Origin of the sequence: Blautia marasmi, assembly GCF_900258535.1 — a bacterium.
Lineage (GTDB): Bacteria > Bacillota > Clostridia > Lachnospirales > Lachnospiraceae > Blautia > Blautia hominis.
The window spans coordinates 519,042-634,384 of the sequence record NZ_OIWX01000001.1; the positions used below are offsets into that span (position 1 = coordinate 519,042).

Below are 115,343 nucleotides of genomic sequence, written 5' to 3' on the forward strand. Positions count from 1 at the left end.
CTATATTGATCGGCATTGCGATCGATAAGGGATATATCAAGAATGTTGACCAGAAAGTATTGGATTTCTTCCCCGACTACACAATCAAGAAGGGAGAGAAAACGATCCAGACCATCACCATCAAGCACCTGCTGACCATGACAGCTCCTTATAAATTCAGGTGGACGCCATACGCAAAGGTGTTTTCCAGCAAAGACTGGGTAAAAGCTACTCTGGATTTATTGGGCGGAAAGAAGCCTGCCGGGGAGTTCAGGTACATGGAAGAAATAGGACCGGATATACTGACCGGTATCCTTACAAGGGCAACCGGACGCCCGGTGCTTGATTTCGCACAGGAATTCCTATTCTCCCCTCTTGGGATCACTGTCCCATCTAATATTATTTTATACACATCAAAGCTTCATGTTGCATTTGTCAAAAAAAACAATGCTAGCGGCTGGGTGGCCGATGAAAGCGGAACCAACACGGCCGGCTGGGGGCTGACATTGACCGCCATGGACATGGCAAAGATCGGACAATTGTATTTAAAGGAAGGGAAATGGAATGGCAGGCAGATCGTATCTTCTGCGTGGGTCCGTGAGAGTACCACGGAACACAGCCGATGGAAAAAAGAGGATCTACCCTACGGATACTTGTGGTGGACAAAGATTGTAAATGGGTACGCTGCCATGGGGAACAGTGGAAATGTGATTTATGTGAATCCATCGAAAAAAGTCGTGGTATCTGTTGCTGCGCTTTTTCAGCCTGCAGCGAAAGATATAATAGAATTTATTAATAAAGAAATTGAAACAATAGTGTGACACGGAGGTATCTCCGGCAAGGACAGCCGCGGCTGACAACAGCAGGCGAAAAACATTCGTCTTGCCGTTGACTGACGCGGCTGTTTTTACTGTCTTCTTGAAATAACAGAGTCAATCAAACCGTATTTGAGTGCTTCCTCCGCACTCATAAAGTTATCCCTATCGGTATCTCTTTCTATTTCTTCGATCGTGTGTCCTGTATTTTCAGCTAATATTCTGTTTAATCTTTGTTTGTTCTTTTGCATATATTCAGACATGATTCTTATATCGCTGGCCGGTCCTTGAATACCATTCCCATGTATCGCCGGCTGATGTATCATTATTTCAGCATTGGGTAACGCCATACGTTTACCGGGTGTGCCTCCGGCTAACAAAAATGCGCCAAAGCTTGCAGCTAAACCGACACATATGGTGGCAACATCACATTTTATATAGCTCATGGTGTCATAAATTGCAAAGCCGGAAGTTACAGAGCCTCCCGGACTGTTAATATATAACTGAATTTCTTTGTTTGGGTCCTGGGCTTCCAAAAAGAGCATTTGTGCCACGATCAAACCGGCAGAGGTATCACTAACCTCTTCCCCCAGAAAAATAATCCTGTCTGACAGCAAGCGGGAGAAAATATCATAGCTTCGTTCTCCCCGGCTCGTCTGTTCCATTACATAAGGAATTGTACTCATGCTGCCATCTCCTTGATCTCACTGATAAACATGATATATTTTGTATTATAGAAATTCCCGCACAAGGAAATTCTGTTTTGCTTTGGAATAAAAGCCCCCATACTTCTATAGGTTTTAGGCGGATATAGGTATAGCTGCTTAAAAGCAAAGGAAAATGATTGCTGTGAATCATATCCGGCTTCATAAGCGATCTGTGTAATCGGCTCATTGGATTCCACTAATTTTTCTGCAGCGATCGTAAGCCTGCGGCTTTGCAGGTATTTATAGATGGTGATCCCCGTGCATTCGGAAAATATACGGTTAAGATAAAATTTTGAATAGCCAACACTTTTAGCAATTTTATCTACGTTAATTTCTTTCTCCATGTTATCTTCCATATAATTTAGGACTTGTTTTACAATATCTTTTTGCCGTTCCATAGTTTTTTGCCTCCTTCTCGTCATTATAACAAGTTTGGATGTGGGTGTCTTAATAAAAAATGCCATTTTGTAATCAGTTTTGTCTCTGTAACATCCCTTTTCGCCATATCTGCTTTAATATCTTATACAGGAAATGAGTGTGTTAATCATATCCTTACCACTTCTTCCCATCCCTTAGACATTGCATAATCATATCCGTCAATTGACCTGAACAACATAAAAATCCGGCAAAACCTTAACATTTTGCCGGACTCTTATGACAGTCCCCACTTCAATACAAATAATGCCAAAGCAGGGACTTATTTTCTAAAACTCTGTTATTTTTTCTGACGCATATTGAAGTATCCCGTATGCATCACTGCTGTCCGATACGCCGTCCCCGTTTACATCAGCAGCCTTATGCTGTTCTTCTGTAAGCTCCTTATATTCTGCTGCATACTGAAGCACTTCCGCTGTATCTGCCGTATCCACGGTTCCATCCAGGTTCACATCACCTTTGAGGCGGGCTTTCAGGATTTCTTCCACCAACGCTTTTACAGCTGCACCCACTGACGATGCATCTGCTGTCTGATCCTCATAGATCTGTTGGGATTTCTCTGTCGTTTCCGCAAGACCTGCGATGGTGTCTGCCACATAATCTGCCGGATTTTTCAGGATTTCATTGGCTTTGTCCAGTGCATTTTTCAATTCAGATTTATCTGCTTTTCTCACCAAAGCAGTCATGGCTGCTGCCAGATCCTCATATGCCTGTTCTGCCTCCTCCGGGGCAGCCTGAGGATTCGCTGCTGTGTCCTTTGCTGCTGCCAGCGCTGTCTCCAGTGCCTTTGCGCTGCTATCAGTATACATATCTCTATTATTGAGCAGTTCCTCTGCTTTCCGTATCAGGATATCAAGTCTGCTATCTCTATCTTCAATCAGCAGACAATTCGCTGCAGACATCAGCCTTGTTGCCGCCCCATTGACGGTTGTCTGGTCCGCACCTTCAAGAGTATATACGCTCTCCGCGTATGCCAGAGCATCTCTTACTGTCTGTATGCTTTCCGATGTGTATTGTTCCGGTGCCCCGCTGTCTGCCAGTATTGCTTTGACTCCATCAATCACGGCTTTTAAACCTACCCGCTGTACATTACTCTCCAGCAGATTACACACAGTCATCAGTTTCAGGAATGCATCATCCACCTCTTGCTGGGCTGCATCCGGATCTTCCAGCAGTGCCCTGGCCTCGTCAAGGGCTGACTGTACTTCCATCCAGGATGCCTCTGTATAGCACTGGCTCTCTGTCTGTTCCTGCTCCAGTTTCTCCGCCATACCAACTGCCAGTTTTAGAGCATCATCCTGCACTGCAGCCTCCTCTTTAAAATTTATGACCAGTCTTGTTCCATAACCTTCACCGGCTTCTTTACTTCCAAATTGAAGGCAATTTCCTGCTTCCGTCTCATTTAACGCAAAGCTTATGTACTGTTCTTCCGGATAGTTTTCTTTAAATTCTCTGACCAGCTTTGTCACATCAGCCTGTACAGTCTTTGCGCCATCGTTGACTGCAAATTCTTCAGATACAACAGAAGTATTTTCAAGGTCAGAAGCATCATAATGCAGCTTAGGAAAATTCAAACCTGCAAGATCCTCCTCCTGTGTGTCCTCTTCTATACCTGTCCCTTCTCTCCACTCAGGATCAGCCAGGACAATACGCACACGATCCGTTTCTGCGTCTCCCGCCTTTTTCCCCAGATAATTCAAAGAAAGATAAGCACTTTCCACTTCTCTTTCCGTATCCGGCAGATCATATTTTAAGAATCCAATCTTACAGTCATACTCCCAATCCGGCCACCACCAGCCTGAGCTACCGGATTCCCCTATTCCCTCAACACCGGATTGTCTCTGCATCTGAAGGTATGTTCTGCCTCCGTAATTATTATATCTTTCACTTTGCCATGTCTGGGCTGTGGTATCACTTTCCGGAAGAGTACCGGCATATCGGCTGTCAACGAATTCTTTTAATGCTGCTCCGTCAAAAGGAGTGACAATAATCTTACTTCCATTCTGATCATCAGCCCTGTCCTCCACCTTCTCCACATTTATAACCGATAGCAGCATGGCTTTTAATTCACCATTTTCAATATATACATTCGGCCGTTCCAGCTTTGTCCAGTTATTTTCGGTACCATCCTCATAGCTCAAAAAATTTTCATACGGTGTATAGGCTGCCCCTTCATGCAATGTCCAATTCGTAAGGCCGTCAAAAGATGTCATATAATATGCCTGTTTTGCATTCCACTTATTTACCAGGCAGTGATACAGCCCATCTGAGTACCACATCACCGGATCTTCCATATCATCCTCTGTGGTGTCCAATCCCGGAAGATTCCACCACAATCCGTTACTTTCCACATGCCAGGGGCCGTTTACAGAATCTGCGGTGGCAATGTCTCCATTTCTGCTGACTGCCTGATATCTTCCGTCCGGTCTTACGAAGATACTGATATTGGTCATAGTAAAACTTCCGTCACAGTCCATCTGCTCAAAATGGGTCCATTCGCCCCCGTTCTCCAAAGTCTTGGAGAGATGTATGGTGCCCTGTACCTCCCAGGGGTCACCCAAAACAATGCCATATCGGTAGCCCTCCTCATAAAGCGGGTCATTTCCGCTCAATACAAAAGGATATACATTATGTCCTGCCCCTTCATAATAATCGGGCCAAAGCATCCCCTGGTCTTCATAAGGTCCGTATAAATTGTCACTGACAGCATATATGGCCTCCGAACGTTTCCATCCCGGATACCCGTTTTCTCCTTCATGACCGCCACGCTGATCCCACCGGCTGGCAAACATATAATACTTACCTGATTCTTCATCCCTGATTATGCCTCCATCCCAATAGGAATAATCAGACATATCATCGTCCTCCAGGCCATTAAACTGGTCACGAGGCCCTACTTGGGCTGCACCCCAGCAATCGGCTGACAGACCGCTTGGATCCATGACAGGCATGGGCAGGAAACAATCCATAAACTGTGAAATTTCAGACTGCCCCTCCACGGCAAAATCGGTTTCTTCTGCCCGCACATGCATAACCGGAAAGCCGGATGATATAGTCAATGCACCTGTCAGTGCAAATGCAGCAGCCCTTCTAAATAGTTTCCCCATTTTTCCATCTTCTCCTAAACTTTCTAATTTTTTTCTATAATATCACATCTCCTTTCATTACCTTTAGGACTATATTCCGGTGTTTTTTTAATATTTCTACCTATAATAGGACTTTATTTATAATTTTGTATTTTTTCCCGTATATGTAAGAAGGCTGTCTACTTATCGGCCGGAACAGATATGGTCACGGTCGTCCCTTCATGCTCCCGGCTTTCCACACGGATCCCGTATGCACTGCCATATAACAGTTTTAACCGGTCATCCACATTCTTGATCCCGATTCCACTGTAATGCTGTGCCATTCCGTTTTTCTCATGCAGTTCACTGAGCTGTTCATCCGGTATTCCGATTCCATTGTCTATGATTTGAATCTGAAGTCTGCCTCCCAAGGTGCGTACCAGAATCTTTATGCTTCCCTCTGCCCCATAGGGAAATGCATGGAAAAAGGCATTTTCGACAAAGGGCTGGAGGATCATTTTGGGAATTCTGTATTCCTCACATCCAAACGTAACAAAATATTCCACCTGTATTTTATCACCATATCTGGTATTGTTGATGAGCACATAATTTTTCAGATTTTCAATCTCTTTGGCTATGGGGATATATTCATCTGTATTGCTGATCGTATTTCTCAGTAGCGAAATAAACGCATCAATGATCTTCGTTGATCTCTCAACATTTCCCTGGAAGATAAGCCACTTTATGCTTGCCAGTGTATTATAGATATAATGGGGATTGATCTGCATCTGCAGGGCTGAAATCTCTGCTTTCCGCTTCTCCTTCTGGCTGGTCATCAGTTCCTCTATGTATCGGTTCATCTCATCCAGCATTGCATTGTAGGTGCGGGACAGTTCTTCTATCTCCTTTGACCCGGTGAGGTTTATATGTTCGTCATATTTGGTTTCCCCGGCATTTGACATCTTATCCACCATCTCCGACAAAGGCTTTGCTGTCTGGCTTACAAAATAAAATATGATAATCCCCGTCACAGCCATGACCGTAACACAGATTGCCACGATCATGGGTACATTATACAGGTCCTCCAACGCCTTTTTACTGTCAATAATACCGTAAGCAGTACACTTGTAATATGGAAGTTCCTTCTCCAGGGTTATACTTGTATGCGGATTCTTATCCGGGACTTTTTCGCCCAATGATTCCTTGTCCGAGGAAGAGATGACAATACCTGCCTCATCTGCCAAGTAGAATTCGGCGTAATCAGACGTAAAATAATCGTAATACTCCTTAAAATCTTTTTCTTTCAGCGTCACGTAAGCCACCCCATAAGGTGTTACGCTTCCAGGAGACCTCAGGGCTTTGACTGCCATAAGCACAGGGACATCTCTGGTTGTAGATGTATATCCGCTGTCTTTGAGCACATAGTGGGCAGTTTCCGGGTTTTCCATGGCGTATTTTGCCTCCTCTGACTCCATGATCTCATTCACAGGCGTTATGATCCGCTCCTCCCGGTCCAGATAACTGCCCCCGCTCTTACTCACCGCCATAACACTAATATCATCCATGCTGGACGGAATCGCTTTCTTCATATCCTGATCCGCACTGTATGCGATCTTAAATGCCTGCTGGGGATTGGAGTTCTCCTGCTGCAGATACAGCTTCAGATTCCAGCTTGAATTGACCTGATTGAACAGCTTCATCAGGTCCTCGTGATACGAATTCAGCTCATTCTCAATCCTGAAAAACACCTTTTTCTGGGACTCCCCGTAGGTATCCACAAAAACACTTTTGGATATGCTGATTATGATCACAGTGACCATTAAGATGCCGCATAGGAGTCCAAAGGTGACGACTGCCAGGATCTTTGTCACCATACTGTTGAGATATATTTTTTTCTTCATACGCATCACCGGATCCCACGTCTGTACATACTCGGCGTACTCCCTGTAGCTTTCTTGAATACCCGGCAGAAATAGCTTTGGTCCGCATATCCCACAGCCGAACCTATCTGTGCAATAGAAAGATTGGATCGCTCCAGGAATTCACAGGCTTTTTGGACGCGGATATGGTTGAGATATCCGCTGAACCCCTCAGATATGTGCTGGTTAAAATACGCAGACAGATAGGAATAGCTGAAATTAAACTCCTCTGCAAGACTCTGCAGATTAAGCTCTTCCGCATAGTGCTCCTGTATATAGTCCAAAATTTTTCCCAGATAGACATTCTGATCGTCTTCTGTATTCACCATCACTTCCTCCAGCTTGTACAGCATTTCATCAAAAACTGCCAGGAAATCATCGCAATACATGACCTGCTCTATTTTCACAAAGTACTCCCGTCTGATCTCTTCCAGTTCACGGATATGCTCTTCACAGCTCCCAATAAGATTATACAGAAGATTCTTTGTCTGGTTTTTAAGCTTAAACTCCTGCATCTGGTTATTTGCCGCTCCGTAAATATAAGAGCGGTACAATTCTATGGCCTCGTGATATTTGCATACAGCTATAAAAGATGTGAACTTCCTGAAGTCAAATTTCTCCCAAGGCATTTTGCCTGCTGCCCCTGTTTCCTTTTTATAAAGATGCATTCCTCTGTTATAGAAAATCTCCTTCTCCACAACTTCGGACTCCTGATATTCCCTTTTCAGTTCCTCCATCCGCATATGGCGGACTCCCAGAACCCCCAGAACCCGTTCTGAGATCAGGCCAAGCTGTCCCATGAAGACCTCCAGGGCATGGATAAGCTTCTCATCATCCTTTACGCTGTAATTCAGCACCACGCACAGAGTTTCCTGGCCGCGCAGGAATTTTAAATAGCTGCAGTATGTAATTCCTTTCAAAAATGATTCTACTTTCTCATAAAGGACCGGTGACATATCAATACCGTTACCATCCCTATAACAGAGCGGAAGCAGAAACAGCCTGTAACAGCTATGGGGAAATAGTCCCTGAAACGCCTCCGCATGTACGCCATTTTCCTGGGTCAGATAAGTTTCAAGTATGTCATCAGCGCTGGACGCGGCTTTCCGTTTCAATTCCAGATCAGGAACCTTTTTCGCTGCCCTGCTCACGATCTTCAGCAGCTCCTCCGGATTAAGCGTTGGCTTCAGCACATAGTCCACGGCACCGTTTACAAGCGCTTCCCTCACATATTCAAAATTGTCATAACTGCTCAGCACAACAAGTTTGATATCCGGATACTCCCTGTTTACTATTTTAATAAAATCGAGGCCGTTCATTACGGGCATAGCTATATCACACAGGATAATATGGGGCTTTAACGCTGGAATCAGGTCAAGGGCCTCCTTCCCATTGGATGCCTCTCCTGCGATCACATACCCTTCCTCCTCCCACCTCATCATAAAGCGGATTCCCTGGCGCATGATGAACTCATCGTCTATTATCATGATCCTGCACACACTTTCCATAACCGTTCCCCCATCTCTTTCTTTTCTCTACGGCAGTATCCGGCTCTGCTCCATTCCCTGCCCCTGACTCCGTTCAGTATACAAAAATCCGGACATATCTGCTGAACACAACATGCCCGGATTTTCCATCCTTTCCTTTGAGACAAAGCGGTTATTTGCAATCCGCTTCGCTTCAGGTTAAAATGATTTGATTTTTTCTGCGGCAAACTGTAGGATCACAGCCGCATCACTGCTGTCTGCTATCCCGTTTCTGTCTACATCTGCTGCCTGCTGCTGTTCATCCGTAAATTCTGCAAGCTCCGCATTGTATTTCAATACCGCTGCAGTATCTTCTGTATCCACTGCACCATTTAGATCAACATCACCCATAAGGCGGGCTTTTAGGATTTCATCTATCAGTCTTTTTAATGCATTCCCAACACGTTCTTTATCTGCTTCAGCATCATCATAAACCACTTTGGTTTCATCTGTCAATCTCTGAAGTCCTGCTATACTGCTTTCCAGATATTTTTCCGCTTCAGACAGGATTTCTTCTGCTTTATCCAGAGCATTTTTCAGCTCTGCCTTGTCTGCTTTCCTCACAAGTGAAGTCATGGCCTCTGCCAGCAGCTCATAAGCCTGCCAAAGCCCGCCCTCATCTGCCTGACTGCTGCCTGACGCTGCTTTTGCAGCTTCCAGCGCCTCTTTCAGTTTCAGGATACTGGAAGGGGTATACTGCTCCTCTCTCTCCAATAATCCCTCTGCCTTCTGAATCAGAATATCAAGCCTGGTGGCCTCTTCCCTGGCCAGCAGTCTTGTCACTGCATCCATCAGCTCCCTTGCCGCCTGATTAACAGTTTCCTGATCAGCAGCTTCGCTGCCGTATACCTGCTGCGCTTTTTTAAGGGCAGCCCTCACTGCTTCTACGCTGTCACTGGTATACTGTTCCAAAACCACTTCATCACCCAGAATGGTATCTGCGCCCTCCATTGCGGCTTTAAGTCCTGTCTTCTGTACTCCGTCCTCCAGCAGATTACAAGCGGTCAGCAGTTTCAGGAAAACCTCATCTACTGCATCCTGGGACACCTCTGGGTTTTCTTTCACAGTTCTCGCTTCTGCAAGGGCTTCTGCTGCCGCCTTCCAGCTATCAGCTGTGTAGCAGTTATTCTCAGCCTGCTGTGCCTCCATCTTCTCTGCCATAAGGATTGCCAGATTGAGGCTGGTCATATCCGCTTCTGTCTGAACTCCTCCATTTAAATCCTTTATAGCCAGACGGATTTTTTCTGCGGCCAGATCTATGTCATTCTGTGCTGCGTCTGCACGGAAGAGCAGACTCCTGCCTGCTGCCGCGGCTTCATCCAGTACCGCCAGCTTTTCATTCTGATACGGATCTCTGTCAATTTCCTCCGCCTGATTGACTGCATCTTTCAGTGCCTGCAGCTCCAGTATATTCTGAATCCGTATGTAGGAAAGCACCGGATCTGGTCCACCATCAGCAGCTATTGTAATAGTGGCATTCCCCTCCCTATCACATGTGAATTCGTATGTCTCCTCATTCCATGGATTTCCGCTGTTCCAGGTATTTGTCTTTCCAAGTTCTATGGTTTCGCCACCTGTATTCAGAGAAACCTTCATGGGACGGTCTTGATTCCACCATTCTTTAAATCCGAGATTTAACCTGTATGTACCCTTCTCCAGAGGTACTGTATAGCTGATCGCCTGTCCCTGTCCGGCATACCATCCGGTATCGTAATTGTCATTTATATCCCCATCATATGCGTTGTAATCCTCTATAAATCCCCAGCTGCCTTCCGCATACTTTTGGTCCGGCGTCTCATTTAGAAGATCCGCATACCCGTCCACACGATAATATTCCGGAGATTTTGGACTGTTGCAGTCTATAAAATACTGCACATTCTCCGGTACGATCTTCACATTTGCGGCAGCCTTCACCGAGGCTCCTTCCACAGAGCCTTTAAGCGTCGTATTCTCTGTAAAATCTATGCCTTCCAGATCCCAGACCACATCCTTTTCTATTCTGTTTCCCATGTTGGTCAGGGCATATACTTTTGTGGGAAGTGCAGGTGTTATACCACTTACTGTGTATAGATTCCCGCTCTCCTCTATTTTTTCAATTCTCTCATCCAGAGTTCCTCTGACTACTTTGGCATAGTTCAGTTCCAAAAGCCTGTCTCCTTGTCCTTCAGCCTTGGTTATGGTGACCGTATGGCTGCCCTGACTGAGTTCGCCTGTATTATAAAGCAGTGAACCGCCGTCTTTGTTGTCCGCCGCCAAAGAAACCTGCTCTGCATCCCCTCCGTCTACCGATATATTTACCACGGCACCCTCCGGAGCTTTACTTCCGTAGATCAAAGCCTGTGTTCCTTCAAATGTGAGCGTTGCAGATGCGTTTTCCGCTGTACTGTACTTACCACCCCCGAAATCCTCTGAGGACTCCCCCCAGGAATCTTCATAGGAAAACTTATCTATATCAGAAACCCATGATTCCCCAGGCATCTCCACATCTGCCTCCACGATCTCTGCATAATTTTCCGGATTGCATATACTGCTTCCATCTGCCGCTTTTATAACATAGGTAGAAACAGAATTCCATGGAAGTGTAACATCCAGCACGCCATCTGTCACATCCTGTACCTCAGCCAGCTCACAGCTTTCCGAATCAGAAGTTCTGTACAGTTCTGCCTCTTCCGCACCGGGGAAAGCCCCCAGATCTATGGTATCATTTCTGTCATCACCGAAATTCTGGGCCACGATCACAAGCTCATCCCCCTGAGGAGAAATAGCTGCGCACATATTGGAATCGTCAATCTCGATCATGGTATATCCGGCTTTCAAATATTTACTATACTGCATCATAGTGTAAAACTGCTTGGTCACCGCCCAGTATCCTTCGCCAGGTACCCAGTCAAGCCGGCTGCCGTTTCCATCCACCAGATTGGTGTGGTAATCCGGTACCGGCTGTCCGTCTTTTTCAAAGACAGCATGGAGAAGCCCCCAGTTGGAATTGGTCTGCAGGCACTCATACTCACTGTCTGCCACCAGCCATGCGATCCATGCGGAAGACTGCAGTTCCTTTAAGTCCGCCATTATGCCTTCACTCTGGGAACGGGTATTGCCTGCCTCCATGGATTCATGGCACCCGTCATAGTGGCTGCCGCCTCCCTTTGTCACCTCAGACATCCAGAGCCCCTTATCGTACTTCCTGGCAATGCTGCGCAGCTCCCGTCTCTCGCTGTCACTGCCGCTGTATGTATGGGCACTTATGGTTTCCAGATTGGATTTCACATCATCATCCAGCCTGTTAAAAGAATTTATAGCATTCCAAAGGCTGGTCTCATCAGTACCCGTGATCCGCACATCATCCAGACTGCCCTGGAATTCATCTGCAATTAATGCGTACTGCATCTCACGGTAAGCTTTGGACTGCAGTTCCCTTGTATTAAATATACAGCCTTCCTGTTTGGTGCTTCCCTCATACCAATAGCTGGTGTCCGGCTCATTCAGCGGTTCCACATAAGATACTCCGGCACCGTACTTTGACTCCAGATTTTTGTCCACCCACTCCGTGGCTCTTGCCAGGTACATAGCAAAATCATCATAGCAGTCATCCTTCAGATTGTTGGGATCCCAGCCCGTACCACCTGTGGAGGTTCCCGATTTTGTCATATAATAAGGAGGCGAATTGGAAAATACTTTATTGATCACATCATTTTCCTGCCCCGTTTCTTCGGCGTAGGCTTTACGGTACGCATTTGCCTGCTCCAGCATCCAGAGCTGCCCCGCATCCTTCATCTCCTCTGTAGACTTAGCATAAAACTCTTCCGCCTGAAAGGGCGCTGTTCCGTCTGCTGTCCCCGTCATATCCTCTGTCCAGCCGGGGACCAGGCCTTCACATCTTTTGATACTGGAATCCTCTTTATCTCCGCCTCCCACATTATAGCGGACAACGTTCAGATTCAGATATTCAGGAGAAAATGCCAGCTCTGCGATTTCCTCCCGGTCAGGTCTTCCGTCCCCATTCCAGTCCGCATCTCCCCAGGAACCTATGGTATTCCCCCACCAGCAGAGGGAGGTCCCCCACCCTTCCAGTGTCTGGTAATGGATATCCGGATCAACCATTATATTCCCCCGCATATCTGCCTCTCTGTCAGCCATTACGGGCACTGCTGACGGTATTACTGCGGTTGCCCCCATCACGAACGCGGATATACCGGCCACTGTCTTTCTGTATCTCCTTTTTTTCATACTTGTCTCCTGTCTTGGATGTATTATAAAACACAAGGGGCAGAAATCATTAAGCATTCCGCCTATATTTTCTGCCCCTTTTAAACTTAAAATTCTGTTATTTTCTCTGATGCATACTGAAGGATAGACGCTGCATCCATACTGTCTGCTGTGCCGTCGCCATTCACATCAGCCACCTGGCCCTGTTCCTCAGTAAGTTCACTGATCTCCACTACACTTTTCAATACTTCTGCAGAGTCTTCTGTGTCAATAGCCCCGTCTGTATTCACATCACCCATCAGGCGGGCTTTCAGGACTTCGTCAATGAGCTTTTTGAGAATTTCGCTGACTGTGTCCGCATCTGCATCATCACTGTCGAATACTGTCTGGGCCTCATCTGTCACAGCCTGCAGACCTGCAATGCTGGCTTCCAGATATTTTCCGGATTCACCCAGAATTTCATTTGCTTTATCCAGGGCGTTCTTCAGTTCCTCTTTGCTGCCTGTTCTTACCAGGGACGTCATAGCTTCCGCAAGCTTGTTGTACGCTGCGCTTATCTCAGCTTCTGATGCCTCTTTATTGCCATCCACCGTTTTTGCTGCTTCCAGCGCTTCTTCCAGCTTCTGCATACTGGAGGCCGTGTATTTATCTTTTTCCTTCAAAAGCTCTTCTGCTTTCTGAATCAGGATGCCCAGTCTTGTTGTCTCATCTTTTACCAGCATACCGGTCACTGCGTCCATAAGCTTTCTGGCCGCATTATTTACAGTCCCCTGATCCGCGCTGCTCTCTGCAAATACATGCTCTGCCTCTGTGAGCGCGGTTCTTACTGCTTCTATGCTTTCAGCTGTGTAATCTGCCAGTGCCGCTTCATCTGCAAGGACTGCCTTTGCACCTTCGATGGCTGCTTTCAGGCCCACTCTCTGTACACCGTTTTCCAGAAGATTACATGCTGTGATCAGTTCCAGGAATGTGCTGTCAATATCAGCCTGCGCTGCATCCGGATTCTCCATAAGTGTTCTTGCACTGTCAAGGGCTTTCTGGACTGCCTCCCAGCTTTCTGTTGTATAACAGTTGTTCTCCTGCTGTTCCTGCTCCATTTTCACTGCCATGGCAATGGCCAGTTCCAGACTTTTACGGTTAGTATCTACAGACGGTCCTTCACTTTCGCTGCCCATCATTCCAATCCAGCTTAAGACGGGATCGGAGTCGCCTGTTTTACTGATAGTCACTGTCACTTTTCCTGCTTCTGTGATCTCAAAGGACTGAGTGATCTGCAGATCTTTGCTGTCATATGGCAGCGTAAAATCCTGTTCTCCCAGAACCTGCTCTCCCATGGTGATGCTCACTTTCATACCTCTGTCTGCATCCCACCATTCCTGGAAACCTGCTGCCAAAGTGTATGTCCCAGGCTGCAGATCAAATGCGTATGCAATGTTCTTTCCTTCTGCTGCCCACCAGCCTGTTTCCAAATAATTGCCGTCTCCGTGAAGCCCCATATCAAAATTGTCTGGTGATTCCGACTCAGTAACTCCGGTATACCCGGCCTTGTTTTCCTCTGTATATTTCCGGTCAGCGGTGTCGTTTTTCACTTTATTACCCAGTTCTTTTTTTACAGCGTCGAAGTATTCTGAGCTTTCTGCACCGCTGTCAAAGAAATAAAGGGTGTCTTTGTTTACAATATTCATTACATGGTCAAAACTTTTTCCCTTTTCGGTAAGTGTTCCTGTTACCGTTACGGTTCCGATCTTATCTTCGTCATAGCTGTCCATGCTCCAGGTCACCGGAGTTGTCTCCTCCTCTGTGCCGTAAGAGATAGTCACCTCTTCCGGAAGCTGTCCGATCACTTCGGAAACAGAAGACGCCGCTGTGGGGAGATCTGAAGTCACTTCAAAGATCCCTTTTCCGTTCAGGTCTTCCAACGTCCAGTTTTCATATCTTCTCAGTGCGATCTGTTCATTTGGCTGGAATTCAACCGGAATCCATACATATCTCGATTCACTTAAATCTCCTGCATTCCATCTGTCACCCATGTAGATATACTGGCCCTTTTCTGCATCTACAGGGAATACACATGTACTCTGGGTGTCATATGTGGTTCCGCTGCCCCAGTCTGTACAGGGGTCACCGATTTCTGTCCATGGTCCCATCGGATGGTCTGCCACCGCATATTTTGCCTGATTGGGGCTCCATCCGGTACATCCTGACGTAACTACATAATATTTATCTTTGTATTTGAACATCGCCGGGGCTTCCCGGGACCAGCCCTCAAAGTTACGGGTAAAGTGCACGCCTTCTTCCGCTTCTTCCCGCGGTACTTCCAGTCCTGTATACTCATCATTTAATCTTGACACAAACATGGTCCTGTTTCCCTCTGAGGAATAGATTACATATGCAGTCCCATCGTCATCTTTAAAAAGATTCATGTCGCGGACCGAACCACGGCCGTCCCAGCCATCGTACCCATGGTCTGCATTTGGGTCGTTGTGATAATTCAGTTTATAACTTCCCAGAAGTTTGAATGGTCCTGTAGGGCTGTCGCTGATGGCAACACCTGCTTTGGCTTTTCCATAGTCAGCATCGCTTCCCGGATAACGGCCGTCAGCATGGAACCAGATAACGTATTTTCCGGTTTTATCGTTGTAAAGCATCTTTGGACGTTCCATAACGCCATTGTTTTTGTCCAGATCCACAAAAATCTCTTCCTGCTTTTCCACACTTTCATTTCCATATAATTCATTGAAATACGGGTCTGTCTCAAACTGCTCCGGACTCTCCATCGTGCGCAGTACCACACCTTCGTCCGTCCAATTATACAGATCTTCCGAACTGTACATATGGATGCCGCCAACCGGACGATAGTCATTGGTCTTATCCTCACCAATCCAATACCACTTAGTCACACCATCTACTGTCAACTGCTGTATCTGGCCTCCGTGGGCCTGAATTTGGTTTCCGTTGGTATCGTACATGGTATCCCCTGCCACACCTGTGATGGAATCGTATGTGGGAACTTCCTTCTGCTGTTCATCTACAGCCCTTACTTTTACATAGTTTAGAATGGGGTCCTGATTGTTGCCTGTTCTTCTGGGAGATTTTATCTCAAGATTCAATTCCCCGTCCGTAACCTTTGTGGTGAATGTTCTATATACCCACTCTCCATAATTAACAGATATATCCGTGGCAACTGTCTCTCCTTCCAGCATGACATTTACCAGGCGGTCGTCCCAATAATGTTTAAATGCCACAGACACCTCGTAGGTATCTTCCTCTAACCCTTCAACCGGAGTTTCCGGAACCTCAAAGGAATATCCAAGTGCACTTTTATACTGATCAAATGTCACGCTGTCTGACATGTAAATAAAGCTGCTGCCAATATCCGTTGCATCATCACCGCTGTTCACAGCACTGGAGTATTCATTTGCAGGATTACGGCCCCAAGTGGTTCCGGTCCCCTCATCCACCCCATACTCCTGATCCATATTGGACTGCAGTACGCCCATGCGCTCTGAATCCTGATTGGGAACAACCGTGGGGTCCGGAGTACCGCAGTTTACGGTATAGAGTACATTATCATTTTCTTTGATCAGTTCATATGTCAGCCCCTGCCCGTTTTCCTGCTGTACCTGAGGTGTATCCTGCTCCGCCGCCACGACCGGCATTGCCGGTGTTACAACGGATACGCTCATAGCGATCACGGATATTCCGGTGACTGTCTTCTTAAAACATCTTTTGCCCTTCATAAATACCTCCATTTTATATAAATTTTTATTGCTTGTTCTTCTTTGTCCATGTGCACCCTGCCAGAACTGCCACAGCCCCTGCGCCTAAGAACAGATATGCGGCAACCGGTGTCTCATCACCTGTCTTCACACTCCCCTTTTTTGTGCTGCTTTTTCCCCCACTGTTAGAAGAAGGTTTTTTATCGTTGTCTGTCTTGTTCTGGTTCTTTTTATCATTGTCCTGTCCACCGGGTTTTTCTGCCTGTTCTTCCCCCACGGTATAGACAATTTCCGGAGTTTCTGTTTCCAGGTCCCCATTGTCCCCTGACAGCTTCTCTGCTTTTACCTGAAAAGTAATCTCATCGCCTTCTTTTACCCCGTCTTTCAGCTTAAATCCCATATCCAGCAGGCTTCCGTCAGAAGGTATACTCTCTGCCGATGCAAATGCAACCACCATCTCTCCCTCCGGTTTATTGCCTGTGAGACAGTCATTCACTTCCAGCATTGTTCCGGAGAGTGCTTCTCCGGCTTCGCTTGGTGTAAGCGTCAGTTTCTCCGCATCATAGAAGATACGCAGCTTTCCATTAGTTACATTGTCACCGTTTTCCATCTTACAGCTCACATCGAGTGAGCGTTCACCGGCATGGTAGTCTGCCACTTCCATAAAGATTTTCGGTGTTTCCGCCGCATGTACCCATACGGACTGGGACACGAGCATCATGGAAAAAAGGCCGATCCCGGCTTTGATCCTTCTTTTCATTTTACCTTCTCCTCCTTAAGATATTGGTTTCCTGGTTCTCGCAAAATCTCGTTTTCTACTGTGCTGTGGCTGCTTCTGCCTGTGCCTGATAATCATTTAAGGTGCTGTCTGCATCAGCGCCGCCCACAATGGCCTGGACTGCTTTTGTCATTAAATCTTCAATGGCATATGTATTCAATCCATAATTTACCGAAGGTACACGAGCTGTCCACGCAGCGAAATCCTTAAAGATCTCCTGTCCGCCGAAAAACGCGTTCCCTTTTTTGTAATTTTCAGCTTCGGCTGCTGCATTCATGGTGCTTACCAGAGTGATGTCTGCTGCCAAGGTATTCATCAGTTCTACACTACTGGCGAATGTCTTTTTCAGAAAATCTTTTGCTGTTTCTTGATTTCCAACATTTTTCAATACATACCATCCACCTCCGCCGATGGAGGATGCATTGACAGAATCTTGGTTGGCTTCCATTTTCGGAAATTCAGCCACTGCCCACTTTCCGCTCTGGTCCTCCGCTTTCTGGATAGACGGCGCAACCCAGCACCCTGATATAACAGATGCGACTTCACCGTTGTTAAGTGCTCCTACAAACTGATTCCAGTCCGATACCTGTTTTGTACAGTCCGAATCCACTAATGCTTTGTATATCCCAATAGCATCTTTTAGAGCTTTGTTACCAGCTATTGTGACTTCGCCCTTATCTCCTGTATACCAGGCGCCTGCACTCTGCATCATCATCCTGACTTGTCCGATGTCGCTTGGATCCAGTGTGCACATTTGAACGCCGCATTTTTCTTTTACGGCTTTGCCAATCTCCATGTATTTTTCCCAAGTCAGGTTCCGCATGTCTTTCTGTGTAAAACCAGCCTGTTCAATGTAGTCTTTTCGGTAGAAGGTAGCTGCCACACCGCTGTCAAAGGGTACCCCGTATATCTTCCCTCCTGTCTGACATACTGCAGTCTTATATTCCGCAAAATCCTCTGCTTTTACTATGTCGGATAAATCTGCAAATTCATCCTGATATAAAGTCAGGTATCCCTGTGCCTTGTAATCCTCAATGAGTACAATATCAGGAAGTCCTTCATAGGAGGAGGAAGAAAGGCTTGTGTTCAACTTTGCTACGATGTCATCCTGTGCCATGGTCACGATGTTGATCTCCACATCAGGATTTGTTTTCATATATATATCCCTGGCATTCTGTGCAGCTTTGATATTAAATGCTTCATCCCAGGCCCAGATCGTCAGCTCTTCTCCTGCCTGGTCGTCATTGTCATTTACTGTTTCTTTTTTATCCCTGCCTTTTTCTGCGTTTCCTTTATCTGAACTGCCACATGCTGTCACACCTAAAATCAAGGACGCCGTAAGCAGCATGGCAAATACTTTCTTCTCTTTCATTTTATTCTCCTAATATTTAACAGGATATTTCGTTTTGTACTGTCATTCTACCATACCATGCCGATAAAATTTTAGTAAAATGTTTGTGTGAATTATCAATATTTTAAGGCCTTTTCAAGGATTTAGGATTTTTTCATGGTTTTGTTAAAATTTAAATGTTCGTTTGTTTCCCCATCTATTTCTCCGGATGATTTTGTATACAAAACGGTTCGCAGGACTGCCCCTGCGAACCGTTTAGACTGTAGATAAACTACTCTTGAAAATATTTTAGAAATTTCTTCTTTCTTATTTCTTCGGACTCCTCTTCTTCATCAAGTTCCTGAACATTAGCATCCTTTGTTCCCGAAAGGGCTTCGAGCATCTTGACTATCTCATTTTGAGCTATGGGACCCGAACCCAAGGATAAGCACACCATTATGGTAAGAAATAGTTTATATATCCTTTCTTTCATTATCTTCCTCCGATCTTATCTCTGCTTTGCGCTCGTAATAAGTATGCATTTTATAGTCACTGCCTAAATTGCACACAAAAAAGAAGCCATCGTTTGATCCTAAAAATGACTTATAACTACCAGAACACCTGCAATAGAGTCTTCTTATAATGGTACCTAATTAAGTTTTATCCATGATTTGAAAAACAATTGATTCAATTGTCCAGACGTACCTTCTGTTTAATTAATGTCCATCCATCAGGCAGTAATATAAATAAGGTCAAAAAGAAAAAAAGAAAAACTATAGTAAGATAAAAAAGCGGACGGATCCCTTTTGGAAGAGCTGTGACCATGAGTATTGGGCATACATTCTTCGTTATAGTTTCATTATAAGATTTTTTTTGATCCAATAATGAATCCTTAAAACCGGTAGTATGATTACTATCTTCGTTGACAATGATACTTTCTGAAGCTGCCCACGCCTCAATTACAGTTGTCTTATATAATGATCCATAGGGAGCATATGTACTGCAAAAGAGCACATTCATAGTTAAGCACACAGCAAAAAGAAGCATACGGAATGATACTGTAATACGGGACAGATGATCTATCTTATTATTTATTACCATTACGATTCCTTTCTACGCTATGGTCAACTGAAGCATCCTTGATCTTAATTCCATATCCGGAGATATGAGTAATACTCACTTATTTGATTATACCAGTAAAAAAAACAAAAAGAAAGAGGCTGTGAAAAAAACTCCTTTTATAAGACCATCGGCATAGTCAATGGTCTTATAGCTCCCCTTTTAATTTGTCAATGACAAGGAAAGGTATGCTCAATTAAGGAAATCATCTGCGGATGACAAGCAAAAAACTTTTAACAATTGGAAATGAACTTCGCCCGAAATAGAATAAGTTGTAGTTTTATTTTTCATAGCAGATAAATCTTACCACAAAAAGAGGATTTTCAACCACTAATGTGTATTGAAAATCCTCTTTTTTATTCGGACTGTTTTTTCACAGTCCCTTCATAACATCATTTACTTTGTCCACAGTCTTCATCACTCTTTCGTAGAAACATAGTTGGGATTCTCTTTAAATGCCTGTACCAACTCCTGCCCCGGTTCTTCTTTAAAAACTTTTTTCCATGATTTTAACAGGTTATCAGGCGTCACACTGATTGGCTCAATTCCGATAAATGATGGGACTTTTTCATTTAAAACGGATTTAGCAGCCGCCAATGCGATCGCCTGTCCCTGCTCATACGGGCACTGTGCGCTAAGTACCTTGATCATACCGCCTTTTGCCATATTCATAGCATCTGCATAGTCCAGATCGCTGGTAACGATGGCAATATCAGTCCGTCCCATTTCTGTCAGCGCGGCAATGGCCTCCATGGCAGGACCATCCCAGGAGATATAAAGGGCTTCTATTTCCGGATACCGTTTGATCAGATCTTTTGTCTTTTTATATACTTCATCTTCTTTTTCAAACCTAATCTCTTCGCATAAATGCAGCACCGGATATTCCTCACTTATCACCTGCTTTGCCGCGTTGTCCCTCTGCATAGTCGCGTAGAAATCAGCTCCATGGACGATCAATCCATAATTTTTCATATTATGCTGATACATATATTCCCCAAGGCCATGTCCCATATTCTGTCCATGAGAGTGTTCATTAATAGAAACACAGGTAACATAATCCTCCGGCTGCAGTCCATCCGGTACATTTGTTATCAAGATCAATTTTATCTCACTGTCCGCAATTTTTCTAAACGCGTCTGCCGTCAGCTTATTATCGGTGGGGATAGCGATCAGGATATCCGGTTCCAGCATTCTTAAACTGTCCAGCTGCCTGCACTGCAGCTGAGGATCAAAGTGGGCATCCGTGATCGCAATGACAGAAATGCCCAGATTGTCAAAAATATCCCGTATTCCTTTTTGGTGCAGCTCCATCCATGCCTTTCCCGCATAATGGAAAGAAATGGCTGCTGTCAGCTTTTTATATCGAATATTCTGTATCTCGGCTTCCGAGAGTACAAGTTCACTCATGGAAGATGCCTTTTCTCCAAATGGTCCCCTGCCGATTCCGCAAGTGGAGGAGCGCACCACCAGTTTTGTGGGCAGCGTAACGGTCCTATAAACGTTTTTATAAGCGGACACATTGGCATATTCTTTGTTTGCGATCCTTTGCAGCAAGGTCTCAATGGTCAGTTTTACATACTGTTCCGTATCCTGTTCCACAGTTGTAAGCGCCGGGGTGTGCAGAGGTGCCCAGTCAAAAGAACCGAAGCATACCACGGATATGTCTGTTGGACAGGTGATATTATGGGCATCTATATATTTCAGAAAAGGTATCACCACCGCGTAATTGGCAGCTATTAATGCTGTGGGCATTTGTTCACCACTCAAAAGTTCATCCAAAGCCTCAAAAATATCCTGCTCTTTTTGCAGATGCGGATAGATATAGCCGGACACTTCCGGAATATGGTACTCCTGCAGCGCTTTTTTGAACCCTTCCAACCGCTGGGGGGAACGCTCCTTGCTCCTCCCCAGAAATCCGATCCGTTCATGGCCCTTATTGATCAAATGCTTTGTGGCTTTATAGGCCCCATCCAAAGTGTCCGTACAAATTGTGTCTGCCATAAAATCCCTGACTTCTCTGCCAAGAACGATTACGGGGATCTTAACATCCAGAAGAACGCGCTGTATCAAAATGTCCTTTTCATCGGGAAAGACAATGATCCCGGTTACTGTATTCCCCTCCAGCAAAACGTCGAAAAAGTTTTTCATGCTGGAAATATCTGAATTACATTCTATGGTGATCAAAGAATACCCCGTATCTCTTAAACTTTCATCAATCTGCTGTTCTACCCTGCGTTGAAAATTACTTTTCTTATCAGCTATCAGCATAAGGATATATTTTTCTTTTATTTCCGGCATGTGCGGCAATGTTTTCTTTAGAACAAAATTAGGCGGAGTATCCAGTTCCCGTATTGCTTTCTCCACCTTTTCCACTTTCTCAGGACTAACATAACGTGTTTTGTTAACTACATGGGAAACCGTAGACGTTGAAACACCTGCCATTTTTGCAATGTCATTAATTGTGGCCATATTATTTTTCTCCCACCTTATATAGTATATTACTACTATACCGTTACCGAATAGAAAAGTCAATTTGTTGCGCAAATTTGGCAATATTTTCGTAACTCTTCACTCAGTACTGTGCATTCACTGCGCAGTACGTGAGAAAGTGATGCAAGGGTGCAGAAATCCCATCGCAGCAGGCGATTTTTAATGGATTTATGCATGTTACTGGAACGCAGTGAACAGTAACATATTTTCGTAACGAAAGAAACAGGAACCGCAAAGGGTCCCTGCACTCTTTTTTAATCTTCAACTTTCATCCATGCTTTATCCTGGGCGGATCTCATAACTGCGTCGCAGACTCTCTCCACACGGTATCCCACTTCAAAATTGGTACTCGGCTGATATCCCTCTGTGATCGCTTTTATAAACTCATACATTTCGATGGTTTTCAGTTCCCCGTAACCGATGTTCATACCCGGTATATTCCAGGTAACTTCCCCGTGGAAGTGCGCCGGCCCGGTATAAATTGTCTTGAATCCTCTTCTGTCATCCGGATCATCCGCAAAGCATACCTGTAATTCGTTCAGTCTTTCATAATTGAATGCAATGCTGCCTTTTGTTCCGTGCAGTTCGATGGTGATAAAGTTATTTCTGCCCCATGCATTACGGGTGGCTTCAATGCTGCCGACAGCTCCGTTTTTAAACTTTACAAGGAAGGAATCTTCATCATCCACATCCACTTCTTTTCTGGGGGCATCTGCACCCAGTTTTACAGTCCCAAGCAGGTCCACTCCGCCTTCCTGTACAGGCCTTTCTTTAATATATGTTTTTACCATGGAGACCACTTCCTCAATGTCCCCGGCCAGATACTGTGCAATGTCGATCACATGTGAAGCAATATCACCCAGCGTTCCTGCCCCTGCAATATCCTTCTGAAATCTCCATGACAGAGGGGAATCCGGGTCCGCAGACCAGCTCTGCAGATAGGTACAGCGGATATTCAGGATATCTCCCACCGCACCTTCGTCAATAAATTTTTTGGCAAGATCGATGGCGGGAACTCTGCGATACTGATAGGCATTCATGCTTACAATGCCTTTCTTTGCAGCTTCTTTGGCGGCATCCGCCATTGCTTTGGCATCGTCCAGTGTAGATGCGATCGGTTTTTCACAAATGACGTGTTTGCCTGCCTGCAGCGCGGCAATAGCAATGGGCGCATGGGCGTTGTTTGGTGTACAAATGCTCACCACATCAATTTCCGGATCATTGATAATATCATGCCAATCTGTACAGCAGGCCTGAAAACCAAACCTATCCTTTGCTTCCTCCGCGATAGACGGTTCAATATCACAGATCGTCTTTAAGACAGGTACTGCCGGAGCGGGCCAGAAAAATTTGGGCATATTAGAATAAGCTACCACATGTGCCTTTCCCATAAAACCTGCCCCTACTAATCCTACATTTAATTTTTTCATGATGAATCCTCCTTAAAATAGATATTTTATTTAATTGTTCTTTTTTCTTCGGCTTAAATTGCTGATCGCAACGGCAAGAATGATAATTCCGCCTTTGATCATTGTCTGCTGCGCAGAACTGAGATTCGCAAGGATAACCGCGTTATTCATCATTCCCATGAGCACGGAACCAAACAACGCTCCGATCACGGAACCGGTGCCGCCCGACATCGCCGTTCCTCCCAGTACGACTGCTGCGATAACAGACATTTCATCGCCGTCGCCGTAGGAATATCTTCCGGCCTGCATACGGGCCGCATACATGATCCCCGCAAATGCCGCAAATGCACCTGACATGGTGAAAGCAATGATCTTCACTCTGTCCGTTTTAATACCACTGTAAACCGCAGAGTTCTCATTTCCGCCTGTGGCCAGAACATGCCGGCCAAATGCGCTTTTGTTAAAGATCAGAATTCCAATGATATAAAACAGGATCGTCCACAAAACCAGCACCGGGATTCCCGCAACGCTTCCGATCCCAAAAATATTACAAAACGTTTTATTTGCAATAGGAACCGCCGCTGTATTGGTGATCCACATGGCAGCACCCCTTACGATCTCCATGACGCCAAGGGTAGCCAGAAAGGCCGGGAGTTTCAGTTTTGTGACCAGCAGCCCGTTGATACAGCCAATGACCACGCCAAATCCCAGGCCCGTCACCAGCGCCAGCAGAATACTGTTGGTAGCCTGCAGGACAAGAGAAACCAACATTGCTGTCATGGCAGTTACGGCGCCAACGGTCAGATCGATCTGGCCCGCTGCCATAACAAAAACACCGGCAACTGCCATAACGGATATCATTGCTGTCTGCCTCAGAATATTGATCAGGTTCCTGGGCTGTAAAAATCCTTTATTCCCCAGGATCAATGCAAACAGTATGAACACAGCGGTAAAAATAATATAGACCATATACTTATCCCACTGTATATTCTTTTTATTTTTGCTGGATTGCATATTGTAATTCCTCCTCTGAATCTATTTTGCTCCTATCCATCTCTCCGGTAATCCTTCCATCATATATGGTGATGATCCTGTCACATACTGCCATAAGTTCCGCCAGTTCTGATGAAACAAACAAAACACCTTTTCCTTCCTCCGCATAATCCCTCATCAGCGCAATGATCTCGGCTTTCGCTCCTACATCGACGCCTGCCGTGGGTTCATCCAGCATCATGACTTCCGGCTGCATATTCATCCACTTAGCAAGGACTACCTTTTGCTGGTTGCCGCCGGACAGCAGATTGATCCTCTTATGAATATCATCTGTCACTATATTAAGTTTCCGGACATTATCTTCCACCATCTCATCAGCCATTTTTTCGTCAACAAAAACTCCGTGTTTTCTCAGTTTTGCCACTTTGGGCAAGATGGCGTTTTCTTTTACAGAGTGGATCAGGACAAGACCCTTTTTTCTTCTGTCCTCAGGGATCAACGCAAAACCGTTTTTAACAGCCTCTTTTGGGTTTCCTATCTTCATGGTTTTACCATTCAGTTTTACGACGCCCCCTTCCTGTTTCCTGATCCCAAACAAAGTCTCCAAGATCTCTGTCCTGCCGCTTCCCATCAAACCGGCAAATCCCAGGATTTCTCCTTGTTTCAGGCTGAAAGAAATGTCTGATATCCTGTCGTTTATTTTAAGATGCTCTACGCTCAACAGATCAGGGCCGTCTTTGTCATATGTCCTGGGAACCCAGTCAAATTTTTTTCCTGTATTCTCCCCCATCATATGAGCAATGATCTCATCCATAGTAATGTCGGAAATCCGACTGGTATGTACAATTTTGCCATCCCGCAATATGGAAATACTGTCCGCAATCTCCATGATCTCACTCATACGGTGTGAAATATAGATCATGGAAACCCCTTTATCCTGCAGGTCCTTCATCATTTTAAAAAGCTGTTTGGTCTCTGCATCTGATAAGGACGCGGTAGGCTCATCCAGTACCAGGATCTTTGCCTCTTTTTCCATGGCCTTTGCGATCTCAATCATCTGGCTTAAACCTACACTCAGATTACCAACCATCTCTTTTGGGTTCACTTCGATCCCTAATTCTTCCAGAACCTCACGAGAGCGTCTTGTCATGTCTGAAGTTTTGCGGAATCCTTTTTCAACGATCTCCGCCCCCAGAAATATGTTCTCCTCCACTGTCATAGTCTGGATGAGAGACAATTCCTGAAATATCATCCCGATTCCGTTCTTTTTCGCATCATGCGTGTCCTGAATGGATACTTCCTGCCCATTGACCAAAATCTTCCCGGCATCCTTTGTGTAAACGCCTGTCATGATCTTCATCAATGTAGATTTTCCGGCTCCGTTACCGCCAACCAGTGCGTGGACTTCCCCCTTTTTCAAAGAAAAATCCACACCTTTGAGTACCGGTACTCCAAAAGATTTTTCAATCCCCTGCATTTGCAGCACATATGGGTTCATTTTCTCCCTCCTTATTTGCCTGCTGCTTCCTGCAGCCATTCCGGCGCCTCAACATGATATACATCTTTATATGCTTCCAGGATATTGGACCCATCTACTTTCTTTGCCGCAACCGCAACGTATGCCGGTGCCTCTTTTCCCAGCAGAGAATATGCAGCCAGTGTTGCCTCAGCAACTCCCTGGTCATAGGGAAGCTGTGCGCCGAGTCCCACAACATTGCCTTCTGCAATTTCTTTCGCTATATTATTTCCCAAGTCAATGGTCGTAAGCTTCACATCATCGCCGGTCAAGCCTGCTGCCTTTACAGAGGAGAGCACGCCTTCCATGGGAACATCCCAGCTTGCATAGATTCCATTGATCATAGGATACTGTGTTAAGATGGCATCCCCCTGTTCGGAACATCCGTTTTCATCTGTAAATCCCTGTTCTGTCACGATCTCAACATCCGGATATTTGGCTGCCATTGTCTCTTTAAAGCCCTGGTCTCTCTGATTTGTCACAAAAAAGTCCGCATCATAATAGACCATTCCAATCTGTCCTTCTCCGCCAAGAGCTTCCCCCATTAATTCCGCAGCAACACAACCGTTTCCATAGTTATCCGCAGATACACAGCTCACATAATCTTTTCCCGCTGTCATCTCTGACGGAACATTGTCCATAAATACCAGCTTGATCCCCTCATCTGCCGCTTTTTTGAATGCATCAGCGGTAGCTGTGGCGTCTGTCGGAATACTGATGATGACATCCGGATCTTTAGCCATAATGGTCTCTATGTCTGATACCTGCTGTTCTGCTGAAAAATTCGCATCCGTGGTCGCAACGATCTCTATACCCAGATCTTCAAAGGTGGCCTTTAAGCCTTCCAGCTGGGAAGTTGCCCAGTCATTACCTCCATAATGAAGCGAAATGGCTGCTTTGTATCCGCCGTCACGGATCTGCTGTTTCTCTTCCTCTGTCAATGTAATATCAGATGCCGGGGTTGCCGCTTCTCCATTCGGACCCGTTGATAAGATCTTACTGCCATCTGCATCCTGAACGGCCTCATCCGGGGCGTCCGTTTCTTTTTCTGTATCTGCATCTGCTGCTGTATCGGTTTTCGTTTTTGCTGCCGCATCTGAACTATCTGCAGAGTTTCCGCAGCCTGCCATCATCGTCCCGATCATTCCTATTGCTAATATCACACTTACCAATTTTCTTTTCATATTTTACCTGCCCTTTCTATATTTAAATAAGTTTACCTTTAAGAAATTCATAGGAAGTCCTGCACGCAGAAACCGGATCACCGGCATATCCATCTACTTCCACAAGATAATCCCCGTTGTAACCTTTCTGTTTCAGGAAGTCAAGCACCCCGTTAATATCAATACTGCCCGTACCAAGTGGAGCAAACCCGTTTTCATCCAAATCTTTTAAATGTACAAAAGAGATCCTGTCGTAATATTTCTTCACGATTTCCAGAGGGTCTCCTCCGCCTGCCGCAAGATGCGCCAGATCCGGACAAATATCAATTGATGTTCTGGCAAACAGCTTATCAATCTGTTCCGGCGCCTCTGCCATGGAACCCAGATGAGGATGATAGCTTGCTTTCAGCCCGTATTCCGCAAACACATGACCAGCCATATCCAGTCCTTTCCCCAGCAGTGTATAATCTTCTTCCTGGATCCCTTTTCCTCTGATGGCACCTCCGCAGATACCTATATATGTAACGCCAACTTCTTTTGCTGCCTTCGCAACGGTTTCCATATGATACATCTCATCTTCCAGAGCATCCTGATATATAAAGTTTGCTCCCACACAGACACTCATCATTTCTGCGGAATACTTTTGCAGCATGTCTTTCAACACGGAAAGGTCATTACTATATTTTGTAAGGTTGCCTTCCAGGACTTCAATACTTCTGAATCCAACTTCTGTTATGCTTTTCAGGATCTCCTCATCATTCCCCATAGTCAGATACCGGATATCCTTGACACTTGTCACACCGGCACCATCCCCAACAAGGGGGCCGAAACCATTTGTCATATAACCAATTCTCATAAACAATACCTCCGTTTTTGTGCTGTTTATCAAATTTGCGCAAATTTTCTTGATGCAGCAATCATACCTCGTTTGGTTTTATTCGTCAATATCTTTTTCAAATTCTCCTGTTTTTTGGTATTTTTTCACAATCCGCGCCTTTTCTTATTGTCACTTTTCACACATTGACTTTTTCCGCGCTCCCCCTCATAATATGTTATATAAAAATTTGCGCAAATTATTTTTGCCACTGTTACATACTTAGACAAGAGCGCGCGCTCCTGTCAATAAACAAACCAGAAAGGAATATATAACTATGAAACTTGGATTTATCAGTTCGATTCTTGATTCCTCTTCTTTTGAAGAAGTCATTGACACCGCCTCAGAACTTGGTTATGAGTGTGTTGAAGTAGCTTGTTGGCCAAAAGAGAAAGCAGCCAGACGTTATGCCGGGATCACACATATTGATATTGAAGCACTTACCGAAAGCAAGATCGCTTCCCTTAAACAATACTGTCTCTCAAAAAATGTTGCCATATCTGCACTGGCTTATTATCCCAACACTCTGTCAGATGAAATTGACCAGCGTCAAAAGGCAGTGGAGCATTTAAAAGCTATGATCATTGCCGCTCCGAAATTAAATGTCGACACCATCACTACCTTTATCGGCCGTGTACAAACTCTAACCGTAGAGGAGAATCTAACGATCTTCAAAGAGGTATGGACTCCTATCATCCAACTTGCGGAACAGTACAAAGTAAAAATAGCAATTGAAAACTGTCCAATGCTTTTCGGCCCCGAGCAGTGGCCGGGCGGTCAGAACCTTATGACCACCCCTGCAATCTGGCGTAAAGCCTTTGACTTGATCCCAAGCGATTACTTCGGTTTAAACTACGACCCTTCCCACTTTGTCTGGCAGCAGATGGATTACATCAAGCCATTATATGAGTTCAAAGAAAAAATCTTCCATGTACACTATAAAGACATAAAGATCTATCAGGATAAGCTGGAGGATGTAGGAACCATGGCCTACCCCTTAGACTATATGTCCCCAAAACTCCCCGGACTGGGAGACGTGGACTGGGGAAAATATGTATCCGCATTGACCGATATCGGCTACAACGGTTACAGCTGCATAGAAATAGAAGACAAAGCTTTCGAGAGTTCTTCCGAACGGGTGCTGGACGCCCTCCGACTTTCTTACCGTTACATGAGACAATTTGTTATTTGAGAGGAGAAATAAACATATGAAACCAGAGAAAATAAATATAGGACTTATCGGAGCCGGTTTTATGGCCAAAGCACACTCTATCGCATATGCCGGTATGCCAATGTTTTTTTGGCCGGCTCCAGCGATCCCTGTCAAAAAAATGATCGTAGATATGAATGAATCCATAGCCAGGGACGCTAAGGAAAAGCTGGCTTTCGAGGCTTATTCCACAGACTGGCATGATATTATAAACGATCCGGAAATTTCTGTTGTGGATATTTGTACGCCAAACAATGTACACGCCGAGATTGCCATCGCAGCAGCAAAAGCGGGAAAACACATTATCTGCGAGAAGCCTCTTGCTCTAACCTCCGATGAAGCAAAAGAAATGTACCTGGCTGCAAAAAAGAATCATGTTAAGACCATGGTGGCTTTCAACTACCGGAAGACGCCCGCGGTACAGCTTGCAAAAAAATATATTGACGAAGGTGCCATCGGTGAAATCCTTGATTTCCGCGGTACCTATCTTCAGGACTGGTCAGCTGATCCTGATTCCCCTCTATCCTGGCGTTTCCAAAAAGAAATATGCGGAAGCGGCGCCCTGGGCGATATCGGAACCCATGTGGTAGACATGCTCCGCTTTCTTGTAGGAGATTTTAAAAAGGTGAACGCACGGACAGCAACTTACATCAAAGAAAGGCCCTTACAGTCCGGCATGTCCGACAGTCTCGGCAATGCGCGCGTGGAACAAAATGCGCCTAAAAAAGCGGTGGACGTGGATGACCAGTGCATATTTATGGTAGAATGCGCAAACGGCGCTTTTGGAAGCATCGAAGCTACCAGAAACGCCTGGGGAAGGAACAACTATATCACCTTTGAGATCCACGGGACAGAGGGGTCTATTTTCTTTAACTACGAACGCCGTGACGAGCTTCAGGTCTGCTTTGCCAGTGATGCTGCAGACAGACGCGGATTCCGCACGGTGTACACAGGCCCCAATCATCCATACGGCAGCGGATTATGGCCAATCCCCGCTCTCGGCATCGGATATACCGAAACAAAAATTATTGAATGCTATGATTTCTTCCGTTCTTTGCAGGAAGATACAGAACCCGTCCCTAATTTCCGTGACGGATATGCAGTTGAATTGATTTCTGATGCCATATTAGAATCGGCCCAAACACATGAATGGGCCGATGTAAGAGATATTTCCGCTCTATAAAATTTGCGGCTGTCAAACAACCGGATATCCGCTGCATGTAAAATGCCAGCCGGATCATGTATTCTTATCCTAATATCAACCAACCGGCCATCCATGTGGGGATGGCCGGTTGGTATCAATCCTCGCCGCTCCACACGCAAAAGCACACACCCTACCTTCAATGCTTCTCATACGTTCCTTTTTGATCCGACAGCCTGCCTGCCGCCTGAACAAAGATCCATTCCTCAGCCTTCCGCCTCTCTACATCACCTGCAAGCATTGCAAAATCTTCTCCAAAGAAACGTTTAATCATATCTACGGTACTGTTCTGCCGTTCTGCCATAGAAATGGCCTCCTCTTTTAATTCTTCATTTGTAACAGAAAAATTCTGTACCTTGATGATATCACGGATAACTATGTCATATTTTGCTTCATAATAGGCAGCCTGGTTTAATTCCTCTTTCATATTTTCCAGTTCCTGTCCCGGAAATAAATGGTGCGCTCCGGTGGTCAGGGTATCATATTGCATCCGATGGCGCATCTCACGCTGAATATAGTTCCGTTCTTCCGCAATTCTTTCTTCAGGAACTTCAATGTTGTATTCCAAAATATATTTTCTGATCATTTCTTCTCTATCCATATTATTTCTCCGCTTTATCGCTTCCTGAAACAGCGGCCTCCGCAGTTGCGATGGCCGCGGCTGCAGAAACAGCCGTTTCAAATGCCAGACGTGTTACCTTGACGGGATCAATGATCCCTTCCTCCATCATGACCACCATCTGGTTCGTGTCCACATTGTATCCTGTACCTGATTCCTTTGTCAAAAGTATTTCTGTAAGGAACTTACCGTCTTCACCTGCATTTTCAAGTATCTGCACCGCCGGTGCTTTTAGAGCATAACAGACTGCCATAGCTCCGGCCTGCTCATCTCCATCCAACCGTGCTGCGAATTCCTCGATTTTGGGCGCAATGTTCAGCAGCGCGATACCTCCGCCGGGAATAATCCCCTCATCTATGGCGGCCCGGGCTGCATTTACAGCATCTTCCATACGCATTTTCCGCTCCCATATCTCCGGTTCGGTCTGCCCGCTCACATGGATTTTAGCGACACCGGATACAAATTTTGCCAGTCTTTCTTTGTACCGCTTCCGATTAAATTCGTAGTCTGTGTTCCGGGATAGAAACCGCAGCTCCCTGATACGCCCGGAAATCTTCTCAGGATCACCGCCCGGATCCATTATCATTGTTTGATTCTTCGTAACTTTTACATGACCGGCAGTTCCAAGCATCTCTCTTGAAACATCCTTTACATTCAGCAAAAATTGTTTACTGATATAGACACCCCCGGTCTGCAAAGCTATATCCTCCATCCGCCATTGTCTGCCTTCTCCGTATTCCGGAGCATTCACACAGACGATCTGCATGTCACCTTCCCTGCGGTTTCTATTGATCAGCCCGAGAGCAGAGCCTTCCACACCTTCAGAGACGATCAGGCAGGAACGCTCATCCTCTGCCGCAATAAGCAGAAACGGGAGCAGTTCCTGATAATCTGTAAACCTGGTATCACAGAGCAGGATATAAGGGTCATGCAGTTCCGCGATCATTTCTTTGGTATCCGTGCACATATCAGCGGCAATATATCCCCTGTCAAATACAATCCCTTCCTGCACCTCCATAGTTGTCTCAAAACGCCCCGAATCCTCCAACGTGATCACGCCCTCCACTCCCACTTTATCGAAAGCTTCGGCAATGAGATGTCCAAGCTCCTCATCCCGACAGGAGATTGAGGCCACTGCGGCTATCTCTTCTGTTTTCAGCACCGGAACTGCCATCTGTTCCAGGTGCTGCACTACTTGTTTTGCCGCTTTCTTCATACCTCTTCGCAGCGAAAGCGGCGCTGCACCGGCAATGATCAACCGATTCAGATAATGAAGCAATACCTGCGCCATTAAGATTGTTGTGGTTGTCCCATCCCCCGCCGCCGCATTGGTTTTATCCGCAGCATTTTTGAGGATCTGTGCTCCCATGTTCTGTATGGGATCTGCCAGAACAATGGATTGTGCAGCTGTATCACCATCGTTGGTGATCAGAATATGCGCTCCTGCCGCAGGAGCATCTGCATATGAAGCACCTTTGATATTTGCCTTTTGATATAATGCTACATTTCTTCCCCCGGGTCCCAGAGTACCCTTTACTGTATTTGCTATGGCATCAACACCGATCAGCATTTTCTCACGTGCGTCCTGGTTATATAAAATCATTGTCCGTTTTACCTCCTGTTCCTCAATCTTTGCATTCTCCCGTCACAGCTACTTCTTACCCTAAAATATGTCTGACCGTTCATTTCAGAAGACACGCTCTAATATCCTAAGACAAATTTAGCACAAAAAATATTGTTAAGATGTACTTAAAATTAAGTATTTTATACAAAAAAGCACTAATATACTAATGTTTTAGTATTTTTAATTCATGTAATGGCTGATATGATTGTCTCATAACCAAGTAACGGATAAAGAAAAAGGAGGTATTTTTAATGGAAGAACAAAAAAACATTAAGATGTCAACTGCGTCCAAGACCAGAAAGAGTCTGGCCTATCTGCAGAAGATGAAAGACAAAGGGGAAAAGATCGTGCAGATGTGCCCTGCGGAATTAGGTCCTGTATTCGGTATGGCAGCGGAGCTTGTGGATTGTGATATTCTTCGTATGCCGTCTCTTCTGTCAACCCGTGGATTCGCCCGTCTGGATGACCAACTCAGCACTGCAGGTTTATCCATCATTAAGTATCGGGAATATGCAAACATCATTCACATTAATTTCTATATGCCTACTGCAACTTATGTTGATAAAGCAGAAGCTGTCCGCTGGGGTGCCGAATGGGTATTTGATGGTGCTGACTCCATGCTTCCCATGGGAATCACCAACGATATTCTGAAATTCATGTCCGACAATTATGTACCTACTTATGGACATATCGGTGCCATATCCGGTTGGCAGACGAATGCAACCGGTTATAAAAAGGTGGGCAAGACTGCTGAAGATGCATTCCGTATCTTCAAATGGGGATATGAGTACCAGGAAAACGGTATGGGCGGCATGACTATTGAACTTACTCCTATGGAGGTGTCTCAGGCAATTGCTGAAAAACTCAGGGTGCCTGTCGTATCTATCGCCGCCGGCGCACCTTGTGACGGCTCTGAGATGGTAGACATGGATACTTTTGGAATGATGCCGACTCCTGCCTCCCACGCAAAGGTATATGCCAATTTAATGCCTTTCCTGTGCCAGGCCTATGGTGCATGGGCAAATGATGTCCGCACCGGTGCTTATCCAGAGGACAAGAACGGTTATCACATGAATCCGGAAGAACTGGATAAATTCAACACCATGATGACAAACTTCTGATCACCTGATCCCGGATGAAAAGGCCGGTATGTCACCCGACAGACCGGCCTTCTATGCTTTATAAATTCATCAGCTTGAACAGAAGGTCTTTTTGTGATGAAACACCTACTTTTTCATAGATATGGGAAATGTGCTTGTATGTAGTTGTCTTCGCTATATAGAGTGCTGAACTGATATTCCGGATACTCATACCCTGGCATAACAGATTGACGATCTCGAACTCCCGTTTTGTAAAGTTATATTCCGTCCAGCCGGCTTCTCCCTTTCTGGCGTTATTATCTGTTCCCTGATAATAAAAGTTACGGTACATATTGTTCAGTATGGGAAGCGCAAGCTGCAGACGGTTGATCTCTATCTCTGAAAATATTTTATCCTGGATCCTGTCCAGGGAAAATACAACCCGATGCTTACCATTTAGATCAAAGAAAGAGAATCCCCAGGAATACGTCAGTTTCTGTGCATGGATATAGTTTGTCAAAAACTCAGATTTTGGTACATCAGACCACTTTATTATGCGTGAATTAGGCAGCTCATATGCATGGTACATGGATTTTTTGATTGAAAACTGGGGAGGGCATTTTTCACACTCCAGATAATAATTCAGATATTCATCTACCCACTGGTCCTGAATATTGATGGTATATTCTCCGGATATTTCCCCGTTGGCATCCAGAAAAAACACAAAAGCCCGGTCAAATGCACACATGGCACCGGCAAGCTCCAGGAATCTCACCGCAAAACTTCGGGGACTGTGAGCATTGCTGCATTCAAGGATCAAATTGTAGGCATCAATATAACAAGAGGGATCTATATTCTTAATTTTAGGAAATGCGTAAATAATATCATCCATACAACTTTCCACCCTTTCTATGCAAAACCAAAGATATCTATATTATAATCTGCCAGCCAGACAACGCAGAATACTTAATTTTAAGTATATTACACCTGAATCAATTATGAAAGAAGAAAAGGAGAATAATTATGAGTAACGAACAGTCTCCCCCGATCACTCCTGAGATGATCGCCAACCTGACACTGGATAATGTAACACATGCACAGAGTCTTAAGGATGTATTCATAAATAATATGGCAGGCAAGACTGCCATTGTTACCGGAGGAGCTTCGGGCCTGGGATACAATGTGGTAAACCGTCTCAGCGAGGCCGGCGCAAAAGTTATGATTGCCTCCCGCAATGAGGAAAAGGGCCGGAAAGCCGAAGGCGAATTTAAAGCCAGGGGGCGCGAAGTCACCTGGCACAAAACCGATGTTACAAATGTTGCTTCCTGTTATGAAGTTGTGGATCATACAGAAAAAACCTACGGCAAGGTAGATATTTTGGTTGCCAATGCGGCAACCTGGAGTATGTTTGCCTTTGTTGATATGCCGGAAGAGGAGTATGACAGGGTTATGGATACTGACCTGAAAGGGGAATATTTTATGGCTCAGGCTGTCGCCCGCTCCATGATACGCAATAAGATCAAAGGTAAGATCGTATTTACTTCCTCTGCAGCCAGACACGGCAGTGATGTGACAGGTATTGGCATGATGACGCACTACAATGCAGCGAAGGGAGCTGTGGCCAGTATGACCATGGGCGTCGCGAAAGAGCTTCGTCAGTATGGCATCACAGTTAACTGTGTAGCCCCGGGAGGCATGCTCTCTGAAGGTTCCATCTGTAATTCAGGAAAGCTTGCAGACTACTATGGCACGGAATTACTGGCTGATCAGCATGCACTTTCCGGAGGTACTCCTCTGGCAATGAATCCCGACGAAGTTGCACTCGCTGTGTTTGCATTGTGTACAGATATGTCTGACTTTATGGTTGGTGAGACTATAGATGTTACAGGAGGGGCAACACTGAGCTTCCAGCAGAAGCCCTGGAGTTTCACTTTGCCAGGTTGTATCCCTGGACCAAAAACTGAATAAGAATGATCTCTGACTGCCCGGGCATTACCCTCAAAGCACCTTTGCGCGTTGTGATAAAAGAAGCTGCGGCGCTTACCCCGCCGCAGCTCTTTTATCTTCTTATCTGAGTTATGCACGTCAATCCTATAAAATCCGTACTTTTACAGTATCCTTGCTCCATCGTTTCCTTTATACCAACAAGACAATTATCGCAACGACTGCATTTCATCCCTTTGATCAAAGGCATGATAATGCTTGTCGGGGAGCCTTCCATGATCCTGCCCAAAATCGGTAACAGAATAGACAGATTTGCCGGCTGATGATAAAATGTGAATAGGGCAGGAACCAGAGAATATGAAGAACAGACGGGCGATGTTACGATAGATACGATGTTTTCTGCAGACATAGAAAATGCGATTCCATAAAAATAAAAATTACCAGAAAGGTGGAATAAAAAATGGGCATAAAAAATCTTACCGATAGAATTTATTATCTGCCACATGAAGCAGAAGTAGATCGTCCCATGCTTGCGTACTTGAAAGGAAGCAGATTTTCGCTTGCCATAGACGCTGGATATTCAGCAAAACATATTGATGACTTTTATGATCAATTAAAAGGAGCAGGGCTTAAAAAACCTGATTTTACCGTCATAACACACTGGCATTACGACCACACATTTGGCATGAGCCGGATTCATGGAGCCAGCATCGCCCACGAAAAAACAAATTTATTCCTGAAGGAGCAACAAGAAAAAGCTCTTGAACCGTCGTATATTAATCGTTTAAAAAAAGAGGATCTTTATTTTGAACGAGAATATCATGGTGAAACAAAACTGCATATCGTATTGTCCGACATTCAATTCCGGAAAGAGCTTCTTCTAGACTTAGGTGGAATGACCGCAAAAATATATCACACCGAAGCCCCTCATTCTGAAGATACCGTTTGTGTTTATGTACCGGAGGAAAAAGTCCTCTTCCTGGGAGATGCCACAAGTGAAGATTTTTTTAACAATGGTTATATGGATAAAAGCAAGCTGCGGAAACTGGTGCATATGATTCAAGCGACGGACTGCATTTACTGCGTTTTAAGCCATGCAGAACCACTAAGAAAAGAGGATTTATTAAGTTACCTAAACGGTTTGTCAGAAAGCTGAATGTCTATTTTCATGATGACCGCCCCGCCGCCAGCCAACGTCTGCTCTCTTATAAAATCGTATTCGCCAGTTTTGCCATTCCGTAATCATACCGGCATAAAGCCATAGTTGCTTCTGGGATCACAGGTCGGTTCATTATATGCCAAATACCGCAGCGATCAAAAATTGCATTACAGGATTGGTGTTCATTGCTTTTTCATACTAATCAGCAAGCTGCTCCATCGACGGCTTATGTTCAAGGCTCCTATAAATGGCTGCATACATGGCCTCACCCATCAGATTGATGAACAGGACATCATATTCTCCATATTCCGGGATGTTAGAATAAAACCCACAGCACCCGCACCTTCAGGCCGATTTTTATAGCATCTTCTCCATATTATGTACTTTTGTTCATCATTTCCGGACACCAGATGTTATTTGCCATCCTTATTCTGCCCGCTGCGTCTGTACTTAATAAAAAAAGCGATAGCCGCGGCACTGAACAAAAGTGCACAACAGCAATGCAGCAGAAACCATGTATCAAAAGTACCCCTATCATGGCAGTTTAGGGGAATAGTAGTAATCCAAATTACCGCACCTATGGCAAATAGCATTGATGAAACCAAGTATTCCTTTTTCCACTTCATAGTTTATCCTCCATTGCCGGCCCCGTCACCTCCGGGCAAGTGATTATCAGCTCTGCATCCGGTTCTTTGATCATATGTTGTTCTGCCCGATAAACCGGAAATTACCTTTCTGTATTCCGTAAACATGGTGTGTTTTATTTGGTTTCACTATAATATTCGTTTAATATTTCTGCTAAAATTTTCGGATTTTCTTCATTTACAATATGCCCCGTATTTTCAATGATCTTTAGTTTGGCATTTGGGATATTATCCGCTAAATAATATGCAGACTTCATGTTAGCACTATCTTTTTTTCCGCAAATCACAAGAGTAGGACATTTTATTCTATTGACGTTGTTGCTGAAATCTAATTCTTTCATAGAGTTTCCCAATATGAAAGTGTCTTTTTTATTAAATGCCATATTCTCAAACAATGATTTTGGCAAAAATCTAAAGATTATATTTTGAATACTAAACATTACTTTGGGAATTTTATGCGGAGTCCCGATTAAAACTAATGAATTTACTTTATCAGGGAAATCCAAAGTATAATTTAATGCCAATATACCTCCTAACGAAATACCACATAAGTTTATTTGTCCGTCATTATCATTACAATATTCAGCGAATAAAGAATATAAATTATTATAACTGGCCTCTTTTCCGTTAAGAATTGAGGATAAGTTTGGACACAAAATATCTTTATTGTTATTCATATATGAAACCGTTTCATTCCAACTTGTTGACATATGACCCGAACCATGTATAAAAATGTTTTTCATCTACATCTTCCTTTCAAATTCTGATTTTCCAGTTCGACCAACCGGAAGTTATCGCTTCCTTAACGCTTTCTGCCTGCACTTCGGGAAATAGGGGGATTCCACTGCGAAAAAACTACGCCTATATTGTCCGTGCTGATATCATTTGACACAGAATATAATATCATTATATACTAGAAACCAAAGAATCAAAAGAAAGGATATTGCCATAAGTTAACACAATATTGTTCTCCGGAAAGGTGTACGATGATATATGAAATATGAATTACACAATGACCTTGATGCGGATTTTCCGCTTATTTTTGGATGCAGGGTACTCTCAGCCAGTCATCCTGACGATGCGTATCTCCACTGGCACGACTGTATAGAGGTCGTCTATTGTGAATACGGGCAGGGCTGGGTAATTTCCGGCAGTGACCGCATTTTCGTGGAAGAGGGTGATATCGCCATTGTCAATTCCGGAGATATCCATGATGGGTTTACGGAATCCGAATGCCGCATGTATTCCCTTGATCTGGGGAGTGCGCTGTACAGCCCTCTGGGACTTGAGCCACATCTGTTTGTTTTTAAGAAAAAGATAAAGGATGCCCGAATGGAAGCATCCATCAAACGAATCATCGCGGAAATGGAAAGAAAGGATGCTTATTATAAACAGGCTGTGCAGACAGAAATCATTTCTATTGTCATCCTTTTGATGCGAGAGTACATTGATGATACAGCCGAACAAAAATCCACAGAGAATCAGCAGGTACAGGTGGTAAAAAAGATAATCTCGTATCTGCGTGTACATTTTCTTGAACATATTACCATCGATGAATTGTGTGCTGACACCGGATACAGTAAGTTTTATCTATGTCATGCCTTTAAGGAAATGACAGGCAATACAATTATTCAGTATGCAAATTTCCTCAAATGCCAGCATGCGAGAAGCCTGCTGCTGGAGGGAAATTACAGCGTCAGTGAAAGCGCTGCTTTAAGCGGTTTCAAGAATGACTCCTATTTTTCCAAAACATATAAGGCTGTTTTTGGCAGACTTCCTTCAGATGATATGCTTAAAAGCTGAAAGCCAGACTTTATAGGCTATTACAGTGGATTGTTGGAATCCTACTACGCAGTTCTGACAAGAAAAAGCCTCATGAAAAGCGTGACTTTAGGAAAACTACGCAGGTGTACCGGAAAAAAAGATAGAGCGCAGACAATCCTTTACTGATCGTCCGCGCTCCATTCGTTGCCGGTTAATGATTTCGTTACTATGTCTCCGAACAGAATATCCTTGCAGGTGCTTTTTCTTCTGTTATTCCATTACTATTTTAAAACAGTCACAATGCTCTGCATCACTTACTGCCACTTCTAATTTTGCGGTTAAAATAGTAATGCCAGTTGCATTTTTTTCAAAAGGAATGATTTCATTGGTTCTTAAAAGGCGTATTTCACGAACAGGATCTGAGATAGCTAATTCTATGCTTCTTGGTAAGCGAATAGAACCATCACTATACTTATATAACATATAAATAGCGTTTGCCTTTTGTGTAAAGGCATAGGTTTCATTGGACTCTAAGGTTTCGCAAACAACGGTTTCATATATGGCTTCGCCGTTTATTTTAAGCCATTTTCCAAGTCCATATAAAGATTTCATACCTTCCTCCGGAAGATTACCATCCGGCTGCGGTGCTATATTCAGCGCCAGATTCCCACCCTTCGCAACAATATCAATCAGCAGGTGGACAAGCTCATGTGCTGATTTATAGTGATCAGAATAAGAATATGAAAAACCTTCTCCAAGACTGATGCAGCTTTCCCATGGAACAGGAATTGGCTTTTCCGGAACCATCTGTTCCGGAGTGATGAAGTTCTCATATTCTCCCGAAACAGTACGGTCACTTACAATCAAGTGTGGCTGCGTGGTGTTTCTTATGGTATTTACCACTTCCCCTAATCGGATATCCTGTTTTTTGATCTCCGGGTTCACCCAGCCTCCATCCAGCCAAAGGACATCAATCTTACCGTAATTAGACGTCAGCTCCAGCAATTGCTTATGGGTATATTCAACAAATTTTTCCCAAAGTTCCGGGTACTCATCAATGTCATAGTTTACATTCCTGTCAACTGCATCTCCGAATTGCTTTGCCCAATAGTAGTCACTGTGCCAGTCCGGCTTTGAAAAGTAGGCCGAAATAGCCATTCCCTTCTTTCTAAATTCCTCGAATACTCTTCCAACAATATCCGCATTCGGATTCGTTGAATACGGGCAGGATGAATCTGTTATTTTATAATCCGTGGTCTTTGTATCAAACATGCAGAAGCCATCATGATGTTTCGTATTGAAGAGAAGATACTTAAAACCGCATTCCTCAGCAAATGCAGCCCATTTATCCGGCCTGAATTTGACTGGATTAAAGGTTTTATTGCAATCAATGTATTGCTGTTTAAATTCATCCATATCATCTGTCCAGTCAATGTCCTGCCGGCTCCAGCTTTCATCTCCGTCTGAAAGTGCCCAGGACTCCACGATTCCCAATTGGCAGGCAGGCGCCCAATGTACCATAAAACCCAGTTTCAGACCCATAAAACGTGCCAGGTTTTCTTTAACTGCCTGCTCCTTTGGCGGGATATAATCTTTATGGTCAGAATAGAGATGAACCCCATTATCAACAATTTCTTCCTGTAAATTTTCATCTTTTTTGATTTCTCCGGTAACGCCCATAATTCACAATTCTCCTCTTTTATATATAGTTGTGTTTAACACTAAATACGGTCTTCATATTTTGAAATTAAAGTACTGACTATCTCAAGTTCGTCAGGTTTTTCTCCTGAAAATTCCTTTGTCTGTGTCGTCCACGCAGTTTCCCAATCCGCTAATAAGTTATAGAACGCATTCGCCCGCCAAGCCTGCCGTTCAAAAATCTGGGGAAGATCGTCCTCCACATATTCTTCATCATTTTCCAGACAGCGGGTAAGCATTTCAAAAAATTTGCTCCATCTTTGTTTGTAAAATGATTCAATCATTCCCGACCATTCTTTCCACGCATAGTCAAAAATATAAGTTCGATCCGTGGTCCCCCACAGAGTAAGAAGCACACTTGCATTCCATTCGTAATAATGTTTTTCTTCTGAAGTCTCTCCCCAGCTGCGCGCATCCCCAATCCACTTATCCAACCGGAATTCAGACCGTGATGACAGCAGTATATCCATATCAGAAAGTAATTCCAGAAAAGACTCTGACTCTGCCTTAAAAGCTTCTGCATCTCTGTTTAAAAAAGCATCCGCAACCTTTGTATACAAAGCTTGTCCATAATTACTCAGTACCTGGCGTAAAATATCAACCACATCATACCGTGCACCGTCTGCATTCACCTTAGCAGCCATAAGTAGCTTTAATGCTGTAAATAGTCTTTTATTTCCATAAGGATAGTGAAATCCATCATTAGGACCGGATTTTTTAACCCGGACTGCAGGTCTTGCAGCAACAATAGAGCTTTTTTCCACTCCGTTTGTACCAGGCATGTAAACTGTTTTTAACAGGATTTCTCCCGCTTTGCGCACCTCTGCCGAGTCAACTCCGGTACGGCGCAGCATATACTTATCCATCCATTCTGACAGATCCACTGTCCCATTCCCCGTCAGCTGGGTAAACGCCAAATCATAATATGCAGGATTTTGTCCGATCGCTTCCATAAACAATCCCGTTCCACATACATTTGGCGCAATTTTGGACACTGTTTTATAAGGATTAGATGCCAGCATCTTTAAATCCCCATGCAGGTTTGTTCTGCCGCCAAAATTATGAAGCGTACCGGTAACAAACGGATACCCCCAGAAATTATCGGTTTCCGTATGCTTCTCTCCGCATAAGTCTAAAATAAGAAGATGCTTTTTATCCATTCTTGACACAATATCACGACGTATTGACCAGGATTGTGCAACCCAAACACCATCTGGATCAAAGTTTGTCAGTAAATTTTTAACGGAATCACCTACCGCTTCCAAATATTCTGTGGTGTTCAGCGGCGGCTCACTCTCATGAAATGGATCGATTGCATAGAACCCGTCTGTATCAAATAACTCTTTCTGTTTCTGTAAAAAGAGAGTGCCCAATTTTTCAAAAAGAGGGTCTGTAGGATCAAGCTGCCCTGTGGCAGGCAGGCCAAACCACTCTTCCTTTTTCATAATATTTGCATCCGGATACTTTTCTTTCAAAAGCAAAGGAACAAAGCCTGAAAATCCCTGTTGTATGGGCTGCATTCCCAAACTCCGCTCACGCTCTATTATTTTTTGCCCCAGAGCCACATGGGATTCTATCCATTTTGTTGGAAGAGGACCGCAGAATCCTTCAATATTTGTCATCCACTGCCATGCCAAGAATGCCGGGCCACATAAAAATTCACGTGCTTCTTCATCCGTAAATCCAAACTCGATCAGCGTATCACGCCAAACACCTTCTATCCCAACGACACTTAAGGGCATATTAATACCGTTTAATGCCATAAAATCGATTTCCTTCTCCCACCGCTCCCAGTTCCACCATGATGCGGAGTAGTTAAAGGTACAATAATTCATGTAAACCCGGTATTTCTGTTCGATCACAGTTCTGAAACACTTGGCTACAGGGGGGAGCAGCGGCGGCAATTCCATCCGGTTTCCACACCAAGAAAGATTACAATTTGCAACTTGTTTCAGATACCACCCCAGTCCCACAGCCATGCTTATGTAGTTATTACCCCTGATCACTAATTTTCCCTCAAGCGTATCTACTTCATAGACATCCTGTTCTCCAACAGCTTGTATCTTTTCAAAGTTTATTTGTTCCCAGTGTTTCGGCAGAACACGTTTTGCTAAATTTTGTATTGCATCCATTTCTTCAATCTCCTGTTTTCAACTTTATCCGCTTCCATCATTCTTTGGTTATTATTTTACGGTCTATTTCTTTTTAGATATTTAATGGGTGATTCTCCTACACTTTTTGAAAAGAGGCGTGAAAAGTGTTCTACGCTTGAATAACCAACCCGGGCTGCCGTCTCGTTTATTCGTAATGAGGAATTTGCCAAAATCTCTTTTGCCCTCTCAATTCTGATTTGGTTGAGATAATCTTTAAAATGCATGCCCATTTTTTCTGCAAAGCAATTGCTGATACTTCTCTGATTTACATGGAGGTCATCCGCCACATCTTGAATGGTCAAATTCGGATTGTGATAATGCATATGTATATATGCCTGAATGGCATCGGATAACGGAATATTCATCTGATCATTCAATTTCAAACTTAGTTCGTAAATTTTATTGCTGCACAGCTCTTTTAATTCCGCATAGTCAGTTGCTGATAAGATCAGTCCTGTAAGGGCTAAAAGGTTTTCCGTTGCCATACTGCCAAATTTCTTATCAATCACCCGATGGATCTCCCCAAAAAAACTCACCAGATTTTCTTTTATCAGACTTGGTGTGGTCTCTTCTTTACTAATAATACAAAAGAGATGGTCTATCCCATTTGATAATTCATGTATGGATACACTTTCCATTAATTTAGATGTCATTTCCATCAAGCGCTTATAGGCCGCCAAATATTCCCTATTTGAAGTATTCTTGTATTGAAAATAAGCCTCACGTGGGTGATAAAATCCGGCATCTAAGGATTGTTTTGCCTGATCATACAGTTCATTTAAGTTTTTATACCCCAAGCAGTTACTGGAACCAACGATGAGGATCTGATCTGCCTCCGGATCACTATGTATTTTTTGTACCAGGAAATCACAGATATTTGAAACCTGCTCTGCATCTTCTCCAAAACAAAGGATAATGATCTTCCAGTCAAAGAATCCGAATACAAAATGTGCTGCATTTTCCCGAAGTATAAAAAGCAGTTCAGACACCAGAACCGTCTTTACATTATCCTCCAGTGTTATGGTCATCATCCTAAATACACACTGCTCTAAATAGGCTTGTTCATGATTGATTTTCTGCAAGAGCTGTTCCGTTGGATATTTTGATCCAGCCATAGGATTACGCAGTTCCACTTTGGATTTGAGTTTACTCAAAAGTTTGTCCAGAACCTTTTCATTATCAATGTCAATCTTTAGTATGTAATCCTCTACCCCATTTTTAAAACTTTCCCTGACCAGGTTAAAATCACTATATGAACTGATCACCACAAACAATAAATCGGGCAGAAACTCGTGTAGCCGTTCTATTAGTTCCAACCCTCCCATATGGGGCATTTTAACATCTGTAAAAACGATATCTACATCGTGCTTTTTCAAAAAATCTATTGCAGCAAAACCATCATAGGCACACCCTACCACACGCATATTATATTTCTTCCAGTCTATTGTTCTCCTTAGGATCTCAATAATCATGGGTTCATCATCTACAATTAATACATCGATCATTGGTCTGCCTCCTGTTTTACAATGCAGGGAAGGTTAATATTTACCACAGAGCCCTCATTTTTCTTGCTGAATATTTTGATTCCGTAATCATCACCGCACAACAATTGTATCTTTTTATGCACTGCTTTTATTCCCAGATTGGTCAGATGTTCACTCTTTTTTTGTTCTCCTGTCTGCATGAAATTAATAAGACTGTCTTCGCAAAATCCCACTCCATTGTCCTTGATCTGCAGAAGGATTCCCTCTTCTTTTCTACTCCCCAAAATGGTGATTTCACCACCCTTTTCACTTGGATAGATACCATGGAAGATACAGTTTTCAACCAATGGCTGCAGTATAAAATTGGGGATCAACAAATCTTTTATATCCGGTTCAATCTCTATGGTAAAACGGATATTGCCCTTATAAACAACATTTTGGATCAGCATATAATACTCTACATTTTCAATCTCTTCGCTTAACGAAATCATATTTCCATCCCGGCCTACTGTACTGCGTAACAGCTTAACTAACGCTGAAATAAGTTGGCTGATTTGATCCTGATGGTTTAAAATGGAGATATACTTAATATTTGTAAGCGTATTATATAAAAAATGCGGATTAATCTGTGCCTGCAGTTTCTCAAGGGTTATACTTTCGCATTTTTCAACCAATTTTACAATCTCCGCTTCCCCATCCGCTGACTTCTTGGAAAGGGACATGATAGTATCGCTGATCTGCTTTAATTCATAGCAGTCACTATCTGTTCCATTGATCACATCACCTTTTTCTCCTCCTTTAGTAATGGCCTCAATAGGTTTGTATAATTTACGGTTAATATAGCGAATAAATACCGTGAACAGTATAATACAAATGATTCCTAAAAAAATTACAGTTATCTGCTGCTTCAACAGTTGTGCACGAACCGTTGAAAAAGAGATACAGCTAAACACGCAGAGTTTCATTTTTTCCTTTGCAGATGCGATATAAACAATCTTTTTATTTGATTTTTCCGCCTCGAGATACCCCTCTTGTTCCAAAGCAGCACGTTTAGTGTTTAGGAACTCTGCAAACTCATCCATATTTGGTGCATCAGAATAGAGCACAGTATTATCATTTTTAACAACATAAATATCTGTGGTATCACTTAGGCGGCTCTGCAAGGGTTGAAATAATTCCTCCACACTGTATGTAGTGAAAAGAGTGCCCAAAAATTGCAGGCTCTTGGGATGTTTCATCATCTTCCCCAGCACTAAAACATCCTTATTCTCATCATTCTTTGCAACCCCTATAATGACACTTTTTCCATTCTCCTTCTGTGCAGCGGGACACCATTCTTTCAAAACAATATCTCTCATAAACTGTTTTGACACAAAAGAATTTGTATAAAAATCCCCTTCTTTTGTCACTAAAATAACGGATTCCATCTTCAAATCGCTATTATCCGCATTAATGGAATCCATAAAATCATCAAGATATCGATAATCTGCTGCAAGCCTTGAATTGAAATTTTTAAAATCCGTTTCTTTTACTATCCTTTGAACCTCGCTATCCAGATAAATCTGTCTTGCATTCTGTTCCATTTGTTTCAGCTGCTTTTCCAGGACCAAATTCATTAATCCCACAACACTTTGCTGCTCTGCGATGATACGTTTATGAATGGTCTTTGCTGAATAATAGAATAAAATCCAGCCAAAGACCAACAACGGTATCACAAACAGAAGAATACAGGAACGTAATATAATTTGCTTCATGGTTAATGTTTTATCAGTTTTCATGATTCACCTCGCGTATATATGAAAAGGCAAATTATCGTTGCTATTCACGGCTGTTGCCCTGCGGGATGTTTTATACGCTTGTGCATGAGATACCCGCAGCAGCCAGCGCGATATTTTGCCTATTCATATTAAATAATTGTCACGTTTTCATCCTAAAACCATTATACATTATTTACCATGAAAGTCGCATTTTAATTCCCTGTTTTACTGGATATTTTTGTATATTTCTTCGCCTTCTTCCAGAACTTCTTTTCCTCCGTTTGCAAGCCATTCTTCCACAAACTGATCAAATTCACTGATGGGACGTTCCCCTGTGATAAAGTCAAGGTAAGCATTCTGATATATTTTGTTTATCGTTTCACTTTTTTCATTATAGACAGGACGATAATACGGGGCCAGCACATCATATTTTCCGGTACCCTTAGTCTCAGCATCTGTGCGTATATCCATATACTGTGGCTGTGTCATATACTTTGCCAGTAGATCATAGTCATTAAAACATCCGGGAAGCAGATACAGGTCAATACCAAATTCGTTACGTTTTTCTTGTGTATCATAGGGCGGGAGCCATGTACGGCCGTTCTCCTCGTCATATGTGTAAGTCTCTCCCTCTATACCGTAGTAAAGTAAATCCTGAACTTCACGGTCAAAGGATCCGTCAAACACTTCCAGATATTTTGCAAGTTTTTCCGGTTCATCTTCTAAATGTTTTCCGAATACAATAACCCCAATTATAGGATTTTGCTGAGTCATACCTGATTTGCCTTCCGGTCCTTTTGGAGGGTTCGTAAGGGTAAAGGAGACTTCCGGATCTTTTTCATGAGCTGTTTCATAATAATCTCCTCCGAAAAAGGCTTCTTTTGGCGTAAAGTTCCACCATGCCCAAGACGCTGATGCAATTTCACTGTTAGCAAATTTCTCATTCATTTGCTCATGTTTTGTGATTATAAATTCAGGATCGATATAGCCTGCTTCGTACCAGCGGTTCAGCACTTCCAATGCCTGTTTTGCTTCCGGCTGAATGGGACCATATTTTAATTCTCCGTCCTCCTCATAATTACACAGGTAAGTTCCGAAGGCTCCGAATATGGCTCCAAAAGGTGTCATGCATTCAGCGCCCTCCACGGTTGCCCCTTCGGCGCCAAACGCAGGAATATTCAGCTTGTCCTTTATAGCCTTAAAGGCTGTTTCCATCTCATCAATCGTCTCCGGAGCTTTTTCAACGCCTGCGTCCTCCAGGAGATCCTGACGGTATCCCATAACATTACCGCTGGTTGCCAGAGTCCATAAGTTTAGCATGGCATAATTCTTTCCATCTTTCATAAATTGCTCCCACACATTTTCTCCCATGCCGCTCTCACGTTCTACCCATTCACAGTATCTGGGAGCATGTTCTTTCAGCATTTCTACCGGAATTTCCGCTAAGACTCCCTGATCCACCAGATTCCAATAATCGGTGACATTAAATTCAACCATATAATCAGGGGTATCGCCTGAAGCGATTTGCAGATTAACCCCTTCCTTTCCGGGACTTACATGATATTCAAATTTTACATCATATCTTTCTTCTAACATCTTACGAACTTGCTGATCTTCCGTATACTTCTCGGGCCATGGGATAGCCAGATCCAATACCATAGAATCTCCCTCTTTTCCATCCGCTTTTGATGTTGATTTTGAATCGGATTCCGAATCCGATTTTCCGCCACAGCCGGATAACAGTCCGGCCGCCATGGATAAACCAAGCAACAAGCTTAACATTTTCTTTCCCTTTACCATTTTTCATTCCTCCTGCAAATTATTTTTTTATATTTCTTTGTATTTAGGCCTCCGGATCCATCCAGATTTCCTGAAGCACTTACCCCTTAACAGAACCCACCATAATTCCTTTTACAAAATATCTCTGTAAAAATGGGTAGGCGATCAGCATAGGCAAAATGGTAACCACAGTAATTGCAGCTTCCAACATTTTCGTAGACGGCATCACGCTTCCTGCCTGTATTTTGGACATCAATGCATTTATAGAACTCACGCTGTTTGCGTTGTTCTCAATGGCTATCTTTCTTAATATCATCTGCACTACGGTCTTATCATTGTCCTGAATATACAGCATGGCATCATACCAGGAATTCCAGTGGCCAACTAAGATCCAAAGTGTAATAGTGGCAAGTATCGGCTTGGACAGCGGGATAATTATCTTATACCATATATAAAACCAGTTTGCCCCGTCAATCAGGGCAGCCTCTTCAAGACTTGCCGGAATCGAACGGAAAAAGTTACGGACGATAAAGATATTATAAGCTCCCAGCATGCCCGGCAAAACAAGTGCCCAAACCGTATTAAACAAATGCAGATCTTTTACCAGTAAGTATGTGGGAATTAAGCCACCACTGAATAGCATTGTAAATAATATGAAATTTGTAAAGAAATTTTGAAAAGGCAGATCCCTCTTTGAGAGAGGATATGCTGTCATTGCCGTGAACACAACGCTTAAAAACGTACCGATCAGGCAACGGATTATGGTATTCTTATATCCGGTCCATACTGCCTCATAATCCAATAAAACTTTATAGGCATTAAAGCTAATCTCATCCGGCCACAAGGCAAATCCACCTCCGGCAGCCGTTTTACTAAGCGAAACAACCACTATGTACCAAAATGGATAAAAGGTAATTACTACGATCACTGCCATAAAAATGACATTAAAACAATTGAAAGCAATTTCTCCTTTGCTCTTTTTAATTTTGTTTTTCTTCTTTACCATAATGCATTTTCCTTTCCACCCACTTTTTTCACTATGAAATTCACGACAACAATCATGATCAACCCTATTGCGGATTTAAAAAGTCCAATTGCGGTAGATAAGCTATACTGCATATTTTTCAGACCCAGTCTATATACATATGTATCAATGATATCTGCCACCTCATATACAGATTCACTGTAAAGATTAAACACCTGGTCAAAGCCCCCGTTTAAGATTCCTGATAAGCTTAAAATCAGATTGATACAGATTACCGGAAAAATAGCCGGCAGGATAATGTAAATAATATTTTGTATTTTGTTTGCACCATCCATCTTTGATGCTTCAAACATCTCCTGATCAATACCTGCAATGGCTGCAAAGTATAACACAGATCCCCATCCAAAGCTCTTCCATACATCGCTCAGAACCAATACTCCTCGAAAGTACTCCTTACTTCCCATAAACATAATCTTTTCCATGCCAAAGAATTCCAAGATACTATTAATTGGACCATTGATGGAAAGCAGTGAAAAGAAAATACCTCCCAAAATTACCCAAGACATGAAATGAGGAAGATATGCAAAGGTTTGTACTACTTTCTTAAAACGAGGAAAGACCATCTCATTTATAAGTATAGCAAAGATAATGGGTGCCGGGAATCCTACTATCAGTTTTGCAAAACTGATGATCAAAGTATTAAACACCGTTTTCCAGAAATATGGATCCCTAAATGCCTGTTCAAAATACCGTAAGCCCGCCCAAGGGCTTCCCAGGATTCCATCCGTAATATGAAAATCCTTGAATGCCAGTACAACCCCATACATAGGGCCATAACAAAATACGGTAAAATAAATGACACCGGGTATCATCATAAGTAACAGTACTTTATTGCTTTTAATGGATTTCCATAATGTTTTTTGTGCTAAAGCACTTTGTTCTTTTCCTTTCTTTTTTGGTAATAGACTCATTTATTTACCCCCTTTCTATGCTTCATATTATAAGTAAAAGTACCTCACTAATCCATGATATTAATTGTAAATACCATGATATTTTTCGGTTTATTCCTTGTTGATCTCGCTTCTATTTACTGTTTTGTAGAAGGTTCATACAAATAGGTTCTGCCGATATTTTCAGTAAATATTCAAAAAAAGAAACCGGAATCACTCCCCAGTAATTCCGGTTAAAAGGTTCTGCCGATTGAATGCCAAACTCTCACCTTATTCTCTTTTCTTTGTCACACTAATACTCCAAAACTATCATCTGATGACAGTCTACCTTGGGTACAACAAAAGAAACGCGTCCTTCTTCTTGTCGGAACGGTATTTTCTCTCTCTGAGGTGCCAGATAAACATTTGTTATCTTTTCAGAAAGTTTTACTGTCATTTCCACGTTATATAGCGGAATTATATCCTCAATAACTTCCATTGGATAAACGCTCTCCCCTATATGCCCTTCACCCCGGATGCTCGTATAAGCAAATAATAAATGCGATATATACCGCTTGTCAGAAACCTGTTTTGTCAAGGTTACGATTCCTCTGTCCGGAAGGGATACCTGGATCGTCCTGTCTTCGCCCAGAAGCCTGTCTATTGCATCTATGATCAACTGCTTACTGTGAAGACTGCCCCACTTTCCATAATCACTAAATAAGTCCCAGCCTATATAAATACTATTTTCTGTCGCAATTCCTGCCGGATATTTTTCTGTCAAGTTATTTGGCGTATGCTGATGGGAACAGAAGTTCCGGATATCTCTATTAAAATAGGGATTCTGCCTTTCCACAAAGACCTCTCCTTTTACATTCGCAAGTTGATATGCCTGTTCATATATCACCCTCGCCGCTGCCTCTTTCTTTTTGGGATCCCATAGGACATAACTTGGTTTATACTCCGCAGCCCCTTTATGATCAGCCCCAAAATACAATGCAAATGTATCTGTATCTTGATAAAGCCCACTCTTACCACTGGCAAAGATTTTTCCACCCTGATTCAGATAGGCAGTCAACTTTTCACAAAGCGTCTCATTCAGGCGTATGGTGTCAGGCAGAATTAATAGCTGGTACTTGGAAAAATCCTCCTCACAATCAATGAAACTATAAAGAAAATTCCCTTCCAGAAGGGCACGGTTTGCCCCGATGTCCCCCCAGAATTTCATATCCCTGTCTGCGACACTACAGTTCACTGCCTCTTCACTTAGCACAGCGATATCAGCACAGTGTACAGCATCTTTACACCATTTTTCTTTTTCTTTTACTTCCCGGTAGGCTATTCCAATTAAATCATAAGTTGCCATATCCATTCTGCCGGAAGGATGCAGCTGGTCTCCAACAGAACACTTAGCTCCAAGTGCCAGAGATAGGGCACTTTCGTATCTGAGCGCATTTGGATGTTTAAATCCTCCGAATTCTCCCCATGAACTATGGAATTTTCCTGTCATTCCAAGATACTCCATTCCCAGATTCGCCACATAAGAGGCAGACATGGGGAAATGGTCATATCCCCATCCTCCGGTAGGCAGACTCTCCAGTTCCAGATGCGTATTAAAGGAAGTTATATCACGCCTCCCTCTGGAAATATGTCCCCCATTATGGAACACAGTACATGTCTTACTATATTTTCGTACAATTTCCATAACGCTTTTTGCATAATTTGCATACACGAATTCCGCCTGTTCCATGACAGCTTCTATGTCTCTGGGATCTTTTCCTCTGGCCAGGATATCTCTACGGCAATTATGACAATAACAAGGTCTTACTGCCGAAATGTCCAGAAAAATCCCACATGGATGATAGCGCTGCATGACTTCCTCAATTTCTGCTAAGAGAAGATTTAAATAATCCGAACGAAAACATAGCGCATGGTAGCCAGCTTTATAAACAAAATCTGCCAAATTATCCGCTCTATCGTCACTCCTACGGACCAGCCACTCGGGATGCCGTACTGCTTCTTTCTCATCCAAACCTGCTGATAGATAGATGGGCGCTTTAATTCCAAGCTCTTCACATACTTTTAACTGTTCACCCAGTAAATCAAAGTTCAGATTTGGATGTTTCTCATTTATTATAGTCGGGTGGTAAGACCATCCGTGATGGCACTTAGAAAATAATGTGACAGAATCTACGTGTCCTCTGATCAAAGCCTCCCTAAACTGCGATTTGTCAAACGCATCGCCTATGCCGGCAATGTGTTCCGATGTATGGAAGTCCAGATGTACCTGTCTGAAACGTAATCCCTCCATATCATTACTCCTTTCTATTCTTTTACTGCTCCCATTACCATTCCTGACACAAAATACTTTTGTAGGTAGGGATATATCAATAATATGGGAATAATAGATACAATTACCTTTGCTGAATTGAATGTCAAGCTTGACATAGCCATACGTTCAATCAAATCTTGGGCATTCATATTTGCCATAGTACTCATATTCACTTCCGCAGATAATGATTGTATATAGGTCTGCAAAGGCATTTTACTCAATGAGTTTATGTATATCTTACCGTCAAAGAAAGAATTCCAGTGATTGACTGCTGAAAATAAAGTTATTGTTGCAATCGCAGGCTTTGAAAGCGGTACATAAATCTTCCATAAAATCGTCCATGGGCTTGCACCGTCCAGGAATGCCGATTCTTCCAGAGCCTCTGGTATAGCTTTAAAAAAGTTCATCTGAACAATCACATAAAACACAGGTACCGCCATCGGAAGTACTAACGCCCAGATTGTATCCAGTAAATGCAGATTCTTCACAACCATAAAAGTAGGAATCATACCACCGCTGAACAACATCGTAAAAATGATAATCCACATATAATACTTTTTCGCTTTAAATGCCTTATCAGATTTTGATAATGGATATCCCATCATGATACACATAAGTACGTTAATACCAGTACCCAATATTACACGTAGTATTGAGATACCAAAGGATCTCCAAAACTGCTCATCCCCAAGCATTGCTTTATATGATGCCAGATTAAAGTTAACAGGGATAAATCCCACAAGTCCTTGTGCTACGCTGGACTTATCACTGAATGAAATTGCAAGTGTATTCAGTATAGGCAACAAACAGAGCAATCCACAACAAATCAGGAAAACAGCAATAACTATATCCCCCAAACTTCTTTTTTTCATTTTAGATTCCCCTCCTAATCAGAACACCTTGTAGCCAAGCCGCTTATCTGCCAGTTTATATGCCCCGAAAAGCAGTATAAAGCTGATTACCGATTTAAATAACCCCACAGTTGTTGCCAAACTAAATTGCTGATTAATCATACCCACACGATAAACATATGTATCAATAATATCCCCAGTCTCATATACAAGCGGGCTATATAGATTAAATATCTGGTCAAATCCTGCATTTAATACCTGTCCAATATTTAATATCGTCATAAGGACAACCTGAGGAATGATACCCGGTAAAGTCACATGCAGCATACGCTTCCAGCGACCTGCGCCATCCATCCCTGCTGCCTCATAAAGCGTAGGATCAATGCCCGTCATAGCTGCCACATAAATAATTGCCCCATAACCAAATTCTTTCCACGTCTCGCCTAAAATCATGAGGGGACGGAACCAGTTGTTGCTTATTAAAAACATTGTTGGCTCTCCGCCGAAAAAGGTAACGATCTGATTTACAACCCCGGTCAGGGAAAACAGATTGGAGAACATCACTGCCAATATGACCCAGGATAAGAAATGTGGCAGATATACTGCTGTCTGTACTGTTTTCTTCAGCCTCACCATACGGCATTCATTCAATAACAGTGCAAACACAATGGAACCGATGGTCCCCAACACAAGCTTGCCTATAGCAATGAAAAATGTGTTCCCTAAAATCTGTTTAAAATCAGGAAGCATAAATAATCTTTTAAAATTACCCAGCCCTACCCATGCTGATTCCAAAATCCCCTTAGAAGGAATATAATTCTGAAAAGCAATTATAGCCCCAAACATAGGGACGATGGCAAAGATCAATAACAGAATCATCCCCGGCAAAAGCATAAAGTGGTAATATGACTGAGTTTTCAATCTTTTCCTCTTCATGATAATCTCCTCCAATCTTATCGCTCTATTGCCGCCATAACCTCACTGGTCAATGTATCTCCCCCAAGTTTGAACCATTGTTCCACAAATTCATCAAAGTAATCTACACTTTTTTCTCCGGTTATGATCTTAAAGTACATCTCATCTTCCATCTTATCTAAAGACGGCAGAATGTTCGCTGATGACTCAGTAGTATAGTAATATGCCGCTGAAATAGGGTTGCACTCTTTATTCTGCAGAATATTGCTGGCCAAGACACGTGAATAATAACTCCACTGAAGCGCTTCACTTTTTTCCTCTCCCACTGCCCATTTCCGACAGTTCTCAATTTCTACTTTGTCATAATCTGTCAGACCTGTATATTCCTCATACTCACCGCTCTCCACATTCTGTTTACATGCTTTTCCAAGCTTCGGAACAATATCATAATAATCAGTGGTCCATAGACCCAAAGGCGTAACATATACCCCATTACCATTTGCGATGTCCTGGAGAATTTTATACCCCTCTTTATCCTTTCCCCTGCCCGCATCCAGACTGACACAAATTGCTTCAACCACTGCTTCATAATTCTCGCATTTCTGATTCACTACAAATACATGTGAAAAAGGTGATAATTCCACATAATTATATTTGCCATCGCTATCCAACGGACAATTTACCGGAATCCAATCCTGTTGTAAAACAGTAGCATCATTCGGGAATGACCACCATGGACCAAAAAATGCGCCCCCATTCCCCGAAGTAATTGTTCCCAGTGTCTCTCCAGTACCAATCCTGGTCGGGAATTGCTTGTCAATATATCCATTCGTATACCATTTCTGAAGAATTTCCAGAGCACCCTTCATATTCTCCCCGGTACTTCCATAATAAATATCACCTTTTTCATCTTCCATCCACTGCTGAGGAAAAGCATTCATGGCATAAAAGATAGGATCAAGACCGTATACCCCGCCTACATTTGTATCACCGACAGGTTTTGTAGCGTTAACTGTCAGACCAAAAGTGTCATCAGCGCCATTACCATCGGGATCATCCTCTGTAAATGCCCGGAGCACCTCCTCCAGCTCTTCCATAGTTTGCGGAGTCTCCAGCCCCAAATTAGACAGCCAGTCCGCCCGCAGCCACAAAATTTGCTGCTGATATCCCATATTTCCGCTGGATATCCCATACAGTTTGCCATCAATCGTAACTGCATCATTGTATCTGCCCCCGCTCGACTCATTATATTCCTTCAGTAATTCAGATGCTTTATTATTATATGCTTCAGTCACATCAGCCGCAATCCCATTGTCCACCAGCTGCCTGAATGTATCGTAATCGCTTACCTCGAAGAAATCCGGCAGATTCCCTGCTGCAATATTCAATGATAGTTTATTTGAATAGTCATCCTCCATGGCGCTCCATGCCAGTGTAAGATCCAGATTTTTTTCTTCTCTCAAATAGTCTATATAGTCATTTTCCTCTGGTGTCTGCCCACCTTTCACTCCGGAAGCTGCAGTGCCATTCATCATCTTTGCATATGTCAGCTTAACAGGGCCTTCTCCCTGGGAACTGCTATTATCCCCATTCTTGCTTCCTGCATCAGAGGAACAGCCTGAAAGTAATGTAACAGCTATAAGCGTCATTGTTATGATTTTCTTTTTCATATTAACCCCTCTCTTTTTTAATTTTCTGTTTTCACCTCAAAACCAACCATTTCATAACCAGTTGCATTTTCTTCTACCTGAATCAGTATTCCTTCTGTATCTTGTCTACATGTAAACTTCACCCGTTCATCAAGGGCTGTCACCATATTTTCCAAATTTATTCCTTTTATACGAATCTCTTTTGGAAGTGCACCCTTTAACTCTGCGAAAACGTACAGCCTGTCATCTTTCGCTGTATAAAAAATATCCATTCCGTTTTGCTGCTCATTCTCCCGTTCACTGCATCTGGTACCATAGATGCCTTCCCCATTATACTTCAGCCATCTGCCGATTGCCTGAAGCCGGCTTACCTGTTCCGCCGGAATCGTGCCATCCGCTTTTGGTCCAATATCTATGAGCAGATTTCCATTGTTGGATACTGTCTCTACCAACAGATGTACAAGTTCCGGGACTGTTATCATAGATTCTTCACGTTCTTCCGCATTATATCCAAAGGACATTCCCATTCCCCTGCAGAATTCCCATTTTTCCTTCTTGTTTCCTTCTCCGCTCAGATATTCTTTGGTTGTAAAATCATGGTACAATCCGTTAAATCTGTCATTCACTACACCGTCTTCCACAGTATTATAATAGTGTGCAAATAAGTTAGGCAGTGCATTTTCTCCTTGTTTCGGCCATCCCACATCATTCCAAAATACAGATGGCTTATAGGTGTCAATCAACTCCCTGCTCTGCAGATAAGCATAATCCGCGTATGCTGAAGTAGGGTTATAAAAGCATCCCTGCGTATCCCCATATATGGGAGTATCTTCATATGTCCAATCCAGAAGCCCTGAATAATAGGTTCCCATCTTAATCCCATGCTTTTCGACTGCCCGTGTCAATTCACCTGTAATATCACGCTTTGGTCCTCTCATAACTGAGTTATAATCTGTATATTTGCTTGGAAAAAGACAAAAGCCATCATGCTGTTTTGTTACAAGCACCACATATTTTATGCCCGCATCCTCAAAAAGCTGTCCCCATTCTTCCGGTTCCCATTTTTCTGCTTTCCACATATCCACGAAGTTCTCATATGGAAAATCTTCCCCATATGTGGCTTTATGATGTTCATAGGTTGGTCCTTTTCCTACATTCACAGAATTAAAATACCACTCTGCATACGAATTATTACAGAACCATCCCTCATCGCCTGCCACCTCACCAAATTCCAAATTCGTGGGGGCATATGCCGGTACTGAATATGGTCCCCAGCAAATCATAACACCAAATTTACAGTCTTCGTACCACTGCGGTACCTTATGTTCCTTCACAGATTCCCATGTCTGATAGTAATGTTTCTTCATATCCTGTCTCCTTTTTTCTAATTCTTCTATTATCCTTACTTTTTCTGTGCTGTCAGCCCTGAGACAACAACAAGTCCTTCTGCATATTTTTCAGCAATCGAAGCCAGATCCTCTACTGTGCTGCAGTCTAACAATGTACATTCCGCATACTTCCAGTATTGTCCCATTTTAATATACTTGTCTTTACATACATAGTTGAATGCACATAGTTCCCACCGCTCTATCACATCGATCAATTCTTTCCGGATATACTGCCCGATTTCCTCTATGTTTTCCTCCGCTGCAGTTGCCCCTGGTATGAGCGGAGTCCGTATCCACAGGCGGGAGTCCTTTTGTCTTCGGATCCTGTCCGCAATACTCTTCAAATTTTCCAATATAATTTTATTGCTTACCCCAGTATGCGCTTGATGCATTCCATCATTTATAAATTTTATATCGTACAGGAATGTATCCACAAACGGATAGACTTCATGGAGGACTTCCTGCCTTCCAAACCCAGAAGTATCCAAAGCCGTATTTATGCCTTCTTTCTTCAGCGTTCTTAAGAATTCCGGGAGAAATTCACTCTGTAACAATGGTTCTCCGCCAGATACGGTGACGCCTCCTGAAAAATCCTCGAAAAACATTCTGTCTTTGCAAGCCTCTTTTACAAGGGTGGAAACTTCCCAGGGGTTCCCCACTATCTGCATTGCCTTTGACGGACAGCCGGCTGCACAGGCAAAACACTTACGGCAGGCAGATTTGTCTGTCTTTATCCCGCTGTCATTTGCGGTCAGCGCCTTTACCGGACACGCTTTTATACATTCCATACAGCCGATACACTTTTTTGCATCCCACATCAGTTCCCTTCCGGGATAGATACTTTCCGGATTCTGGCACCATGTACAATGCAGGGGACACCCTTTTAAAAAAACAGTAGTCCGCATTCCAGGCCCATCATGTGTGGTTCCCCTATGTATGTCAAACACAAGTCCTTCGTTCATTGTGCCCTCCTGTCAAACACTTTCATAGTTAACCCGTTCCACGAACTCCTTTCTGAACTCATGGTCCATAACCACAAAATGTGCACTATATCCGGTCACCTTCACTACAATATCTGCATACTCCGGATTTTTTTCATCATCTACTGCTTTTTTTAACTTTTCCAGATCAACCACATTGAAATTGATCTGTATGCCGCCCTTCTTCATATATGCCTTTGAAAAATGCTCAATATAGGCGCCTCTATTTTCCTTTCCGTCAAAAAATTTCGGCTGCAGTTCTATCTGAAGAGAACCTCCCTGATATTCCCTGAACGGTACTTTCAGTAAGGAATTCGCTGTAGCAGTAATGCCTTCTTGATTCCTTCCATGCATGGGATTGCATCCATGGGCGATCGGTTCCTCAGCAAATCTTCCATCAGGCGTGGCTCCCAAAATCGGACCGGCATAAGTATGCCCCATGTATTGGAAGAGGGATGCCCGGAAATGGAAACCCTTGATATTTCTCTGCTCTTCCAGCGTATCATGGATATTCCGGGCTACCCTTACATACATTGCATCGACCCTATCCATGTCATTTCCGAATTTCTCCTGATTCAGCATGATCTGCCGCATCACTTCCCGGTCTTTCCAGTTCTCCCTGACCGCCTCATTCAGTTCCTTCATCGTATATCTTTTCTCTTCAAATATTACTCTTTTTATGGCATACATGGAATCCACCACGTTAGGCACACCAAGAACATTCACTGATGTAAATGCATTATGCGGTCCCCCGATAGATGTGACATCCAGCCCCTTCTGAATGGTATCTTTCATGCAGAGCGTCGTAACCATCTCCGGCCACACGCGGTCCTGCCATTTATAGACACGATTCTTGAACTCTGTAAATGCCTGTGCCGTTTTACCGACTTCCTGTGCATACAGATCCCAGAAATCTTCAAATGTCTCCGTATGCAGCTCTTCCGCCAGCTTCATTGCCCTCTGCATGGGGGCAATCAGAACAAAAGAATTTAAGTCATGGTCGCTGTATTCTGCACCTGCCGCGCAATACCATTGACAGCCGCTGTACGTTACATTGCAAGCATCCTCCTCACTGTACCCGCTGTACAGTTCGGAATCGCGCATGACATCATAGTTGACCAATGTAGGAACGCCGCAGCCATGTCTGGTCACAACATCGCATGCGTAGCTGTAATATTCCGGATCCATATCTTCATGCCACATCACCCCCAGATGATTATATCCTCCTAACATGTCATATGCCTCCAGCCCTATCCAGCTGACTTCGTTTGTTGCATCCCTGCCTTCTCTGTCCCTGCCGCCAAATGAAAAATAATTCCCTCCGTATTTCAGATACAGTTCTGCTAAGATATCCCTTGCCTTTTCCTTTGTTAATATCCCATCCTCTATGTCTTTTCTGTAGAAGCCGATCAGAAGCTGATCCAGCCTTCCATATCCGTTACCATGCCCATTGATCCGCTCCACGACCTGGAACAACTGGATCCACTGCACTGCCTGCTCAAAATTCTTAGGTGCACCTTTTGCAAGCTGCTCCATATTACCGGCAATCTGCAGGTACCGTGCTTGCTGCTCCTTGTCATTTTCCACCGCCGCAAGTTCTTCGGCACGTTTTGCATGACGCAAGGTAAAGCGTATGATGGCCTGTACCACAGTCTCCTGGGCCCTCAGATATTCATATCTCTTTTTGTTGCCATATTTTTCCCACTTTGCTTTGCTTTCCAATACCTCTTCCAGAAGTCCGCTCCAGCCTTTCTTTAACCCAATGCTTAAATCAGGACAGGTATGTGCAAGACTGGTGCCGCCTGCCCCCATCTGACGTAAATCAAATCCAAGTTCTACCACTTCATCAGGATACACAAATCTCCTAGCCTCATCCAATTGCCAATGAAATTCTCCGACGATTGTCTCATCCGGATAAATTTCTGCCGGACTGTGGTCCAGAAAAAAAGCGTAGTCCTCAGCCCAGTTTGTGGCTGAGTATTCAAATCCATTTACTCTGGAAGGCATCTCGTCCAGATAGGGAAATGGGGTACCCACATCGACACGACAATTATGGTCCCCTAAATTAATTCTCTCATCATCTGAAAGAGCCAGTTCCCCTGTTGCAGGTGAAAACCCCGCGCTATGCCCGGACCAGTGATAGACCAGGAACTCTGCATTATCCACATAGACATTTCTTTTTCCGCTTTTGGACAATTCTGTGCTTCTTTCCCAAAGTCTCTGTATCCGACTGTTTTTTTTGATATCAGAACTTACCATTTCTCAAGCGCTCTCCTTTGTTTCTGTTTTGTTTTATTTCTTTTAGTATAGGAGGAATGGCCTAATTTCTCAATGTACAAAACAGCTGTCTGATATGTAAAAATCCGTATAACGGTTTATGGCTGCCTGTAAAGTATACATAAAAACTGCAAACAAAAAAAGAAGGCATCGGCAATCCATATCCGTATACCCTCTCTTCCTTTATCGCTGGCTCTTATACTCATTCGGCGTCAGACCTGTATATTTCTTGAATACCTTACTGAAATATAACGGATTTTTGCCATAACCAACTTGCTCTGCTACGTCCTGCATCTTTTTTACTCCTACAATACGAATCAGGAACTTTGCTTTTTCTATTCTTTTCCTGTTTAGAAAATTATTGAAGTTCTCGCCTGTCTGGCTGCTGAAAGTCTTCCCCACATAATCTTCACTTAAGAACACAACCTCCTCTGCCATTCTCTTAAGGCTAATATCCGGATCGTCCAAATGCCCCTCAATATAGCTGATAATCGCATCTACATAAGGTACCCTGTCTGCCTCAGGAAACAGGATTCCTAAAGTATCCTCAACAGAATCCGGAAGACTCCTGCCATCTGAAATATCATCCTGCAGCATCAGCAATTTTTCCGGCTGAAGCTTTCCCTCGCAGATAACCTGAATATAGAATCCAAGGCAAATCTGTTGGACCGCCGGAATCTCATTTTTCACGGATATATCTTGTATCACGCTTTTAAATGCCTCACGGTCCTGCTTTTGATATGCCTTTTTCAGCGCATTAATCTGCTCGGTAACCTTCCTGCTGTTGGATTTATCGGCTTCACCTACATACTTCCATTCCCCTTCCTCAAAAAGGAATCCTCCTTCCACACCGCTACTCTCTTCTCTTACAACATTTAAGATTTCGTCCGGCATAACCCATTCGCATTTACTTAAAGACAGAAGGCGGTCTGCTTTCAGACTTAGCGCTCGTAATAACGCACTGCATTCTTCCATGTGATTTCCTTTTCCGCTGCTGACATAAAATCCGCCGATCACCTGATTCACTTTTAAAATAATAGAAGTAAAAGTAAAATCTGTACTGCTGTTTTCATAAAAAGAACGATAAATCTCACCTGCACTGGTATTGTCCAGCCTTCCTTCTATCCCAATCCAGAAAAGACGTTCACTTTCCTCCAGCAGTTCTTCCACTGCTTTGATATACTTTATAGCACCGCCACTTTCAATCAATGCCTGTATGCTCTGACGGAAAAGCATCTGCTTAACATTCTTTAATGCATATTTTTTCTCAACTTTCTGTATAGCCCTTCCAAGTGCCTCCTCTATGTCGTATTCGTCGCAAGGCTTGAGAAGGTAGATTTCTACCCCTTCCTTCATTGCTGCCTGCGCCAATGAGAATTCTGCATAGGCTGAAAGGATTATAAACTCCGGAACTTTGATAAAAGCGCGGGCACGTCTTATAACATCCAGTCCGCTGACAACCGGCATCTTCATATCAGTAACTACAATATCAGGTTCCAGCTCCTCGATACCTTTCAACCCTTCTTCCCCATTCTTGTACGCACCAATAACCTCTGCATTATATTCTTCCCAACGCACCAACTGCCGGATTCCTTCCAGTTCCATTACTTCGTCATCAATCAAAATCACTTTATAAGTGTCCATCTTCATGCTCCTTTACATTTTCTCTTGGCAGATAAAAAGTAGCCCGTGTCCCACTTCCGGTATTGCGTACCTCAAAATAATACTCTGATGGGAATAAAAGCTGCATCCTCTGCTGGATGTTCACAAGCCCTATTCCGATTCCATCAACACTCAGCCCCTTGGTATCTTCTTTTGTCCTCAAAACATCCTGCCGTATGCCCGGTCCATTATCCTCCACATGAAGGTAGAATGCCTCCGATTCTGTCACTGTATAAATCTTGATAACGCATGTCTCCATCATCATCTCCAGAGCATATTTTATTGCGTTTTCTACTACATTCTGTACTGCCAGTTTGGGGAGTTTTTCTCCATACAATTCTTCATTTATGTTATATTCTACCTGCAGCCGTTCCCGGTAACGGTAATTTTGGATTCTGACATAATGCCTGATAAAAACAAGTTCGTCGCCCAATGTAATCAGGGCGCTATTCTCCTCCAGATTAAATCTCATCATCTTGCCCAGGGAGTCTACTATCTCACCTAATTCTTTTTGATGGTTGATCTTGGCACTCCAACTAATTGTCTGCAGTGTGTTAAATAAAAAATGAGGATTCAGCTGCTGTTGCAGCGATTTTAACTGAGCTTCTTTTAGCAAAAGCTGTTTCACGTAATTTTCCTCTATCTGCCGCTGCAGTTCCAATAAAAGATGGTCAAAATTTTGATGTACATACCCAATCTCATCCTTCCGCTCCTGATATTGTGTTTCCGGCAGGAATTGTCCTTTGTTAAAATCTTTGATCTTTTCTGCCATCCGGTTAAAATGTGTCATCATTACCTTAAACATATGGAGACTCGCTGCGACAACCATCAGAACACCAACAACTATACAGATAATGAACGCTGCTTTCAGATTTCTGACAGATCCAGTCACCTGGTTGATATTCAGAAAAGTCTTATAGCTCCAACCCACGCCCGAATTCTCAAAGCTTGTTACAAAGTAGTCTATTCCTCTGTTTCGGACTTTTTGATAATCAGAATTATCAACCGACATCCGAGGGAAATCCGGCATACCGCTTGTATGATAAATCTCCCGATTCCCATTTAATATCTGTAGATACAACTGGTTTTCTGTAAGCAGCTCCCGCTCAAATTGTTTCTGTATTATGGCTTCCAAGTTGATTTCAATTTGTACTACTCCCAAGTCACTCTCTGACAGATTACCAATATATGGTATTTTTCTTATCAGAATCAGTGCTGCTTCTTGTCCCTTAAAAGGCATCCACATGACCGATGTATCTGTCTTGTGCATGATTTTCTTGTATCTCTTAGCTGTATCCTCATCCTTCGATGTAATGGCCCGGCCTTCATTAAATGTCTCTGCTTTGCCATAAACTATGACAGATGTAATGTATGGATTCTGCCCTTTATATGTCTTGATCAAATGAAATACTTCCCGCTTCTGCCGAATCATCTCGTAATCCAGTGAATCAGTAATTCCAGATGTCTCCCCCATCACCAATCTGTCCTGTACCTCACCGTTAAAAGCAAGAAACTGAGATATATCATTAATATCCATCAGTTCCTTCTCGATATTTTCCGTTATGATATTCAGATTATTCTTCTGTATCTGATAAATCTTTTCTTCGTACTCACCACTGACATATAATGTAAAAATAAACAGAATAATTACGGATAAAAGAGAAACCGATACCAACAAAAACAAAAGCTTACTTTTTATACTGATGCCTGATAACCATTTTTTCATAGGTCCTCCCTATCCGCTAAGTTCTTAATACACTCTGTGAAAACTTCATAACTTTAGAATATCACTGCTTATTATATATAGCAAGTGCCTCGGACAATCCACCTTCCCGGATATTGGATGGTTTCTCCAACCAATTTTCCTCAATTTATCTCTTAATCTTTCATTTTCTCTAACTATATCTTTTGTCCTTTTTCATAAAAAGTTAAAACTGTTCTATAAGCTGTTATAAGTATAAAAATAAAACGGCTCTGCCCCAATGGACAAAACCGTCTTGTTTTATGAAAAAAACCGGGCTTTTAGATTTTGGATTCTTTCCCAGCATCATGATTCACTCCATTATGTCTATAAAACAGAGTTGTTCTATCCAACTTTTTCAAATGCACCTTTTGAACAAAATTTCATGCATTTACCGCACCAAAACAGCTACTTTCATTATTTTATCAATATGAATCGTATTTCTCGTTTCCCACCCCAATATGACAATATCAGGATTTTTTGCCCTGCATCCGTTTATACTCCGTAATATCGAAACATGTTACAAGATAGGCATCCAAATCCCCCCATTTCATGGGTGCAGTCTTCGTCTTGCTCCAAACATCATATTTCGGGTTGTAGACTTCACTGACTTCACTGGACAGCGGGCAGAATTCACAGGGATTCTCCCTATCAAAAAACGCACCGTAGCAGGTCATTCCAATTTCAGCGTCAGGATCCAGAGTACGTGTCTTGTAATTGAGGTATAACAACTCGTAGGAACCCTTTTCCACAGCGTAGATATAGGCGTCCTGCGTGTCCAGTATCGTATTGAGCTGGATGGCCAGCTTCTGATCCCGGTCGGTGGCACGGTATTTCAACAAGAATATGGTAAGCAGCTGGGAAATCAATGTCAAAGTGGCGATTTCCGCTTTTGTCCACATCCGTATACCTGTACATTCATCGAAGCCGATAAACCCATGAAACGCATCCTCCTCCATGATTGCGCACTGAAGGGTAGAATAAACCCCCTGTGCTTCAAACATGGCCGTCTGTTCCGGTGTCAGGGAACGGATATCCCGGCAGTAAAAGACCGCGTCATTTTTGAAAAGATCCTTATATCCCGCTACGTCGCTGTATGGGAAATGCTGCAGTAACTCTTTCTGTGGAACAACACCCTCGTTGCACCATTCGTAGGTATTGTCACAGTATTCGCCATCGTCCGAGTTCTCGAAGACATATGCGCGGCTGACGTCGAATCGTTTACCCACAATTTCAAGAATCGCCTGAATCACGCGGTCGATATCCCGGTTGTCATAGAGTACCTGAAACACGTAGCTGAGTAACTCCCCGGATGCGCCTGCGGTCTGCAGGTCAGAATCGATGGAGGCGCCCAGCGCAGAATACCCTGTCTGCTCTACCGGCACAGCGTTATCCTTATCAAACAACATATACTGGTTTTTCCCAAGGCTCTTGGCCTGGTAGAGCGCCTGATCAGCACAGTAGTATAAGGATGGAAAGTCCTTTCCATCCTCCGGATAAAGGGCGATTCCCGCGCTGCAGGTAACCTCGATGGGCTGTTTTCCCTGTTCAAACAAATGCTGGAACAGGTCAAGCAGTTGCTGCGCCTTTTCCGCTGCTTTTTCCCTGGAAGTAATACTTTTTAAAAGAATCGTGAATTCATCCCCGCCGATTCGGCCGACCACATCGGACTGTCGTGTTAACTTTTTCATTCCTGCCGCAAGCTCTGTCAGAACCGCATCACCAAAGAGATGACCCTGGGTATTATTGACAGCCTTGAAGTTATCCGTGTCGATCAGCAGCAGAGCGCACAGTTCATTTGGATTACTTTCCAGATGCCGGCGGATCCGGCTCTCCGTTTCTCCCCGATTAAAAAGACCTGTCAGGGCATCCCGTTCCGCCCGGCGGCGCAGATCTTCCATCATCCGCTTCTCTGCATCAATGTCCGTGATCACGCCAATAGCTTTGAGTGGATCGCCTTCATCATCATACTGGTCCGTAGCCCGGATTCGGCACCAGATGTACTTCCCCTCGGCATTTTTGACGCGGAAATCAGCGGTTGAATAGGCCGTTCCACACCTGGCAGCTTCCATGAGCGCTAAGATCACTGGTATATCATCCTGATAGATGTTGGCGCTGAGAGGGATTCCGGCTGATACATTCTCGGTGATAGCTTCAAAACCAAACTTTTTGATCCATTTACCGGAATAACTCAAGGTGTCCGCCAAAATATTCCATTCAAAAATAATATCCGCAGTCTGTTCCATGAGGATTTGATGCCGCTCCAGGGACAAGCGCAGTTCCTCCCGGGCGTTCCTTGACTCAGTAACATCGATCAGGATGCAAATCATCCGTTCCTCTCCGTTTTCATCCCGGATCATCTGGGCATTATCCGCAACCCACTTATAGCTTCCGTCACCGCAAAGAACCCGGTAGTTTAAGATTGCTTTGCTTTTAACCTTAAGTTTTTCCGATGTTTCGACCAGAATATTCTTCCGGTCCGCCGGGTGAATCATCTCAATAAAGCGGTTCTGAAACCGATCCTCCAGTTCCTGCCTGGAAAATCCAAAGAGTTCCAGAAAACTTTGATTAACCTCTATGATCGTAAAGAACTCGTCATTTACGCACTGTTGTACACCACTGGGAATATTATCCATCAGTATCTGATATTTATGACTATGTAATGTATTGTCCATACCGCCCCACCTTCCTTTTTGTTCCGCGAAACTGCGGCTGCCTAAAAAATTTGTGGATTCTAATTTACTTTTTTATTTTTTCTCCCGCCTTTTCTATCACTTCATCAAGCACCTCACAGAGCTGCCTGATGTCCATCGGCTTACTGACATGAGCGTTCATCCCAGCCGCTAAAGCAGCTGAGATATCGTCAGAAAAAGCGTTGGCGGTAACGGCGATGATAGGGATCCGTATCGCTTGCGGATGTGAGGAAGCCCGGATGCGCTGTGCCGCCTCATATCCATTCATAACCGGCATCTGCACATCCATGAGTATCGCATCAAACTCTCCAGGCTTTGAGGACAGGAATACTTCCAGCGCCTCCTGGCCGTTAGCAGCGTGTTGTACCTTGGCCCCCTTGTCCTGCAGCAGCACTTCGGCGATCTCCCGGTTGATGACGTTGTCTTCCACCAACAATAGATATTTTCCCTCCAATGGCTTTTCTACAACACCAGGCATGATAGTACCTTCCACCGCATCCCGGATCGCATGATATACTGAGGAACGGTATAAAGGTTTTGGCAAAAAACCGTTGACGCCGGCTTTGCGGGCCTCGTCCTCAATTTCCGAAACGTCATAAGCAGAGATCATCACAATGGGAACATCTGCTCCGATTTCCCGCCGAATCAGACGAGCCAGCTCCACGCCATCCATATCCGGCATCTTCCAATCAAGCAGACAGATATCAAAATCGCCGCCCTGGCGGCGCACTTCTTTCAGGCGCTCGATCGCTTCAGTTCCAGACATTCTATATTCGGCGTATATTTTTATTTTCTCCATCAAAGAAACGGTCTGCTCACACACCTGTAAGTCATCGTCCACGATCATCGCGGACAGATTCTGATTTTCAAAATCAGGTTCATCAAATTTATCTTCCCCCCGCAGGAATGGAATATCCACAAGAAACGAAGAACCTTTGCCCTGCTCACTATCCACATGGATACTGCCGTTCATCAACGATACCAGATTTTGGGTAATGGACATACCAAGTCCCGTCCCTCCAAACCGGCCCGCAATGGTAGCATCGGCCTGCTCAAATGGCTGGAAAATCCGTTCAGCGGCATCCGGCGTCATGCCGATCCCTGTATCCGATAGAACAAAACGGATCATATCCACTTTGTTTTTGGTACCGATCCGGGTGACCGATAAATGAATTTTTCCACCCGGCGGGGTAAACTTCACCGCATTGGAACTTAAGTTAAGCAAAATCTGGCTTAACCGAAGCTCGTCTCCGACAAATACTGTGTGTTCACCAAAGCCTTCCATGATCTCCGTGAACTCAATCTCTTTGGCTTTCGCCTGCGCAAACACAGTAGATACAAAGGCATTGACCACTTGAAAGATATCAAAGGGTTCATTTTGGATGACCATTTTATTGCTGTCGATCTTGCTCATGTCCAGCACGTCATTAATGATCAACAGCAGCTGCTTGGAGGATAGGACAGCCGTTGTGATACAGTTCCCCACCCGTACAGGGTCCGTGACGTGTGCTGCCGCAATCGTCATCATGCCGATGATAGCGTTAAGTGGCGTACGAATCTCATGTGACATACGGGATAGGAAATCACTTTTTGCCATATTAGCCTGCTGAGCACTCAGCATGGCATCCTGCAGTGCCTGATGAGACTGGATTTCATCGGTCCTGTCTGAAAAGACCGAGATGAACTGAGAATGAGCCGAGGCCTGTATCTTATAAATCCGGATCAGCATCCAGCGCTTTTCCCCATCCGGCCGCGTATATTCCACAGTTTTCTCAAAGGGGGAAACAAATGCAGGGTTGGCAATGGCCTGGTTGAAAATTTCGGCATCTTCTTTTTTTAGTCCTTGATAAGAATCCCCTGTGTCAGGATTCGCTCCCAGTACCCGTTCCATATTCAGGGCGCAATATTGTATCTCGCCGGTTTCTGCGTCCCGAATCAAAAAGGTGTCGTCGATGCTCAGTGAAAGATCATCAAAAAGCCTGTTGCGGTAAACAAGCTCCCTGCGCTGTCTGCGCAGCACAGACTGGGAAACCAGCAGAGTACCAACCATCAGCACCATCAAAATGATAGAACTGACGAGCGTGATCTTCCGCAGGGATTCCGATGTTTCTCCATATCCCACCTTTTTCTCCTGTGCGACTGTTGTGATACGCTCCGCTTCCTTTAATGCTTTTGAATATAAGGGATCCAGATGTTTCTGCTCATATACTTCGATCTCCTCTCCCGTTACCATTTCATTGGCAACATACTCCAGGAAGTTTTTTTGCTTTATTTCTAAAGACATCAAAGTATCCCGAAGTGCCCGGATATCCCTTCTGTCTCCCAGATACAACTCTTCGATCTTATCCAGCGGCTCTTGGATCGATGCTTGTAACTTTTCTAATTCCGCAGTAGTAATCTCAACATCCTCCGCATTGTGGTGGCGCTGCAGACGTCCGGTACGAAGATTCATTTCTGAGATATATTGTGTTGTATCTCCGACGGCGATCACCACCTCAAAGGGATGGTCTGAAATGATATCGGTCTGCTTCGCCAGCATAGCAGAGCTTTCGATGGTCATAATGAGGTAAATGAGCATTAACAGGATAAGCACAACGGTACTGAGGGTACTCAGATGCTGCCCTTTTTGAAGCTGGTCCATTGTTTTTTTATTCTCTACTTTTTTCATAGCTGTCCTCTTTCAGATATCATTCAGTACCTTGCCAAGTGTATCGCGCAGCACTTCTACATCGATGGGCTTCGCCACATGGGCATTCATCCCGGCATTCAGAGACGCCTGCACATCTTCTGAAAAAGCATTGGCGGTCATAGCTACGATCGGGATGGTTCCCGCATCCGGACGGTTTAGTTTCCGTATGGCGCGTGTCGCTTCATAGCCCGTCATATTCGGCATTTGGATATCCATCAGGATCGCATCATACGTTCCCTGTGCCGTACTTTCAAATTCCCGAACCGCCTGGACGCCGTCGGTGGTCACCACCGAATCAGCACCGTCCATTTCCAGCAGGGTACTAAGCAATTCTGAATTGATCGGATGATCCTCGGCGATCAGAAAGGTACGGCCCGTGAAAGGTCTTTCAGATCGGCAGCCTGAATTTCCCACTTTGGCTTTTTTACATGCCCTTTCCGCATTCACAGCTGCTTCAAATTCCAGCTCTACTTGAAACACGGTTCCTTTGCCCGGATGGCTGTCCACTGTAATCTCTCCATTCATCTGCTCCACCAGTCCCTTGGTGATGCTAAGCCCCAGCCCGGTCCCTTCGATGCGCATGGCTGTAGCTGCACGGACAAACGGCTCGAAAATGTGTTTCAGCAAGTCTTCCGGCATCCCGATCCCCGTATCCCGAATGGTAAACCGGTAGCGGATATGCTTTTCCTCTTCTAGCGGAACGATTCCTTCAATCAGGAAATCTACCCGGCCGCCCTCCGGTGTAAATTTAACTGCATTGGAAAGCAGGTTGATCAGAATCTGGTTGATCCGCAGGGAATCGCCCTGGAAGTATTCCCCGCAGCTATCCTTTTTCTTAACAAAAAACTGTAGGCCAGCGCTTTTCGCCTGCGGCTCGATGATGGCGCAGACCGCCTGCACAAGATCAGAAATCGAAAGTTCCCGCAGGTTCATAACAACTTTGGATCGCTCGATCCGGCTCATGTCCAGCACATCATTGACAAGGCTCAGCAGATGCCTGTTCGCAAGATCAATTTTATGCAGGCAGTTATCCACACGTTCCCGGTCATCCGGAAAAGCCAGAGCCAGCGTCGTCATCCCCATAATGGCATTCATGGGTGTCCGGATATCGTGTGACATCGAAGATAAAAAGTCGCTCTTGGCCCGGTCTGCCTCCCTGGCAAAAGCCAGTGCATTTTCCAGCGCCCGGACAGAATCCGTGATATCCGTGCATACCAGGCAGACCCGTCCGATCCTTAGGTCAATAGGGAAAAACGTCATATTCTTGGTGCGGATATCACCTTCCTCATCTATAACAGAGTATGTGGCAATATAAGAACTTTCCTCCTGCAGCCGCCGGCAGATCTCTTCCGGATCCAGCGCCTTTGAGTATAGTTCCCTATCCTTTGGAACAACGATGGCTTCTGCCATATACGCTACCCGCTTGGAATAGCAGCCGATGGAATCCGGAACCAGATGTGCATTACTCCTGCTGCTCAAAATCCGGAAATTATCTTCGATTAAGTTCACATCAGCGATATAGTCATGGATCACAGAAGACATCTGATTTAAAATTCGGTCGGACATAGTCTGATCCGTGATATCCGTTACTGTAAGGATTCCTGTGACATCGCCGGTATCCGGCGTTTCCACCAGACTCATTTTGATCTGTACATAGCACCCGTTTTTCTGCCCGGGAAACTTAAGGAAGCATTTTTGTATCTGCTCTTTGTTTTTTTGTTTAAAGGCAGCCAGCATCGGCGCATTAAGAAAAGAATCCAAAAACGCCTGTTTTTCCTCTTCGTCTACAATAGAGCTTGCCATACCGATAAAGAATTGTTCCTGATTCCTGCCCAGTCTTTCCAAAAGATCCGATCCTGTAAAATCCTTGATCTCAATAATCATGTTTTTTGTAACGTTGCAGTGCCCCAGGATCAATTCATCCGGATTCGGCGCGTGGTAATGCTGCAGTAACAAGTCTTCATACTGCTGATGGAGACGCTCACTTTCTTCCACCGTACTACTGATATCTGTATAAATACAGTACATCCGACGTATTCCATTTGAGGCTTCCTGAATGGAGACACTGTCTCTGACCCAAATATAACTGCCATCCCCCCGTAAGAACCGGGCTTTAAACTCACAATGCTCACGGCCGCTATCTAAAAATTCCAGCATTTTGGTTTGATTACATTCAACATCATCCGGGTGGATTCCCGCAAAGACATTTTCTGAATACAGCCTGTCAGCTTCCTTTACCGTCATCTTCGTCAGAGCGGCAAAACCATCCGAGATATACTCCGGCGTCATACTGCCATCCGCTTCAATCCGGATGACCGATATCCCTCCGGGCAGATTTTGAATGAGGGTCTGGCAGTACAACTCCAGTCTCTCCTTTTCCTGTCGGGCTTTCACTTCCTCTGTTACATCACGTATGTACTGAACATAAGCCGGGATACCGTTCAGCCGGTAAACGCACAGGCCGCAGGGAAGATTTCCGAATGACGTTTGCAGCTCCTCCTCGATTTTCCTATGTTGTTCTCCTTCCTGCTTTTTATCGGTAATGTCCATGATGTATTCGATATAAGCAGACTCCCCCGCCCAGTCGATGAGCTTGCCACTAAGCTGATAGACACGGCTGCTGTGTGGAAAGCTGAATTCCCGGACTGCAAACTCGTCCCCGCTCATTTGTCCACCCTGGCCAAAAGGGCATTCACCCTCTAAGCCTGCAATACAATGGCAGTCCACATCTGACCGGCCCGACAGCGCAAATATCTCCCTTGCCCGATGGTTGGCATACAGCAGGCCATGGTCATTCACCCGGCTGACAAACACAGCTACCGGTGCGTTATCGAGGATTGCCTTCACCTGGTCCGGGGATAAAACAACCTGTTCAGACATTCTAATTCGCCCCCTTTAGCATATTACTGAATACAGCCGCTTTTTGGTATTCGGCTTGCACCTCCCGGTATAGGATCTGATATTCGTCCCGCTCTTCTTGGGTTCGCAGAGGTTCCACAATCGCACAGATTGCATCATATAACGGAGCTAACCCCAAATTTCCCTCAAAGCGCTCCATTGTTATGGAATAGTCCATACCATACGCTTCTAAACACGATTTGAATCCCTGCATATTCAAACGCCTACCTTTCTATCCGGCTTACAAGTTTCTTCCTAAATTTATTGATCAAGCAACCTTGCTCACATAGTAATAATTTGAGTATAGCAAAGCCTGACAGGGAATGCAACTATTCTCCGGATTATGGAGGAAAATATAGAATTTTATCTTTAGAAATGTTATACTATTTTGGTGCATCAGTTTACCAAAATTGCTTTAGAAATGCTGGGAGGAACTAAAATTTGGAACCAAACATCGAATTACAGCAGGTAATATATAGCATACTGAAAATACAAATACAATTTGGCGTCTACCAGCATGGAGACCGCCTGCCCACCATAAAAGAAGCATGCCGGATTTTTCAGGTATCCACCCGGTCAATCCGCGCAGCCTATCAAAATCTGCAAAAAGAAGGCTTTATCACAATCTCCCAAAAAGTCGGTGTGAAGGTAAAGGTGCAGTACAGCACGACGGAGAACGAACGGTATGTGCAGTCCTTTTTCTCTTGCCGCAAAGACGCGCTGATTGACCTGAGCCGTTCCATGCAGCCGCTATTTAGTAAAGCGCAATGGCTGGGGTTTCAGAATGCTTCACCGGAATTGTTGGATAATATGGAGCAGTTTATCCAGATTAAGGGCATCCACCCGTCTAACAGAATGATCCAGCATCTTCAGCAGGTGTATGGCTCTCTGCATAATGACATGCTCATGCGCCTGGTCTGGCAAGTACTTATGTTTTACCAGGCGCCATTTATGAGCATTAAAGAAACCGCCGAAATAACGCATCCAAAAGAGAATCCGCTGCTTCGGATGATTGGCCTTTGCCGTGAAAAAAACTGGATGCAGCTTCAAGAGGATGTGGAGACATTTCAGGCGCAGATGGCGACCGTACTCGATGGTTTCTACGAAACAAGAGCCTGCCTGCCTCCAGCTGAACAGCAGATTGATTTTTACTGGAGCGGCTATCGAAAGACCTCACAAAAGTGTTATTCTCTCGTCATAGAACTGCTCACAGATGTAGTACGGGGCACCTATCCGGTTGGTGCGTTTCTGCCATCAGCGGAAAAATTAGCGAAAGAAAAGAATGTTTCTGTCAGTACCATTCGCCGCACGCTCTCTATGCTTAACTGTATCGGTGCGATGAAATCCATCAACGGAATCGGCACGCAGGTTTTGCCCCCGGAACAGATCGCACAATGCTGTGACTTCACACAGCCCTTCATTCGCAGCCGTCTGCTGGATTATGTGCAAAGCCTGCAGACTTTGACTCTTTCCTGTAAAGAAGTCGCACAGATCACGATTGCCTCCATCAATCGGACCACTGCTGAACTGTTTAAAAAACGCCTCTGCGCGCTGCGGTACCTGCAGCATTATGAGCTGACCGGATATGGAGTCTTGGATCTGCTCTCCTATTTTGCACCATACAAGACCATTCGGACAGTATATACTGAATTATTCCAGCAGCTTTTGTGGGGATATCCACTGAAGAGTATTCATAAAAAGCAGGACGTTATGGAAACCTTCTACCTTCCTTGCCTAAACTATCTTCTGGATTGTCTGGGACGTTGTGACGCTGCCGGTTTCGCCGCCAAACTGGAAGAATTTATGTTATATGAACTGGATAATGTGGCGGAACTGTTAAATGAAGTGGGGTTCAAAGAGAGCGAAACACCTTTTCTTTCCAAACGATAACATATGCGGACCATAAGGATTGATGTATCAATGCTTTTTTAACATGAACCTGCGTGGCTGACTAAATATAATCAGCCACACAGGTTCATGACTTCAAATTGATCCAACAATAGCGCGATCCAAACTATTCTATTGATATCAGTCACCTTCCATATTTACAGGCAGAAAGAATGCTATTCCAATAAATATGATCCCCACAATCAATAATCCAACATATCCTAAAGAAAATACGGATGGGTACTGATCTGAGATCTGGAATAATGTCATCTTACCCCAGTCCATGATGCTGAACAAGCCCAAGTTTTTCCAAAATCCATAACTCATAGAAAACACCCATGCCCCCAGTAATCCTCCCAGTACCGCACTTAATGCTTTCCGAAATCCCCCACCGGCAGTTGCCGCCACACATGTGCCCGGACAGGTTCCTACTGTTCCAAAACCAATGCCAAATAGCAGGCCACCAATGATCACACCAAAATTTGCGCCTTTAACGCTCAGGTGTGCCGGATTGAAAAAGCCAAGCATACTGAATACAGAAAGCAATACGCTTGCAGATCCGATTCCGAAAACGATAATTTTCATAATCGTCAGGTCCTGAAGGCGCAGCATGGCGATCAATTTCTTTGGTGACGATGCACCGACCCAGTAAAGGACGAAGCCAAAAAGAAGTCCCAGAATAATTGCCAATACAATTTCCATCTTATTTTCCCCCTTTCGCTGCACGGCCGGTAAGCATGGCCACGGGAATGGCTACTGCAAAAGCCGCAGCCGCAAAAATATAACCGCTGACACTGCCCTGCATCATACCGCTCATCATATGCCCGCTGGTGCACCCATCTGCCATCCGGGCACCGTACAGAATAATGAAGCCTCCCAGAAAGGAAGGCAGGTAACGTCTCCAAAAACTCTGGAGGGAATCCGGTACATCGGGGTTTTGCCCTACATCGCTCATCTGCAGGCGTTTCCGTTTATCATTCGCAGCATAGGCTAAATAAGCGCCGACTGGAATCGCCAGTACAAAAACAAAATCGTAGTTCCACGGATGCTGAATCGACTTTGCAAGTTTTCCTTCACTTTTGTCGTAGTAGGCGTTAGTACTCTCATACCCGGTATCACGCTCATCATTTTCAGTAATGACTGTCTCATCCAACGCGCTGTGGAAGATGCCGGACAGTACGGAAAACTGTGTGGAAACACCAATCGGTTTGACCAGTAAAACAGCTAAGAAAAATACCCCTCCCAGGGCAAGGCCTTTTTTGATCCATAATTTCATAAAATGTATCTCCTTATGCGTAGTATTCTATAACAGAAAGGGCGCCACCGCTTAGTTGGCGCCCTTTTATTTGACTTCTCAGCTACAAATACCCTTCTTTGAAAACCTTATCTACATCTATATTCTCCCAAAAACAGCTTATATATTCATACCGGCCAAAAGCATATGTTCATTCATGATAAACCGGCATATTTTATCAAAACCTACGTTCTGTTTCACTTCAAAACAACTGATTCTAAAAATTATAGCCAGCTGTTTTTCATCAACTTTAATATGATAAATATTTAAGCTTATCAGCAATTGTATAAATGTTTGGATTCAATTATAATATAATTAGTCGAAAGGAGCCACGATATATTGGAATCGTATAGTAAAAAAAATGCAGCAAAATTAGGTGCTCGTATCGCTTTTGTATTTTTAATTGCAGTTTGTGTTTTAGCCTTCACAGCTTATGTGATATTATCCAATAACTTTCAGAATCTATTCATGGATTATACGATCCAGCTTGTACAATCCATGGCAAAGCAGGGCGTTGCAGCTGTAGAAACTGAACTAAAAAGCAGCTTAGAAGAAACAAAGGAATTGTCCAGCTCCTTTATTGTTTCCGATGATAAAAATCAGATGGATTTCCCAATCGGCATTTCACATTCTGATATACTGCGCATGGTTTACGTTTCAGAAACCGGCTCCGTTTCCTCAGACGGCAGACAGCGCGATATAAAAAGTCGTCAGGACATTACAGAAGCTCTTTCTGGTAAGACATCCATCTATGGTCCATATTTTAACGAAGAAAACGAGTATGTCATTTGTTATTCTTCCCCTATTTTCCAGGATGACAAAGTGATTGGAGCATTCAGTGTAGAAAAAGACGGATATTTATTTTGTGAACTGATTAAAAATATCCGATTTGTTGATACAGGTGAATCTTATATTATTAATGAAGAGGGAACTGATATCGCTGTCAGTGATCCTGAACATATTAGCTGGGTAAATGATGGTTACAATGCCCAGCAACTTTTATTGGAAAAAGAAGACCCTTCGGTTCGTTCCGTTATGGAGCTGGAGCAAAAGGGTCTGAATGGCGAATCTGGGGTCGGTACCTACTATTGGGAAGGCGGTTTATGTTATGTGGTTTATATTCCCATTCCATCCGTACATTGGGTGCTGCTGGCTGGCTTGCGTGAAGAAGAGCTTGCTGCCATGTTGAAATCCACCCTGCTTTCCTCCATTGTCAAGGGTCCTGCGCTTAGCATATCTGTTGCAGTGTTTCTTGTGTTATCTATGCTTATCCTCTTTTGGATCATTTCCAGTACAAAAAAGAGTGCTGAGATTAACCAAAAATTAAATTTTATTGCAAATTACGATTCACTTACAAATTGTAACAACCGAAACTGTTATCTCTCTGTATTGAATTCTTTCTCTAATAGCGATTATGATTCCTTGGCCTGTATCTATATAGATGCAAATGGGTTACATGAAATAAACAATCTTTTAGGGCATCAAGCCGGTGATGCTATGCTAAAAGCAGTTGCGGATGAACTTTTTCATGTATTTCCTCAAAATGAAGTCTATCGTATTGGCGGTGATGAATTCGTAGTATTCTGTATGGATCAGAACGAACAGGAAATCTTTAATAAAATGAAGATCGTCAAAAAAAATTTAAAGGATCAAGGTTATGAGATCTCTGTCGGAATCGAATGGCAAGATGAAGGTATTGACATCAAAACAATTGTAGGTACTGCAGAAAAAAACATGCAGAGCGAGAAGCAACGTTATTATAAAGAGAACGGAAAAGAGCGCCAGATGCGTACACTAAATCAGGAAGTAGAGCAGATGGTCCTTGAAAAGCAAGATGCGGATACATTTCTATCCGTATTGGCACCTGATTTTAAAGGTGTTTATTTCGTTAATTTGGATAATGACACCATTCGTCATCTGTTTATCCCATCTTATTTTGAAGAAATGCTGAAGGAAACAAATGACCAGTTTAGTAAGGCTCTGTTTCTATATGCAAATCGTATTGTAATGCCCGAATACCGAAATCAGTTTATAAATTTCTGCAGGTATGAAAATTTAAAGATACAATTGAATAGAAATACCACCCCAGAGTTCATCTATCAAAAAATCGACGGGACTTATATAACCCTTCGCATATTAAAATTCAAAACTTATACAGAGCAAAATAGAGAAACATTATGGATTTTCGGAGTTAATGACAATCTATAGGACTTTAGCTCACCTCCGTTTCACAGTAATCCTATTCATAAAAGGCAAAAAGGGCTGCCGCTGCACGATCATTTAATCGTTAAAGCGGCAGTCCATCAACACTCAGCCCTTTAGAATCTTCTTTCGTCCTCAGAATCCCCTCCGTATGACTGAACCGTTATCTACCTTTTTATAATAAGATAAAACTGTTTTATAATAAGATAAAACTGTTCTATAAGCTGTTATAAGTATAAAAATAAAACGGCTCTGCCTCAATAGACAAAACCGTCTTATCATTATGAGAAAACCGAGTCTTTAAACTTTGAATTCTTCCCCAGCTTCTAGTATCAGTCTTTCAAAGGATTCTGCAAATCTCAAATCATCTTCCTCTGTTCTCTTTGCAGGGCCTTTCAGATGATGCTTTCCTTTTCCCATGCGGGCTTTCTTTGCCAAATGCCTTTCCATCAGCATCTGGTCTATATTCTGATCTGTGTACCACTTCCCGCTTTGATGGATTCCATACGCACCTTTTCCGAGAATCATGGCCGCCACACCATAGTCCTGGGTCACAACAATATCTCCCTTTTGACATTGGTTTACCAGGGCAAGATCAACAGCATCCGAACCGGCTCCAATCACTTTTACTTCACTGTATTCTGAATTTAGTACATGATTTGTATCGCACAGCAGAAGGACCGGAATGTTTTTCTTCTTTGCTGCCTGTTCTACAATTCTTATCACCGGACAGGCATCTGCATCCACAAGTATCCTCATACCAATCACCTCTTTCTTGAATCCGAATGTATCATAACACAGAAATGGACCGCTTCATTCCTTTCACGGAATGTGCCGTGAAACGCGCATCCTATTTGGAACTTTTTTACCATCCATTTTAAAGACATGAAGCCTCCGTCAATTTAACCTCCTGCTCAAAGATCACTACCAGTAATACGGCAGATCAGCTTAGCCAGATGTTCCGTATCCATAGACGCTTCACCTGTTTCACGGAGCCACTGCTCCAGCATGGCAACCATGCCGCTTATGACAAAAGTAGTGGCATATTCCTGTTCCTGCTGTGTTTGCACCCCATGTAAAGAATAGCTGATATATTTTCCTTTTTGCAGATATTCCCGGCATTTGCGCTGCAGCACACCGCTTTTTCCGTTATAAACAATAAGACGGAGGGTATCTTCATATTTTTCAAAAAACGAGAAGAAAAGTTTTGCTGCATCACACAGATTATTTACTGTGTGTCTTTCCGAATGGGTGATAAAACTTTCAAAGACCGTATCAAGATAATATTCCAAAATCTCGTCCTTGGAATTAAAGATCTGATAAAAGGTCTGCCGGGACAAATCTGTAGCCCCCATTATCTGCTTGATTGAAATCTCCTCAAGAGAATTATTCTGTAAAAGGTAAAAAAATGCCCGGATGATCTCTTCACGTGAACGTATGGCAGATGGATTGGTGCCCTGGTACATATGATCCTCCTACTCCTGCTTCCGAATAAACCGGACAGACCGGTAAAAATGTCAAACTTCATTTCCATTCATTGACAATTTCATTTTTCGTGTTTATACTTTAGCATAAAGTCATACAGTTGTCAAACTTATGAAATGAGAAGGAGAAGATTCATGCAGCTTGTTTATTTAGGTTGTGTTTTTCTTACTATTGTCTTGCTGCTGACTTTTCGCCGTCCGCTATACCAGGCTGTTTTAGGCGGATTGTTCATGACTGTACTCTTATTCCAAATACCTCCATCCGGTATTTGGAAGCAGACAATGGCTGTGTTTAAGAACCCCGACTCTCTTTCTGTACTGATATCCTTGTATTTCATCACTTACCTGCAGCAAATGTTGGAAGCGCGCAGTCAGATCAAGCTGGCCCAGCAGGACCTGAACGGCCTCTTCCATAACCGCCGTATCAATGCGGCATGTGCCCCTCTGTTTATTGGTCTTCTGCCTTCTGCTGCTGCAATGATCTTGTGTGGTGATATTGTAAAGGAATCTACAGAGGGATATTTGGATTCCAGGGAGCAAGCCTTTGTAACCAGCTGGTTCCGCCATATCCCTGAAAGTACACTGCCGACATATGCCGGTGTATTGCTTATGGCAAATCTGTCCGGTGTTCCTCTTCCAAAATTTATGGCCGGTATGATCATACCGGTTATAGTCCTGGCATTACTGGGATATTGGCCCTACATACGCAAACTGCCTAAAGACCCTGGAATGCCCCGCAGCACACAGCGGGGAAAAGATGCCGTACATCTTTTTCAGCACTTGTGGTCACTGCTGTTGATCATCGCACTTATTCTCATAGGAAAAATGTCAGTGGTCACTGCTGTTTTTCTTGTTATTGCAGGAGCGGCGGTAATCTATCGGTTTCGGTTAAAAGAACTTTTTTCAATGGTCCGCAGTGCTTTTGAGATCAACCTGCTGCTCAATACCTTTTTGGTATTAGTATTGAAGGAATATATTTCCTACACAGGTGTTCTGCAAAATCTGCCTGAGTTGTTGTCTTCCCTGCCGATTCCAGCCTATTTGATCTTCGCACTGCTTTTCTTTGCAGGAGCGATCATCAGCGGCACGAACGGCATTATTGCTTTGGGAACCCCGCTGGCATTCGCTGCAGTCTCCGGCGGTATGCCGTTAATGGTTTTATTAATGTGTATGTGTCATGCAGCAAGCCAAATTTCCCCCACACATGTATGTTTAGTTGTGGCAGCCGATTATTTCCACATTACACTGGGCGAACTGATGCGCAAGACTTTGCCCTCCACAATGTTATTTTGTGGAATCATGATTCTTTATTACAATATTTTACTGTGTTTTTAGAACGTCGTTTGACATGGGAAAGGAGATATTTTATGAAACTTGGGATCATCCGTTGTATGCAGACAGAAGATTTTTGCCCGGGCACTGCTGATTTTAAATCTATTCAAAAAAGAGTGGGGGCTTTTGCGGATATAGAAGAAGAGATTGAGATCATTGGTTTTGTCAATTGCGGAGGCTGTCCGGGAAAAAAAGCTGTATTACGCGCCAAAGAGCTGGTGAAGCGGGGCGCTGATACTATCGCGTTTGCCTCCTGTATAAAAAAAGGTACACCCATCGGATTTCCGTGTCCCACGGCAGAGGCCATGATCCAGTGTGTAAGAAAAGCCGTTGGTGAGGAAGTGAGGATCATTGAATATACGCATTGATGGCAGACCCAGTCAAGTCTGCTAAAGCACCTTTTCGGGACTGATTCCCATGATGACGGAGGAGTGTCATTTTTGCAGATTCCACAACGGCCGCAAAGCTGGCCGGGGCAGTCAACGGCAGGATAAACGAGCTGCCCCTGACGTTGACTGCTTTCCTTTCTGTGTACAATGCCTCAAATACCCATGCCATCCCCATGACCCTTCCGGTTCCCAGCAGGCAAACGAACAGCACGGGTTTCTGCCTCTACCCTCTTATTTTCCCATATCCCCCAGCAAACCGTTTGCTTTTTCACATACTGCATACAGTTCATCATATTTCTGGTCAATTAACGGTGTGACCTGCACCGTTTTTTTCTTTATGATTTCCCGATAGAGGAGGTAAGGAAGCACCCACCCTATAAAGTCGGGAATCGCAAGGATAATACAGGGAACCAGTTTATCTGCTGTAATAGAAAATACGGAGCCGGCCATAAATACTGTCCCAACACTTCCTACAGAATAAGCTATCACTGACGCCATGATATACTTTAGAAATGTACTGACGGCGGATGTTCTCCGCTTTTTTCTAATCCTGTGTATTCAAATTGAAATCACTCATAATGTTCTGCATGGGCATCCTCATCATGATAGTTGATTGCCTCAACCCATAATTTGACTACTTCTTTAGACCTCAATATAAGATATCCTCCCATGTAAATGATAAATAACCATTCTATCTAATTTCTTGATCAATAAGGAGTTATCGAACCCTCAAGTTCTTTTCCGATCAAGTAAATAGCAATCTCAAAAGCAGCTATTCTCCTTTTGGCCAATGTGATTTGAGATTTATATCTATCCGGCTTTTCTTTCGCTTCCAAAGTTTTTACGGTTTCTCTTAATTTGTGTAGTGTTGAATCAATTTGCCGTTTGGCTTCTGTCAGATCTTCTTTTTTATAATCCATATGTTTATCTCCTGACTCCTGTTATCTCAATTTTATAATCGCAATTTCATTATTACTTTTTACGATAATGACATTCTGGGAATTCAGCGCCTCCAGCTAGCGCCTCCCGGCATAATTTACTGTTCCACATCCATAATTCCCATCACCGCCAGACTAAGCTGCGTCCGGTTTTTAACCTGTAGCTTATTCATGATCACGGACAGGATGTTGCGTACTGTGCCCTCACTTAAAAATAACTGCCCGGCGATCTCCCTGTTGGAAAGTCCCTGGGTCACCAGACCCAGCACATCTTTTTCCCGTGGGGTCAAAAGCTCTAGGGAACGAACCTGTGGCGAGGTAAGCGTTCTCAGTACCTTGCTGTCCATTACTGCTGCCCCACATTCCAAAGCACGAAGCTTATCGGCAATACTGCCGATACGTTCTGTTTTAAGCAGATAACCCTCCGCACCGGCTTTCAGGGCCATTTCAATATTCGGCTTATCCTGAAAGGTTGTCAACATCACCACCCGCAGGCCGGGATACTGTTTTTTCAATAGCCTGGCAGCCTGTAAGCCATCCATTTCCGGCATTCGGATATCCATTAAAACCAGGTCAGGCAAATTCTCCTCACAAAATTCCATAGCCTGTCTGCCGCCCTGGGCGATGCCTGCCACCTGAATGTCCGGCTCCTTTCGGAGCGTCAATGACAGACTTTTGCAAATAAGCGGATCGTCATCCACAATAAGTACCTTCATCCGTACCCTCCTTTCTGGTTCAACGGCAGGACGCATACCAGCCGGAAACCGTCTGAAACATCAACCGAAAGGTTGCCTCCCACCGCCTGTGCCCGCTGCTGCAGACTGCGAAGCCCAATCCCTGCAGGGCGGGCATCCTTTTTAACCCCGTCATTTTCCACACATAGCCGGATGATATGGGGTGTCATGTCCAAAGTCACAGTTACCTGCTGTGCATCCGAATGGCGCAGGATATTGGTAAAGGCCTCCTTGAGACATGTTTCCAGCACCGCCCATAAAAACACCGATATTTTGGAAGGGTCGCCGCATGAAATAAAGTTCACATGACATTTGGGAAACTCCTCGCAAAGCCGCCGCAGGGAATGGATACCGATTTCCGTATTTGGAGCCATATCCCGGGCAGCCTCTCGTATCTGTTCAATCCCATGCTCTAAGCGCAAAAGCCCCGCATCCAATAGCTCCTGTGCCTGCCCGGCATCTTCCTCCCAAAGACTCTGGGCTGTCTGCAGGGACATATAAGCAGCCACCACCTCATGTCCTGCTTTGTCATGGATTTCATGGGCGATCCGGCTGCGCTCAGACAACTGAGCGATTCGAGCCACCTGCGCGTTTGCCGCCAAAAGCTCCTGCTGTATGTTCTCGGCCTCATAATAACGCCTGCGTTCCTCATCCATCTGCCTCTGGGTGCTTTCCTGCTGCCAGCGCCAGCCCCAAAGTCCTGCTCCGGCAAAAGCACTCTGGGCCATGATGAGCAGGAGCAAGCCATCCGGCCCGGCCAGTACAGCCGCCACTAAAGCGGGCAGCACATAATAGGGCGTACCCCAATACACAGCTTCAAATACAGGGAGCACCAGTGCATATCCACCGCCCGGCCAGAGCAGCGACACACCTATGGCAGCAAACTGATCAAACAAAAGTGTCCATGTCTGCCTTGGAAACCGTGCCCGGAATAACATGAATATCACAAGCGTAAGAAGCAGGAGTAATCCTGCCACATCACTGTGAGAATTTCCCCACAGGACGTATAGCAGGAATATTCCTACGACACGGTATCCATTAAACAGTTTGTCACGTAAAGAAGAAGCAGGAATAGAAAACACCTTCCTTTCGGGCCTTATTCCAGCCTGCGCTTACCTCCAAATAAAAGGAACGCGGCGGAAAACAGCAGCATGATCAAGATAGAGCTCCAATACCCCTCTGCCGCTTCCTGCCCCTGTATCCGCGTGATCGCATTGGAAAACCAGTAGAGTGGTGTTGCCATCCCGATTTTTTGTAAAAAATCCGGCAGCATGGGGAGGGGGATAAAAACTCCGCCCAGCAGCGCCATGAAAGAAACCACCACACTGAAAATGGTATCTGCCATAACCTTACTATGGAACATGGCATTCCACGCCAGGGACAGAGTGATAGCCGCAGCATTAAATACAAGATAGCAAAGCAGCAACAGGGCTGTCCTGTTAACCTCCCAGCCATATCGAATGCTTCCAATACCAATCATCAACAATGTAGGCACATTAAGGATAAGCCAAAAAGCCAGCAGGTTTTGGGCAAGATACTGGATGGTGGTCACCGGTGCAGCAAATATACGCACAATAGTCCCAGACACCCTGTCGGTCATAGTAAGCCTTACCAGAGAAAAAGCAGCGAACATCACCACCAGGCCATAAAACAGAAAGCCCGTCCCATATTCCGGAGACCATAACTGCTCAATGAATATCATAGCCAGAGGTGCGATACAAAGCAGCCCCAGCGTAACTTTCTGCCGCATACTCCGCAGCAGTGCAAATCTGAAAATTGTCATAGCAGTTTCCTCCTTCCCACTCGAATCACAATGAATGCCAGAACACCGGTGATGCCAGTCAGCACAGCAAGGCAGAAAAATGAAGTGGTAATGGAGTTCCCAAAAATACCTGCTTCCTCAATCGCTGTCTGTGCAAGGGAGAACGGAGTTCCATATCGCTTCATAAAGTAGAAAAAGGCATGGTCCGGCAGTTTGAACATCATTCCACTCCAAACAGCCATGAGCCATGAGAGAAACCAAGACAGGTACTCCACCGTTGACAGTTTGGGGATATAGAGGAACATCACCATACACAGAAGCTGGGACAAGAGTGAGATCAAGATGATAACAGGAACTGTGATCAACAAATTTCCCCAGTATACATCGAGAAAAATCGCGGTAGCCGCCATAACACAGATTCCCTGTACGACAGTAAAAACAAGGCAGGCCGCTGCACCGGAGAAAATCAATGTGGATGTATGGCAGGGAGCTGCTTTAAGCCTCCATTTCATGGGCTTTCTTAAATCATCGTTGAGACAGGTAAGCAGATAAATACCGCCGTTTAGCTGAAACATAAGCAGCATAGGGATAGAAATCTGGGTGGATACTATGTTATAGCCGGATAAATATACCTCTCCACCAGTGTTTTGTGTATAGACATATCCCAGCAGAATAATCAACAAAACAGGCAGGATAACGAAAATCAACGGGCCAATGAAATCTCTTGTTGTCCGACGCATGTAGTTATAAAAACTCACGGCAAATCCATCAAATCTCATGAATCCACCCCCTGGTCACGCAGCTTTTTCCCAGTCAGCGTCAGAAACACATCCTCCAGCGTCGGCTTTTCCGTAATAATATCGGAGATAGCCCCGCTTTGCTGTGCCACAGTCAGCACCCGGTTCAGATTGCCGGAACCAGACCCGGATATAATGGTGTACCGCATGCCGTCCCGCGTTACAGATTTCACATCCTGAATTGCCCGGAGGCGCTCGGTCAACGTATCATCCGCGTTTGCCATTGTTATGCGGACAGTTTCTTCATGCTGTATGCGCTGGGTCAGTTCTTCTAAGGTACCGGAGGCAATGACCCGGCCCAAATCCATAATAACTATACGTGAGGCAATGGCCTGCACCTCCTCCATGTAATGGGAGGTATAAAGCACCGTTGTCCCCTGCTTTGTCAGCCGCTTTACGGATTCTAAAATATAGTTTCTGGATTGAGGGTCAATCCCCACCGTGGGTTCGTCCATGATGAGGAATTTTGGGGAATGGATCAGTGCACAGGCAATGTTTAACCTTCGCTGCATACCGCCGGAGAATTTCCCCGGTGCTTTTTTCGCATGGTCTGCCAGTCCCACAAATGCTAAAGTTTCTTTTATCCTGCGTCGTAGACCCTCTCCTTTTACCCCATACAGCCCGCCAAAAAATCGCAGGTTCTCTTCCGCCGTTAGCTCCTCATATACTGTGACCTCCTGGGTCACCAGGCCGATATTCCGTTTCAGTTCAATGTTACCCACATCCTGGGGCTGCCCGAGCAGCGTAATCTGGCCCGAATCGGCTCCGATCAGTCCTGCAAGGGTGCGGATGGCAGTTGTTTTTCCTGCCCCGTTCGGCCCCAGCAGACCCAGTACCTCGCCCTCAGCTATCTCAAAGCTCACATGATCCAGCGCCTGCACATTGCCGAACCGCTTCACAACATTTTCCATACTTGCTATTGTCATTCGGACACCTCCATTTATTTGTCTATGATATTGTGCTATCGACTACAGCTTTCAAGTGTGTCTGAAAATTGTTTTCGGCAAGCTGTGCATCACACTTTGTGGTACCTCCCCCATAAGGGAGGTATTGTGTGTACGTTGACCGAATTGGGCCAAATATACCACAAAGCAGGGCGTACAGATTGTCGGAATGATTCTTCAGACACACTCTAGTATATCTGAGGTTCCTAAACCGCAATAGTGATGAATGTCATGATTTTCCCATCCCGTAATCTGAAAGGAGATTGTAAATTTATTATTATCATTTTAATCACATTATACACCAGGTCGATTTATTGTAAAGTAAAAAGTAAGCCTTTACACTGGCCTGCTTTATCACAATTGCATAGGACTTGCCAACCCCATATGGCTTATTAAAGTGCCGCCATTATCTGAATAAATCAGAACATCCTGCTTCACAGGATATCTTCCTTTTGCAGAAATCATATCCATAGCTCTATCCCATATCAAATATTTATGTTCTATATGTATGAATAATTGTTGCATGTGGATGTCTATGCAAATTTCTTTTATTACAGTACATACTCATATAACTAATAATACGTCCATCCAGTATCTTCATAAAACATTTTTAAAGTGTGCATATAATGAAATCCCAAGCTGGTATACAGCCTCTCAGCAGGCATATTTCCATTGATTACATCTAGCCTTATTACCTTTTGGTGATTCCTTTTTGCAACTGCAAATGCTTCATGGACCATCTGTTTCGCATACCCCTTCCCTTTACTTTTAGGATGAACGCCGAGTGCATGAATGACGGTTACTTCCGTGTTAGCCGCTTTCGTCGGCCAATCAAATTCTTGATATCCATCGTTACACTGATGATCCAATACCATTGCCGCAACAATCCTATTCTCCTCTGTTCCGATAAATAAATTGCCCTCCGTAATAGAATCTTTCAGAAACTCAGGCGATGGATAGATGTCTTTTTTCCAGCCGATATCAAATTCCGAATCTTGCATTTCTTCTATTAATTCATGATAAAAATCTCTAACCATGGGATATTCTGTTATTGTGGCAGTGCGTATATCCATATTACTTCCTCCGCAAATTTTGCTTTAAGTGTATTATATCAACTACCGCAAACCGATTCAGTATGGTCAATCCATCCCTACATCACTTGGTACGTTTTGTTATTACAATAATACCACTAAAGCTCTAAAGTAAAAAAGTATTTTATTGCATCAAATATGAACCAATTTATACTAATGATTCAAAAACATACACTGCCGGGCACACGATGCCAAAAATCCCCCGAGCTGAACCCGGGGGACATCACTTTTGCCTTATTTATTTTTTCTTTTCCGCAGAGACATAGCTGTAACAACTGCCGCACCAATCCCTGTACACACAAATCCTCCTATTGGTGCAGTATCACCGGTTTATGTCCCGTCTGCTGTTTTACTGGTCAGTTTAGCTCAGGCTTCTTACTGCTTGCAACATTTACTTTGGAACTGTGCTGTCCTCTTTCGACACTGCCACAGCAAAAGGTGAAAGGGAATATACTTTTATCTGGACACTTCCATTTTCAACTGCCAAATCATCATACGTGTCTATGGTGTCCTCATCCAGTTTTTTGTTCTCTCCATTACTTTTTCCTGTCTCCCCCCTCCTCATTACACAACTGGTTATCAAACCGTCAGGCGAGATAATCATCAGGCTGCCCTGTGCCGCACCACATAAAACAAACGTGGGGATAAATGACTGGTCTCCGGCGTGAGCAGTCGAATGTCCAGTTCCTTCTATTTTATTCTGACGATCTTGATTATATCGCCCCTGACTGCTGTAAACTTTTACAGATATATCAGCACTTGACTCTACATAAAAAACACTTTTATCTTCATCCTCAAGCATAAGCGTTTTTATTCTCCTATACACCTACCGCTCTAAACATGGAAACAACAACACTAGCTTGAACCGCTCCCCCTCTTTTTCCGCAACAGATCTTCCGCCCATTTTCTGCATCATGTTCTTCATGTTCTGTATTCCAATCCCAGTGCTTTCCGGTTTCTCTTCCAACCTCTGAACTTTGTTTTCGAAAGAAAAACCGACCATATGCCCTTCCTCTACGGATGATATCTTCACAGGTGCTGACGGATCGGCATATTTCACAATATTAGAAGCCACATTGTCTAAAATCCGCATCACATAATCCGTTGAAATCTGCACAACACAATCCACCCAATCCACATGAAATACAACTTGGAATCCTTTCTGTTCAAGAAAACTGCACGTTTCTGAAAAAAAATCGTAAAACATAACCTCATATTGCTCCGGTTCTTCCAGCTCAATCTCCCCTTCTCCTGCAATCAGAGAATATTCAAAAAGATGGTCTGTCAACTGCTTCATGCGATGAGCATTCAGGTCAATCTTATCCAGATATTCTTTAAACTGTACGTCACTCTTATACTTTCCCTTCTTCAATATTTCAGTATAAAGCATGATAGAAGTTACCGGAGTACGCAGGTCATGAGACATCTCTGTAACAATCCTCTGATTTTCTTGAACCATCTCGGCTTCCTGCCGTATCAGGCTGCCAAAAGATAGGCGCATACTGTCCAAGCCTTCTGCCAGTTCAGACAATTCATCCTTTCCCTTTACCGTAATCTTGTGCTCCAGACTACCTCCCTCTAAAATTTGAATCTCATTGCATAATGTTCTGATATAATCCATCTTCCGACGGATACCCAAAAGGACAAGCACAAGAAACAGGAAAAAAGAAAGTATCATCTCTGCTATCATGACATAATTATAAAACTGGTAGATATATGCACCTGTTATGGTCACTTCTGCCATACCGTCCGAAAATTCTACCTTATAATAACTCTCCCATGCATAGTTATCCGCTGCAATCTCTTCCTCCCATATTTCCTGCTCCGGAAATTCTGAATTGAAGACCTGTATTTCATCTTTATACACCCGAATGAATAATAACTGCTGCTTTTTTACCCACGCATTCAACTTACCGGTATCTCTGGTTGAGAGTTCTTTTTGCTTAACATATTCCTGAAGTTTTCCCACATATCCCTGATTCTTTTTTTCAACGTAGTCTGTCTCTTCCAGATAACAATCAGTCAGGTATTGCCCCACAAAATCCAAAACACAAAACATAGTCAGCGCTGCAAATGATGATATTATTAAGAGGCGCAACAACTGTGTGTATATGGAATTTCTTCTATTCGTTTCCCGCGTCAAACTTATACCCCTTTCCCCATATGGTTTTGATGTACTTTGGGTATTTCGGATCTTTCTCTACTTTTACACGAAGTTTCCGGATATGCACCATGACCGTGCTATTGCAGGAGTAAAAATATGGTTCTTCCCATACGCTTTCATAGAGGTTCTGTGCAGAGAATATTTTTCTCGGATGCTGCATCATTAGCAGAAGCATATGGTATTCAATATCCGACATTTCTTTTTCCTCACCATCAACATACACCTCATTAAAAATTTCATGTATCTTAATGTTTCCATTTTCTAAGTATGGTTCTTCTTTTTCCGTTTCCGGTACATTTCTCCCCATATAGACGTTGTACCGGCGCAGCAATGCTTTGACCCTTCCCAGAAGCTCCGCATAGGAAAAAGGTTTTGGAAGATAGTCATCCCCTCCCGCCATCAATCCAATTAATTTATCTGATTCTTGTGCTTTTGCGGTAAGAAAAAGCACCGGAACATTAGAAACCTTCCTGATTTCTTCACAGGTACGCAGTCCCGACAAGCCAGGCATCATCACATCCAGAATAACTAAATCCGTATTTTCATCTAAAAGTTCCAGTCCTTGTCTGCCATTCTCTGCTTCTATAACACTGTAATTTTCGCTTTCTAATAAAATGCGGACTCCTTCCCGGATATCCGCATCATCTTCCACAAGCAGTACACATTCTTTACTCATATACTATACTTCCCCTTTCTTTTTGAATACTGCCTATCTGTTTTCCCAGATAAACTTCTATTTCCTCATCACGCTGGGAACGTTCCTGTATTACATTCCTTATCTATACCTGATTTTTTTCTAAAAGTATAATGATGGTGGAACGAACTCAAAATACCCTTTCTCCTGTCCCAGCAGCACGTTAGGAGTACATGGATCATTCTGAATCCCCCCAACTAAAAGCACTCCTATTTCCATCACAGGTCCTCTGGAAATTCCGAAATCAAGTATAATCCGGGTGTCCCTCTTCATACTTCTAATCCCAGCCCCAGTAATAGGATAACAAATTCTATTACTCCCGTAAATATAATACCAATTTTTCCAGTCAGATATGGTTTCTTTATTTTAAAAGGCAATACAAATGCCGCTGCCATCATGACAAGCGCAGCCTGAAGTGTTCCTCCATAAGCCAATTTATTATCCATCATATAGCAGACGGGCACAAACAGTGCCGCTGCAGTAACCGGAAGACCCAGATACCATGTCCGTCTACCGCCCTCCTTTTCCTGCCTTTCCTCTTCCATAACATTAAAATATGCCAAACGGACCAGAGCACACAACACATACAAAGCTGCAGCCAGAAAAGAAAAATATGTTTTGCCGCTTATGCTGTATGTAAGCAGTGCTGGGAGAATGCCAAAACAGATAAGGTCGCTTAAGGAATCTATCTGAATCCCGAACTTTTTTTCCCTTAAATCCCTTTTTTTCGTTGCCGCAACCGTACCGTCAAACATGTCACAGATTCCCGAAACCATCAGGCAGATAACCGCTTCGCGGTACTTCCCTTCTGTCACAAGCACAATTCCGGTAAAACCCATAAGCATTCCCAGATAAGTCAAAATCACCGTATAATTATAATACCCACATAATTTTTTTCTTTCTTCCATCTCTCTTCCTAAACCTTTCCCTGCGGTTTACAGCGGCATCCCTCGCAGACATTTATGCGTGCCTTTACTTAACCACAGAATTAACGCTATTTGTATATTAAAACTATCCGCCGATAGAACCGGAAAATATCAGGCTGTATGCCAGAATACACCAAGGTTTCCCTAAAACAATAATCGTCACAAATTTGCGGGCGCTCATATTCGTAACTCCAGTAAAATAGCAAAAATAATCGTCCGGAAACAGAGGCAGCGCCATACCAAGAAACAGAACCGCAGTATAGGACTTACTTTTAGCTGCCCAGTCTGCACACTTTTTATACCGCTCTCCCGGAAACATTCTGCTGACCATCCCATGTCCATATCTTCTTGCAAGGAAAAAGGCAATGATGGAACCAACCGAGATTCCAATATAATTACACCAAAAACCACCCATCCAGCCAAACATAACCGCTCCGACTACACATCCTAAGAATCCCGGCAGTATCGGTAACACTACTTGTGCCGCCTGTATCGCTGTCAGAATGACCGGAGCCATCAAACCAAATCCTGCGATATATTTTTGCAGAGTATCAACGGAATCAAATTTTCCATCCAAATATGCTTTAAATAGTAATGCGCAAAAGACCAGACATACAAGCAGAAATATCGCTGTTGTCCACTTTTTCCAGTTTTCCGTTTGTTTTATCCTCATTAATTCTCATCACCTTCAAAAATTTCTTCATTTTTTCTGTATAGTCTTCTGCTTCTTTCTGCCATGCAATATAGTTTCTCTCTCCCCTGTGGTCAGGAAGTCCATACTCTTTGTCCAGAAATTCTCCCAGATATTGTGTAACCTTCCTGGCACCAGACAGGTTCAGATGGTCTCCTTTATCCAGCGTGTCTGTATTCCAGTCAATCCCAACTTCTTTTAGTTTCATATTCATATCCAGATATTCCAGATTATGCTCCTTCGCATATGCATCAATGCTGTTGTGCCTGCGATAGTTATAATTTGCAGGGGACGGCGTTCCCAAAAGAAGGAGTTTTGCCCCATTTTCCTCACAAAGTTTTATAATATTTTCCATATAATTTACTACTATAGGCGGCATTTCTTCTTTCTGCTCTGTCTCCAGCATATAGTCCCCTTTTTCATACGCCTGTATGCTGCACCGCAGCGCAAAGCCTTTAAAATTTTCTTCCGGATACTCCTTATCCATCACAAAAGATTTCCAGATATCATGCCCTCGGAAAATCGGGATAAAGTTGTTCGCCCATTCCTCCAGTGTTTCTTTTAGATTCGTCAATTCCTGTCCCAGCCTTCCCCTGAACATAGTATTTGTTTCCAATATAACCAGCTTTGGTGACTGGGTGGCAAAAGCATTTTCCAGCATATGGTATGTTTCCTGTATCTTTTGTCCTGATTGCCCACATACATAAGCAGTAATCCCATAGTCTTTCCATAATTCCATTGGCGACACTGATGAATAGCTCAGACTATCGCCCACAACGATTACATCTATGCTGTTATCCAGCTCCCTTAAAATCCGAAAGGTACTTTTATTCCTGCTCTGAACCAGATTGTCATTTTCTATGCATGCCAACTCTATTCTTTCTGTTATTCCAACTAAAATCACAATCAGAATAGCCATAAATAAAATTGTCTGACCTGCTCTATTTTTAATACTCTTAAAATCCCGCATAAATCATATCCACCTGCTGATAACCACTTCCGTAAGCGCCAAAAATTACCACCGCCAGAATGAGTCCATAATAGACTGCCCATCTGAGCGGACAATATAGTTTCCCCATCCCCTCTTCACCCAGCAGATTCCTTTCTTTTATCATTCCAACTACAGCCACAGCCAAACATCCGGCTATGATGGCATAATAGTCCGCCTGATCCAGTCCAAAGGTTAGCAGCGTCCCATCCCATAATTTCTGTATCTCAAAATCCCGGAACATACTGCCAAACATCCGAAACCCGGCGCGCAGGCCATTTGCCCGGAAAAACAATTCTCCAATAAATATAATAAGCCATGTCTTTAAAATCTGTATAATTCGATAACCAAACGCCCGTTCATTTAAATGAACGTATTGTATTATTTTGTTTCGTATTGGCTCCAACGCAATTCCTGCAAGAAGAATCACGAAATAATACATCCCATAGAAAATGTAACTCCACCTTGCACCATGCCACAGACCGTTACACAACCATACCGGAAATAGACAAAGTGCGGAAACACCAAGCTTTGTGAGGTACTTTCCCAGATGGTTTTTTCCATATTTATTCCATCTTTTTACTGTTACTGACACCGATACCGGATAGAAAATATAAGTTTTAAACCATACGCCCAGCGTAATATGCCATCGCCTCCAAAATTCTGCCGCATTTTTTGAGGCAAAGGGCTGACAGAAATTTTCAGGAAGGGTCACACCGAACATTCTACCGCTTCCTATTATAATATCCATACACCCTGAAAATTCCATATAAAGCTGTATGGTATAGGCCACAGCTGCAACCGCTATAATTACACCATGATAATTCTCATAATGCTCAAATACCACCTGAACCAACACGTAGAGACGGTCTGCAATTACCATTTTCTTGAATAATCCCCATAAGATCCTGACACTCCCTCTGGACAGATTTTCGCCCTTTAAGGAATTTCCTGCCCAAAGCGTATCTGCAGTCTGGGAATACATGCTGATCGGTCCTTCCATAATCTGAGGAAAAAAGCCAAGGAATAACGCCACCTTACCCGGATGCTGCTGTCCATCGATTTTTCCCCAATAGACATCTGCCATATAACCAATCGCCTGCAAGGTATAAAAGGAGATTCCAATAGGAAGTAACAACGTTTTTGCTTCTAATGCAAATTGACTCCCTGTACCCTGCAGCAGAATATTTGCATTAGAGGCAAAAAAATTATAGTATTTCAGATATGCAAGTGCAGACACCAGCATAAAGATGCCGCCTGCCAGTATTCTTTTTTCCCTTTTTTTAAACTGTTTTTTGATGTCACTGCTTTCTTCTCTGGGCAATCCTGATATCTTCATACCACACTGAAGTTTATTGTAAGATATCCATGTGCCTATGTAATGAGTCACTAATGTTACACCCATCAGGTAAAGAACCAGCTTTCCACTGATAGTCCAGAAAAACACATATCCGCATAGCACTAATGTCACCCAACGTACCTTTTTAGGTGTTAACTGGTAGGCGAAAAGCGCCGCCGGAAGAAACAGGAATAAATATACTGACGTATGATATGCCATTTTATTTCTCCTTTAACCGCTGCACCATTTTCCACATAGCCTCCACAGAGTTCAGGTTCTCAGGAATTATTTCAGCCGCCTCTATTTCAATATCAAACGCTTCTTCAAGTTCCGAGATAAGGGAAATGACTCCAAAGGAATCCAGAATTCTGTCGTCAATTAATGCTTTTTCCTTTTCCCATTGGATGCTCTCATCTATTTCCATTAAAATATTCATCAATGTTTCCATCGTCTATCTCATCCTCCATATTGTATTTGTATAATCCCTGTTTTATTCTTGCCAGCTTCCATCCCATTTCTTTACTGTAAAACGCAGCCTGCGGTAATTCATGACTTAAAAACAATGCCATTCCCTCAGTCATTGCATACGCACCTGCGCGTTCAAAAACCAGCACGTTTCCAATTTATAAATTTATAATTTCCGCATTCTGCATTAATATATCGTTAACTGTACAGAGGGATCCGCAGACAGTATATGCCCGTTTTGCTCCATAGTGATGCTCTGGGCTTACCCGAAACATTGGAAGGTACATCCCCCTGATCTGCCCGTCATAATTAATCTGATGAATCCCGCCATCAACGATACAGTAATTTTTTCCATCACTCTGCTTAATGTCCTTTACGCTGGTCAGATAGTAGCCACACCTTGCTGCGAGGGCACGCCCCATCTCCAATATAATGCTTCCTTTCCATTGCATAGACAGGATTGCATCGGTAATTATTTGGATATTTTCCTCTATCGCATCCTTCTGCCCTTCAAAGTATGGAACAGGGATTCCGGGACCATACTCTAATTCTTCTATTTGGAATTCAGATGTTTCTTCCAATTTCTTTAAAAAACTATCCAGATATGCGAACTCCTTCTTTACCTTGTCCATTGATTTTTTCTGTGTGCCAGAAAAATAGTGGACTCCCTGAATTTTCAGGAACGGACACATATTTCTTCTGGAAACCATATTCTGAATGGTTTCTGCATCCATGCCAAACTGATTTCCGCTGGTAAGCCTGAGATATACATGAATTACTTCATTATTCGCATCACACCACTCCGCCATAGCATGAAATTGATTCACAGATTCAATGGTATAGGTACATGCACCACGATAATGGCTCAGTATGGAATAAATATCCTCTCTTTCTTTCAGCACCCCTGATATCAGTATTTTCTCAGGTTCGATTTTAAGTTTCCTGCAAATTTCAAACTCTCCCATAGAGCAGACCTCAATCCGGTCTGTTATCGCCGCCATCTGCCTTGTCAAAAAAGGATTGGCTTTCATAGCAAAGCAAAGCCCTGCCTTTCCTCCCAGTTTTTTCCGAAAGAGTGACACCGTCTTACGCATCTCATCTATATTAAACACATAGAGCGGCGTACCATATTTCACAATTCCATGTTCCAGACATTCCATATCCATCTCATCACCTCAGTTTCTGCCGGAAATACTCCCGGTCTGTCTTCCCATTTTTGTTTAACGGCATCAAATCTGTTTTTACTAGCTTATGGGGAATCATATAAGCCGGAAGTTTTTCCTTCATCATCTCCTGAATTTGTTCCTTACTTATATCTCCCAGATAAAAAGCCACCAATTTATTTCTCTTCTCATCCAACAAGCACAGTCCCCTTTCCAAACCTTCAATCTGCTCCATCGCATGCTCGATTTCCTCTAATTCAATTCGATGTCCCATATGCTTAATCTGGAAATCTTTCCGTCCGGAGAAATATAGTTCTCCACACTTCCCATAGAATCCCAAATCGCCGGTTTTATAATAACGCCCGCTCCCATCACCATTTTTACTGCAGGAAATAAATCTTTCTTTTGTTTCTTCGGGATTGTGGTAGTACCCTTCTGACAATGATTCACCGGAAACACAAATTTCCCCAATCTTTCCAGGAGATGCAATTTCTTTTCCACATTCATCCATCAAAAACACAATCCTTCCCGGAAATGCCCTCCCAATGGGAATTTTTTCTCCATCCAGCAGCATTTCCTTAACCCGATAATAAGTACAGTTACAGGTAATCTCCGTAGGTCCGTATAAATTGATAAATTCCGCACACGGCAGCGCCGCCTGCCATATCCTAAGCTGTTTTACCGGCATAACTTCACCGCTGAAAAGAATTTTTTTTACTGACAGGGGAACTTTATAGTCAAGCCCTTTTAACGCCGCCACCAAACTTAGAGCTGAAACTGCCCATATAAGCGCAGTCACTTCTTTTTTACAAAGATAATCGAGTAGTACCGGAGGCGTGGAAAACATTTCTTTTGGAATAATGACAAGTTCTGCTCCTGTAAACATACTGGTATATATATCTTTTACCGATACATCAAAATCGAAAGGTGCTTGATTTCCAATCCGGTCATGCACTGTAAATCTGAACGTCCGTACAAAATGTGTGATAAAATCTATCGCCGCCCGGTGGCTGACTATAATTCCCTTGGGTGTACCAGTTGAGCCGGAAGTGAAGATTCCATATAATATATCTGTGTCCTGGCTTTCCTTCCGTATTTTCTGAAGCATCTGTCTGTCCGCTGGTTCCTTCATGGCGTCATTTAACTGACATGTGTTCCCTTTATAATCCATCTGTACTAAAAGTTCCCCTGTTTTGTCATTTGCCACAATAAGTCCCGGCTCCAGTACATTCAGAATGCCCTGTATCCTCTGTATTGGCTGCGACGGGTCAACCACGACATAAAAGCACCCGGCATACACTGCACCGAACATGGCTGCCAACGTGACTGCACTTTTTTCTAAAAATATAATAATTGGTTTCCCATGCTCCGTTTTTTGTGCAAATGCTGTCCCCATCTGTCTGGACAAATTCGCCAGTTCCCTCCATGTAAAAACAAGTTTTCCGTCATCCAGCGCTGTATGACTGGGGTATTGTTGTTCTGTTTTCTCTAAATATTCCAGTATATTCTTCATGTTTTATTCCTTTCAGAAAAAATGGGCTGCATGTTCCCATACAGCCCATTCAGCTTAATTATTCTTTTTCTCCTTTGTTGTGGAACCGCTTTTATTAGGTTTCTGCGCTGTGCTGTTTTTCTTTGTGGAATTCTTTTTTGTAGAATTGTTTATCGTGGAATTCTTTTTATCAGACTTTTGTTCTGTTCCATCCTGCACCTCGGCACCATCTGTTTTGTTCTGTTCCTCACCGGTCTTATTTTGTGTATCTGCAGTATCTGCATCATTTTTTTTCTGTATTTTAGAAGACGGCTTCTTTTTTGTCTTTTTATCTGTAGACTGCTCTGTCTGTGTTTTCGGTTCTTTAGAATCAGATTTTTTATCCTTTCCACCGCAGGCTACCAAGCCCAGTGCCATCACGCCAATTATACAGATTATAAGTCCTTTTTTTGCAAATCCCTTCCATGACCTTTTCTGAGAATTATTCATGATTATCTCCCTTCTAAATTATGACATGTATCTCACTCATGCCATATCGTTTACCCTATGGGTATTTTACTATGTACTACTTTTTTACTGTTGATAGCTTCTCCGTCAGACAAATATAGCATCTGACCTCCTGCTTTTACTCCTTTCCATAAATTTCAAAAGCTGTTTCTTTTGATAGTTTCATTATTGCAGCGATATCTTATCCGTTTCTAAATGAATTCTAAACAAATCTAAAGCCTCATTTTCAATTCAGAGATACAATCTCTTCTGCCATATCTCTTGATATCTTTTAATATCTGGCCTATTCCGGGACCCCCTTTTTTCTTTATTGGCGTGGCATTTTCTCTATCTTCCGTTACCGAAACATAGGGTACGCTATTTTGTATAATAGAAAAATTATAGTTATCCAAATTGCTTTCCCCTGCATTTTGAGTGAATTTGTTTTGGGTATTAACTGCAAAGTTCATCATGACCAGCATTGCCAATATCAGAAATTTCCTTCTTTTACTGATTCAATCACCTCCCTATTTCAAAGATAATTGACATTATCGCAGAAGGTGCTGAATAGATTATGAAAGAAATCTAAATAAACCTAAAACCATCACCTAACTTTAAGTGATGGTTTTAGATTTATTTATTGCAGTCTAAATTTAGTTCTTCAATTTACAAATTATTTATAATTATGATGTATCTCTTATGTTATTTACTCATAACCTTTTCAAATCGAAACATACACTCATTATCTTGTACATTCCCTCCACTTTCATTGGAATCTGCATGACGTGAATTGAAAAATTCAACAATTTTAAAGCCGCACTTATTTACATAAAAATGGATATTTCTTTTTTCAAAATATGGTGTGACTGTTTCCCACACTTTTGTCTCCGGATACATTTGTTCTATTTTTCTCCATACAGCCAGACCAATTCCCTTACTTTGATATGTCTGGTTAATAAAAAGTAATGCCAGAGAGTTTCGCTGTATTTTTGCATTAATAACCACAACAACACCTCCCACAATCTTTCCGTTAGAAATAATGTGGTAAGTTTCTGCTCCTTTTGTATCCATCGCCTCCGTAATGTCCTCTCGTGGAATGATCTCATCCTCCTGATTTCCAAATTCTTTCACAACTGCAAATGCAAATGCTTTCTGCAAGTCTCTGATAAACCATTCCTTGTCATCTTCTTTAATCAGAATTAAGTCTATATTGCGCTCCATAATACTATTACCCCTTCCTAAATTAATGCAGTTAGTATAAATCACATAATATATCTAAATCCTAAACCACTTCTAAATAATTCTTAAACGATTTTTATTTGAATTATTCCATAACCCAAATTGAATCTGAACTGTCACTGCTTCTGCTGTATAAAATCGTTTCATATAACATTCCTTCTTTCTACTGAAAAATGCAGAATACTCCTTTTAAAAGGATGTATCCTGCATTATCTTTATTATAATTTTGTTTTTATGCTACTTCACGGGAGGGAAGTATATCATTTTCAGGGCAGCCCCTTCTTTGTGTATTGAAATGAAAGTACAAAGGAAAATCCCTCTCAAAGATCACTTACCAGTCAAAAAAGGATTATGCTGAATCGGCTAACGTTCCCAAGTCTACCTTGAATCCATGGGCTCATGTTTTAAAGTGCTGCTTCATTATGAAAACCCTACAGATTGCCAAACATACATTGACTCTTCGTCGGAAAACATATGGGATTTGTCCTATCCCTCTGATATACATATACCCGGAAAGTGTGCCTGAGGAACAAAAGAAATACAATACTTTTTATCAATTTATCAATTAAGTCGAACTCTGGGAAAGATGATAAAAATCGAAAGTCCCTTTCCCCATTGTGATTCTGCTTCCAGCTGTAAATTAAGATCATCCGCCATCTTTTTTGTAAGATACAGTCCCATGCCGGTGGCTTTCTTCCCGCCGTCGGTGGAGTCACCGGTAAAACCCTTCTGAAAGATATAGGGCAGATCATAACTCTTGACCCCCATACCGTTATCGGCAATGATCAGAATATCTGCCGCCGTGGATTGCTGCAGGGATACGGTGAGCCGAGGATCATCACCGCTGTATTTTATGGCGTTGCTGATGATTTGTCCCAACATAAATTGAAGACCTCGCCGGTCTGTATAAACGGTTTCCGATTGCAGGAGGTTTTCAACAAGAAACTGCTTTTCTTCCAGGAGAGGCGCATAATCATCCATGATTTCTTTTAATACGCTTTGAAGATGAACCGCCTCAAACCGGTAATCTTTTGTACTGCTCCCCAACCGGGCATAGTAGAGTATTTGGGTAATGTCCTCCTGAAACTGGCTTCGCACATATTCTAATTTGGCTTGCAAAGAAGGAGAAAGCTCATCGGCCCGATTATCCAAGATCATGGTGAGCAGAGATAGCGGTGTCTTGGTTTCATGTGCCCATCCCTCCACATATTCCTCATAATCTCGAAGAGATTCCTCCATCTTCTGAATCCTTCTCTGCTTTTCCTGCAAGATAGAAACCAGCAGATAAAGCTGTTCCCGTTCTTGCTGGCTCACTGCCCCCAGAAGCTTCTCCGTATTCACCACGTCCGGCTCCGTCAGAAAAGCCCGAAAGAATGCCTGTTTGTGCTGCTCTTTGAAGTAAAAGACCATCACGGTTGCTGAAAAAAGTACAAGGCTTGTAAGCAAAATGAGCCCGATCAGAAATTGAAATGCCCGCGCATCGCAAAGCCAGAGGAGCAGTGTGGAAAAGACATCTATGATCAGCAGCAAAAGAAGCCACGGGGCATATCGTTTTAAGATTTTCCAGAACTGTCTCATGGTGTGCCCTCCGTTTCCAGCCGGTAGCCCAACCCACGGACAGCCACCACTTTCTGCTTCATGTCTAAATTCGCCATGGTCTTTTTAAGACGCGTCAAATTAACCTGGAGTGCGTTTTCGTCAATGAACTCCGTGGTATCCCAGAGCGCCCTGCATAGCTGCTCAGAAGTCACCAAATTGTTTCCTCCCGCAAGCAATGCTTCCATAAGCTTTCCTTGATTCTTTGGAAGTACCACGGAAGTGTTGTTTATATATAAAGTATAAGTCCCACGATCCAGCAGGAACCCCTGCCCTTCCAAAAGATTGGAGCGGCCTTCGTATCGTTTCAGTATATTGGCGATTCTGGCCAGGAGCCGCTCTTTACGGCAGGGCTTTGTCAGATATTCGTCCGCCCCAAGCCGGAGGGCATGTAATTCGTCGGCCATCTGGTCTCTGGAAGTCAAAACAAGAACAGGAATGGGGGTTTTCTGCTTGAGATTCCGGCAAATCTGAAAACCACTGATTTCAGGCAGATTGAGATCCAGGATCACAAGATCAGGAGTGATAGCTGTCAACTGCTCTTCGGCATTTTCAAATGCAGTTATTTCCAAAACGGAGTATCCTGCCTTCTCCAGCATACTGCAAAGTTCTTCACGCATATAGACTTCATCTTCTACAACTGCAATTCTCTTCATGACAGCCCTCCTTGGTCACTCTTCTCTCTGCGGCTGCATCAGCGTCAGCAAGTACCGGTCGCTGGAACGCTTAATAACGGTCATGTATATATATTCTACCACACACAGCAGAAAAATCATAGCGGCAGACACCACAAGCATTTCCCTTTGTGTTCCCTGTAACAGGGAGGAGAGCAATCCCGTAAACAATGCCTTGACCCCAAAGATACTGCTGATCGCCGCCACAAAGACGGGCAGCCCCACAAACCAGCCAATCTGTTTCCGGGCAGATAAACAAATATCCTTATAAGTAGCACCAAGATGTACCAGCGTCTGATATCTGCGGCCTGTCTGCTGTTGATTCATCAGGAACTGAACACCCATGATGGTATTGGCAACCACCAGAAAGATGATGGCCAAATAGATGGTAATATAACTGGCTGCTACCACATAGAATAACTGCCGCCCTATATTTTGCAGATAGCTTTCATATACAATTCCCATATCCTGAAGGCCAATTCCATCCAGTCGGGCGTTCATGTCAGATATTGCGTTCATCAGACTGCCGCCCCTGGCAGCGTCCCGGCTCATAATGCCGTTGATATAGACCTCATAGTCTCCATTTGTATATTGCAAAAACTGCTCGTCAGGCAAGATCAGAGCAAAAGACAAGGTGATAGAACGGTCTGTCACCAAATCAACAGACTGGATATCCCCGGTCAGATACACAGGATTTCCGTCCAGTATGGTCTCCGGATGGCTGGATATGATCTTATTGAGCATGGCCATTCTGGACACATTCGTGAATTCAGTATCCTGATAGACGGCAGCCTCATTCTCCGCCAGTGTCAGTGCAGGCTTACCGGCGGCCTTCAGCAAATCGTTATAATCTGACAAACAGATAAGCTCTGGATAGTCGTCATAGCTCAGATTGTTCAGAAGAATATCCCGGTCCTCCGACTGTGTAAGGTTACGCAGGGACTCCATAACAGAATCCATCTGAAACACATTGTCATAATCCTTTGTAGTTTGGACGTATCCTATCCGCATATCAAAAAGCTGGGAGAATTGACTTTCAAGATCATTTTCCTTTAGTACGGTTTGTAAATGAGGAAGGGCATCCTGTGGATCTTCCGTGTTATCCTCTTGAAAAGTATAATCCAACACATGATCCTCCCCTTGCTGATTGGCGCTTGCAATTGAGATGCCGGCGCCAAAGCAGCACAGTGCTGCCAAGATCAGCAGAGAACTGATGGCCATGGCGGTAGACTGGTGAATGACATTTTCCTGGATTTGACGGAATGAAAATACATGAAGCTTTCGATTTGCTTTTCCCGCTTTCACCAGTAAAGCAATCACTGCCCGCATCCCGTAGAACAGAAGAATGGTTCCCAACAGACCCAGGAGCATGGTGAGGAGCATCATATCTGCTGCGTACCAAGCTATCCCCTGAATGGCCATGGTATAGGCGGCTGCCAGCATTATGACACCTAAGACTGTGCAAATCCCATAGACAAATGCCCGTTTTTGCTTTTTTTCATTCCCGGAGGAATGAGCCAAAAGAGTGCCAATCTCCTGACGGCTGATCTTACCGCTGAGGATCAAAAACGCTGTCAGCTTAATGGCCAGAAATCCCGCAACGGTAAAGCAAACAGCAGACAGAGAAAATGTGAACTGATGTCCAATGATCCCCATACCAACAAGCTTGGCAGTCACAAGACTGATGAGTTCAGAAAGCAGCACCGCAACCGGAAGTCCAATGACCAGTGCCAAGATACTGCTCAAAAGATCCTCCGCAAGAAGCATGATAAAGAGCTTGCTTCTGCGCATCCCCATCATCAGATAGACACCGAACTCTTTTCTGCGGCGTTCCAGCTGATATTTACAGGCAAAATAGCTCAGAAAAAACAGGATTCCCAATGTCATCACATAGAAAACAGGAATCATCAGCAGCAGCCGGCTTACCGCATCACTCTCCATTTTCGCAAGAAATATCATCACATCCTGCTTGGAGAGGGAGAGGATTATATAAAAAGCCACAATGGAAATGACCAAAGAGCTGAAAAACAGCCCGTTTTCTTTGCGGTTGCGTCTGTTATTCCTAAGTATCAGATTAGAGAACATTGCTGCTACCTCCTCCCAACTGAGCCATGACTTTTAGGATACGCTGGTAGAAATCCTGCTGGCTTTCGTCGCCACGGCGAAGTTCATGAAAGATCACTCCATCTTGGATGAACAAGATTCGTTTGCAAAAGCTGGCTGCGTTGGAATCATGGGTCACCATCAAAATAGTGGCCTGTTCGTCCCGATTCAGACCGGAGAGTTTCTCCATAATATTCTTCGCATTTTTACTGTCCAATGCGCCTGTAGGTTCATCCGCAAGAATCAGTTTAGGGTGAAGGATCATAGCCCTGGCCGCTGCCACACGCTGACACTGGCCGCCGGACATCTGCATAGGAAATTTATCCAGTACATCCGTAATTTCCAGATATTCTGCCAGTTGCTTCAGTCGCAGATGACTCTCTTTCTCTGTTACATTGTGGAGCGAAGTAGGCAGCAAAATATTCTCCCGGCCGGTGAGATTGTCCAGCAGTTCAAAATTCTGAAACAGGTAACCCACGGTTTTCCCCCGGTATTCCGCCAGTGCCCTGCCGTTCATGGACTGCAAATCCCTGCCATCCATCACGATACTGCCGCCGGTGGGTTTGATCACCGTTGCAATGCAGTTAAGCAGCGTGGACTTTCCGGAGCCACTGCTTCCCATGATCCCCAGAAATTCTCCGGGCATCACCTGAAAGGTGATGCCATCCAGCGCCTTGGTTTGGTTGGGCACAATACCATATGTTTTTGTTAGATTTTCAATATTCAAAATCGGTTCCATGAGATACCTCCTGTATTTTTTTGGCAGTGTCCATTTTATATCTCTAAAGTCGGCTCAGCCTCAAGGCTGTTTTTCACTACCATTTTCTGCTCAAATAATAGCATAGCTTGATGAAAAAATACACTTACAGTTGCTGTAAGATTCATGAGACTACCGGTCTTCCACCTGATTTCTGGCTTTGCCGGTATCCCTGCTGATTTACAGCTTTCTCCATATACACCGTGCCTAGTTTCACAAAAAATGTTAGTTTAAAATAACGGACACCATGATCCAATATGAATCATGATGTCCGTTATAAAGTCTGTCACTCCGTCACACCTAACCTTTGTTTTCCCGGTTCCAGTAACCGTGTACTTCCATCGGGCAAGATCACCTCTGCCTCTGTATTCGCAGGAATCTCTATATCAAAGATCAGTTTATCTTCCTCATATTTCCACCCGCTTACAATTTCTCCCACCGGTGATCGATATGAGGCTTTTGCGTATTGCAGCAGTTTATAGGGCATGGGTCTGATCGTGATCTTATTTCCCTCCAGACGAATTCCGCACACACCCCGGAAAAGCCAGCCACAGACTGCTCCATATGAATAATGATTCAAAGAAGCCTTCGGTTTCCCACTTTCATTGATTCCATCCCAGGTCTCCCAAATAGTTGTGGCACCTTTTTTTACTGCATAAAGCCAACCGGGCATAGTGTCCTGCAAGAGCAGCTTATATGCAGTCTCCAGATATCCGTACTCCGCCAATACGGGGCAGAGAGAAGGCGTGGACAAGAATCCTGTGTTCAGATGATAATCATTATTGATTACCAATTGATTAAGCTCTGCTGCCGCCAAAGCCTTTTCTTCCCGGTCCAGTAAATCAAACGTGATGGCGCGTACATATTCCGCCTGTCTGTCGGAATTGATCTTTCCGTCTTCGGTAGCAATGTGGCGGAAAGCTTTCTTTGCATTTTCGGCAATTTGGCGGTAATTCTCTTCATCCACATTTTTTCCGAGTATCCCCGCGATTTCAGAAAGAAGTTTTCCTGAATATGCAAAATAAGCAGTTGAAACCTTTTCCTGCGGTGTGCGCATGGCCATGGTGCTCTCCACATCCGGCTCGCACCATTCCCCATAGTCTACACCTGTCTCGATGGTATGATTTCTATAAGGATTCTTTTTTAACCGTTTAACCGGATTCAGCGGTTTTTGTTTTGCCCTGCTTTCCAGGAACTGATACCATTTCTGCATCATTTCATAATTTTCTTCCAGAATGCGGATATCTCCCATTCGCTTATACATCACATAAGGAACGATAATGGCGGCGTCTCCCCAGCCTACAGAACCTGCAAGCATCCCGGAAAAGAAACTCGGTTTATTATTTTTCGGCGCAATATTGGCAACTTTTCCGTCCTCATACTGATTCAGGCGGCATTCCCCAAGCCATTTGCGAATCACCGGATAACAGTCTTCCAGGAATAATCCTGTATCTGCAAATACCCCCATATCCCCTGTCCATGCTGCGCGTTCTCTTGTGGGGCAGTCTGTGGGCACATCGCAGAAATTAGATTTCTGGCTCCAAATGCTGTTGTGTACCAGTTGATTCACATATGTATCGGAGCATTCAAAGGTACCTGTCTGCTCCATGTCTGAATAAACCGCAATGGAAGTAAAGCTGGCATCTGTCAAATCTATATCCGTCTCAACTTTTGCATACCTGAATCCCCAGATGGTAAAACGGGATTTATAGTGATTTTGTCCCTCTCTGCAGATATACGTCACCCTCTGCTCTGTTCCCCCCTCTTTGTGCCGCTTCCGGTCCTGAAAGTTCTCTGCTGTAAAGTTGCCGTTTTCATCCAGAGTTTCCCCATGAGTCAGGACAATCTTGTCTCCTTCATGGGCCCAAATCGTAAATTCCACATATCCAGCCAGATTTTGTCCATAATCAATCACGGTTTCACCATTGGGCGTCTGTATGATTTTTCCATCAAACCGTTCACGTTCTGCAATCGGATGACTATTGGAGCACACAAGATTTTTCAGACCAAACATTTCCGTCTTAACCGGATGAAACCCCGTTATTGTTTCCATATTTGCATCATATGTCTCGCCCTGCTGCATATCATTTTCCCGGAGAGGACCATTCTGGGAGGCTGTCCAGTTCTCATCTGAGATACAGATCACCTCACCATCTGCCTCCAGTTGGAAGTATAGCGCCACATCTTCCCCGTACAGATTGCGGTCTCCATCCACGCCGGAACAGCTTCGGTACCAGCCATCCCCCAGAATGACCATAACCTCATTCTTTCCTTTTTTTATAAGCCGTGTCACATCATATGTCTGATAAGCCAGGGATTTATCATAGGAGCTTGTCCCTGGAGCGAGGACAAAGCTGCCTACTCTTTCTCCATTTAAATACGCCTCATAAACACCATGGCAGGTAATATAAAGTCTCGCATCTGACACTTTATCCGCATCAAAAGATGTCCTCAAATAACTAGCCGGTTTGTGCACTGCCGGATCACATTCCAATTCCGGATTTATCCATTTTGCATGAAAGTCGGACTCCTCCAAAAGTCCCATCTCAAACACTGCCGGTTCGCTCCACTCTCCAACTTCTTCCTTTTCATCCCAGAGGCCTACCTTCCAGATTACCTTCTGTCTGCTTTTCAGAACACTTCCGTATGCAGCGTGCATGTGATCAGTATAGACTTTACCACTTTTCCAGACAGTGCTTTTGCCGCTTATTGCTTCAATTTCATAGGCCCTTTGTCTCTTGCCATCCCGGCAAGTCCATGACAAATATGGCTTTGCAATGTCAATGCCCACGGGATTTTCCATATGTTCTGTTTTCAGATTGACTGCTTTCATATCTTTGTAACCTTTCCTTTGGTAATTCCGTTTTCATTGTATGCATCTACACGTACAAAATAATCCTGCCCTTTGACCAGCGCTCCGATTCTTTTGTCTATCCTTCCATCACAGTCCGTTTCCACGTCCCTGACACTGCGGTAAATCTGGTAACTATGATAGAGTTTCTCTTCCTCATGACCCCAGCAGATATTATAGCCAACTGCGTCTTTCTTCCCTTCAACAGCCACCAGTAAATCTAACTCATCCTCACTTCTGCCAGCCTCGAATACAGGCATTTCCGGTTTATCTCCCGACCCTATTCCAAAGATACGCAGCCCGGAAATGCAGGGTTCCACTCCATATGGAATCTCAATAATGGTAAGCCGCACATAACGAACCTGAATGCCATTTTCACGCACGATAAAATCATGGGGCAAATCTGTCACAGCCTCTGATTTATCTTCTATTACAAAATACTCTTTTCCATCCAATGAGCCTTCCAGTTTCCATCTTGTCCGCAGATTTCTTTCCTCAATATACCGCGGCTGCGTGGCTGTGCCCTTAATTTCCCCCGGTGACGCAATGGGAAGATCATCATCTGCAAAGTTGATCTGAATTGCCCTTACATCCATTGTCTTCTTCAGATCAACCTCTAACCATTCCCCTGGGGCACTGCCTGCGGCTCTCCACCAGTTTTGTGAATCTTCGTTTACCGCTTGATCTGCATCCTTTCCCTCCGCCGCAGAAGATGCCTTTGCAGGTTTTGCATAACTTAGAAGATACCATTTAGGTTCATTCCAGGGATTTCTTTTCCCTTCTTCCACTGCTATGGGCCAGTCCCCGTAATTCTGGTTACAGAACAACTCGCCATCCTGATCAAATCCCGCCGGCCAGATTCCAACACGGCGTTCAAACTGGTGGTTCATACTGATCCTCATAGTAGAAGTATGCCAGAGATTTTCCTCCTTGTCCCACATGGTTGACCCATGACCGGCCCCCGGCATGAAACCGCCCGGATGATAGGAAAAAGGATTGTTTGCGGCCAGAGAAAACGGACCAAGAGGCGAATCCGACACATACACGCCGTCTGCATAAGTATTGAACTGTGCTCCCGGACATGCATACTGAAGATAATATTTTCCACCAAACTTATCCATCCACGGCCCTTCAATAAAAGGCCTTCTTGTAAACATACCCCTGATTTGCGGTGCATACACCTTCGGAAGCTGTTCTTCTGTCATATTGCTCTGCTTCAGGAATCCCTGAAACATCATCTCCACCTCTTCCTCACCACGGGGAAACTCACAATTATCAATCCCCATCCGTTCGTAACCGATCTCGTATGGATTTCCCTGGATCACCACTTTCCTCTCTGTCTTAGGAAGCATAGTCTTCGGCTCCAGTTCTACGCCCCATACAGGAGTAATATTAGAACACCCCCAATAAAAATAAATCTTCCCGTCCTCATCAAAAAACAAATTAGGGTCCCAAAAATCAAATGTACCTGCAATCTCCTCATAGGGCCCTCTGATAATGTCTCTGGTCCGATAATAATTACAATTTTCTCCCTTCCTCGATGCACTAAAATACACATAATCACCGCATACTCTTACATCCGGTGCATAATCATAAAGGGGAAGATTCTCGGGAAGAGAATAGGACTCCCAGTTTACCATATCCTCCGATACCCAGACACTCAGATTCATAGAAGCAAAAATATAATACTTCCCTTGAAACTGAATCATAGACGGGTCAGCCCCCTCCCTGTCAATCTGCAGCTTACCATGAGAACGCGGATCCATATTAAACTGATACCGATACGGTACATTAACAGGATTACAATAATACTTCATTTATGAACACCTCTTGCTATTTATATTTTTATAACGTAACCCGGCAACGGCTGTTGACCCCGCCACAATTAAATAAGTCCACCCAAATACTTCAGACTTGGCTTTGCAGTTCTCTGCTGTGTGCTTCTGTCAACGGCAATCAACCCAAATGTCATAGAATACCCTTTCTGCCACTCAAAGTTATCCATCAATGACCAGTACATATACCCTTTCACCAAAATACCGTCTGCGATACAATTTGCCACACCATCTGTCGCCTTATTGATAAAGTCCACACGCACGGTATCATCCTCAACTGCAATGCCGTTTTCTGTCACTATAATAGGTATATTCAATTCCTTATATACTTTCCGGATACAGGCTTCCAGCGCCTGAGGATAAATTTCATAATCCATCTGTGTCAATCCTGCACCCTGGGGAGCCGCACAAATTCCATTTGCATCGATCACAGAACGTGTATAATTCTGAAGTCCAAAGAAATCATCTTCTTTTATGTAGGGCAGATAATGTAAAAATTCTTCGTTCCATTCTTCTTCTGCCCGTTTTTCTCCTCCTTCTTTTGCCTGGATGTCATGAAGAGAAAGTGTAAGTCCCACCTGAAGATTGGCATTTACCTCTTTAATGGCTTTCTTTGCAGCCTGATGGGCTTTCATAACCAGAATATCACCTTCGGGTGTCCTGCTGCTTACAAATACCTGGGGCGTGGTCACACCGAACACTTCCATGTTTTCCTCGGCCTGCTTCTGCATATTTTCCATCATTTTCTGCATATTCAAGCCAACCTGTACGGTTCCCTCTGTGCTTTCTGCCGCCTGTTTATTTGCATGGGTTCCTGCTCCCTGCTGCATTTTCTCCATCATCTGTGCTTTATATCTTGCAGAAATGGCGGCAATCTGAATCCCCATATTTGCCTCATTGATGGTACAGATGTAATGCATATAAGAGCCTAATCTTTCCACGACATACTTACAGTAATCTGCAAATAATCCAATGGTTTCTTCATTCTCCCAACCGCCCTCTTTGATCAACCATTTCGGTGATGTAAAATGCAGCAATGTGACAACCGGTTCTATCCCATACTTCTTACAGCACTCCAATACTTTGCGGTAATGTTCGATTTCCTTCTCATCAAACTCACCTTTTACCGGTTCAATTCTTGCCCACTCAATGGAAAAGCGATAAGCATTTAACCCTGCCTCTGCCATCATTTTAATATCTTCTTCATAGCGGTTATAATGGTCAACTGCATCCAGTGAAGGCTCTGCAAAAGAAGTATATTTCATATGTTCCATGGCCCAGTAATCACTGTTTTTATTATTGCCTTCTACCTGATGTGCGGCGGTTGCAGCGCCGATCAAGAATCCCTTTTCAAATTTTCCCATGACCTGTCTCCTTTTTATACTGATAATATCATTGGATTTCCTGTAACGATAAGGCGGCCAAACAGCCACGATACCTTTTATGTTATACCATGTGTTGTTTCAAAAACTCCGCACTGAGCTGCAGTGATCTTACGGGTGATCTGTCCGCCCAATTCTTATGGCTCTCCAGAATAATGGCATCCACATCCACGTCAAGGGCCTGCTTCACTAATTCTTCCAGATTCATGTTACCGTACCCCAACTCCATACTGTCTGATTTCAGGATTGGTGTCATAGACGGGCCGCTTACTTTTGTTCCCCGGTCATTGATATGATAGAGTTTCATCCGCTCACCCAGCTTTTTCATAAGCGTTATTGCCGATACTCCCGCTTCCGTGGGCCAGTAAGAATCCAGTTCAAAATTCACATATTCAGGATCTGTTTCTTCTATTATCATATCATATGCCGTTTTGCCCGGCTCCACTTTTCGGAATTCACAGTTGTGATTATGATATAATAACTGAATACCGGAATCCTTAAGCACTTTTCCTGAACGGTTCAGGTCATCTGTTAGTTTCCTGACAGCTTCTTTATCTGAATAATCAAAACGATACATTCCCGTAATCACAATTTTATCTGTTCCCAATTTATCTGCTTCTGCAATCACAGCCTCCGGATCTCTCTGAATCGTTCCCAGGTCTTCATGAAGGCTTACACAGCAGAGTTCCGCCTGATCCAGTAACTTTTTCCAGTCAAATTGTCCGCCTTTTCCAACCGGCATACCGGCTGCTTTTGTCATAACCCGAATCAAAAATGAAGAGGGGTGTATCATAAAACCATTCAATTCAATCCCATCATAACCTGCCGCCTTTATCTGCTTTAGTGTCTCCTGCGCCTGATCTTCATTTTTTGTAACCGTTCCAAGCATAATCTGCTGTACTGCTTTCTTTGCCATTTCTATTCTATCCTCCTCCTTTTAGTATAAAATAAATCCCATTCCCATGTGTCTCTTTTTTATATAAAATGTTCCTATTTTCATGTTTCAAAATTTATAACGAAAATCCAATCTTTTTTCGCAATATTTAAACATCCAAATCCCCCCTACTATGCTATTATAGTAGAAAACTACTGGAATCAAAAATGAAAGGAAGAATTATATCATGCGTCTAAAAGAAAATTGCGATCTTGAAGACTTCTTAAATAAAGTAAAAGAATGCCGCTCCAAAGTCACCTTCAGAACTTCGGAAGGTGATATCCTGGCAATGCAAAGCACCTTATGCCAGCTCATTTTTGTCTCCCTCCAACATCAACCGGCACTCCTCTATAGCGGCGAGATATGCTGCGAAGACATAAGCGATCACGAAATCCTGAAGGATTATCTGATCTAACTGTAGTCCGGCTGCCGGCTGAAGTTCTGCCTTTGTCAACGTACCATTCTCACTTTTTCTGTGTCCGGATTCTTCTCATAATGATTCTCCTGTCTCTCTGATCTGTTTATTTTTAATATTTTGTATTGTATGTACATAGCCAAAACTGCCACAATTGTCGCTATGCCATCTGCCAATGTATGTGCCAGCGCAATTCCCAAAAATCCCATCAGATGATTCATAAGAAATAAAAACGGAATTAACAGCACTCCCTGTCTGAGAAGGGAAACAATGGTTGCCGTCACTGCATTTCCGGCCGCCTGCAGAAAATTTGTTCCAAGATAATAAAATCCTATAATGGGGCTTGCCAGCACAAGGTATACCACTAACTGTTTTCCCATTTGAGCTGCCGCAGCATCCTTTAAGAACATCCCTATCAATGTATCTCTGGCAAAAATACATCCGGCTGCTGCCGCCAATCCAATGACAACTGTCAATAGACTCAAAGCTTTTAAAATCTCTTTCAGCCTGGATACATTACGTGCACCATAATTATACGCCAGCATGGGCTGCACTCCCATACAGATTCCCATCTGGATCATGGATATGATCATGGTTGCCTTGCCGGCTGCCGCCATAGCAGCAACCGCATTGGTTCCGTACAAAACCAAAAGGTTATTGGAAAAAGTAGCAGCAAATCCGCTTAAAATACTGGAAATTCCGTTTGGCATTCCAACTGCAATAATGTGCAGTAAAGATTTTGGTTTCCGAATGGCATAAGATGGTTTTAGACTCAGAATCTGTCCCTTTTTCCGGATATAGATCACATAATAAATGGTGCTGACAGCATTTCCAAGAAGCGTCGCAGCCGCAGCTCCTTTTACTCCCCATCCAAAGACCAGTATAAATATGGGATCCAGTACAATATTGAGTATTGTGCCCGTCATATTTCCAATCAGACCTTCTTTGATCGCACCGTCAGCCCGGAGTAAGGCCCCGAGGGTGGTAGATAAAAGCATCATCGGCGCCCCCAATGCCAGGATCTGCATATAATCCTTTGCATACACGAAAATTTCCTCATTCGCTCCCAGCAGTCCCAGAACGGATTTGGAAGCGATCAGCATTACAATGGTACAGAGAATTCCAAATGCGGCCGCTGTGTAAAAGCAAAGACTGCCATACGTCCTGGCATCCTCAATTTTCCCTGCCCCCGCTGCTTTTGCGATCACCGAACACCCACCGATCCCAAGCATAGTGGCCGCAGCAGCAGCCAGGGAAAATACCGGACTTACAACCGATACCGCAGCCACCTGTGCCATTTCTCCCAATTGCCCGATAAAGAACATGTCCGCCATATTGTAAAAAAACATCACCAGAATGGTAATACAAGACGGCACTGCCATAGAAAAAACTGCTGTCCAGACCGGCATGTTTTCAAACAGTTCCTGACTCTTCAATGTTTTGTCACTCACATTCAATTCCCCTTTGCTGTCCTACCAGTATTGAAATACCTTCAGTTTTAACAATTCATAGCTGTTAAAGCACAACCTGGATGCTTCGTCTCCGTTAAGCCTTCTTCCCGCCTTCCAGCAACCATTCACAAATTTACCTTCTTCCAATGAAATGATGTCATAAAACGGTTTCTCCGGATTTGCAGAAAACGCAGTGATCATGCACCCATTCGCTAATATGTAGAAGGTATCCCTGCTTTCCCTCAGGATCATACACACGCCATCTTTACGCTTCACCAACGGAATATTCATCATGACCCGGAATCCGAAATCATCAAACATCATGGTTTCCCCTTCCATATTTCCCATATCCGCCAAGCTGCTGTCCGGCTTAGCCGGTGTCATATCCATGGTTTCCGAACATACAGCCTGCAGTTCATCACTTCCATATCTGCTTGTCAATAGCGGCATCATACTATCCAAGGTTTTTGCACACCATGCATATTCTGATATGTCCTGTGGAATCTGCAGTAATGGGTCTGTCACATCAACACCAAACAGGTATGCTGTAATATCATCAAAAGGCTGTCCCATATCTTCAAAACCAAATGGGGCAAAACAGGCAGCATGATAATGTCCTATACTGTAAACCAGGCGGGGCGCTGCATGGGAGTGTACTGCCGTTTCCGGAATAAATAACGGATTTCCAAGTTTGGTATAGGTATCGCAAATACCACAGAAATTAGGTACATAGATATCCGGGGCAAACACATCAATAGCCGGAGCTGCGTATTTCCACACCTCCATCACCTTTGCGATCGGTCCGCCGGTGGGATATTGCCCGGCCTCTCCCCCTTTATCAAGCCAGCAGTTTACAACCATCGGCAGATCATACTCTGCCCGTCCGGCTGCTGCAACCTTTCCCACATATCCGGCTATATGATATGCACTGAATATCTCCTCGGCATAGTCTCCAAACACATCCTTCCAGCTTCCGCTGTCCTTTCCTTCTTGTACGGCTTCTTTGATACCCGCTTCCATGGATTCTGTATGAGACTTCATATAAGACACAAACTCTTCCGGCACAGGCTGCGCAAACAGGAAATCCGCCTGATCGGAATGTTCTCTGGCCGCTCCCTGCAGGCCTGTTTCATTTTCCACCTGTATGGCAATGACAGTATGCGTCTCACTGTCCACGTCTTTTAAATGTTTCATAAGTTTAGCAAATGCTCTGGCATCCGCACGATTTGTCTCCTCCCCCAAATATGAAAGTGTGGTATATTCCATTCCGTGGAACATGGAAAGTCTCGTTTTATTTTTCCCTTTTTCGGTCTGGGCTCTGGGAAAGCGTTCCATGTCCTTTTTCACCCATTCCGGAGCATACATACACTGGGCATTCTTCCATGTCCCGAACCACAGAAAAATGATCTTCATATGAAAACTTTTGGCCTGCTCAATCAGTGTATCCACCAGTTCAAAGGAAAACTGACCCTCCGCAGGTTCCGTTAGTTCCCAGGTCACAGGCAGTAAAAGTGTATTAAGCCCCAGTTCCTCTGCCTGTTTCCAAACGTTTTCCATATATTTCGCTGATGAAGAACTGGAATTATGTACCTCCCCCGCAATGGCTATAAATGGTTTTCCATCTACCGTTAAAACCGTTCTTTTACTGTTCATACTTTTATTCCTCCGTAATTTTATAGTATATATTTTATTTGAAAACCTTTTAATATGCGTTTAAAAATTCACTAAAATGTGTTATAATTTCAGCAAATACTCAATTTCATTAAATTTATAACATTTTAATGAATTTCAACACGCAGCATCTGTCACTTCGCGGGCAAGAGGAGGATTTCTATGAATACACCCGATAAGATTTCTTTTTTCATGGAATTGATCAACTGTAACTACGACCTGTATATATGGGCCTATGATAAGACTCTGAATATGACGCATACAAACTGGACTGAACGTATTTTTTCCGGCAATTTCCTCTCCTACACCGGTCTTTCCAAACTGGTGGAAGAATATATCGCTTCCGGCCGGAAGACTCCTCTCATTGTGGAAGCCGCCGGAAACCTCTTATGGATTGTGGGATTTGATTACCATGGTTCACTTCTGGAACAATGTTTTTTAATAGGCCCCATCTACAGCGGCCGCGATTCCCAGATGCTTCTCAGAAAACATCTGGATGACTATGATTTGACTGTAAAACTTCGATCTATGGTTTTTAAACTGTTTGAACGTATTCCCACAGTCCCCACCAATATTATCAATCAGTACGCTGTTATGCTTCACTACTGTCTGACGGGCGCCAAAATATCAACGAACGACATAACCTACCAAAGTATTGTCCCTGCGGCGAAAAAAAACGATTCCATCACCTCTTCCCTGGAACATGCCGGAATCTGGTACGCGGAAGAGCAGTTGTTCAAAATGATAGCTGACGGTAATCCCAACTATAAAGACGCTCTGGCAAAGTCCGCGTCTTTAAGTTCCGGCATGAAGATCAATGCAAAAGATTCTTTGCGCCTCCATAAAAATAATACCCTAGTATTGCTGACACTCTGCTCAAGAGCCTGCATACGCGGCGGTCTTGCGCCCTCCATCTCCTATGATCTGAACGATTTCTACGCAGCCAGAATAGAGGAATGTAACTCCATGTCAGAAATACAGAGATTAAATGAAACCATGCTTGCAGATTACGTTTACCGTGTGCGC

General features: G+C 43.7%; 89 protein-coding genes and 2 pseudogenes (2 of these 91 cut by a window edge). 13 read left to right on the forward strand and 78 right to left on the reverse strand.

The genetic code is table 11. From position 1 onward, the window contains the following. Positions 1-800, forward strand: the 3' portion of a protein-coding gene (locus C6P39_RS02225) for a serine hydrolase domain-containing protein (RefSeq protein ID WP_095173604.1). The gene continues 169 nt to the left of window position 1, outside the view; only the last 800 of its 969 coding nucleotides appear in the window; its start codon lies beyond the left edge, outside the window; it ends in the stop codon at positions 798-800. Between the two features lie 86 nt (positions 801-886). Here C6P39_RS02225 and C6P39_RS02230 read toward each other — a convergent pair whose 3' ends face one another. The 16 genes from C6P39_RS02230 to C6P39_RS02315 all read right to left on the reverse strand — a co-directional run bounded on the left by C6P39_RS02230 (position 887) and on the right by C6P39_RS02315 (position 28,025). Beyond that, positions 887-1,480 (reverse strand): ATP-dependent Clp protease proteolytic subunit, encoded by a 594-nt coding sequence (locus C6P39_RS02230; protein ID WP_104802648.1) that lies wholly within the window; start codon positions 1,478-1,480, stop codon positions 887-889. Then, positions 1,477-1,899, reverse strand: a complete 423-nt coding sequence (locus C6P39_RS02235) for a helix-turn-helix domain-containing protein (RefSeq protein ID WP_095173602.1) — start codon at positions 1,897-1,899, stop codon at positions 1,477-1,479. The genes C6P39_RS02230 and C6P39_RS02235 overlap by 4 nt, the downstream gene beginning before the upstream one ends. Positions 1,900-2,205: 306 nt before the next feature. Next, a complete protein-coding gene (locus C6P39_RS02245) occupies positions 2,206-5,043 on the reverse strand; it encodes a dockerin type I domain-containing protein (RefSeq protein WP_104802649.1) in 2,838 nt (945 codons plus the stop codon). A 158-nt stretch (positions 5,044-5,201) separates the two neighbouring features. Next, the gene (locus C6P39_RS02250) at positions 5,202-6,902 is read right to left on the reverse strand and encodes a cache domain-containing sensor histidine kinase (RefSeq protein WP_158661434.1); all 1,701 of its coding nucleotides are present in this window, start codon (positions 6,900-6,902) and stop codon (positions 5,202-5,204) included. A 5-nt stretch (positions 6,903-6,907) separates the two neighbouring features. After that, positions 6,908-8,428: a response regulator transcription factor gene (locus C6P39_RS02255; protein WP_104802651.1), complete on the reverse strand. Its 1,521-nt coding sequence runs from the start codon at positions 8,426-8,428 to the stop codon at positions 6,908-6,910. Positions 8,429-8,605: 177 nt separating this feature from the next. After that, positions 8,606-12,673 (reverse strand): glycoside hydrolase, encoded by a 4,068-nt coding sequence (locus tag C6P39_RS02260; protein ID WP_158661435.1) that lies wholly within the window; start codon positions 12,671-12,673, stop codon positions 8,606-8,608. Between the two features lie 86 nt (positions 12,674-12,759). After that, positions 12,760-16,392, reverse strand: coding sequence for a family 43 glycosylhydrolase (locus tag C6P39_RS02265; protein WP_104802653.1), 3,633 nt, complete (start codon positions 16,390-16,392; stop codon positions 12,760-12,762). Positions 16,393-16,417: 25 nt separating this feature from the next. Then, a complete protein-coding gene (locus C6P39_RS02270; RefSeq protein WP_104802654.1) occupies positions 16,418-17,131 on the reverse strand; it encodes a hypothetical protein in 714 nt (237 codons plus the stop codon). Positions 17,132-17,186: 55 nt separating this feature from the next. Beyond that, entirely contained in the window at positions 17,187-18,521 is a 1,335-nt protein-coding gene (locus tag C6P39_RS02275) for an ABC transporter substrate-binding protein (RefSeq protein WP_104802655.1), read from the reverse strand. Positions 18,522-18,771: 250 nt separating this feature from the next. Next, positions 18,772-18,972: a hypothetical protein gene (locus tag C6P39_RS02280; protein WP_104802656.1), complete on the reverse strand. Its 201-nt coding sequence runs from the start codon at positions 18,970-18,972 to the stop codon at positions 18,772-18,774. 1,043 nt (positions 18,973-20,015) lie between these two features. Continuing rightward, positions 20,016-22,067, reverse strand: a complete 2,052-nt coding sequence (locus C6P39_RS02290) for a LacI family DNA-binding transcriptional regulator (protein ID WP_104802658.1) — start codon at positions 22,065-22,067, stop codon at positions 20,016-20,018. A 275-nt stretch (positions 22,068-22,342) separates the two neighbouring features. Then, entirely contained in the window at positions 22,343-23,518 is a 1,176-nt protein-coding gene (locus C6P39_RS02295) for a Gfo/Idh/MocA family protein (RefSeq protein WP_095173591.1), read from the reverse strand. Positions 23,519-23,548: 30 nt separating this feature from the next. Next, a complete protein-coding gene (locus C6P39_RS02300) occupies positions 23,549-24,511 on the reverse strand; it encodes an ABC transporter permease (RefSeq protein ID WP_095173590.1) in 963 nt (320 codons plus the stop codon). Then, entirely contained in the window at positions 24,492-25,988 is a 1,497-nt protein-coding gene (locus C6P39_RS02305; protein WP_104802659.1) for a sugar ABC transporter ATP-binding protein, read from the reverse strand. The genes C6P39_RS02300 and C6P39_RS02305 overlap by 20 nt, the downstream gene beginning before the upstream one ends. Positions 25,989-25,999: 11 nt before the next feature. After that, on the reverse strand, positions 26,000-27,190 hold the full coding sequence (locus C6P39_RS02310; protein WP_104802660.1) for a substrate-binding domain-containing protein: 1,191 nt from the start codon (positions 27,188-27,190) through the stop codon (positions 26,000-26,002). Positions 27,191-27,212: 22 nt separating this feature from the next. Continuing rightward, on the reverse strand, positions 27,213-28,025 hold the full coding sequence (locus C6P39_RS02315; RefSeq protein WP_104802661.1) for a sugar phosphate isomerase/epimerase family protein: 813 nt from the start codon (positions 28,023-28,025) through the stop codon (positions 27,213-27,215). A 295-nt stretch (positions 28,026-28,320) separates the two neighbouring features. Here C6P39_RS02315 and C6P39_RS02320 point away from each other — a divergent pair, with 295 nt between their 5' ends. Further along, positions 28,321-29,235, forward strand: a complete 915-nt coding sequence (locus C6P39_RS02320) for a sugar phosphate isomerase/epimerase family protein (RefSeq protein WP_104802662.1) — start codon at positions 28,321-28,323, stop codon at positions 29,233-29,235. Between the two features lie 16 nt (positions 29,236-29,251). Further along, the gene (locus C6P39_RS02325; protein WP_104802663.1) at positions 29,252-30,436 is read left to right on the forward strand and encodes a levoglucosan dehydrogenase; all 1,185 of its coding nucleotides are present in this window, start codon (positions 29,252-29,254) and stop codon (positions 30,434-30,436) included. Positions 30,437-30,593: 157 nt separating this feature from the next. Here C6P39_RS02325 and C6P39_RS02330 read toward each other — a convergent pair whose 3' ends face one another. Together C6P39_RS02330 and groEL are read right to left on the reverse strand one after the other, a co-directional pair. Then, positions 30,594-31,055, reverse strand: a complete 462-nt coding sequence (locus tag C6P39_RS02330; protein ID WP_104802664.1) for a trigger factor — start codon at positions 31,053-31,055, stop codon at positions 30,594-30,596. Between the two features lies 1 nt (position 31,056). Beyond that, positions 31,057-32,676 (reverse strand): chaperonin GroEL, encoded by a 1,620-nt coding sequence (gene groEL / locus C6P39_RS02335; RefSeq protein ID WP_104802665.1) that lies wholly within the window; start codon positions 32,674-32,676, stop codon positions 31,057-31,059. 272 nt (positions 32,677-32,948) lie between these two features. On the opposite strand from groEL, the gene C6P39_RS02340 reads away from it, so the two are divergent. Beyond that, on the forward strand, positions 32,949-33,818 hold the full coding sequence (locus tag C6P39_RS02340; RefSeq protein ID WP_104802666.1) for a 3-methyl-2-oxobutanoate hydroxymethyltransferase: 870 nt from the start codon (positions 32,949-32,951) through the stop codon (positions 33,816-33,818). 58 nt (positions 33,819-33,876) lie between these two features. Here the strand turns inward: C6P39_RS02340 and C6P39_RS02345 are convergent, their stop codons facing one another. Continuing rightward, positions 33,877-34,668, reverse strand: coding sequence for a helix-turn-helix transcriptional regulator (locus C6P39_RS02345; protein WP_104802667.1), 792 nt, complete (start codon positions 34,666-34,668; stop codon positions 33,877-33,879). Between the two features lie 131 nt (positions 34,669-34,799). On the opposite strand from C6P39_RS02345, the gene C6P39_RS02350 reads away from it, so the two are divergent. Beyond that, on the forward strand, positions 34,800-35,744 hold the full coding sequence (locus C6P39_RS02350; protein WP_104802668.1) for an SDR family NAD(P)-dependent oxidoreductase: 945 nt from the start codon (positions 34,800-34,802) through the stop codon (positions 35,742-35,744). 436 nt (positions 35,745-36,180) lie between these two features. Continuing rightward, positions 36,181-36,876, forward strand: coding sequence for an MBL fold metallo-hydrolase (locus tag C6P39_RS02355; RefSeq protein ID WP_104802669.1), 696 nt, complete (start codon positions 36,181-36,183; stop codon positions 36,874-36,876). 416 nt (positions 36,877-37,292) lie between these two features. On the opposite strand, the gene C6P39_RS02360 is transcribed toward C6P39_RS02355, so the two are convergent. Both C6P39_RS02360 and C6P39_RS02365 read right to left on the reverse strand, forming a co-directional pair. After that, entirely contained in the window at positions 37,293-37,505 is a 213-nt protein-coding gene (locus C6P39_RS02360) for a hypothetical protein (protein WP_104802670.1), read from the reverse strand. A 134-nt stretch (positions 37,506-37,639) separates the two neighbouring features. Next, positions 37,640-38,266, reverse strand: a complete 627-nt coding sequence (locus C6P39_RS02365; protein WP_095173557.1) for an alpha/beta fold hydrolase — start codon at positions 38,264-38,266, stop codon at positions 37,640-37,642. 250 nt (positions 38,267-38,516) lie between these two features. On the opposite strand from C6P39_RS02365, the gene C6P39_RS02370 reads away from it, so the two are divergent. Beyond that, positions 38,517-39,326 (forward strand): helix-turn-helix domain-containing protein, encoded by an 810-nt coding sequence (locus tag C6P39_RS02370; RefSeq protein WP_104802671.1) that lies wholly within the window; start codon positions 38,517-38,519, stop codon positions 39,324-39,326. 231 nt (positions 39,327-39,557) lie between these two features. Here C6P39_RS02370 and C6P39_RS02375 read toward each other — a convergent pair whose 3' ends face one another. The 19 genes from C6P39_RS02375 to C6P39_RS02465 all read right to left on the reverse strand — a co-directional run bounded on the left by C6P39_RS02375 (position 39,558) and on the right by C6P39_RS02465 (position 72,129). Beyond that, the gene (locus C6P39_RS02375; RefSeq protein ID WP_167398041.1) at positions 39,558-40,967 is read right to left on the reverse strand and encodes an alpha-L-fucosidase; all 1,410 of its coding nucleotides are present in this window, start codon (positions 40,965-40,967) and stop codon (positions 39,558-39,560) included. Positions 40,968-41,008: 41 nt separating this feature from the next. Then, a complete protein-coding gene (locus tag C6P39_RS02380) occupies positions 41,009-43,117 on the reverse strand; it encodes an alpha-N-acetylglucosaminidase (RefSeq protein WP_104802672.1) in 2,109 nt (702 codons plus the stop codon). 56 nt (positions 43,118-43,173) lie between these two features. Continuing rightward, on the reverse strand, positions 43,174-44,643 hold the full coding sequence (locus tag C6P39_RS02385) for a response regulator transcription factor (RefSeq protein WP_104802673.1): 1,470 nt from the start codon (positions 44,641-44,643) through the stop codon (positions 43,174-43,176). Beyond that, complete coding sequence (locus C6P39_RS02390; protein ID WP_104802674.1) at positions 44,640-46,400, reverse strand: cache domain-containing sensor histidine kinase; 1,761 nt, start codon at positions 46,398-46,400, stop codon at positions 44,640-44,642. The genes C6P39_RS02385 and C6P39_RS02390 overlap by 4 nt, the downstream gene beginning before the upstream one ends. Positions 46,401-46,604: 204 nt before the next feature. Then, positions 46,605-48,179, reverse strand: a complete 1,575-nt coding sequence (locus C6P39_RS02395) for an extracellular solute-binding protein (protein ID WP_104802675.1) — start codon at positions 48,177-48,179, stop codon at positions 46,605-46,607. A 79-nt stretch (positions 48,180-48,258) separates the two neighbouring features. Continuing rightward, a complete protein-coding gene (locus C6P39_RS02400) occupies positions 48,259-49,164 on the reverse strand; it encodes a carbohydrate ABC transporter permease (RefSeq protein ID WP_095173550.1) in 906 nt (301 codons plus the stop codon). Continuing rightward, positions 49,158-50,114, reverse strand: coding sequence for an ABC transporter permease (locus tag C6P39_RS02405; RefSeq protein ID WP_104802676.1), 957 nt, complete (start codon positions 50,112-50,114; stop codon positions 49,158-49,160). The genes C6P39_RS02400 and C6P39_RS02405 overlap by 7 nt, the downstream gene beginning before the upstream one ends. A 271-nt stretch (positions 50,115-50,385) precedes the next feature. Continuing rightward, positions 50,386-52,383 carry an alpha-amylase family protein gene (locus C6P39_RS02410; RefSeq protein ID WP_104802677.1) on the reverse strand — a complete coding sequence of 666 codons (1,998 nt, stop codon included), beginning with the start codon at positions 52,381-52,383 and terminating at the stop codon, positions 50,386-50,388. Positions 52,384-52,397: 14 nt separating this feature from the next. Further along, complete coding sequence (locus tag C6P39_RS02415; protein ID WP_104802678.1) at positions 52,398-53,276, reverse strand: carbohydrate ABC transporter permease; 879 nt, start codon at positions 53,274-53,276, stop codon at positions 52,398-52,400. Between the two features lie 18 nt (positions 53,277-53,294). Further along, positions 53,295-54,191 (reverse strand): ABC transporter permease, encoded by an 897-nt coding sequence (locus C6P39_RS02420; protein ID WP_104802679.1) that lies wholly within the window; start codon positions 54,189-54,191, stop codon positions 53,295-53,297. A 17-nt stretch (positions 54,192-54,208) separates the two neighbouring features. After that, positions 54,209-55,840 carry an extracellular solute-binding protein gene (locus tag C6P39_RS02425; RefSeq protein ID WP_104802680.1) on the reverse strand — a complete coding sequence of 544 codons (1,632 nt, stop codon included), beginning with the start codon at positions 55,838-55,840 and terminating at the stop codon, positions 54,209-54,211. A 17-nt stretch (positions 55,841-55,857) separates the two neighbouring features. Further along, the gene (locus C6P39_RS02430) at positions 55,858-57,186 is read right to left on the reverse strand and encodes an alpha-L-fucosidase (protein WP_104802681.1); all 1,329 of its coding nucleotides are present in this window, start codon (positions 57,184-57,186) and stop codon (positions 55,858-55,860) included. Between the two features lie 35 nt (positions 57,187-57,221). Further along, entirely contained in the window at positions 57,222-58,169 is a 948-nt protein-coding gene (locus C6P39_RS02435; RefSeq protein WP_104802682.1) for a glycyl-radical enzyme activating protein, read from the reverse strand. Positions 58,170-58,181: 12 nt separating this feature from the next. Then, entirely contained in the window at positions 58,182-60,446 is a 2,265-nt protein-coding gene (locus tag C6P39_RS02440; protein ID WP_104802683.1) for a pyruvate formate lyase family protein, read from the reverse strand. Positions 60,447-60,647: 201 nt separating this feature from the next. Then, complete coding sequence (locus tag C6P39_RS02445; protein ID WP_158661436.1) at positions 60,648-62,108, reverse strand: response regulator transcription factor; 1,461 nt, start codon at positions 62,106-62,108, stop codon at positions 60,648-60,650. Further along, entirely contained in the window at positions 62,095-63,852 is a 1,758-nt protein-coding gene (locus tag C6P39_RS02450; RefSeq protein ID WP_104802685.1) for a sensor histidine kinase, read from the reverse strand. The genes C6P39_RS02445 and C6P39_RS02450 overlap by 14 nt, the downstream gene beginning before the upstream one ends. A 485-nt stretch (positions 63,853-64,337) precedes the next feature. After that, positions 64,338-66,542: a GGDEF domain-containing protein gene (locus tag C6P39_RS02455; protein ID WP_104802686.1), complete on the reverse strand. Its 2,205-nt coding sequence runs from the start codon at positions 66,540-66,542 to the stop codon at positions 64,338-64,340. A 64-nt stretch (positions 66,543-66,606) separates the two neighbouring features. Next, on the reverse strand, positions 66,607-69,228 hold the full coding sequence (locus tag C6P39_RS02460; RefSeq protein ID WP_104802687.1) for a hybrid sensor histidine kinase/response regulator: 2,622 nt from the start codon (positions 69,226-69,228) through the stop codon (positions 66,607-66,609). Between the two features lie 12 nt (positions 69,229-69,240). Further along, positions 69,241-72,129: a PAS domain-containing hybrid sensor histidine kinase/response regulator gene (locus tag C6P39_RS02465; protein ID WP_104802688.1), complete on the reverse strand. Its 2,889-nt coding sequence runs from the start codon at positions 72,127-72,129 to the stop codon at positions 69,241-69,243. A gap of 459 nt (positions 72,130-72,588) precedes the next feature. Here C6P39_RS02465 and C6P39_RS02475 point away from each other — a divergent pair, with 459 nt between their 5' ends. Next, positions 72,589-74,037, forward strand: a complete 1,449-nt coding sequence (locus tag C6P39_RS02475) for a GntR family transcriptional regulator (protein WP_104802690.1) — start codon at positions 72,589-72,591, stop codon at positions 74,035-74,037. Positions 74,038-74,175: 138 nt separating this feature from the next. On the opposite strand, the gene C6P39_RS02480 is transcribed toward C6P39_RS02475, so the two are convergent. After that, the gene (locus tag C6P39_RS02480; RefSeq protein WP_104802691.1) at positions 74,176-74,736 is read right to left on the reverse strand and encodes a YeeE/YedE family protein; all 561 of its coding nucleotides are present in this window, start codon (positions 74,734-74,736) and stop codon (positions 74,176-74,178) included. A 1-nt stretch (position 74,737) separates the two neighbouring features. Continuing rightward, positions 74,738-75,310, reverse strand: coding sequence for a YeeE/YedE thiosulfate transporter family protein (locus tag C6P39_RS02485; RefSeq protein WP_104802692.1), 573 nt, complete (start codon positions 75,308-75,310; stop codon positions 74,738-74,740). A gap of 357 nt (positions 75,311-75,667) precedes the next feature. On the opposite strand from C6P39_RS02485, the gene C6P39_RS02490 reads away from it, so the two are divergent. After that, positions 75,668-77,536: a sensor domain-containing diguanylate cyclase gene (locus tag C6P39_RS02490; protein WP_104802693.1), complete on the forward strand. Its 1,869-nt coding sequence runs from the start codon at positions 75,668-75,670 to the stop codon at positions 77,534-77,536. Between the two features lie 294 nt (positions 77,537-77,830). Here the strand turns inward: C6P39_RS02490 and C6P39_RS02495 are convergent, their stop codons facing one another. Further along, complete coding sequence (locus tag C6P39_RS02495; protein ID WP_104802694.1) at positions 77,831-78,289, reverse strand: YaiI/YqxD family protein; 459 nt, start codon at positions 78,287-78,289, stop codon at positions 77,831-77,833. Between the two features lie 155 nt (positions 78,290-78,444). After that, positions 78,445-78,996, reverse strand: coding sequence for a TetR/AcrR family transcriptional regulator (locus C6P39_RS02500; protein WP_104802695.1), 552 nt, complete (start codon positions 78,994-78,996; stop codon positions 78,445-78,447). 153 nt (positions 78,997-79,149) lie between these two features. Here C6P39_RS02500 and C6P39_RS02505 point away from each other — a divergent pair, with 153 nt between their 5' ends. Further along, complete coding sequence (locus tag C6P39_RS02505) at positions 79,150-80,349, forward strand: DUF401 family protein (protein ID WP_158661437.1); 1,200 nt, start codon at positions 79,150-79,152, stop codon at positions 80,347-80,349. A gap of 32 nt (positions 80,350-80,381) precedes the next feature. After that, entirely contained in the window at positions 80,382-80,714 is a 333-nt protein-coding gene (locus C6P39_RS02510; RefSeq protein ID WP_104802697.1) for a CGGC domain-containing protein, read from the forward strand. A 252-nt stretch (positions 80,715-80,966) separates the two neighbouring features. Here the strand turns inward: C6P39_RS02510 and C6P39_RS02520 are convergent, their stop codons facing one another. The 8 genes and pseudogenes from C6P39_RS02520 to C6P39_RS28405 form a co-directional block, all read right to left on the reverse strand. Beyond that, positions 80,967-81,233, reverse strand: coding sequence for a hypothetical protein (locus tag C6P39_RS02520; protein ID WP_104802699.1), 267 nt, complete (start codon positions 81,231-81,233; stop codon positions 80,967-80,969). Between the two features lie 209 nt (positions 81,234-81,442). Next, positions 81,443-81,655 carry a hypothetical protein gene (locus tag C6P39_RS02525; RefSeq protein WP_104802700.1) on the reverse strand — a complete coding sequence of 71 codons (213 nt, stop codon included), beginning with the start codon at positions 81,653-81,655 and terminating at the stop codon, positions 81,443-81,445. A 116-nt stretch (positions 81,656-81,771) separates the two neighbouring features. Next, complete coding sequence (locus C6P39_RS02530; protein ID WP_104802701.1) at positions 81,772-82,389, reverse strand: response regulator transcription factor; 618 nt, start codon at positions 82,387-82,389, stop codon at positions 81,772-81,774. Beyond that, complete coding sequence (locus C6P39_RS02535; protein WP_158661438.1) at positions 82,386-83,384, reverse strand: sensor histidine kinase; 999 nt, start codon at positions 83,382-83,384, stop codon at positions 82,386-82,388. Before C6P39_RS02535 ends, C6P39_RS02530 begins: the two co-directional genes overlap by 4 nt. A gap of 119 nt (positions 83,385-83,503) precedes the next feature. Next, positions 83,504-84,190, reverse strand: coding sequence for an ABC transporter permease (locus C6P39_RS02540; RefSeq protein WP_104802703.1), 687 nt, complete (start codon positions 84,188-84,190; stop codon positions 83,504-83,506). Then, positions 84,187-84,948, reverse strand: a complete 762-nt coding sequence (locus C6P39_RS02545; protein WP_104802704.1) for a hypothetical protein — start codon at positions 84,946-84,948, stop codon at positions 84,187-84,189. The genes C6P39_RS02540 and C6P39_RS02545 overlap by 4 nt, the downstream gene beginning before the upstream one ends. Beyond that, entirely contained in the window at positions 84,945-85,892 is a 948-nt protein-coding gene (locus tag C6P39_RS02550; protein WP_104802705.1) for an ABC transporter ATP-binding protein, read from the reverse strand. Before C6P39_RS02550 ends, C6P39_RS02545 begins: the two co-directional genes overlap by 4 nt. A gap of 22 nt (positions 85,893-85,914) precedes the next feature. Further along, positions 85,915-86,079 (reverse strand): annotated as a pseudogene (locus C6P39_RS28405) (DUF6783 domain-containing protein); the annotation flags it as partial. Between C6P39_RS28405 and C6P39_RS28670 the strand changes: the two are divergent. After that, a pseudogene (locus C6P39_RS28670) lies at positions 86,047-86,130 on the forward strand (DUF6783 domain-containing protein); the annotation flags it as partial. The pseudogenes C6P39_RS28405 and C6P39_RS28670 sit on opposite strands and share 33 nt — an antisense overlap. 352 nt (positions 86,131-86,482) lie before the next feature. Here C6P39_RS28670 and C6P39_RS02560 read toward each other — a convergent pair. The 26 genes from C6P39_RS02560 to C6P39_RS02680 all read right to left on the reverse strand — a co-directional run bounded on the left by C6P39_RS02560 (position 86,483) and on the right by C6P39_RS02680 (position 114,299). Next, positions 86,483-86,983, reverse strand: coding sequence for a GNAT family N-acetyltransferase (locus tag C6P39_RS02560; RefSeq protein ID WP_104802707.1), 501 nt, complete (start codon positions 86,981-86,983; stop codon positions 86,483-86,485). Positions 86,984-87,392: 409 nt separating this feature from the next. Then, a complete protein-coding gene (locus C6P39_RS02565) occupies positions 87,393-87,803 on the reverse strand; it encodes a hypothetical protein (RefSeq protein ID WP_104802708.1) in 411 nt (136 codons plus the stop codon). Between the two features lie 24 nt (positions 87,804-87,827). Continuing rightward, complete coding sequence (locus C6P39_RS02570) at positions 87,828-89,060, reverse strand: sensor histidine kinase (protein WP_330406998.1); 1,233 nt, start codon at positions 89,058-89,060, stop codon at positions 87,828-87,830. 64 nt (positions 89,061-89,124) lie between these two features. After that, positions 89,125-89,841 carry a response regulator transcription factor gene (locus C6P39_RS02575; protein ID WP_104802710.1) on the reverse strand — a complete coding sequence of 239 codons (717 nt, stop codon included), beginning with the start codon at positions 89,839-89,841 and terminating at the stop codon, positions 89,125-89,127. Between the two features lie 287 nt (positions 89,842-90,128). Then, positions 90,129-90,767 (reverse strand): CDP-alcohol phosphatidyltransferase family protein, encoded by a 639-nt coding sequence (locus C6P39_RS02580; RefSeq protein WP_104802711.1) that lies wholly within the window; start codon positions 90,765-90,767, stop codon positions 90,129-90,131. Positions 90,768-90,870: 103 nt separating this feature from the next. Beyond that, a complete protein-coding gene (locus C6P39_RS02585; protein WP_242986879.1) occupies positions 90,871-91,260 on the reverse strand; it encodes a TVP38/TMEM64 family protein in 390 nt (129 codons plus the stop codon). A 109-nt stretch (positions 91,261-91,369) separates the two neighbouring features. Further along, positions 91,370-92,347 (reverse strand): SGNH/GDSL hydrolase family protein, encoded by a 978-nt coding sequence (locus C6P39_RS02590; protein ID WP_207657104.1) that lies wholly within the window; start codon positions 92,345-92,347, stop codon positions 91,370-91,372. Positions 92,348-92,432: 85 nt separating this feature from the next. After that, entirely contained in the window at positions 92,433-94,022 is a 1,590-nt protein-coding gene (locus C6P39_RS02595; RefSeq protein ID WP_104802713.1) for an MBOAT family O-acyltransferase, read from the reverse strand. Between the two features lies 1 nt (position 94,023). Then, entirely contained in the window at positions 94,024-94,251 is a 228-nt protein-coding gene (locus tag C6P39_RS02600; protein ID WP_104802714.1) for a phosphopantetheine-binding protein, read from the reverse strand. Then, entirely contained in the window at positions 94,214-94,384 is a 171-nt protein-coding gene (locus C6P39_RS27365; RefSeq protein WP_158661439.1) for a hypothetical protein, read from the reverse strand. The genes C6P39_RS02600 and C6P39_RS27365 overlap by 38 nt, the downstream gene beginning before the upstream one ends. Before the next feature lie 42 nt (positions 94,385-94,426). Beyond that, the gene (locus C6P39_RS02605) at positions 94,427-95,434 is read right to left on the reverse strand and encodes an alanine racemase (RefSeq protein ID WP_104802715.1); all 1,008 of its coding nucleotides are present in this window, start codon (positions 95,432-95,434) and stop codon (positions 94,427-94,429) included. Between the two features lie 4 nt (positions 95,435-95,438). Then, on the reverse strand, positions 95,439-96,944 hold the full coding sequence (locus C6P39_RS02610) for an amino acid adenylation domain-containing protein (RefSeq protein ID WP_104802716.1): 1,506 nt from the start codon (positions 96,942-96,944) through the stop codon (positions 95,439-95,441). A 54-nt stretch (positions 96,945-96,998) separates the two neighbouring features. Continuing rightward, entirely contained in the window at positions 96,999-97,412 is a 414-nt protein-coding gene (locus C6P39_RS02615; protein WP_104802717.1) for a hypothetical protein, read from the reverse strand. 230 nt (positions 97,413-97,642) lie between these two features. Continuing rightward, the gene (locus C6P39_RS02620) at positions 97,643-97,897 is read right to left on the reverse strand and encodes a hypothetical protein (protein WP_104802718.1); all 255 of its coding nucleotides are present in this window, start codon (positions 97,895-97,897) and stop codon (positions 97,643-97,645) included. A 214-nt stretch (positions 97,898-98,111) separates the two neighbouring features. Further along, complete coding sequence (locus C6P39_RS02625) at positions 98,112-98,675, reverse strand: GNAT family N-acetyltransferase (RefSeq protein WP_242986880.1); 564 nt, start codon at positions 98,673-98,675, stop codon at positions 98,112-98,114. Positions 98,676-99,209: 534 nt separating this feature from the next. After that, a complete protein-coding gene (locus C6P39_RS02630; protein ID WP_104802720.1) occupies positions 99,210-100,226 on the reverse strand; it encodes a sensor histidine kinase in 1,017 nt (338 codons plus the stop codon). Beyond that, positions 100,223-100,900, reverse strand: a complete 678-nt coding sequence (locus C6P39_RS02635; RefSeq protein ID WP_095173504.1) for a response regulator transcription factor — start codon at positions 100,898-100,900, stop codon at positions 100,223-100,225. Before C6P39_RS02635 ends, C6P39_RS02630 begins: the two co-directional genes overlap by 4 nt. 15 nt (positions 100,901-100,915) lie before the next feature. Continuing rightward, positions 100,916-103,003, reverse strand: a complete 2,088-nt coding sequence (locus C6P39_RS02640) for an ABC transporter permease (RefSeq protein WP_104802721.1) — start codon at positions 103,001-103,003, stop codon at positions 100,916-100,918. Then, positions 102,993-103,760, reverse strand: coding sequence for an ABC transporter ATP-binding protein (locus C6P39_RS02645; RefSeq protein WP_104802722.1), 768 nt, complete (start codon positions 103,758-103,760; stop codon positions 102,993-102,995). Before C6P39_RS02645 ends, C6P39_RS02640 begins: the two co-directional genes overlap by 11 nt. 304 nt (positions 103,761-104,064) lie before the next feature. Continuing rightward, entirely contained in the window at positions 104,065-106,611 is a 2,547-nt protein-coding gene (locus tag C6P39_RS02650) for a family 78 glycoside hydrolase catalytic domain (RefSeq protein WP_104802723.1), read from the reverse strand. Further along, the gene (locus C6P39_RS02655; protein ID WP_104802724.1) at positions 106,608-108,446 is read right to left on the reverse strand and encodes a family 43 glycosylhydrolase; all 1,839 of its coding nucleotides are present in this window, start codon (positions 108,444-108,446) and stop codon (positions 106,608-106,610) included. The genes C6P39_RS02650 and C6P39_RS02655 overlap by 4 nt, the downstream gene beginning before the upstream one ends. A 68-nt stretch (positions 108,447-108,514) precedes the next feature. Next, complete coding sequence (locus C6P39_RS02660; RefSeq protein WP_104802725.1) at positions 108,515-109,828, reverse strand: glycoside hydrolase family 1 protein; 1,314 nt, start codon at positions 109,826-109,828, stop codon at positions 108,515-108,517. An 82-nt stretch (positions 109,829-109,910) separates the two neighbouring features. Next, positions 109,911-110,762 carry a sugar phosphate isomerase/epimerase family protein gene (locus tag C6P39_RS02665; protein WP_104802726.1) on the reverse strand — a complete coding sequence of 284 codons (852 nt, stop codon included), beginning with the start codon at positions 110,760-110,762 and terminating at the stop codon, positions 109,911-109,913. Between the two features lie 319 nt (positions 110,763-111,081). Beyond that, positions 111,082-111,234: a hypothetical protein gene (locus tag C6P39_RS27370; RefSeq protein ID WP_158661440.1), complete on the reverse strand. Its 153-nt coding sequence runs from the start codon at positions 111,232-111,234 to the stop codon at positions 111,082-111,084. Beyond that, positions 111,231-112,646, reverse strand: coding sequence for an MATE family efflux transporter (locus C6P39_RS02675; RefSeq protein ID WP_104802728.1), 1,416 nt, complete (start codon positions 112,644-112,646; stop codon positions 111,231-111,233). Before C6P39_RS02675 ends, C6P39_RS27370 begins: the two co-directional genes overlap by 4 nt. A gap of 21 nt (positions 112,647-112,667) precedes the next feature. Further along, on the reverse strand, positions 112,668-114,299 hold the full coding sequence (locus tag C6P39_RS02680) for a GH35 family beta-galactosidase (RefSeq protein ID WP_104802729.1): 1,632 nt from the start codon (positions 114,297-114,299) through the stop codon (positions 112,668-112,670). Positions 114,300-114,479: 180 nt separating this feature from the next. On the opposite strand from C6P39_RS02680, the gene C6P39_RS02685 reads away from it, so the two are divergent. Next, positions 114,480-115,343, forward strand: partial view of a helix-turn-helix transcriptional regulator gene (locus C6P39_RS02685; RefSeq protein WP_104802730.1) — the 5' portion only. The gene runs 348 nt beyond the window's last position; the window shows 864 of its 1,212 coding nt (coding positions 1-864); its start codon is at positions 114,480-114,482; the stop codon falls past the right edge of the window.

Bases quoted from the DNA above. Each gene is read 5' to 3' on its own strand.
- C6P39_RS02230 (WP_104802648.1), bottom strand. From the start codon at position 1,480: ATGAGTACAATTCCTTATGTAATGGAACAGACGAGCCGGGGAGAACGA.
- C6P39_RS02235 (WP_095173602.1), bottom strand. From the start codon at position 1,899: ATGGAACGGCAAAAAGATATTGTAAAACAAGTCCTAAATTATATGGAA.
- C6P39_RS02245 (WP_104802649.1), bottom strand. From the start codon at position 5,043: ATGGGGAAACTATTTAGAAGGGCTGCTGCATTTGCACTGACAGGTGCA.
- C6P39_RS02250 (WP_158661434.1), bottom strand. From the start codon at position 6,902: ATGAAGAAAAAAATATATCTCAACAGTATGGTGACAAAGATCCTGGCA.
- C6P39_RS02255 (WP_104802651.1), bottom strand. From the start codon at position 8,428: ATGGAAAGTGTGTGCAGGATCATGATAATAGACGATGAGTTCATCATG.
- C6P39_RS02260 (WP_158661435.1), bottom strand. From the start codon at position 12,673: ATGAAAAAAAGGAGATACAGAAAGACAGTGGCCGGTATATCCGCGTTC.
- C6P39_RS02265 (WP_104802653.1), bottom strand. From the start codon at position 16,392: ATGAAGGGCAAAAGATGTTTTAAGAAGACAGTCACCGGAATATCCGTG.
- C6P39_RS02270 (WP_104802654.1), bottom strand. From the start codon at position 17,131: ATGAAAAGAAGGATCAAAGCCGGGATCGGCCTTTTTTCCATGATGCTC.
- C6P39_RS02275 (WP_104802655.1), bottom strand. From the start codon at position 18,521: ATGAAAGAGAAGAAAGTATTTGCCATGCTGCTTACGGCGTCCTTGATT.
- C6P39_RS02280 (WP_104802656.1), bottom strand. From the start codon at position 18,972: ATGAAAGAAAGGATATATAAACTATTTCTTACCATAATGGTGTGCTTA.
- C6P39_RS02290 (WP_104802658.1), bottom strand. From the start codon at position 22,067: ATGGCCACAATTAATGACATTGCAAAAATGGCAGGTGTTTCAACGTCT.
- C6P39_RS02295 (WP_095173591.1), bottom strand. From the start codon at position 23,518: ATGAAAAAATTAAATGTAGGATTAGTAGGGGCAGGTTTTATGGGAAAG.
- C6P39_RS02300 (WP_095173590.1), bottom strand. From the start codon at position 24,511: ATGCAATCCAGCAAAAATAAAAAGAATATACAGTGGGATAAGTATATG.
- C6P39_RS02305 (WP_104802659.1), bottom strand. From the start codon at position 25,988: ATGAACCCATATGTGCTGCAAATGCAGGGGATTGAAAAATCTTTTGGA.
- C6P39_RS02310 (WP_104802660.1), bottom strand. From the start codon at position 27,190: ATGAAAAGAAAATTGGTAAGTGTGATATTAGCAATAGGAATGATCGGG.
- C6P39_RS02315 (WP_104802661.1), bottom strand. From the start codon at position 28,025: ATGAGAATTGGTTATATGACAAATGGTTTCGGCCCCCTTGTTGGGGAT.
- C6P39_RS02320 (WP_104802662.1), top strand. From the start codon at position 28,321: ATGAAACTTGGATTTATCAGTTCGATTCTTGATTCCTCTTCTTTTGAA.
- C6P39_RS02325 (WP_104802663.1), top strand. From the start codon at position 29,252: ATGAAACCAGAGAAAATAAATATAGGACTTATCGGAGCCGGTTTTATG.
- C6P39_RS02330 (WP_104802664.1), bottom strand. From the start codon at position 31,055: ATGGATAGAGAAGAAATGATCAGAAAATATATTTTGGAATACAACATT.
- groEL (WP_104802665.1), bottom strand. From the start codon at position 32,676: ATGATTTTATATAACCAGGACGCACGTGAGAAAATGCTGATCGGTGTT.
- C6P39_RS02340 (WP_104802666.1), top strand. From the start codon at position 32,949: ATGGAAGAACAAAAAAACATTAAGATGTCAACTGCGTCCAAGACCAGA.
- C6P39_RS02345 (WP_104802667.1), bottom strand. From the start codon at position 34,668: ATGGATGATATTATTTACGCATTTCCTAAAATTAAGAATATAGATCCC.
- C6P39_RS02350 (WP_104802668.1), top strand. From the start codon at position 34,800: ATGAGTAACGAACAGTCTCCCCCGATCACTCCTGAGATGATCGCCAAC.
- C6P39_RS02355 (WP_104802669.1), top strand. From the start codon at position 36,181: ATGGGCATAAAAAATCTTACCGATAGAATTTATTATCTGCCACATGAA.
- C6P39_RS02360 (WP_104802670.1), bottom strand. From the start codon at position 37,505: ATGAAGTGGAAAAAGGAATACTTGGTTTCATCAATGCTATTTGCCATA.
- C6P39_RS02365 (WP_095173557.1), bottom strand. From the start codon at position 38,266: ATGAAAAACATTTTTATACATGGTTCGGGTCATATGTCAACAAGTTGG.
- C6P39_RS02370 (WP_104802671.1), top strand. From the start codon at position 38,517: ATGAAATATGAATTACACAATGACCTTGATGCGGATTTTCCGCTTATT.
- C6P39_RS02375 (WP_167398041.1), bottom strand. From the start codon at position 40,967: ATGGGCGTTACCGGAGAAATCAAAAAAGATGAAAATTTACAGGAAGAA.
- C6P39_RS02380 (WP_104802672.1), bottom strand. From the start codon at position 43,117: ATGGATGCAATACAAAATTTAGCAAAACGTGTTCTGCCGAAACACTGG.
- C6P39_RS02385 (WP_104802673.1), bottom strand. From the start codon at position 44,643: ATGATCGATGTATTAATTGTAGATGATGAACCCATGATTATTGAGATC.
- C6P39_RS02390 (WP_104802674.1), bottom strand. From the start codon at position 46,400: ATGAAAACTGATAAAACATTAACCATGAAGCAAATTATATTACGTTCC.
- C6P39_RS02395 (WP_104802675.1), bottom strand. From the start codon at position 48,179: ATGGTAAAGGGAAAGAAAATGTTAAGCTTGTTGCTTGGTTTATCCATG.
- C6P39_RS02400 (WP_095173550.1), bottom strand. From the start codon at position 49,164: ATGGTAAAGAAGAAAAACAAAATTAAAAAGAGCAAAGGAGAAATTGCT.
- C6P39_RS02405 (WP_104802676.1), bottom strand. From the start codon at position 50,114: ATGAGTCTATTACCAAAAAAGAAAGGAAAAGAACAAAGTGCTTTAGCA.
- C6P39_RS02410 (WP_104802677.1), bottom strand. From the start codon at position 52,383: ATGGAGGGATTACGTTTCAGACAGGTACATCTGGACTTCCATACATCG.
- C6P39_RS02415 (WP_104802678.1), bottom strand. From the start codon at position 53,276: ATGAAAAAAAGAAGTTTGGGGGATATAGTTATTGCTGTTTTCCTGATT.
- C6P39_RS02420 (WP_104802679.1), bottom strand. From the start codon at position 54,191: ATGAAGAGGAAAAGATTGAAAACTCAGTCATATTACCACTTTATGCTT.
- C6P39_RS02425 (WP_104802680.1), bottom strand. From the start codon at position 55,840: ATGAAAAAGAAAATCATAACAATGACGCTTATAGCTGTTACATTACTT.
- C6P39_RS02430 (WP_104802681.1), bottom strand. From the start codon at position 57,186: ATGAAGAAACATTACTATCAGACATGGGAATCTGTGAAGGAACATAAG.
- C6P39_RS02435 (WP_104802682.1), bottom strand. From the start codon at position 58,169: ATGAACGAAGGACTTGTGTTTGACATACATAGGGGAACCACACATGAT.
- C6P39_RS02440 (WP_104802683.1), bottom strand. From the start codon at position 60,446: ATGGTAAGTTCTGATATCAAAAAAAACAGTCGGATACAGAGACTTTGG.
- C6P39_RS02445 (WP_158661436.1), bottom strand. From the start codon at position 62,108: ATGGACACTTATAAAGTGATTTTGATTGATGACGAAGTAATGGAACTG.
- C6P39_RS02450 (WP_104802685.1), bottom strand. From the start codon at position 63,852: ATGAAAAAATGGTTATCAGGCATCAGTATAAAAAGTAAGCTTTTGTTT.
- C6P39_RS02455 (WP_104802686.1), bottom strand. From the start codon at position 66,542: ATGGACAATACATTACATAGTCATAAATATCAGATACTGATGGATAAT.
- C6P39_RS02460 (WP_104802687.1), bottom strand. From the start codon at position 69,228: ATGAAAAAAGTAGAGAATAAAAAAACAATGGACCAGCTTCAAAAAGGG.
- C6P39_RS02465 (WP_104802688.1), bottom strand. From the start codon at position 72,129: ATGTCTGAACAGGTTGTTTTATCCCCGGACCAGGTGAAGGCAATCCTC.
- C6P39_RS02480 (WP_104802691.1), bottom strand. From the start codon at position 74,736: ATGGAAATTGTATTGGCAATTATTCTGGGACTTCTTTTTGGCTTCGTC.
- C6P39_RS02485 (WP_104802692.1), bottom strand. From the start codon at position 75,310: ATGAAATTATGGATCAAAAAAGGCCTTGCCCTGGGAGGGGTATTTTTC.
- C6P39_RS02495 (WP_104802694.1), bottom strand. From the start codon at position 78,289: ATGAGGATACTTGTGGATGCAGATGCCTGTCCGGTGATAAGAATTGTA.
- C6P39_RS02500 (WP_104802695.1), bottom strand. From the start codon at position 78,996: ATGTACCAGGGCACCAATCCATCTGCCATACGTTCACGTGAAGAGATC.
- C6P39_RS02505 (WP_158661437.1), top strand. From the start codon at position 79,150: ATGCAGCTTGTTTATTTAGGTTGTGTTTTTCTTACTATTGTCTTGCTG.
- C6P39_RS02510 (WP_104802697.1), top strand. From the start codon at position 80,382: ATGAAACTTGGGATCATCCGTTGTATGCAGACAGAAGATTTTTGCCCG.
- C6P39_RS02520 (WP_104802699.1), bottom strand. From the start codon at position 81,233: ATGGCGTCAGTGATAGCTTATTCTGTAGGAAGTGTTGGGACAGTATTT.
- C6P39_RS02525 (WP_104802700.1), bottom strand. From the start codon at position 81,655: ATGGATTATAAAAAAGAAGATCTGACAGAAGCCAAACGGCAAATTGAT.
- C6P39_RS02530 (WP_104802701.1), bottom strand. From the start codon at position 82,389: ATGAAGGTACTTATTGTGGATGACGATCCGCTTATTTGCAAAAGTCTG.
- C6P39_RS02540 (WP_104802703.1), bottom strand. From the start codon at position 84,190: ATGACAATTTTCAGATTTGCACTGCTGCGGAGTATGCGGCAGAAAGTT.
- C6P39_RS02545 (WP_104802704.1), bottom strand. From the start codon at position 84,948: ATGAGATTTGATGGATTTGCCGTGAGTTTTTATAACTACATGCGTCGG.
- C6P39_RS02550 (WP_104802705.1), bottom strand. From the start codon at position 85,892: ATGACAATAGCAAGTATGGAAAATGTTGTGAAGCGGTTCGGCAATGTG.
- C6P39_RS02560 (WP_104802707.1), bottom strand. From the start codon at position 86,983: ATGGATATACGCACTGCCACAATAACAGAATATCCCATGGTTAGAGAT.
- C6P39_RS02565 (WP_104802708.1), bottom strand. From the start codon at position 87,803: ATGCTTGAGGATGAAGATAAAAGTGTTTTTTATGTAGAGTCAAGTGCT.
- C6P39_RS02570 (WP_330406998.1), bottom strand. From the start codon at position 89,060: ATGTTTTGTGTTTTGGATTTTGTGGGGCAATACCTGACTGATTGTTAT.
- C6P39_RS02575 (WP_104802710.1), bottom strand. From the start codon at position 89,841: ATGAGTAAAGAATGTGTACTGCTTGTGGAAGATGATGCGGATATCCGG.
- C6P39_RS02580 (WP_104802711.1), bottom strand. From the start codon at position 90,767: ATGGAAGAAAGAAAAAAATTATGTGGGTATTATAATTATACGGTGATT.
- C6P39_RS02595 (WP_104802713.1), bottom strand. From the start codon at position 94,022: ATGGCATATCATACGTCAGTATATTTATTCCTGTTTCTTCCGGCGGCG.
- C6P39_RS02600 (WP_104802714.1), bottom strand. From the start codon at position 94,251: ATGGAAACATTGATGAATATTTTAATGGAAATAGATGAGAGCATCCAA.
- C6P39_RS27365 (WP_158661439.1), bottom strand. From the start codon at position 94,384: ATGACTGAGGGAATGGCATTGTTTTTAAGTCATGAATTACCGCAGGCT.
- C6P39_RS02605 (WP_104802715.1), bottom strand. From the start codon at position 95,434: ATGGATATGGAATGTCTGGAACATGGAATTGTGAAATATGGTACGCCG.
- C6P39_RS02610 (WP_104802716.1), bottom strand. From the start codon at position 96,944: ATGAAGAATATACTGGAATATTTAGAGAAAACAGAACAACAATACCCC.
- C6P39_RS02615 (WP_104802717.1), bottom strand. From the start codon at position 97,412: ATGAATAATTCTCAGAAAAGGTCATGGAAGGGATTTGCAAAAAAAGGA.
- C6P39_RS02630 (WP_104802720.1), bottom strand. From the start codon at position 100,226: ATGAGACAGTTCTGGAAAATCTTAAAACGATATGCCCCGTGGCTTCTT.
- C6P39_RS02635 (WP_095173504.1), bottom strand. From the start codon at position 100,900: ATGAAGAGAATTGCAGTTGTAGAAGATGAAGTCTATATGCGTGAAGAA.
- C6P39_RS02640 (WP_104802721.1), bottom strand. From the start codon at position 103,003: ATGTTCTCTAATCTGATACTTAGGAATAACAGACGCAACCGCAAAGAA.
- C6P39_RS02645 (WP_104802722.1), bottom strand. From the start codon at position 103,760: ATGGAACCGATTTTGAATATTGAAAATCTAACAAAAACATATGGTATT.
- C6P39_RS02650 (WP_104802723.1), bottom strand. From the start codon at position 106,611: ATGAAAGCAGTCAATCTGAAAACAGAACATATGGAAAATCCCGTGGGC.
- C6P39_RS02655 (WP_104802724.1), bottom strand. From the start codon at position 108,446: ATGAAGTATTATTGTAATCCTGTTAATGTACCGTATCGGTATCAGTTT.
- C6P39_RS02660 (WP_104802725.1), bottom strand. From the start codon at position 109,828: ATGGGAAAATTTGAAAAGGGATTCTTGATCGGCGCTGCAACCGCCGCA.
- C6P39_RS02665 (WP_104802726.1), bottom strand. From the start codon at position 110,762: ATGGCAAAGAAAGCAGTACAGCAGATTATGCTTGGAACGGTTACAAAA.
- C6P39_RS02680 (WP_104802729.1), bottom strand. From the start codon at position 114,299: ATGAACAGTAAAAGAACGGTTTTAACGGTAGATGGAAAACCATTTATA.